General features: G+C 70.4%; 100 protein-coding genes, 2 tRNA genes and 3 pseudogenes (1 of these 105 running past the window's edge). 60 read left to right on the top strand and 45 right to left on the bottom strand.

Translation table 11 applies throughout. The features are described from left to right. Positions 1–694: the 3' portion of a sensor histidine kinase gene (locus ACFV88_RS26475; protein WP_385494389.1), read on the top strand. It extends 422 nt beyond the left edge of the window; the window shows 694 of its 1,116 coding nt (coding positions 423–1,116); the start codon falls outside the window, past its left edge; its stop codon occupies positions 692–694. 67 nt (positions 695–761) lie between these two features. Here the strand turns inward: ACFV88_RS26475 and ACFV88_RS26470 are convergent, their stop codons facing one another. The 3 genes from ACFV88_RS26470 to ACFV88_RS26460 all read right to left on the bottom strand — a co-directional run bounded on the left by ACFV88_RS26470 (position 762) and on the right by ACFV88_RS26460 (position 4,490). Beyond that, the gene (locus ACFV88_RS26470; protein WP_385494388.1) at positions 762–1,538 is read right to left on the bottom strand and encodes an enoyl-CoA hydratase-related protein; all 777 of its coding nucleotides are present in this window, start codon (positions 1,536–1,538) and stop codon (positions 762–764) included. A 91-nt stretch (positions 1,539–1,629) separates the two neighbouring features. After that, positions 1,630–2,952: a hypothetical protein gene (locus ACFV88_RS26465; RefSeq protein ID WP_385494387.1), complete on the bottom strand. Its 1,323-nt coding sequence runs from the start codon at positions 2,950–2,952 to the stop codon at positions 1,630–1,632. Further along, the gene (locus ACFV88_RS26460) at positions 2,949–4,490 is read right to left on the bottom strand and encodes an amino acid adenylation domain-containing protein (protein WP_385494407.1); all 1,542 of its coding nucleotides are present in this window, start codon (positions 4,488–4,490) and stop codon (positions 2,949–2,951) included. The genes ACFV88_RS26465 and ACFV88_RS26460 overlap by 4 nt, the downstream gene beginning before the upstream one ends. Before the next feature lie 356 nt (positions 4,491–4,846). Between ACFV88_RS26460 and ACFV88_RS26455 the strand changes: the two genes are divergently transcribed. From ACFV88_RS26455 to ACFV88_RS26435, 5 genes are all read left to right on the top strand, one after another. Further along, positions 4,847–5,623, top strand: a complete 777-nt coding sequence (locus ACFV88_RS26455; RefSeq protein WP_385494386.1) for an ABC transporter ATP-binding protein — start codon at positions 4,847–4,849, stop codon at positions 5,621–5,623. After that, positions 5,620–6,639, top strand: a complete 1,020-nt coding sequence (locus tag ACFV88_RS26450; protein ID WP_385494385.1) for an ABC transporter substrate-binding protein — start codon at positions 5,620–5,622, stop codon at positions 6,637–6,639. Before ACFV88_RS26455 ends, ACFV88_RS26450 begins: the two co-directional genes overlap by 4 nt. A gap of 10 nt (positions 6,640–6,649) precedes the next feature. After that, complete coding sequence (locus ACFV88_RS26445; RefSeq protein ID WP_385494384.1) at positions 6,650–7,420, top strand: ABC transporter permease; 771 nt, start codon at positions 6,650–6,652, stop codon at positions 7,418–7,420. Further along, a complete protein-coding gene (locus ACFV88_RS26440; protein ID WP_385494383.1) occupies positions 7,417–9,057 on the top strand; it encodes an FAD-dependent monooxygenase in 1,641 nt (546 codons plus the stop codon). The genes ACFV88_RS26445 and ACFV88_RS26440 overlap by 4 nt, the downstream gene beginning before the upstream one ends. Before the next feature lie 249 nt (positions 9,058–9,306). After that, positions 9,307–10,332 carry an iron-siderophore ABC transporter substrate-binding protein gene (locus tag ACFV88_RS26435; RefSeq protein ID WP_385494382.1) on the top strand — a complete coding sequence of 342 codons (1,026 nt, stop codon included), beginning with the start codon at positions 9,307–9,309 and terminating at the stop codon, positions 10,330–10,332. A gap of 88 nt (positions 10,333–10,420) precedes the next feature. Here ACFV88_RS26435 and ACFV88_RS26430 read toward each other — a convergent pair whose 3' ends face one another. The 4 genes from ACFV88_RS26430 to ACFV88_RS26415 all read right to left on the bottom strand — a co-directional run bounded on the left by ACFV88_RS26430 (position 10,421) and on the right by ACFV88_RS26415 (position 14,684). Next, positions 10,421–11,260, bottom strand: a complete 840-nt coding sequence (locus ACFV88_RS26430) for an ABC transporter ATP-binding protein (RefSeq protein WP_385494381.1) — start codon at positions 11,258–11,260, stop codon at positions 10,421–10,423. Between the two features lie 70 nt (positions 11,261–11,330). Then, entirely contained in the window at positions 11,331–12,398 is a 1,068-nt protein-coding gene (locus ACFV88_RS26425) for a FecCD family ABC transporter permease (RefSeq protein ID WP_385494380.1), read from the bottom strand. Beyond that, positions 12,395–13,498 (bottom strand): FecCD family ABC transporter permease, encoded by a 1,104-nt coding sequence (locus ACFV88_RS26420; protein WP_385494379.1) that lies wholly within the window; start codon positions 13,496–13,498, stop codon positions 12,395–12,397. Before ACFV88_RS26420 ends, ACFV88_RS26425 begins: the two co-directional genes overlap by 4 nt. A 226-nt stretch (positions 13,499–13,724) precedes the next feature. After that, entirely contained in the window at positions 13,725–14,684 is a 960-nt protein-coding gene (locus ACFV88_RS26415) for an AraC family transcriptional regulator (RefSeq protein ID WP_385494378.1), read from the bottom strand. A 158-nt stretch (positions 14,685–14,842) separates the two neighbouring features. Between ACFV88_RS26415 and ACFV88_RS26410 the strand changes: the two genes are divergently transcribed. Both ACFV88_RS26410 and ACFV88_RS26405 read left to right on the top strand, forming a co-directional pair. Further along, positions 14,843–16,429, top strand: coding sequence for an MFS transporter (locus tag ACFV88_RS26410; RefSeq protein ID WP_385494377.1), 1,587 nt, complete (start codon positions 14,843–14,845; stop codon positions 16,427–16,429). Between the two features lie 57 nt (positions 16,430–16,486). Then, complete coding sequence (locus ACFV88_RS26405; RefSeq protein ID WP_385494376.1) at positions 16,487–17,275, top strand: inositol monophosphatase family protein; 789 nt, start codon at positions 16,487–16,489, stop codon at positions 17,273–17,275. A 26-nt stretch (positions 17,276–17,301) separates the two neighbouring features. On the opposite strand, the gene ACFV88_RS26400 is transcribed toward ACFV88_RS26405, so the two are convergent. Continuing rightward, entirely contained in the window at positions 17,302–17,646 is a 345-nt protein-coding gene (locus ACFV88_RS26400; RefSeq protein ID WP_385494375.1) for an ArsR/SmtB family transcription factor, read from the bottom strand. Positions 17,647–17,795: 149 nt separating this feature from the next. On the opposite strand from ACFV88_RS26400, the gene ACFV88_RS26395 reads away from it, so the two are divergent. Beyond that, positions 17,796–19,250: an MFS transporter gene (locus tag ACFV88_RS26395; RefSeq protein ID WP_385494374.1), complete on the top strand. Its 1,455-nt coding sequence runs from the start codon at positions 17,796–17,798 to the stop codon at positions 19,248–19,250. Between the two features lie 93 nt (positions 19,251–19,343). On the opposite strand, the gene ACFV88_RS26390 is transcribed toward ACFV88_RS26395, so the two are convergent. Next, complete coding sequence (locus ACFV88_RS26390; protein WP_385494373.1) at positions 19,344–19,919, bottom strand: hypothetical protein; 576 nt, start codon at positions 19,917–19,919, stop codon at positions 19,344–19,346. 156 nt (positions 19,920–20,075) lie between these two features. After that, a complete protein-coding gene (locus tag ACFV88_RS26385; RefSeq protein ID WP_385494372.1) occupies positions 20,076–21,059 on the bottom strand; it encodes a beta-ketoacyl-ACP synthase III in 984 nt (327 codons plus the stop codon). A 159-nt stretch (positions 21,060–21,218) separates the two neighbouring features. Here ACFV88_RS26385 and ACFV88_RS26380 point away from each other — a divergent pair, with 159 nt between their 5' ends. Then, positions 21,219–22,010, top strand: coding sequence for a 4'-phosphopantetheinyl transferase family protein (locus ACFV88_RS26380; RefSeq protein WP_385494371.1), 792 nt, complete (start codon positions 21,219–21,221; stop codon positions 22,008–22,010). Here ACFV88_RS26380 and ACFV88_RS26375 read toward each other — a convergent pair. The 5 genes from ACFV88_RS26375 to ACFV88_RS26355 all read right to left on the bottom strand — a co-directional run bounded on the left by ACFV88_RS26375 (position 21,982) and on the right by ACFV88_RS26355 (position 26,432). Beyond that, a complete protein-coding gene (locus tag ACFV88_RS26375) occupies positions 21,982–22,902 on the bottom strand; it encodes an SDR family NAD(P)-dependent oxidoreductase (RefSeq protein WP_385494370.1) in 921 nt (306 codons plus the stop codon). The genes ACFV88_RS26380 and ACFV88_RS26375 overlap by 29 nt on opposite strands. A 61-nt stretch (positions 22,903–22,963) precedes the next feature. After that, positions 22,964–23,995 (bottom strand): SDR family oxidoreductase, encoded by a 1,032-nt coding sequence (locus tag ACFV88_RS26370; protein WP_385494369.1) that lies wholly within the window; start codon positions 23,993–23,995, stop codon positions 22,964–22,966. After that, entirely contained in the window at positions 23,992–25,320 is a 1,329-nt protein-coding gene (locus ACFV88_RS26365; protein ID WP_385494368.1) for an NAD(P)/FAD-dependent oxidoreductase, read from the bottom strand. Before ACFV88_RS26365 ends, ACFV88_RS26370 begins: the two co-directional genes overlap by 4 nt. Before the next feature lie 60 nt (positions 25,321–25,380). Next, on the bottom strand, positions 25,381–26,247 hold the full coding sequence (locus tag ACFV88_RS26360) for a class I SAM-dependent methyltransferase (protein WP_385494367.1): 867 nt from the start codon (positions 26,245–26,247) through the stop codon (positions 25,381–25,383). Then, on the bottom strand, positions 26,244–26,432 hold the full coding sequence (locus tag ACFV88_RS26355) for a hypothetical protein (RefSeq protein WP_385494366.1): 189 nt from the start codon (positions 26,430–26,432) through the stop codon (positions 26,244–26,246). Before ACFV88_RS26355 ends, ACFV88_RS26360 begins: the two co-directional genes overlap by 4 nt. A gap of 494 nt (positions 26,433–26,926) precedes the next feature. Between ACFV88_RS26355 and ACFV88_RS26350 the strand changes: the two genes are divergently transcribed. The 14 genes and pseudogenes from ACFV88_RS26350 (at position 26,927) to ACFV88_RS26285 (ending at position 42,020) form a co-directional block, all read left to right on the top strand. Then, a complete protein-coding gene (locus ACFV88_RS26350; protein WP_385494365.1) occupies positions 26,927–27,778 on the top strand; it encodes an alpha/beta fold hydrolase in 852 nt (283 codons plus the stop codon). Positions 27,779–27,901: 123 nt separating this feature from the next. Then, positions 27,902–28,978, top strand: a pseudogene (locus tag ACFV88_RS26345) (beta-ketoacyl synthase N-terminal-like domain-containing protein); the annotation flags it as partial. A 507-nt stretch (positions 28,979–29,485) separates the two neighbouring features. After that, the gene (locus ACFV88_RS26340) at positions 29,486–30,853 is read left to right on the top strand and encodes an acyl-CoA dehydrogenase (protein WP_385494406.1); all 1,368 of its coding nucleotides are present in this window, start codon (positions 29,486–29,488) and stop codon (positions 30,851–30,853) included. A gap of 281 nt (positions 30,854–31,134) precedes the next feature. After that, positions 31,135–33,429: an ATP-binding protein gene (locus ACFV88_RS26335; RefSeq protein WP_385494364.1), complete on the top strand. Its 2,295-nt coding sequence runs from the start codon at positions 31,135–31,137 to the stop codon at positions 33,427–33,429. Positions 33,430–33,524: 95 nt separating this feature from the next. Further along, complete coding sequence (locus ACFV88_RS26330) at positions 33,525–33,962, top strand: roadblock/LC7 domain-containing protein (protein WP_385494363.1); 438 nt, start codon at positions 33,525–33,527, stop codon at positions 33,960–33,962. Continuing rightward, positions 33,959–34,336 (top strand): DUF742 domain-containing protein, encoded by a 378-nt coding sequence (locus ACFV88_RS26325; protein ID WP_385494362.1) that lies wholly within the window; start codon positions 33,959–33,961, stop codon positions 34,334–34,336. The genes ACFV88_RS26330 and ACFV88_RS26325 overlap by 4 nt, the downstream gene beginning before the upstream one ends. Next, positions 34,314–34,913, top strand: a complete 600-nt coding sequence (locus tag ACFV88_RS26320; protein ID WP_385494361.1) for an ATP/GTP-binding protein — start codon at positions 34,314–34,316, stop codon at positions 34,911–34,913. Before ACFV88_RS26325 ends, ACFV88_RS26320 begins: the two co-directional genes overlap by 23 nt. Then, positions 34,910–35,485: a GAF domain-containing protein gene (locus ACFV88_RS26315; protein WP_385494360.1), complete on the top strand. Its 576-nt coding sequence runs from the start codon at positions 34,910–34,912 to the stop codon at positions 35,483–35,485. The genes ACFV88_RS26320 and ACFV88_RS26315 overlap by 4 nt, the downstream gene beginning before the upstream one ends. Positions 35,486–35,728: 243 nt before the next feature. Further along, a complete protein-coding gene (gene tdh / locus ACFV88_RS26310; protein WP_385494359.1) occupies positions 35,729–36,757 on the top strand; it encodes an L-threonine 3-dehydrogenase in 1,029 nt (342 codons plus the stop codon). Between the two features lie 83 nt (positions 36,758–36,840). After that, on the top strand, positions 36,841–38,070 hold the full coding sequence (locus ACFV88_RS26305) for a glycine C-acetyltransferase (protein WP_385494358.1): 1,230 nt from the start codon (positions 36,841–36,843) through the stop codon (positions 38,068–38,070). Between the two features lie 107 nt (positions 38,071–38,177). Next, positions 38,178–39,110 (top strand): LysR family transcriptional regulator, encoded by a 933-nt coding sequence (locus ACFV88_RS26300; protein ID WP_385494357.1) that lies wholly within the window; start codon positions 38,178–38,180, stop codon positions 39,108–39,110. Positions 39,111–39,220: 110 nt separating this feature from the next. Continuing rightward, positions 39,221–39,814: a GNAT family N-acetyltransferase gene (locus tag ACFV88_RS26295; RefSeq protein ID WP_385494356.1), complete on the top strand. Its 594-nt coding sequence runs from the start codon at positions 39,221–39,223 to the stop codon at positions 39,812–39,814. Between the two features lie 69 nt (positions 39,815–39,883). After that, a complete protein-coding gene (locus ACFV88_RS26290; protein ID WP_385494355.1) occupies positions 39,884–40,243 on the top strand; it encodes an MmcQ/YjbR family DNA-binding protein in 360 nt (119 codons plus the stop codon). Between the two features lie 451 nt (positions 40,244–40,694). Beyond that, positions 40,695–42,020, top strand: coding sequence for an MFS transporter (locus tag ACFV88_RS26285; protein WP_385494354.1), 1,326 nt, complete (start codon positions 40,695–40,697; stop codon positions 42,018–42,020). Here ACFV88_RS26285 and ACFV88_RS26280 read toward each other — a convergent pair. After that, on the bottom strand, positions 42,017–43,123 hold the full coding sequence (locus ACFV88_RS26280) for an aldo/keto reductase (RefSeq protein ID WP_385494353.1): 1,107 nt from the start codon (positions 43,121–43,123) through the stop codon (positions 42,017–42,019). The two genes, ACFV88_RS26285 and ACFV88_RS26280, sit on opposite strands and share 4 nt — an antisense overlap. 106 nt (positions 43,124–43,229) lie before the next feature. Here ACFV88_RS26280 and ACFV88_RS26275 point away from each other — a divergent pair, with 106 nt between their 5' ends. Continuing rightward, positions 43,230–43,886, top strand: coding sequence for a TetR/AcrR family transcriptional regulator C-terminal ligand-binding domain-containing protein (locus ACFV88_RS26275; RefSeq protein WP_385494352.1), 657 nt, complete (start codon positions 43,230–43,232; stop codon positions 43,884–43,886). Between the two features lie 34 nt (positions 43,887–43,920). Here ACFV88_RS26275 and ACFV88_RS26270 read toward each other — a convergent pair whose 3' ends face one another. From ACFV88_RS26270 to ACFV88_RS26255, 4 genes are all read right to left on the bottom strand, one after another. Further along, complete coding sequence (locus ACFV88_RS26270) at positions 43,921–44,703, bottom strand: fibronectin type III domain-containing protein (RefSeq protein ID WP_385494351.1); 783 nt, start codon at positions 44,701–44,703, stop codon at positions 43,921–43,923. A 16-nt stretch (positions 44,704–44,719) separates the two neighbouring features. After that, positions 44,720–45,334 carry a hypothetical protein gene (locus ACFV88_RS26265; RefSeq protein ID WP_385494350.1) on the bottom strand — a complete coding sequence of 205 codons (615 nt, stop codon included), beginning with the start codon at positions 45,332–45,334 and terminating at the stop codon, positions 44,720–44,722. Positions 45,335–45,772: 438 nt separating this feature from the next. Beyond that, positions 45,773–46,705, bottom strand: coding sequence for a transketolase family protein (locus ACFV88_RS26260; protein ID WP_385494349.1), 933 nt, complete (start codon positions 46,703–46,705; stop codon positions 45,773–45,775). A 17-nt stretch (positions 46,706–46,722) separates the two neighbouring features. Then, positions 46,723–47,379, bottom strand: a complete 657-nt coding sequence (locus ACFV88_RS26255) for a transketolase (protein ID WP_385494405.1) — start codon at positions 47,377–47,379, stop codon at positions 46,723–46,725. Between the two features lie 230 nt (positions 47,380–47,609). Between ACFV88_RS26255 and ACFV88_RS26250 the strand changes: the two genes are divergently transcribed. Beyond that, positions 47,610–47,683 (top strand) — tRNA-Pro (locus tag ACFV88_RS26250). Positions 47,684–47,782: 99 nt separating this feature from the next. On the opposite strand, the gene ACFV88_RS26245 is transcribed toward ACFV88_RS26250, so the two are convergent. Then, entirely contained in the window at positions 47,783–48,721 is a 939-nt protein-coding gene (locus tag ACFV88_RS26245; protein ID WP_385494348.1) for a tyrosine-type recombinase/integrase, read from the bottom strand. Positions 48,722–49,381: 660 nt separating this feature from the next. On the opposite strand from ACFV88_RS26245, the gene ACFV88_RS26240 reads away from it, so the two are divergent. After that, complete coding sequence (locus ACFV88_RS26240) at positions 49,382–49,615, top strand: ArsR/SmtB family transcription factor (RefSeq protein WP_385494347.1); 234 nt, start codon at positions 49,382–49,384, stop codon at positions 49,613–49,615. 330 nt (positions 49,616–49,945) lie between these two features. On the opposite strand, the gene ACFV88_RS26235 is transcribed toward ACFV88_RS26240, so the two are convergent. After that, positions 49,946–50,458 (bottom strand): FBP domain-containing protein, encoded by a 513-nt coding sequence (locus tag ACFV88_RS26235; protein WP_385494346.1) that lies wholly within the window; start codon positions 50,456–50,458, stop codon positions 49,946–49,948. Between the two features lie 698 nt (positions 50,459–51,156). Between ACFV88_RS26235 and ACFV88_RS26230 the strand changes: the two genes are divergently transcribed. The 13 genes and pseudogenes from ACFV88_RS26230 (at position 51,157) to ACFV88_RS26170 (ending at position 73,607) form a co-directional block, all read left to right on the top strand. After that, on the top strand, positions 51,157–51,468 hold the full coding sequence (locus ACFV88_RS26230; RefSeq protein ID WP_385494345.1) for a hypothetical protein: 312 nt from the start codon (positions 51,157–51,159) through the stop codon (positions 51,466–51,468). Positions 51,469–52,103: 635 nt separating this feature from the next. After that, a complete protein-coding gene (locus ACFV88_RS26225; RefSeq protein ID WP_385494344.1) occupies positions 52,104–52,280 on the top strand; it encodes a hypothetical protein in 177 nt (58 codons plus the stop codon). After that, positions 52,258–52,518 (top strand): hypothetical protein, encoded by a 261-nt coding sequence (locus ACFV88_RS26220; protein WP_385494404.1) that lies wholly within the window; start codon positions 52,258–52,260, stop codon positions 52,516–52,518. Before ACFV88_RS26225 ends, ACFV88_RS26220 begins: the two co-directional genes overlap by 23 nt. Before the next feature lie 28 nt (positions 52,519–52,546). Then, positions 52,547–54,658 (top strand): AIPR family protein, encoded by a 2,112-nt coding sequence (locus ACFV88_RS26215; protein WP_385494343.1) that lies wholly within the window; start codon positions 52,547–52,549, stop codon positions 54,656–54,658. 257 nt (positions 54,659–54,915) lie between these two features. Further along, on the top strand, positions 54,916–57,072 hold the full coding sequence (locus ACFV88_RS26210; protein ID WP_385494342.1) for a restriction endonuclease subunit M: 2,157 nt from the start codon (positions 54,916–54,918) through the stop codon (positions 57,070–57,072). Further along, positions 57,069–58,499 (top strand): restriction endonuclease subunit S, encoded by a 1,431-nt coding sequence (locus tag ACFV88_RS26205; protein ID WP_385494341.1) that lies wholly within the window; start codon positions 57,069–57,071, stop codon positions 58,497–58,499. Before ACFV88_RS26210 ends, ACFV88_RS26205 begins: the two co-directional genes overlap by 4 nt. After that, positions 58,499–62,893 (top strand): protein kinase, encoded by a 4,395-nt coding sequence (locus ACFV88_RS26200; RefSeq protein ID WP_385494340.1) that lies wholly within the window; start codon positions 58,499–58,501, stop codon positions 62,891–62,893. Before ACFV88_RS26205 ends, ACFV88_RS26200 begins: the two co-directional genes overlap by 1 nt. After that, positions 62,884–64,533, top strand: a complete 1,650-nt coding sequence (locus ACFV88_RS26195; protein ID WP_385494339.1) for a hypothetical protein — start codon at positions 62,884–62,886, stop codon at positions 64,531–64,533. Before ACFV88_RS26200 ends, ACFV88_RS26195 begins: the two co-directional genes overlap by 10 nt. Next, on the top strand, positions 64,533–70,223 hold the full coding sequence (locus ACFV88_RS26190) for a hypothetical protein (RefSeq protein ID WP_385494338.1): 5,691 nt from the start codon (positions 64,533–64,535) through the stop codon (positions 70,221–70,223). Before ACFV88_RS26195 ends, ACFV88_RS26190 begins: the two co-directional genes overlap by 1 nt. A gap of 29 nt (positions 70,224–70,252) precedes the next feature. Beyond that, positions 70,253–70,655: pseudogene (locus ACFV88_RS26185) on the top strand (transposase); the annotation flags it as partial. Between the two features lie 562 nt (positions 70,656–71,217). Beyond that, positions 71,218–71,907, top strand: a complete 690-nt coding sequence (locus ACFV88_RS26180) for a hypothetical protein (protein ID WP_385494337.1) — start codon at positions 71,218–71,220, stop codon at positions 71,905–71,907. Positions 71,908–72,030: 123 nt separating this feature from the next. Further along, the gene (locus ACFV88_RS26175) at positions 72,031–72,324 is read left to right on the top strand and encodes a helix-turn-helix transcriptional regulator (protein ID WP_385494336.1); all 294 of its coding nucleotides are present in this window, start codon (positions 72,031–72,033) and stop codon (positions 72,322–72,324) included. Between the two features lie 113 nt (positions 72,325–72,437). After that, positions 72,438–73,607, top strand: a complete 1,170-nt coding sequence (locus ACFV88_RS26170; protein ID WP_385494335.1) for a tyrosine-type recombinase/integrase — start codon at positions 72,438–72,440, stop codon at positions 73,605–73,607. A gap of 281 nt (positions 73,608–73,888) precedes the next feature. Here ACFV88_RS26170 and ACFV88_RS26165 read toward each other — a convergent pair whose 3' ends face one another. Beyond that, positions 73,889–74,323, bottom strand: a complete 435-nt coding sequence (locus ACFV88_RS26165; protein WP_385494403.1) for an aldehyde dehydrogenase family protein — start codon at positions 74,321–74,323, stop codon at positions 73,889–73,891. Between the two features lie 15 nt (positions 74,324–74,338). Between ACFV88_RS26165 and ACFV88_RS26160 the strand changes: the two genes are divergently transcribed. Continuing rightward, positions 74,339–74,818, top strand: a complete 480-nt coding sequence (locus ACFV88_RS26160; protein ID WP_385494402.1) for a cytochrome P450 — start codon at positions 74,339–74,341, stop codon at positions 74,816–74,818. 435 nt (positions 74,819–75,253) lie between these two features. On the opposite strand, the gene ACFV88_RS26155 is transcribed toward ACFV88_RS26160, so the two are convergent. Further along, positions 75,254–76,525: a PQQ-binding-like beta-propeller repeat protein gene (locus ACFV88_RS26155; protein ID WP_385494334.1), complete on the bottom strand. Its 1,272-nt coding sequence runs from the start codon at positions 76,523–76,525 to the stop codon at positions 75,254–75,256. A gap of 612 nt (positions 76,526–77,137) precedes the next feature. On the opposite strand from ACFV88_RS26155, the gene ACFV88_RS26150 reads away from it, so the two are divergent. Further along, the gene (locus tag ACFV88_RS26150) at positions 77,138–77,530 is read left to right on the top strand and encodes a hypothetical protein (RefSeq protein ID WP_385494333.1); all 393 of its coding nucleotides are present in this window, start codon (positions 77,138–77,140) and stop codon (positions 77,528–77,530) included. A gap of 508 nt (positions 77,531–78,038) precedes the next feature. Here ACFV88_RS26150 and ACFV88_RS26145 read toward each other — a convergent pair. From ACFV88_RS26145 to ACFV88_RS26115, 7 genes and pseudogenes are all read right to left on the bottom strand, one after another. Further along, the gene (locus ACFV88_RS26145; protein ID WP_385494332.1) at positions 78,039–78,260 is read right to left on the bottom strand and encodes a hypothetical protein; all 222 of its coding nucleotides are present in this window, start codon (positions 78,258–78,260) and stop codon (positions 78,039–78,041) included. Positions 78,261–78,395: 135 nt separating this feature from the next. Further along, positions 78,396–78,719: pseudogene (locus ACFV88_RS26140) on the bottom strand (transposase); the annotation flags it as partial. Positions 78,720–78,890: 171 nt separating this feature from the next. Beyond that, positions 78,891–79,652 (bottom strand): enoyl-ACP reductase FabI, encoded by a 762-nt coding sequence (fabI, locus tag ACFV88_RS26135; protein WP_385494331.1) that lies wholly within the window; start codon positions 79,650–79,652, stop codon positions 78,891–78,893. A 37-nt stretch (positions 79,653–79,689) separates the two neighbouring features. Next, a complete protein-coding gene (locus ACFV88_RS26130; protein WP_385494330.1) occupies positions 79,690–81,138 on the bottom strand; it encodes an MFS transporter in 1,449 nt (482 codons plus the stop codon). 145 nt (positions 81,139–81,283) lie between these two features. After that, complete coding sequence (locus tag ACFV88_RS26125; RefSeq protein WP_385494329.1) at positions 81,284–82,399, bottom strand: fatty acid desaturase family protein; 1,116 nt, start codon at positions 82,397–82,399, stop codon at positions 81,284–81,286. 265 nt (positions 82,400–82,664) lie between these two features. Then, the gene (locus ACFV88_RS26120) at positions 82,665–82,811 is read right to left on the bottom strand and encodes a hypothetical protein (protein WP_385494328.1); all 147 of its coding nucleotides are present in this window, start codon (positions 82,809–82,811) and stop codon (positions 82,665–82,667) included. 94 nt (positions 82,812–82,905) lie between these two features. Further along, positions 82,906–83,901 carry a DUF2156 domain-containing protein gene (locus ACFV88_RS26115; RefSeq protein WP_385494327.1) on the bottom strand — a complete coding sequence of 332 codons (996 nt, stop codon included), beginning with the start codon at positions 83,899–83,901 and terminating at the stop codon, positions 82,906–82,908. 176 nt (positions 83,902–84,077) lie between these two features. Between ACFV88_RS26115 and ACFV88_RS26110 the strand changes: the two genes are divergently transcribed. Then, positions 84,078–84,173: transfer RNA gene (locus ACFV88_RS26110), tRNA-OTHER, on the top strand. Between the two features lie 190 nt (positions 84,174–84,363). Here the strand turns inward: ACFV88_RS26110 and ACFV88_RS26105 are convergent. Then, the gene (locus ACFV88_RS26105) at positions 84,364–84,996 is read right to left on the bottom strand and encodes a TetR/AcrR family transcriptional regulator (protein ID WP_385494326.1); all 633 of its coding nucleotides are present in this window, start codon (positions 84,994–84,996) and stop codon (positions 84,364–84,366) included. 172 nt (positions 84,997–85,168) lie between these two features. On the opposite strand from ACFV88_RS26105, the gene ACFV88_RS26100 reads away from it, so the two are divergent. From ACFV88_RS26100 to ACFV88_RS26090, 3 genes are all read left to right on the top strand, one after another. Then, positions 85,169–86,767, top strand: coding sequence for a DHA2 family efflux MFS transporter permease subunit (locus ACFV88_RS26100; protein ID WP_385494325.1), 1,599 nt, complete (start codon positions 85,169–85,171; stop codon positions 86,765–86,767). 40 nt (positions 86,768–86,807) lie between these two features. After that, on the top strand, positions 86,808–87,293 hold the full coding sequence (locus ACFV88_RS26095; RefSeq protein ID WP_385494324.1) for a hypothetical protein: 486 nt from the start codon (positions 86,808–86,810) through the stop codon (positions 87,291–87,293). A 407-nt stretch (positions 87,294–87,700) separates the two neighbouring features. Beyond that, positions 87,701–88,408 carry a BTAD domain-containing putative transcriptional regulator gene (locus ACFV88_RS26090; RefSeq protein ID WP_385494323.1) on the top strand — a complete coding sequence of 236 codons (708 nt, stop codon included), beginning with the start codon at positions 87,701–87,703 and terminating at the stop codon, positions 88,406–88,408. Positions 88,409–88,551: 143 nt separating this feature from the next. Here ACFV88_RS26090 and serS read toward each other — a convergent pair whose 3' ends face one another. The 11 genes from serS to ACFV88_RS26035 form a co-directional block, all read right to left on the bottom strand. Then, complete coding sequence (gene serS / locus ACFV88_RS26085) at positions 88,552–89,835, bottom strand: serine--tRNA ligase (RefSeq protein WP_385494322.1); 1,284 nt, start codon at positions 89,833–89,835, stop codon at positions 88,552–88,554. Between the two features lie 124 nt (positions 89,836–89,959). Further along, positions 89,960–91,180 (bottom strand): beta-ketoacyl-[acyl-carrier-protein] synthase family protein, encoded by a 1,221-nt coding sequence (locus ACFV88_RS26080; protein ID WP_385494321.1) that lies wholly within the window; start codon positions 91,178–91,180, stop codon positions 89,960–89,962. Further along, positions 91,180–91,410, bottom strand: a complete 231-nt coding sequence (locus ACFV88_RS26075) for an acyl carrier protein (RefSeq protein ID WP_385494320.1) — start codon at positions 91,408–91,410, stop codon at positions 91,180–91,182. Before ACFV88_RS26075 ends, ACFV88_RS26080 begins: the two co-directional genes overlap by 1 nt. 94 nt (positions 91,411–91,504) lie before the next feature. Beyond that, positions 91,505–92,533: a beta-ketoacyl-ACP synthase III gene (locus ACFV88_RS26070; protein WP_385494319.1), complete on the bottom strand. Its 1,029-nt coding sequence runs from the start codon at positions 92,531–92,533 to the stop codon at positions 91,505–91,507. Beyond that, positions 92,530–93,519 (bottom strand): VlmB-like protein, encoded by a 990-nt coding sequence (locus tag ACFV88_RS26065; protein ID WP_385494318.1) that lies wholly within the window; start codon positions 93,517–93,519, stop codon positions 92,530–92,532. Before ACFV88_RS26065 ends, ACFV88_RS26070 begins: the two co-directional genes overlap by 4 nt. Then, positions 93,516–94,106 (bottom strand): flavin reductase family protein, encoded by a 591-nt coding sequence (locus tag ACFV88_RS26060; RefSeq protein WP_385494317.1) that lies wholly within the window; start codon positions 94,104–94,106, stop codon positions 93,516–93,518. Before ACFV88_RS26060 ends, ACFV88_RS26065 begins: the two co-directional genes overlap by 4 nt. Continuing rightward, positions 94,103–94,651: a hypothetical protein gene (locus tag ACFV88_RS26055; RefSeq protein WP_385494316.1), complete on the bottom strand. Its 549-nt coding sequence runs from the start codon at positions 94,649–94,651 to the stop codon at positions 94,103–94,105. The genes ACFV88_RS26060 and ACFV88_RS26055 overlap by 4 nt, the downstream gene beginning before the upstream one ends. A 26-nt stretch (positions 94,652–94,677) precedes the next feature. Then, on the bottom strand, positions 94,678–95,166 hold the full coding sequence (locus ACFV88_RS26050) for an SRPBCC family protein (RefSeq protein ID WP_385494315.1): 489 nt from the start codon (positions 95,164–95,166) through the stop codon (positions 94,678–94,680). A 2-nt stretch (positions 95,167–95,168) separates the two neighbouring features. After that, positions 95,169–96,467, bottom strand: a complete 1,299-nt coding sequence (locus ACFV88_RS26045; RefSeq protein WP_385494314.1) for an aspartate aminotransferase family protein — start codon at positions 96,465–96,467, stop codon at positions 95,169–95,171. 54 nt (positions 96,468–96,521) lie between these two features. Then, a complete protein-coding gene (locus ACFV88_RS26040; protein WP_385494313.1) occupies positions 96,522–97,661 on the bottom strand; it encodes an acyl-CoA dehydrogenase family protein in 1,140 nt (379 codons plus the stop codon). Positions 97,662–97,705: 44 nt separating this feature from the next. Further along, complete coding sequence (locus ACFV88_RS26035; RefSeq protein ID WP_385494312.1) at positions 97,706–99,337, bottom strand: aldehyde dehydrogenase family protein; 1,632 nt, start codon at positions 99,335–99,337, stop codon at positions 97,706–97,708. 408 nt (positions 99,338–99,745) lie between these two features. Here ACFV88_RS26035 and ACFV88_RS26030 point away from each other — a divergent pair, with 408 nt between their 5' ends. The 14 genes from ACFV88_RS26030 (at position 99,746) to ACFV88_RS25965 (ending at position 112,921) form a co-directional block, all read left to right on the top strand. Next, on the top strand, positions 99,746–100,747 hold the full coding sequence (locus ACFV88_RS26030) for a diacylglycerol/lipid kinase family protein (RefSeq protein ID WP_385494311.1): 1,002 nt from the start codon (positions 99,746–99,748) through the stop codon (positions 100,745–100,747). Continuing rightward, positions 100,744–102,465 (top strand): MmgE/PrpD family protein, encoded by a 1,722-nt coding sequence (locus ACFV88_RS26025; protein ID WP_385494310.1) that lies wholly within the window; start codon positions 100,744–100,746, stop codon positions 102,463–102,465. Before ACFV88_RS26030 ends, ACFV88_RS26025 begins: the two co-directional genes overlap by 4 nt. A gap of 28 nt (positions 102,466–102,493) precedes the next feature. Next, positions 102,494–102,619 (top strand): hypothetical protein, encoded by a 126-nt coding sequence (locus ACFV88_RS26020; RefSeq protein ID WP_385494309.1) that lies wholly within the window; start codon positions 102,494–102,496, stop codon positions 102,617–102,619. Positions 102,620–102,681: 62 nt separating this feature from the next. After that, positions 102,682–102,888, top strand: a complete 207-nt coding sequence (locus ACFV88_RS26015; protein WP_385494308.1) for a hypothetical protein — start codon at positions 102,682–102,684, stop codon at positions 102,886–102,888. A 17-nt stretch (positions 102,889–102,905) separates the two neighbouring features. Continuing rightward, positions 102,906–103,400 (top strand): VOC family protein, encoded by a 495-nt coding sequence (locus ACFV88_RS26010; protein ID WP_385494307.1) that lies wholly within the window; start codon positions 102,906–102,908, stop codon positions 103,398–103,400. Next, positions 103,397–103,906 carry a type I-E CRISPR-associated endoribonuclease Cas2e gene (gene cas2e, locus ACFV88_RS26005; protein WP_385494401.1) on the top strand — a complete coding sequence of 170 codons (510 nt, stop codon included), beginning with the start codon at positions 103,397–103,399 and terminating at the stop codon, positions 103,904–103,906. Before ACFV88_RS26010 ends, cas2e begins: the two co-directional genes overlap by 4 nt. A 952-nt stretch (positions 103,907–104,858) precedes the next feature. After that, entirely contained in the window at positions 104,859–105,704 is an 846-nt protein-coding gene (locus tag ACFV88_RS26000) for an SAM-dependent methyltransferase (protein WP_385494306.1), read from the top strand. 710 nt (positions 105,705–106,414) lie between these two features. Further along, on the top strand, positions 106,415–106,726 hold the full coding sequence (locus tag ACFV88_RS25995; RefSeq protein ID WP_385494305.1) for a hypothetical protein: 312 nt from the start codon (positions 106,415–106,417) through the stop codon (positions 106,724–106,726). Then, positions 106,723–107,196: an NUDIX hydrolase gene (locus ACFV88_RS25990; RefSeq protein ID WP_385494304.1), complete on the top strand. Its 474-nt coding sequence runs from the start codon at positions 106,723–106,725 to the stop codon at positions 107,194–107,196. Before ACFV88_RS25995 ends, ACFV88_RS25990 begins: the two co-directional genes overlap by 4 nt. Positions 107,197–107,290: 94 nt before the next feature. After that, positions 107,291–108,313 (top strand): Gfo/Idh/MocA family protein, encoded by a 1,023-nt coding sequence (locus tag ACFV88_RS25985; RefSeq protein WP_385494303.1) that lies wholly within the window; start codon positions 107,291–107,293, stop codon positions 108,311–108,313. A gap of 69 nt (positions 108,314–108,382) precedes the next feature. Continuing rightward, complete coding sequence (locus ACFV88_RS25980) at positions 108,383–109,672, top strand: DegT/DnrJ/EryC1/StrS family aminotransferase (protein ID WP_385494302.1); 1,290 nt, start codon at positions 108,383–108,385, stop codon at positions 109,670–109,672. A gap of 26 nt (positions 109,673–109,698) precedes the next feature. Beyond that, on the top strand, positions 109,699–110,388 hold the full coding sequence (locus ACFV88_RS25975) for a methyltransferase (RefSeq protein WP_385494301.1): 690 nt from the start codon (positions 109,699–109,701) through the stop codon (positions 110,386–110,388). Positions 110,389–110,468: 80 nt separating this feature from the next. Beyond that, positions 110,469–111,263 carry a histidinol-phosphatase gene (gene hisN, locus ACFV88_RS25970; RefSeq protein WP_385494300.1) on the top strand — a complete coding sequence of 265 codons (795 nt, stop codon included), beginning with the start codon at positions 110,469–110,471 and terminating at the stop codon, positions 111,261–111,263. 92 nt (positions 111,264–111,355) lie between these two features. Further along, positions 111,356–112,921, top strand: a complete 1,566-nt coding sequence (locus tag ACFV88_RS25965) for a carbamoyltransferase C-terminal domain-containing protein (RefSeq protein ID WP_385494299.1) — start codon at positions 111,356–111,358, stop codon at positions 112,919–112,921. A gap of 31 nt (positions 112,922–112,952) precedes the next feature. On the opposite strand, the gene ACFV88_RS25960 is transcribed toward ACFV88_RS25965, so the two are convergent. Beyond that, a complete protein-coding gene (locus ACFV88_RS25960; RefSeq protein ID WP_385494298.1) occupies positions 112,953–113,957 on the bottom strand; it encodes a GNAT family N-acetyltransferase in 1,005 nt (334 codons plus the stop codon). Next, the gene (locus ACFV88_RS25955; RefSeq protein ID WP_385494297.1) at positions 113,950–115,215 is read right to left on the bottom strand and encodes a YcaO-like family protein; all 1,266 of its coding nucleotides are present in this window, start codon (positions 115,213–115,215) and stop codon (positions 113,950–113,952) included. Before ACFV88_RS25955 ends, ACFV88_RS25960 begins: the two co-directional genes overlap by 8 nt. Positions 115,216–115,343: the final 128 nt, after the last annotated feature.

The following is a 115,343-nucleotide window of genomic DNA, read 5'->3' as shown; positions in this document are numbered from 1 at the left end:
CAGGGAACGCGAACGCGCGCTGGACGCCTCCCGACGGGAACTCGTCGCCTGGATCTCGCACGACCTACGGACTCCGCTCGCCGGGCTCCGCGCCATGACCGAGGCGCTGGAGGACGGGGTCGCCAGGGACCCGGAGCGCTACTTCCGACAGATCCGCGCCGAGGTGCAGCGGTTGGACGGCATGGTCTCCGACCTCTTCGAATTGTCCCGCATCCACGCCGGCACCCTGTCCCTCGACCCGGTGCGGACCTCCCTGCACGATCTGGTCGGGGACGCCCTCGCCGGCGCCGAAGCCCTCGCCGCCGAGCACGGGGTCCGCCTGCTGAACGATCCCGTCGAGCCGGTGCCGGTGGAGGTCGACGCGGGTGAGATGACGAGGGTCCTGGCGAACCTGCTGGTCAACGCCATCCACCACACACCGGCCGGTGGAGCCGTCGCGGTCTGCGCGACGGGCGGGGACCGCTGGGCCACCCTCGCGGTCACCGACAGCTGCGGAGGCATCCACGAAGACGACCTGCCCCGCGTCTTCGACGCCGGCTGGCGCGGCAACGAGGCCCGCACCCCACCGGGGGGCGCCGGGCTGGGCCTCGCCATCGTGCGCGGCATCGTCGAGGCCCACTCCGGCCGGGTACGGGTCAACAACGTGCCGGGAGGATGCCGCTTCGAGCTGACTCTGCCCGTGGCGCCGCTGTAGGAGCCCTCGGGGTGCCGGACCCCGGCCGGAGCTCGCGCTCCGCCCGGGGTCACCGGTGCGACGGCCGCTACGGGGCGCCGTGTCCGAACTGCGGGGGGCGCTTCTCCAGGAAGGCGCGCATCCCCTCCTTCTGGTCGGCGCCGGCGAACAACGAGTGGAAGACCCGCCGCTCGTACCGCAAGCCCTCGCCCAGTCCCGACTCCAGCGCCTGACCGACCGCCTCCCGGGCCGCGAGGGCCGCCGGCCGGCTGCGGGAGGCGATCACCTGCGCCAACTCGGCCGCCTCGGAGTCCAGCTGACCGGCGGGGACCAGTCGTGAGATCAGTCCGGAGCGCTCCGCCTCCGCCGCGTCCATCGTCCTCCCGGTGAGGATCAGGTCCATGGCCTTGGCCTTGCCGATCAGCCGGGTGAGCCGCTGGGTCCCGCCGATGCCGGGGATCACTCCGAGCGTGATCTCCGGCTGGCCGAAGACCGCGGTGGTGTCGGCGATGACTGTGTCACACATCATGGCGAGCTCGCAGCCGCCGCCCAGGGCGAAGCCGGCCACCGCCGCCACCTTCGGCGTGCGCAACGCCGCGAACAGTTCCCAACGGGCGAACCAGTCCGCCGCGAACATCTCCGGCGCGCTGCGCTCGGCCATCTCCCGGATGTCGGCGCCCGAGGCGAACACGCGGTGGGAACCGGTGATGAGGAAGCAGCCCACCTCGGGGTCGGTGTCCAACGGGCCCAGCGTGTCGAGCAGTTCCTCCAGCAAGGCGGTGTTGAGGGCGTTGCGCACCTCGGGCCGGTGCAGGCGGACGGTCACCACGCGGTCGTGGCGCTCCACCTTCAGATGGTCGGGCATGTCTCCTCCGGGGAATTCGTGGGGGTGGGGAGTGGGTGTGGGAAGGGGAATGGGAGTGGGGAGTGGGGACGCATGGGGGTGGGCGTGCGGGTCAGGAGTCCCAGATCGCGCCGTGCGCGGGTATGCCACGCTGTTCCAGGGCGTGCACCACCGCGCGGGTGAGCCTGCGGTTGGAGATGCAGATCACCGCCTCCGCGCCGGATTCCTGCCAGACGGCGTGGGCGAGGGCCGCCATGTCGGGCTTGCCGTGCGTGGCGGTGTCCCACACCACGGCATCGGGCTGCGCCGCGAGGATCTCGTCCACCAGGGCGTCCCCGTAGGTCGCCCGGGGACTGCGGGCCGCCCACACCAGTCGGGCGGGCACGGTCCCCGCCAACAGGTGCGGCAGACACGGTCCGATCCCGCTGCCGGTGGCGATGTACACGACCCGTCGGAACAGCGTCTCGATGTTGGCGACTCCCGCGGTGGGGATTCCCTTGACCCACACGGTGTCCGGCAGCTCGTCGATGAACTCCCCCGTCCAGTCGCCGGCGCGGGAGACCGTCAACCGGAATCCGCTGCGCCCGGGTGCGGGGACGTTCGCGAAGGAGTGCCACTCGGTGAGCGGCGAACGGCTGATCGCGGTCGCGGAGCCGGCGAACGGGGTCACCCCGTGGTCGAAGTGCGCCAACACCACATGGGAAGAAGGACGTTCCAACGCGACCGGGACCCGGCGCAGCCGCAGCCAGGGCAGGGCGATGCTGAAGGTGACGAGCGCCAGCAGCCAGGGGCCGGGCGAGGCGACGAGGGAAGTTCCGCGGTCGTGGGCGACCAGCAGGGTCTGGGCCCACAACAGGGCGAGTGCGGCCCAGCCGCCGAAGCGGTGGACGCGCTCGAAGGCGTCGTGGAAGCGGGCGCGCAGCGCCGGGAGCGCCGTGAGCGCGACGACGGTCAGCACGACCGCCGGAGCCCAGGAGACGAGGAGGGTGGCGAGGGGTGCCCCGTCGTGGGTCAGGCGCACGGTCAGCGCCAGGAACCAGAGCGTTCCGGCGACGGCACCACCGATGTGCAGCCCACCGAAGTGGTAGACCTTCGACAGGGCCCACCTGACGCGCAACGGCCAGGTCAGGGGCGCCGCCGTGGCGATCCTGAACAGTGCGTTGATCACGTACTGCTGCCGGATCAGCACCGCCAGGGTGAAGTTCACCAGCGCCGCGTGGGAGAGGGTGTCCACCGCAACCGGGCCGGGGGCGGCCACCGCGTACCCGAGCACCCCCGCATTGACCAGGAGCACGGACGCGAGCAACCGGTGGTGGGGGATCAACCGCGGATGTCCCAGCACGCGCCGGGTGAGCGAGCCGGGCGGCGGCAGCGGGGGCACCGCGAGCGGCTCTGTGACGGGTGCGCCGGTCGGCGGTCGCGAGACGGTACTCATGACGCCACGTCCGACCGCTCGGCCCGCAGGCGTTCGGCGAGCTCCACCAGCGCGGCCTTGTCGATCTTCCCCCGGCTGGTCTGCGGAAGGAGGTCCAGTGCGTGCACGTCCTCGGGGACGTAGTAGTACGGCAGGACATCGGCGACCGCGCGGCGCGCAGCGGCCGGCCCGAGGCTCCCGGGGGCGACGAAGGAGACGAGGGTGCTGCCGTCGAGCCGCACGGTGGCGGCCCTGACGCAGCCGGGCATCGATTCCAGGACGGCCGACACCGCGTCGAGTTCGACGCGGAAGCCCCGGATCTTCACCTGGTCGTCGGTGCGGCCGAGGTGTTCCAGTTCGCCTTCGGGGGTCCAACGGCACAGGTCGCGGGTGCGGAACATCAGCTGCCCCGCTCCGACGAAGGGGTCCGGTCGGTAGCGCTCGTGGGTCAGCCCGGGGTTGTCGAGGTACCCCGCGGTCACTCCCGCGCCCCCCGCCCACATCTCGCCCACCTCGCCGATGGGCAGCGGCCGGCCGTGGTCGTCGAGGACGTACACGGTGGTGTTCGGGACGGGGCGTCCGATCGTCAGTCGTTCGGCCGACGGGGAGTGCCGCTGCACGGTGTTGACGATCGTGGTCTCGGTGGGACCGCAGCCGTTGTGGAAGTCGCAGACGGCCGCCCACCGGTCGGCGAGTGCACGGGGGCACGGCTCCCCGGCCACCGCCACTGCCCGCACCCGGGTGCAGTCCGCGGGGTCCAACCCCGACAGGATGGTAGGCGTCGCGATGATCACCTCCGCCTCACGGACCGCCTCGGTGAAGTCCTTGCCGCGCAGCACGAGGGTCGCACCGTGGCTCAGCGCGCCCAGGATCTCCCAGGCCGCCATGTCGAAGGCGATGTTGAGGAGTTGACTGACCCGCATGCCCGGTTCGATCCCCAGCCGACCGGGCGCGGTGTGCAGCAGGTTGCACACGTTGCGGTGCGTGACGGCCACCCCGTTGGGCTGTCCGGTGGTGCCGGAGGTGAACAGGACGTAGCAGAGGTCCTCACCGCGCGGGTCGGGCTCGGGGCGGGGCCCGGCGCCGGGGCGGGACAGGGATTCCCCCACCGGGGGCAGGGGCTCCTCCATCAACAGGTCGACGGCGACCGTACCCGTGCCGGGGGTCACGGGCACCCGGTCCTCGTACGGGGAGAGCGTGAGCACGGTGCGCGCCCCGGAGGTCCGCAGCACGTGCCGGAGCTGGGCCCGCGGGGTGATGCCGATGTCCTGGGGGACGTAGGCGGCACCGGCCTTCAACGTGCCCAGGAGCGCGACGAGCATCGGCAGGGAACGACGGACGAAGACCGCCACCCGGTCACCGGTGCGCACGCCCCGGTCGGCGAGCACCCGGGCCAACCGCTCGGCGTGGCGGTCCAACTCGCCGTAGGTGATGCTCCGCCCGTCGTGCGTGGCGGCGATCGTCATCGGTCGGGTCCGGGCCTGGTCCTCGAAGGCCCGGTGCACCAGCTCGTACGGCACCGTTCGACTCGGACCCTGTCCGAACGTGCGGAACAGCATCCGGTCCTCGGCCGTCAGCCCGTCGAGCAGGGCACTGCTCCACCCGGACGGCCCGGGAAGTGCACGTTCCACGATTCTCTCCACCATCAGCCACCTACCTCCTCATGCGCATCAGCAACTCGGGAGGCTCAGTGAACAAGCCGTCACGAGCGCAGGGCGAGGGAAACGGCCTTACCGTCAGGCTCTCGTAAGAACCTGGCCGCCCGTCGTCCGGGCCCGTCGCCCCGCTCGTCAACTGCACGCGTGCAAGGGGTGGTTGCCCACCATGCGGTTGCCTGACCGAACCACCGCGGTCAGGCGACCCCTTGTTAGCCTCGCCCAAGTCGTCAGGGGCTCAAGAGGACTTGGGGGATTACGTGTCCACAGGGGGAGTGACGTTCCGCGCGGTCGGCCACCGTTACCGGACGCAACGTCTGTTCCACGGCCTCGACCTCGCCGTGCCCGCCGGCACCACCCTCGCCGTCCTCGGACCCTCGGGCGTCGGCAAGAGCACCCTGCTGCGCCTGGCCGCCGGTCTCCACCGTCCGACGACCGGAACCGTCACGGCGCCCGACCGCGTGGGGTACGCCTTCGCCGAACCCCGGCTGATGCCTTGGCGCACCGCCCTGGACAACGTGGTCTTCGTCCTGGGCCGCCGACCCGCCGCCGCAGACCTCGCCCGCGCCCGCCACCTCCTCGACGGACTCGGCCTCGCGGACTCCGTCGACGCCTACCCGGCGGCACTCTCCACCGGGATGCGGCAACGCGTCGCACTCGCCCGTGCCCTGATCGTCCGCGCCCCGCTCCTCGTCCTCGACGAACCCGCCTCCGCACTGGACATCCACCTCCGCGCCGAGGTGCGACAGACCCTCCTCGCCCTCGCCCGGGACGCCGGTTCGACCGTCCTGTGGTCCACCCACGACCCCCACGAGGCCGCCGTCACCGCCGACCGCGCCCTGGTCCTGGGACCCACCGGGCACCAGGTCCTGGACTTCGACGCACCCGCCGCCACCCGCACCCCCGCCGCCACCGAACGCGCCGAACGGGCCGTCGTCCGGGCCCTCACCGCGGCGCACCCCACGGCGCACCTCACCGACCCGCCGGGCGGGCCGCCCGCGCCACCCCACCCCCACCGCTCAGGAGCCCACGAGTGACCACGCACACCCGCCACCCCCACCGCCACCGACCCGTCCGCGCCGCGCAACTCCTGGCGTCTCTTACCCTCCTCACCGCCTGCGCCGGGCCCGGCGCAGGCGGTGAGGACACCGGCCTGCGCATCGCCGTCGCCCCCAACGCGGTGCTCGACGCCGCGACCGCCGGACTGCGCACCGACCGGGAACTCACCTCCGAGGCCGGCAGCGTCCGCTTCAGCGCCCTGCGCAACCCCGACGAGATCCGCACCCAACTCACCAGCAACTCCGTCGACGTCCTCACCCTCCCCAGCAACATCGCGGCCAACCTGCACAACCGGGGCGTCGACGTCCGCATCCTCGGCGTCGTCGGCGGACCCGTCGACGTGCTCGTCGGCCCGGACGACGCAGCACCCTCCTGGTCCTCGCTGCGCGGCGCCACCGTCCACATCCCGTTCAAGGGCGACGTCAACGACGTGCTGTTCCGTCACCTCGCCCGTAAGAACGGACTCACCCCCGGCGAGGACCTGACCGTCGTCAACCACCCCGGCCTCCCCGACCTGCTCACCGCGGTCAGCGCCGGCGAGGTCGACTACGCACTGCTCCCCGAGCACCAGGCCAGCCTGGCGGTCAGCCGGGCCGCGTCCGTCGGCCGCCCGAAGAAGCAGATCCTCACCCTCGGCGAACAGTGGCGCAAGGCCACCGGACAGCGCAGCCTGCCCACCTACGCCGTCGGCGTCCGCGGCCGGTTCGCCGAGGACCACCCCGAACTCGTCGGACACCTCCACCGCGCCCTCACCCGCTCCGCCCGCAGCGCCGCCGACCGGCCCGCCGCCATCGCCCCCCAGGTCGCCCGGCGCACCGGAGCCCCCGGCCCGCTCGTCACCGGGCTGCTCGACCGCCTCACCCCCACCTACCGCAGCGCCCGCGACGCCCGCCCCGAACTGACCGCGCTCTTCACCGAACTCGCCGCCGCCTCGCCGGCCCTGGTCGGAGGGAAGGTGCCCGGTGCCGGCCTCTACGTCACCGAGGGTCCGTGACACCGCACTCGTGCTGACGGGCACCGTGGCCCTGGTCGCCCTCTGGCACCTCTGGGCCGCCCGCCACCCCGCCGTGCTCGTCCCCTCACCCGCCGAAACGACCCAGGCGCTGCAACGCCTCACCGCCAGCGGCCTGTTGCCCACCGAGATCGCCCGCAGCCTCGGCCGAACCCTCCTCGGCTCCGCCCTCGCCCTGCTCATCGGCACCCTGTGGGGACTGATCGGCGGCACCAGCGCCCTCGCCGACGGACTCAGCCGGCCGCTGCGCGCGGTGCTGCTCGGCATTCCGCCGATCGTGCCCGTCGTCATGGGAATGGTCTGGTGGGGCGGCGGGGGAGAGGTGCCCGTCTTCGTCGCCACCCTGGTCTCGGTGCCGGTCGTCGCCGTCGCGGTCGCCGAAGCCGTACGCTCCCTCGACGCCGACCTGCTGGAGATGGCCACCGCCTTCCGAGTGCCCCTCCTCCACCGCCTCCGTCACCTGGTGCTGCCGGCCCTCACCGCCCCGCTCCTCGCCTCCGTCGCCCTGGTCACGACCACCTCGCTGCGCACCACGATCATGTCCGAACTGCTCGCCGCCCCCGACGGAGTCGGCGCCCAGATCGCCACCGCACGCACCAACCTCGCCACGGACGAGGTCTTCGCCTGGGCCACCGTGGCCGTGGCCGTCGCCCTGCTCACCGAACACCTGCTGGTCGGCCCGTTGCGCCGGCGCGCCCACCGCTGGCAACGCGACGGCCCCGCGAACTCACCCGACCCCATCCTCGAAAGGACCCCGTCATGACCGCGGCCCCCGCCCCGGAGACCGGCCCCGTGGACGAGTACGTTCCCGTCCTCATCGCCGGAGCCGGCCCCGCCGGACTGACCCTCGCCCTGCTCCTCGACCGGCTGGGCGTTCCCTTCCTGCTCGTCGAGCGCCGCACCGGACCCAGTGCACTGCCCCGCTCCCGAGCCGTGAACACCCGCACCATGGAGGTCCTTCGACACCTCGGCCTCGCCGACGAGGTCACCGGGGCGGCATTCGCCCAGGAACGCGTCGGACTGCGCTTCGCGTTCGCCCCGACCCTGACGTCCCTCACCGGCCCCGACGCCGTGCTCGCCCGGCACGTCGCCGCCGGTCGCCGCGCCGACCACAGTCCGGTGACGACGGTGCTGTGTCCGCAGGACGTCGTCGAGGACATCCTGCGGCGCCGCGTCCCCAGCGCCCGCGTACGGTACGGGCACGCACTCGGCGCCCTGGACCAAACGGACGAGCACCTCACCGCCACCGTCACCGGACCCGGGGGCCGTACCTACCGGGTGCGCTGCGGGCACCTCGTCGGCTGCGACGGCGCCCACAGCGCGGTACGACGCGCCACCGGGACCGAGCTGCGCGGCGGCGGGCCCGTCACCGAGAACCACCAACTCCTCTTCGAGGCCCCCCTCGGCCCCCTCTTCGGTGAGCTGCGGGCCTCCAACACCTTCCTGCACTCCGACGGGGTGCGCGGCTACCTCCAGCCCACGTCCGTGCCCGACCGCTGGACCTTCAACCGGCTCCTGGAAGGCCCCCCGGACCCGACGCCGCTCGACCCCGCCGACGTGGTGCGCACCGTCGCCGGTGATCCCGGGCTCCCGGTCAAGGTGCTGGAGGAGTCCCACTGGACCAGCCGGAGCGAGGTCGCCGAGCGGATGACCGTCGGTCGGGTCCACCTCGCGGGCGACGCGGCGCACCTGGTGACGCCGTTCAGCGGCTCCGGACTCAACCTCGGCGTCCAGGACGTGCACAACCTGGCCTGGAAGCTCGCCGCGGTCGTCCACGGCTGGGCCGGCCCGGGACTGCTCGCCACCTACGACCCCGAACGCCGTCCGGTCGCCGAACGGACCGCCGACGAGGACCGCACCAACAACGCCACCGCCGTCGCCACCGGCAACTGGGACCGCTGGCGCGAGGAACTGCCCAAGCGGCTGGTGAAGGACGGTCTGATCCTCGGCTTCCACTACCCGCAAGGTGCGCTCGTCCCCGAGGAGGACCCGGCCGACCCGGCCGACCCGGTCATGGACTCCCGTGCCGACTACCGTCCGAGCGCCCGCCCCGGGCACCGCGCCCCGCACCTCCCGCTGGGCTCCGGACCCGACGCCGCCTCCGCACTCGACCTCTTCGGCCTCGGATTCACCCTGCTCACCGGAGCCGAGGGCAGGGTCTGGACGACGGCGGCCCACCACGTCCAGCAGCGCCTCTCCGTGCCCCTGCACACCAGGGTCCTCGACCCCGGGACCGCGGAGATCGACCCGGACTGGACGCGCACGTACGGAATCACCGCATCCGGCGCCGTCCTGGTGCGCCCCGACGGGCATGTCGCCTGGCGCCGCACCACCGACGGGCCCGACCCGGCCGCCCTCCTGGAACGCGCACTGCGCACCGTGCTGAGCCGCCCGCAGTGACGGGCCGTCCCGCCCGGTCGGGGCCCGGAGTCGGCCGGTGGGGCAACTCCCCGCCGACCAGGGGAGGATCGTTGCCAAGGTAAGCCTTGCCTGACTAGTGTGCGACCGTGGCTCGCACGACCGGCGGGTTCCGGCCGTGCGGGCGTCACCCCTCGGCCGAGGTCCGCCATCCGGACGCGCACCGCGGTGCGGGCCGCTGCCGGACGGTACGCCGTCCGGTGTCTCCACCACTCACAGACGGGCCTTGCCATGACCACAACGACCGTACGCGAACGGCCCCTGAGCCGCCGGGGCGTGATCTCCATGGGCGCCGTGCTCGGCTCGTCCCTGACCCTCGTCGGATGCGGCAACGACGACGGGTCCACCCCGGCCGAGCCGGCCGGCCCCGGTGCGGGCGGCGCCTTCCCCGTCACCGTCGAGGACAAGTTCGGATCGGTGCGGATCGCCAAGAAGCCCGAGCGGGTGCTCTCCCTGGGGCGCACCGACCACGACGTGCTCCTCGCCCTCGGTGTCGTCCCGGTCGGCCTGTGGCAGTTCATCCCCACCATGAAGCGCGGCGTGGGCAGTTGGGCGGAACCCTCGCTGGGCGGCAAGACCCCGACCTTCCTCAAGCCGCCGTTCGACTTCGAGAAGGTGGCCTCCCTCGCCCCCGACCTGATCGTCAACGTCCAGTCCGGCGGGGACGAGACCGAGTACCGCACCCTCACCGACATCGCCCCCACGGTGGGGTTGCCCGGCGACGCCGCGGCGAACACCGTGCCGTGGCGGGATTCCACCAAGCTCATCGCCCGCGCGGTAGGCCGGGCCGCCGAAGGGGACAAGCTGATCGCGGACACCGAGGCGCTGCTCAAGGCCGCCGCGGACCGCAATCCCGCGTTCGCCGGCAAGACCGTGTCCATCCTGCTGGCCTTCGGCGGCAAGGTCGGCGTGTACACCACGGGCGACACCCGGATGCAGATCGTCTCCGCGCTCGGTCTGAAGCCCTCGGAGTACGTGACGGGCCTGGGCGAGGACACGTACTTCGTCGAACTGTCCGCCGAGAAGACGGGCGAGGCGGACGCCGACGTGGTGATCCTGCTGAGCCAACAGCAACTCCCGCTGGCGGCCACGTTGAAGCAGTACCCGCAGATCGCCGAGATGAAGGCGGCCCGGGAGGACCGGCTGGTCTTCCCCGCCGACCCGTCCGTCGGCCTGGCCCTCTCCAGTGCCTCCGTGCTCAGCATCCCCTACGCGGTGAAGGGCCTGGAGCCGCTGCTGCGGGAGGCCCTGGCCTGAGGACCGGTCCCGGCCGGGGTGGGCTTCGGAGCGCGGGCTCAGGGCCGGCGCCCCTCCCGCCCCGGACGGGGACGGAACCCGACCGCTCTCAGACCTTGCTGAGGGCCCCGTCGAGGCGGCGCGGGTCGTCGGGGCGGGCGGCGGGAACCACCAGCGGCGTCCCGACCTCCGGATCGGGGATGATCCGGCAGGCCAGTCCGAACACCTCCTGCACCAGGTCCGCCGTGACGACCTCCATCGGATCGCCCTGCGCCGCTATCCGGCCGTCCTTCATCACGATCAGGTGCGAGGCGTACCGGAACGCCTGGTTGAGGTCGTGGAGCACCAGGACGAGGGTGTGCCCCCGCCGGTGGTGCAGGTCCCAGCAGAGGTCCAGCACCTCGACCTGGTGCGCCAGGTCGAGGAAGGTGGTCGGTTCGTCCAGCAGCAGGATGTCGGTGCGCTGGGCGAGCACCATCGCGAGCCAGACGCGCTGTCGCTGCCCACCGGACAGCTCCTCGACGAACCGGTCGGACAGGTCGCGGACATGGGTCATCTCCATCGCCTCGACCACCGCCTGCTCGTCCTCGGCGGACCACTGCCGCAGCAGCCGCTGGTGCGGGAACCGGCCGCGGGCGACCAGGTCGCCGACCGTGATGCCGTTGGGTGCCGTCGAGGTCTGGGGGAGCAGACCGAGCAGCCGGGCGGCCTCCTTCGTGGCGTACGAGGAGATCGGTGCGGAGTCCAGGAGGACCGCACCGGCCCGTGGCTTGATCATCCGGGACAGCGCCTTGAGCAGCGTGGACTTGCCGCACCCGTTGGGGCCCACGATCACCGTGAAGGAGCCGTCGGGGATGCGGATGTCCAGTGCGTCGGTCACCACGCGCTCGTCGTAGGCGAGGGTCAGGCCCGCACCGCGCAGTCGGACCTCGTGCGCCCCGTCGCTCATGTCGTTTCCCGTCCGTTCTCCCGGCGGTGCCGGAGGTGGCGCCCGGTGCGGCGCCGGCTGGTACCGGTCGTCATCGACGCCGCCACTGTCGGCCCAGTAGCCAGGCGAGGTAGAGCCCGCCCAGCGCGGCGGTGCCGATGCCCACCGGGAGTTGGGTCGGGGCCAGGGCGCGCTGGGTGGCCAGGTCGGCGGCGGTCAGCAGCAGTGCGCCCATCAGTGCGGCGGGCAGCAGCCCGGACCCGGGCGAGCCGGTCAGCCGCCGGGCCAGTTGCGGTGCGGCGAGCGCCACGAACGGGATCGGTCCCGCGGCGGCGGTCGCCACCGCGGTCAGCGCGACGCTGGTCACCAGCAGCGCCAGCCGGGTCGGCTCGACGGGGACCCCTCGGGCGCGGGCGGTGTCGTCGCCCATCTCCAGCAGGGTCATCCGACGGCCGAGTGCCGAGGCGACGGGCACCAGGAGCAGCAGGGCGAGGGCCAGCGGCACCACATGGTCCCAGCGACGGCCGTTGAGGCTGCCGGTCAGCCACAGTTGGGCGGTCTGGGCGTCGTTCAGCGAGGCACGGGTCAGCAGATAGGCGTTGAACGCGTTGAGCATGGCGGCGATGCCGATGCCGGTGAGGATGAGCCGGAAGCCCTGCGCCCTACGGCGGAAGGCGAGCACGTACACCAGGGCCGCGGTGAGCAGCCCGCCGACGACCGCGCCGAAGGCGGTGGCCCGCAGGCCACCGCCGAGCAGCAGGATCACCACCAGGGCGCCCGTCGCGGACCCCGTGGTGAAGCCGACCACGTCGGGACTGCCCAGCGGATTGCGGGAGACGCTCTGGAACATCGCCCCGCCGATCCCCAGTGCCGCCCCCACCATCACCGCCACCAGCAGTCGGGGCAGGCGCAGTTCGCGCACGATGAAGTCGACGCCCGGGGGCCCGTCGCCGACCAGGGCGGCGAACACGTCGCCGAGGGAGGCGGAGTAGCTACCGGTGGTCAGGCTGACCAGACCGACCGCGCAGATCGCCAGGGTGAGCAGCGTCCCGACGGCCAGCGACCGCAGGTGCAGACGAACGGACACGGCACCGGAACGGGTCCGCAGCACCCTCCCGGTCACCGGCCGGTCGTCGCGCCGACCGCGGACGGCGCTCACAGGGCCGCGATCCGGCGTCGGCGGCTGAGCAGGATGAAGAGGGGCGCGCCGAGGAACGCGGTCACGATGCCCGCTTCCAACTCGCCCGGTGAGACCAGGAACCGGCCGAGGACGTCGGCGCCGAGCAGCAGGACGGGCGCGAGGAGCAGCGAGTAGGCCATCACCCAGCGCTGGTCGGGGCCGGTCACCATGCGTACGAGATGGGGGACCGCGAGTCCGACGAACGCGATCGGTCCGGCCGCCGCCGTGGCGCCGCCGCAGAGCAGGGCCACCGCCACCGCTCCGGTCAACCGGGTCCGTTCGGTGTGTGCGCCGAGCGCCCGACCGGTCTCCTCGCCGAGCGCCAGTGCGTTCAGCGGACGGGCGAGCCCCAGGGCGGCGACCACACCGATGAGGATCAGCGGACCCACCTGCACCACTACGTCCGTGGTCCGTCCGGCGAGCGAGCCGACCGCCCAGAAACGGAACTCGTCGAAGACGCTGAGGTCGTGGAGGATCACCGCGGACACGTACGCGATCAGCGTGGCGTTGATCGCCGCACCGGCGAGGACCATCCGCTCCGGTGTCGACGCCCGACCCAAGGCGCCGAGCAGGTACACCACCGCGTAGGCGACGGCCGCGCCGAGGAGGGCGAACCAGACGTATCCGATCGGTGAGTCGACGCCGAGGAAGGCGATGGCGGTGACCACGGCGGCGGACGCCCCGTTGTTCACCCCGAGCAGTCCCGGGTCGGCCAGCGGATTGCGGGTCAGTCCCTGCATCAGTGCCCCGGCGAGGCCGAGCGCGGCGCCCGCCAGCACACCGACGGCGGTGCGCGGAACCCGCAACTCGCGCACGACGAACGCCTCCTCGCCGCCACCGCCCCGGACGAGCACCTCCCACACGGTGGCGAACGGAACGTTCCGTGCGCCGACCGAGAGGCTGAGGCCGCAGACGAGGACGAGTGCCAGGGCTGCGAGCGCGAGTCCGTACCAGCGGAGCGCACCCGCGCGGCGGACGACCGTCCGTGCCGGTGCCGCGGGCTCCTTGGTGAGCGCCGGCGCGGTGGGCGGTCCCCCGGCGGGTATGTCGCCGCCGGTTGCTCCGTCCCGTGCCTTCATCGTCCGACCACCGCCGTACGTCCGGAGCGGCAACGCGCTTCCGCCACCTCGCCCCCTCCGTCCGTCCACCCCGGTCCGAGGCAGTGCAGGCAAGCCTAACCATCCTTGTGTCGGGCATTCAACTTCCCCCGGATCGGCGGGGAGCAGGGGGAACGCGCGTCGAGCGGGTGCCGGGGGCCGCCGGAAGGGGGCGTTCCCCTGCGGTGGTTCGGTACCGGCTCCGGGCTCAGCCGAGGGCCGCCCGGGCGTCCGCGGCGCCCGTCCTACGGTGGTCCGACGGCCGCGTCCCACGGATGCGTTTGAACGCCGCGCTCAAGGCGAATGCGTCGGCGTACCCCACCTGGCGGGCCACGGAGGCCACCGTGTCGTCCGTGGCCCGGAGCAGGTCACTCGCCAACGAGACGCGCCATCCGGCCAGGTACGCCATCGGCGGCTCGCCCACCAGCAGGGTGAACCGGTGGCCGAGGCCGGACCGGGAGACCCCCACTTCGTCCGCCAGCATCCGCACCGTCCACGGCCGCGCCGGATCGTCGTGCATCAGCCGCAGTGCTCCGCCCACGACCGGATCGCCGAGCGCCCGGTACCAGCCCGGTGCCCGGGCCTCGGGCCGGGCGAACCAGGCCCGCAGGGTGTACACGAGCAGCAGGTCGAGCATCCGGTCGACCACCACCTGTTGCCCCGGATCGGCACGCTCCACCTCGGCCCTGACCAACTCCAGCATCGGGTGGTGCTGTTCCGCTCCGGGCACCCGGAGCACCGCAGGCAACGCCTCCAGCAGCCGACCGCTGACCTCCCCGCCCCCCTGGTACAGGCCGGTCAGCAACATCGCGGAGCCCTCGTAGCGTTCGCCGCAGGCCCGTAGGTCCAGCCGGATGTCCTCGGTGACGTCGACCCCTTCGGCGGTGACGCACCGCTCGGAGCCGTGCACGTCGATGCCCGCCGGCGTCGTCGGCGCGTCCGAGACGGTGTGCGGTGCGGAGCCCGTCACGATCACCAGGTCGCCCGGCTCCACACGCACCGGTTCGGCGCCGTCCACCCGGACCCAGGCGGTGCCCGACAACATGGTCATCAGGGTCAGGGGCGAACCGCCCACGAACCGCAACGACCAGGGCGGGTCCAGGATCGACCGGCCGAAGACGGCTCCTCGGGCCCTCGTCTCGTACAGCAGGTTGGCGAGCGCGTCCACCCGGCGATTCTACGGTCCGGCCCCGGCCGCCCGGCCCGCTGGACGCACGCACATCACCCTCGGCGTCATGGCCATCGGTCCTGCCGCCGCCTGCCGGTTGGCTGGTCGCATGAACCTGGTGCACGTCCCCCTCACCCACGCCCTCCTGAGGAACCGCCGTGACAACTGACCCGCTCGACCCGGCCGTTCCCGGGCGGCGAGCCGGCCCACGGGAGTGGATCGGCCTCGCCGTGCTCGCCCTGCCGACCCTGGTACTGGCCCTGGACATGAGCGTCCTCTACCTCGCGTCGCCGCACCTCGGCGCGGACTTGGCGCCGACCGGCTCCGAACTCCTGTGGATCATGGACGTCTACGGGTTCATGATCGCCGGCTTCCTGATCACCATGGGAACGCTCGGTGACCGCATCGGCCGCCGGCGGCTGCTGATGATCGGTGCCTTCGCGTTCGGTGTGGCCTCGATCGTGGCGGCCTACGCCACCAGCCCGTTGATGCTGATCCTCGGCCGTGCGCTGCTGGGTGTCGCCGGTGCGACCCTGGCGCCGTCGACCCTCGCGCTGATCAGCAACATGTTCCGGGACGCCGGCCAGCGGGCGGTGGCCATCTCGATCTGGATCTCCTGCTTCATGTCCGGGATGGGCGTGGGCCCGGTGGTGGGCGGACTGCTGCTGGAGTGGTTCTGGTGGGGGTCGGTCTTCCTGCTGGCCGTTCCGGTCATGGTGCTGCTGCTGGTGACGGCGCCGACGGTGTTGCCCGAGTACCGGCCCGAGCAGGCTCCGCGACGTCTTGACCCGGCCAGTGTGGTGCTGTCCCTGGCGGGCATCCTGCCCACCGTCTACGGCCTGAAGCGGATGGCCACCGAGGGCTTCGAGCCGTTCGCGGTCATCGCGGTGGTGCTGGGCGCGGTGTTCGGCGTGCTCTTCGTTCGCCGTCAACAGCGCCTGGAGGAGCCCTTGTTGAACCTCGCCCTGTTCGCCGACCGCTCGTTCCGCGCGGCTCTGCTGATCATTCTGGTCTCCACCGCGGCGGGCGGCGGCCTGTACCTGTTCGCCACCCAGTACGTGCAGATGGTGGCCGACCAGCCGCCGCTGCGGGCCGGGCTCTGGCTGATCCCGACGGCGGTGGCGAGCGCCGTGGGCTCGCTGATCGCCCCGGCGCTGGCGCGCAGGTTCCGACCGGGCCGGGTGGTGGCGGGGGGCCTCGTGGTGGCGGTCGCCGGCTATCTGATGACGGCGGTCGCGGACGCCGACTCCGCACTGGTCGTGGTGGCGGGCGGCATCGCCCTGGTCTTCTTCGGCGCGGGCCCGATGACGGCGCTGAGCACCGATCTGGTGGTGGGTTCCGTGCCGCCGCACCAGGCGGGGGCGGCGGCCTCGATGTCGGAGACCAGTACGGAGTTGGGCATCTCGCTGGGCGTGGCGGTCCTGGGCAGTCTGGGGACCGCCGTCTACCGCAGCCGGATGGACGAAGCCCCGCCCGAGGGTGTGCCGGAGGACGCGGTGGCGGCGGCCGGGGACACCCTGGCAGTGGCGACCGCGGAGGCGGAGCGCCTGCCGGACGGCCCCGCACAGGCCCTGTTGGAGGCGGGGCGCGAGGCGTTCACCGCCGGTATGAACGTCGCCGGATTCGTGGGTGCGGCGCTGGTGACGGTGCTGGCCGTGGTCGCCGCGCGGGTCTTCGGCCGGGCCCGCCCGGCGGCGCCATCACCGGCGGCGGCCGTGGCGGACCGGGTCGGCGCCCCGGACTGAGGCCCGGGAGCCTGGCGGACCGCACCCCCCTTCGGCGCGACCGCTAGGCTCCGGCGCATGACGGAACCGGCGGATCTGAGCGATGTCGAGGTGGCCGTGGCCGCCGCCCGGGCCGGTGCCGAGGTGGTGCGCGGTTCGTACGGCACGCGCCTGGCCCGCATCGACAAGGGCGGCGGCGACTTCGCCACCACGGCCGATGTGGAGGCCGAGCGGGCCGTACTCGCCGTGATCCGCGCAGCCAGGCCCGGCGACGCGGTACTCGGCGAGGAGGGCGGTCGACAGGGCGGCTCCGACACCGGGCGGCAGTGGTGGGTGGACCCCCTGTGCGGCACCCTGAACTATGCGGTGGGCACCCTGGTGGTCGCCGTCAACGTGGCGTTGCGCGGCGGGGCGGCGGCGGTCGTCGACCCGTTCGGCGACGAGGTCTTCCTCACCGACGGCCGGACCGCCCGGGTGCGGCACCGGGGCGTCGAATCGGACCTGGTGCCCACGTCCGCCAGTCGATTGGTGGACGTCAACCTCGATCCGCCGTTCCCCGGTGCGCCCGCCTTCCGGGCGGTGGACCTGCTGGCCCGCCCCGAGTTCGTCGCGTCCTTCCGGCCGAGGGTGGTGTCCAGCACGCTGGCCCTGGCCTGGGTCGCGGCGGGCAGACGGGCCGCGTACGTCACCGACGGCGGCGACCTGTCGACGAGCGTGCACTTCGCTGCGGGCATCGCCCTGTGCCGGGCGGCCGGATGCGTGGTCACCGGGATCGACGGCGCGCCGCTCGGACCGGCCGGACGTGGACTCGTCGCGGCTGCCGACGCAGCGACGCACCGACAGTTGCTGTCGATGACGGGCAACTGAACCCGGGGCGCCGCCCTCCCGGGGCTTCAGCCGGTCCGGGTGCCGCTCCGGACGGACTCGTCGCGCGCGGCGCCGGTCAGGATGGCGTCGAGCAGCCCGGGGTAGCGGGAATCCAGTTCGGTGCGGCGCAGCGTGAGCAGGTTCTCCCGCCCGGACGGCTGCTGGAGGATGACACCGCTTTCCCGCAACACGCGCCAGTGGTGCGTCATCGTCGATTTCGAGGTGATGCCGAGCCGGCCCAGCACGCTGCCGCAGTTGTGCTCCCCGCCGGCGTCGAGCACCCGGACGACGGAGAGTCGTACCGGATTCCCCAAGGCCGTCAGGACGTCCTCGATCCGGATCTGGTCGGCGGTCGGGTGACGGTGCGTCATCGTCCCACTGTACCGGAACAGTCGAACTCCCCTTCGTAGCCGCCGAAGTGGCTCCCCCGCGACGCCCGCGCAGCCCCTTGCTTATGGTTCGACTGTACGTGAATATACGTACAGTTGGCCCGTGGCACCTCAGGAGGGGACACTTCCGCATGTCCAGTTCGACTTCCCGGCAACAGCTCCGTTGGACGCTGGCGATCCTGGCCTTAGCCCAGTTGATGTACGCGCTCGACCTCAACATCGTCTTCGTGGCCCTGCCCGAGATCGGCTCCGAACTCGGGTTCCCCGGACAGACCCAGCAACTGGTCGTCAGCGCGTACGTCGTCTTCGCCGGTGGGTTCCTCTTGTTCGGCGGCCGGGCGGCGGACCTGCTCGGGCGTCGCCGGATCTTCGTCATCGCCCTGGCGCTCTACGCCGTTTCCTCGCTCGCGGGAGGCCTCGCGGACACTCCCGAACTGATCATCGCCGCCCGGGCGGTGCAGGGGATCGGCGGGGCCCTGTTGCTGCCCGCCACCCTCGCGCTGATCAACACCGTCTTCGAGGAGGGCCCCCCGCGCAACCGTGCGCTCGCGGTCTGGGGCGGTGCCGGCGCGAGCGGACTGACCATCGGCGCCCTGCTCGGCGGAGTGCTCACCGAGAACTTCGGCTGGCCCTCGGTCTTCTACGTCAACGTGCCGCTGGCGGGGCTGCTCGTGGTGGCCGCGCTGGTGGTCATCCCGAAGGACCCGGCACGCGGCGAACGGCGCTCGTTCGACCTGCCCGGCGCGCTCAGCGTCACCGCCGGATCGACCCTGCTGGTCTTCGCCCTGGTCCAGGGACCCGAGACGGGTTGGGGCAGCACTGAGGTGCTCGCCGCCCTGGGCGCGGCAGTGGTGGCGCTGGCGTTGTTCGTCGTCATCGAGAAGCGCAGCGCGGACCCGCTGCTGCCGTTCCGGTTGTTCCGCAACCGCAGCCTCAGCATCAGCGTGTCCATCACCTTCCTCTACATGGCGACCTTCGGCGTCCTCCCTTACTTCCTCACCGTCCTCATGCAGAGCGTGCACGGCTACGGCGCCCTCCAGACGGGCCTCGCCTTCCTCATCCCCTCGCTGGCCATCGCCGTCGGCACCCAGCTCGGCGAGCGCTTCGTCGGTCGCCTCGGCACCCGCACCACCCTGGTGGCCGGGTTCGCCGTCGGGGCCGTGGGCACCGCCGTTCTCGCCCTCGGCTTCGACGAGAGCGCCGGATACGCCCTGTTGGTGCCCGGCCTGATCGTCTCCGGCGTCGGCCAGGGCATCGTCTGGACCGCCATGTGGATCGCCGCCGCCACCGGCACCGCACCCGAGGAACAGGGCGTCGCCAACGGCGCCGCCTCCACCGGCCTCAACATCGGCAACGCCATCGGCCTGGCCGTGTTCACCGCCCTGGCCGACCACGGCACCGAGGGCAGGACCGGCGAGGCGCTGCGCGCCGCCACGGCCCACGGAGAGTTCGTGGTGGTCCTGCTCACCGCGGCCGGAATGGCCGGCGGGCTGTTCATCGCCCTGGCGCTGCGCCGCCCCCTCGACCCGTCGGCCGCTCCGTCCGCACCGGCCCCCGAGAAGGAGCAGGCCGTCGCGACCCCCTGATCCGCGCGCACGGTTGCGTGCGGCACGCGGCCGGAGCCGGGCCGCCCGACCACTGCCGAGTGGGGTCGGACGGCCCGGCTCCGGGGTGCTCGCCTACCAGGTGTGGGCGACGTCCACGATCACCTGGTCACCGGACTGTAGGACCCGGAACGGGAGCTTGGCCCGCAGCCCCAGGCCGACCTGGGTCTGCCCCTCGAAGCTGGCACCGAACTTGGTGTCCTTGAAGGTCCGGTACCCGGCGATGTTCACCCCGGGGAGCGTCTGCCCGGGAACTCCGGGATAGACGACCGCGCCCGTCGCCGGGTTGTAGCTCGGGGCGTTCACGAAGATCTGGAGGATGGCGCCGCCCGTGACCGGGATCGGGGTGCCGGTGCCGTCCTGGTGGAAGGAGTCGACGTATCCGACGTGGTAGCCAGCCGTGCTGGGCGCACCGGTGATGTCGAAGACGATGCGGTCGTAGCACGTGTGCTGACCGGTTCTGATGTTCTTCAGCGGTTCGATGACCGAGTCGGTCTGGGATTTGGTGCCGCTGCCCCAGGCGGTGGAACACGCCGCCGCCGAGCCGGCCTTGTCCGCCTGACCGCCGGCGGCGCCCGCCGCCCCGGCCGTTCCCACGAGGGTGGCCCCCGCCAGCACGAGTGCTGCGGCCACCTTGCCTAATGTGCGCATGACTTGCCTCCGGATGAGTTGGATGCGGGAGGTGTGCGGTGGGGCGGTACGCCCCCTCGCACACCCCCACCCTTGCGCGACCCGCACACGGTGTCATCCGTGCGGATACTCAGATGTGCGGGTGGGTACCCGCACGGATCGCGGCCGGCCACCGGGTCACGGGCAACGGACCACCTGGGCCGCGTAGGACAGCCCGGCGCCGAAGCCGAGGAGCAGCACGGGAGCGCCGCTGGGGACCTCGCCGCGCTCCAGGAGCTTGGAGAGCGCCATCGGGACGCTGGCGGCCGAAGTGTTGCCGGACTCGACGAGGTCCCGGGCGACGACGGCGTTCGTAGCGCCGATCTGCCGGGCCAGGGACTCGATGATGCGCACATTGGCCTGGTGCGTCACGACGGCCGCCAGGTCCTCCACGGCCACCCCGGCCCGTGCGCAGGCGCTGCGGGCGAGTGGTGCCAGCTCGGTGATCGCCCACCGGTAGACGGTGCCGCCCTCCTGCCGGAACAGCGCGGGCGGACCGGTCGGGCTCGAAGACCCGAGCGTGATCGCACCGCCCCGTTCGGGTCGGGAGCCCCACACCACGGGTCCCACGGCGTCCGCCGCGGTCCCGCCGCCAGCGGTGCCCGCGGTCAGCACCGCGGCGCCGGCACCGTCGCCGAAGATCACGCAGGTCGAGCGGTCCTGCCAGTCCAGGAAGTCGCTCATCTTGTCGGCCCCGATGACCAGGGCCGTGCGGATGGCACCGCCGCGGATCGCGAGGTCCGCGGTCGACAGCGCGTAACAGAAGCCCGCACAGGCGGCGTTGACATCGAAAACGGCGGGGGAGGGAAGGCCCAGCCGGCGGGCGACCACCGCGGCGACACTCGGCATCCGGTCCACCGCCGTGCAGGTGGCCACCACGACCAGGTCGACCTCTGCGGCGTCGACCCCGGCCCGGGCCACCGCCTTGGCCGCCGCACCGGTGGACATGTCGGCGACGCTCTCGTCCGGCCCGGCGATCCGGCGGCTGACGACCCCCACCCGCGACCTGACCCAGTCGTCCGAGGTGTCGACCATCGTGGCGAGTTCGTGGTTCGTGAGGACGCGCGCCGGCTGGTGGTGGGCGAGGGCCAGCAGACGGGTTCCGCGGACGGGCAGGGCCATCAGTGCTCCAGGAGTGCGATCGGGACGACACGGACGGTGCCGACACCCGCGCCCGCCCGCCAACGGTGCCCGTGGACCGGGCGAGTTGCGCGACCGACGGGGCGAGTGGGCAGGATGCCGGGGACGGGACGTGACGGATGCGGCGGACGAGGGGGAGCGGTGGACGACGAGGGGACGGACGAGGGGGCGTCGGCGACTCCGGTACGCACCGAGGTGCGACTGCTGTGGGTACCGGACGCCGCGGCGGCGGCACTCGCCCGGGCGCACCGACTGCTCGACCCGCACGAAACGGCCCGGGCCGACCGCTACCAGGACGAGCGGGCCCGCCGGCTGTACGTCACCGCGCACGTCGGACTGCGCCTGCTGCTCGCCGCCCACACGGGCACCCCGCCCGAGGACCTCCGCTTCACCCGCGAACCGTGCCCCGGATGCGGTGGTCCCCACGGTCGGCCGACGCTCGACGGCGTGCCCGGCCCGCACTTCTCGCTGTCGCACGCCGAAGACGCCGTGCTGTACGCACTCGCGTCCGCGCCGGTCGGCGTGGACATCGAGTCGGCGCGGATCGCCGCGGGCGGCGACGCGGTGCTGCGGCGCCGCACGAGCCGGCTGCACCCCGAGGAGCAGCAGGCCCTCGCGGGGCTGCCGCAATCGCGCAGATCCGCGGCCCTGTTGGGCTGTTGGGTGCGCAAGGAGGCGTACGGCAAGGGGCTGGGAACCGGGCTCGCGGGCGACACCACCTCCCACCCGGTCGGGCTCGCGACGGTCGACCGGCATCGTCTTGTCGCGCCACCGCCCGGATGGACGCTCGTGGACGTGCCGGCCCCGGCCGACTACCGCGCCGCGGTGGCGGTGCGCACCCCGGCGACCACCGGGGTACGGCTGGACCTCGGCCGGCTGCATCTGGGCCCGACCGGGCCCGCCGTCACGACGGACCGGGCGTCGCCGCGCTGACCACACGGTTCAACCGGTGCATCCGCGTGGCCAGGGACATCCGGCCCTCCAGCCGGAAGGCCGGCGGCGTGCGCCCGTCCACGTCCGTGAACCCGTACTCCTCGGCCAGGTCCCCGGTGCTCAGGACCGCACCGGACCGCTCCTTGACGGCGGGGTCGGCCAACAGCGAGGCCACCGCCCGGCCCACGTACTCCGGAGAGTGCACCACCGAGGCCGGACCGTCGCCCATCGCCGCCCAGGCGGCCTCGACGCGTTCCGTGCGGACGAAGCCCGGATGCAGCGACACCGCCGCCACCTTGCGCTTGCGCAGGTCGTGGGCGAAACCGCGGGCCATCCGGTCGGACGCCGACTTGAACACGTCGTAGCCGACCTGACCGAGGTAGACCTCGCCGTCCGAGAAGCCGATGCCGACCACCAGGGAGCTGGGGCGCGCGAACATCAGCGGTACCAGACGGCGCGTCACGTCGTACTGGGCGCGCAACGACGTCTGGAACAACTCGTACCGCCACAGCGGCTGTTCCCAGAACGGGGCGTCGAACGCCACCTCCGACGAGCGTTCGTAACCGCCCCACGCGTTGTTGACCAACAGGTCCAGGCCGCCCTCGTCCGCCGAAAGACGGTCCGCCAGCGCCTCGTTGAACTCGGGCGCCCCGTGGTCACCGCGCACCGCGACACCCTTCCCGCCGCGCCGGGTGACCTCCTCCGCGGTGTCCTCCACCGTGCCGGGCAGGCCCTCGGTGGGACGCCCCGCGCGACTGCTGCGCCCCGTGACGTACACCGTGGCGCCTGCCGAGCCCAGGGCCAGCGCGATGCCCCGGCCCACCCCCCTGCTCCCTCCGGTGACCACCGCCACCTTGCCGCCGAGGTCCGGCGGGCTCCAACTGTCGTTCATGTGTTCCCCTTCCCCGTGAGGCCCCGAAGGGCCGGCCGGCCGCGAGTCGGGCCGGCTGCCGTCAGGTCGACTGCCCGGCGGCGTAGTCCAGTGCGGTCAAATAGGCCGCCGTGTCGTCGACGTGCGGCACCCCGTACCGGGTGCGCAGCTCGGGCATGGACGTCGGGAGGACCCCGCCGCTGCACCGGGTGACCTCGCTGACGTCCCGCAGGACCGACATGAAGGACCTGGCCATCGGCGGCAGCGCCTCGATGACCCCCGGTTCCAGCTCGTCCGGATTCACCACCGGGGGCGGCGCGAGCGTGCGCCCCCGACCCGCCAGGTGCTTGGCCAGGGTCCGTAGGCACGCCGGAACGTCCATGGCCTCGGCCCCGTAGGTCACCCAGTACTCGCCCTCGGCATCGCCTTCGCGCAGCGCGCCCAACACCGCCAACGACAAGAGGTCCTGAGCCACGAAGTCCATCCGGACCCCCGGGTGCGCGGGGACGAACGGCGCCCGCCCGCGCGCCAACCAGTCCGACATCAACTGGACGATCTGGGCCTGCGAGGTCCAGCCCGTGCCGGATTCGCCGACGAGGTTGGTGGGCCGGAAGACGGTGTGCGGGAGCCCGCTGTCCCGGAGCAACTGTTCGGCGGACCGCTTCGACGCGATGTAGTTGCGGCACACGTTGCCCTCGCCGAGCGGCACCGGCGCATCGTCGGACAGCGCCGCGACGAAGGCCGTACTGATGAAGTGGACGGGAGCGCCGGCCCGTTCGGCGAACTCGATGACCTGCCGGGTGCCGGTCACGTTGACCGGCTCGTAGCGTTCGGCGGGCAGTCCCCATTCGGTGAGTCCGGCCGAGTGGACGACGAGGTCGACCTCCCGGACCAGCGCCGCGTAGCTGTCCTCGTCCAGCCCGAAGCGTTCGGCGGACACGTCACAGTCCACGGTGCCGGTGGCTTCGGGAACCGGTCCCCGGTGGACACCGGCGAGCAGCCGCAACCCGCGGGCGGCGGCGGAACCGGTGCCGGGCGCTGCGGCGGTCCGCAGCAGGGACCGGCCCACCACCCCGGACGCCCCGGTGAGCAGGACCGTGCGGGGTGTGCTCATGCCCGTGCGTCCTTCCAGTCCATCAGTCGGGTCGCGGCTCGCGAGCCGACGTACAGCAGGGGGTCGGGCGGGAAGGAGGGGGTGCTGCGCAGGCTGCGGTCGCCCCGGTCCACGAACAGCAGCCGGCTCCATTCGGAGTCCTTGCCGAGCACCAGGTCGCGCAGGACCTTTCCGCCGGTGTGCGACGCGGCGATGCCGTTGCCGCAGTACCCGTAGCCGTAGCTGATGTTGCCGCCCAGGGTGCCGAAGTGCGGGGCGTAGTCGCGGACCACGTCCGCGGTGCCGCCGTAGGCGTAGCGGAAGACGACGTCCTGCCACATCGGGAAGAAGCGCAGGAACTCGCGGTGGATCTCCCGGTAGGGGGCCGCCCGGTTCATGTTGCGCTGCCGCCGGTCGCCGCCGAAGTAGTAGCGCACCGGGCCGCCGGCGAACATGATCCGGTTGTCCCGGGTGAAGCGGGCGCAGGTCAGCAGCGACTTGGCCTCGACCAGTCCCTCCCGGCCCTCCCAGGGCACCCGGCCCAGCTGTTCCTCGGTGAGCGGCTCGCTGACCATGGCGTACGTCCAGACCGGGATCACCTTGCGGCGGAACGGGGGGAACGCGTCCATGTGCACGTTGGTGGCGAGGACGACCTTGTCCGCGGTGATCTGGCCGCCCGCGGTGACCACCCGGGGCCGGACTCCGGGTTCCACCCGCAGGCACGGCGATTCGTCGTACACGGTCACCCCCGCCTCACGCACCACCCGGGCGATCCCGCGGGCCAGCCGGAACGGATTGACCAGGGCCCCGCCGACCCGCGTGCCGCCGAGCAGCGCGGGCGAGCCGACGATCTCCCGGGTCTCCTCGGCGGAGAGCACCGGCGGCTGGCTGGCGCCCATGAGCCCGGCGAGTTCCCGGTCCTCGTGGAGCCGCCGCACCTGCGCCCGGTCGGTGGCGACCATGAGGTAGCCGTTGGTCTCGTACTCGGCGTCCACCCGGTGCTTGCGGGTGAACCGGCCGATCTCCAGGATCGACTTGCCGACGGCCTTCGACGCCTCCAACGCGCGCTCCGCGCCGAAGGTGTCGACGAGGGCCTGGATGTCCTTGCCGACGGTCGGGGTGGCGAACCCGTCGGCGCGGCCGGAGGCACCGTATCCGGAGTGCCGGGCCTCCACCACCCGGATGTCGAGCGCGGGCTCCGCCTGCTTCAGGAAGTGGGCGGCCCACAGTCCCGTGTACCCCCCGCCGACGATGCACACGTCGCAGTCGACGTTGCCGCGCAGCGGCGGGGAGAGGGTCACTTCCTCCGTGTCATGCCAGTAGACGACGTGTCGATAGTCTTCCACGGGTACTCCTTGACCTGGCCGTTCTGCGGCCGGATGGTGCGACGGTCCCGAGCGGACGGGTCACACCGCTTCCAAAACGATGCGGGCGAGCCCCAGGTGCCGGTCGCGGAAGTGCGTCACCGTCGCACCGAGGTAGCGCTCGTAGTGGGCCACGGTGGTCTCCCCCGCGCAGCTCACGGCCGCCGCCCGGTTCCGGCGAAGCCGGTCGTACCACTCCTGACAGGTGCGTTCGTAGTGATCGGGGTCGTTGCGCAGGGCGACGACGTCAAAGAGCCGTTCGCTGCTCTCGACGATCTCGGAGAGCGCCGGGATCTCCGACTCGGGGAAGATGGTTTCGCAGATGAACAGCAGGTCCCGCACGGCCTGCCGGCTCATCCGCACGTTGTTGCCCTTGACGTTGGACTGGAGGGCGATCCGCCCCCCGCGGGGCAGCCAGTCCCGGCAGCGCGCGAAGAACTCCCGGTAGGCGGCGATGCGTTGGGCCTTGGGCAGTCCGGTGCTGGCGAAGTGTTCGAAGGCCCCGATCGAGACGATCGCGTCGTAGGGCGCCTCGGGTGCGTGATCGATCCAGTTCTCCACCCGGACCTCGGTGCGCGGAAGGTTCCGCCGCTCCAGGTGCGCCGCCTGGGTGTCGCTGAGCGTCAACCCCACGGCGTGCTCGACTCCGTGCGTGGTGACCAGGCGGTCCAGCATGCTGCCCCAGCCGCAACCGACGTCGAGCACCCGTCGGGCGCCGCCCGCCCGGGCCCCCGCGATCAGGTGGTCCAGCTTGCGTGCCTGCGCGCTCTCCAGGGTGTCCCCGTCCTCCCAGAGCGCGCAGGTGTACGTCATCCCCGGGTCGAGCCACAGTGCGTAGAACTCGTCCGACACGTCGTAGTGGTGCCGGATGGACTCCGCCGTCGCCCCCCGGTAGTCGGTGGCGGTCACGCGTCGACGCTGTCCTGGTCGGACTTCGCCGCGGTCTCCTGGGCGAGTCGCACCAGGTCCCCCACGGTCTTCACGCTCGCGGCGCGGCTCTCGTCGAAGGTGATCTCGGCGGTCAGGGTGTACCGACTCGCCTTGCTGCCCAGCTTCTTGGCAATCGTCCCGCAGACTTCTTCAACGCTGATCATGCGAAATCCTCTCCATGACTGCATAAGGTTCACAGAACGTGTGGGAGGGGGCATAGTCCAGCCCGCACTGCGGGCGCCGCATTCTCGGCGCACACCACAGCACTTCCCGTCGAGAGAATTCGACCAGCACACCCCCGTGTGCTTTCAAACATGCCTGTGGATGGGGGGAATGCAATGATTGAAAACCCAATCAGTTCGCGGGGTGTGGAGAGTCGCAGGTCAGCCGACTTCTAGCTGCGACAAGCGGGTTGGGAACTACCCCCACAAGGCGGGGTGAGGGTGGCTCGTCGTTCGGGGGATGCCGGAGATTTTGCTTGGCGGATGCGCCCCCGAAGTGTTTTGCGGGAGGCCGCAGCCGACCATTCTCGGCCCGAAGTGGCGGAAAGTTCGGTTCCGTTTTCCCGGAGACCGTGATTCCGGTTTACCGAATACTCTCTGAGCGGTTAACGTCCGTGGGTTCCGAAGCTTCCGACAGAGTTCTGGGAGAATGACGCATGGCACAGGTCCAGCTTTCGGCAGGCACGGTGGACTACCAGGACAGCGGCGGGGAGGGGCCCGTGGTCGTCCTGCTGCACGGGGTGGCGATGGACGGCACCCTGTGGCGCAATGTCGTCCCCCTGCTGACGCCGGACTACCGTGTCGTGGTCCCGACCCTGCCGCTCGGCGGACACCGGACCCCGATGCGGGAGGACGCCGACCTGTCGGTGGCCGGGGTCGCCGGACTCGTGGCGGAGTTCCTGGAGGCGCTCGACCTCCGGGACGTCGCGCTCGGCGTCAACGACTGGGGCGGCGCGCTCGCGCTCGTCGCCCTCGGGCGCCACGACCGGATCGGCCGGCTCGTGATCACGTCCTGCGAAGCGTTCGAAAACTACCCGCCGGGCCTCCCCGGCTCCAATCTGGTCACGTCCGCCAAGATGCCCGGCGGACTGGGCGTCGCCTTCGGACTGCTGAAGCTCAAGCCGATGCGACGGCTGCCCATGACCTGGGGCTGGATGTGTAAGCGGCCGGTGGCGCACGAGGTGATGGACGAGTGGTTCCGCCCCGTGTGGACCAACCCGGAGGTCCGCCGAGACCTGCGCAAGTACGTCCTCGGCGTACCTCCCAAGGACGAACTGCTGCGCTGGACCGACGCGTTGGCGAAGTTCACCGGCCCCGCACTGGTCGCCTGGGCCGCCGAGGACAAGGTGATGCCGCCTGAGCACGGGCGGCGCCTCGCCGAGATCCTGCCCGACTCCCGCCACGTGGAGATCCCGGACAGCTACACCCTCATTCCCGAGGACCAGCCGCAGGTCCTCGCCGAACACATCAGGTCCTTCCTGCTGGAGACCGCCTCCGGCGGCAGCTAGCGGGCGGCAGGTCGGCGACTCGCGAGGGGAGTCGCCGACGACTGTCCACCCACCCCCGCGCCCACTCCCGTCCCGGGGGTGCGGACGGGGGCGGGCGCAGAACGAACACAACGGGGGATAGACATGGAAGACCAGACCGAACCCACGCAGGCCCTGATGACCCGGACGCTGGCCGCAATGCCCTCGGCCCGTGACCGGAACCAGGCCCTGCGGGACCTGGTGTGCGAACAGACCGCCGGACTGCTGGAGGTCGATCCCGCCACCATCGATCCCGGGCGCGCCTACCGTGACTACGGCTACAACTCGCTGGCCGCGGTGGAACTGACCGGCCGGCTCGGCAAGGCCACCGGCCTGACGCTGCCGCTCACGCTCCTCTTCGACCACCCCACGCCGGACGCCGTCGCGGCCAGGCTCCTCGCCCTGCTGGGCTTCGAGGCCGAGGACACCGCTGCCCAGGACGCCCCGGCCGCCGGCGCGGCGGACACGGCGGGCGCGGAAGGGGCCGAGCTGGACGACGACCCGGTGGTGATCGTGGGTATGGGGTGTCGTTTTTCGGGTGGGGTGGTGTCGGCTGAGGGTTTGTGGGATGTGGTGGTGTCGGGTCGAGATGTGGTGGTGGTGGGTGGGGGGGGCGGGGGATCGTGGTTGAGATGGTGGGGTGTTGGGGGGTGGGGGTGTGGGGGTGTGGGGGTGTGGGGGTGTGGGGTCGAGTGTGACGGGGTGTGGGGGGTTTGTTGAGGGTGTGGCTGATTTTGATGCGGATTTTTTGGTGTGTCGCGTCGGGAGGCGTTGGCGATGGATCCGCAGCAGCGGTTGTTGTTGCAGGTGGTGTGGGAGGTGTTCGAGGACGCGGGGATCGATCCGGTGGGGGTGCGGGGGTCGTCGACCGGCGTCTACATCGGTACGACGGGACAGGACTACGCCCATCTCTCCCGGTCCGGACCGGAGGACCTGGCGGGGTATTGGGGGATCGGTTCGGCGGGGAGCGTGTTCGGGTTGTCGGGTCCGGCATTGACGGTGGACACGGCGTGTTCGTCGTCGTTGGTGTCGATGCACCTGGCCTCCGCGGCGCTACGGCGCGGCGAGTGCGACATGGCGTTGGCCGGCGGGGTGACCGTCATGTCGACCCCCTCCACGTTCACCGAGTTCAGTCGTCAGGGGGCGATGTCGGTGGATGGTCGGTGTCGGTCGTTTGCGGAGGGTGCGGGTGGGACGGGGTGGTCGGAGGGTGTGGGGGTGGTGTTGTTGGAGCGTTTGGGTCGGGCACGTCGGTTGGGGCATCGGGTGTTGGGGGTGGTGCGGGGTTCGGCGGTGAACCAGGACGGGGTGACCACGGCCCGGGGCATCCTCACCGAGGTCGCACGCCTCGCCTCCACCGTCCTCGCCGACGCCCACACCGCCGCCGACCGCACGCCGCCCGTCCACGACCCGGACGCCCACACCGTCACGGTGCCGGCCGAATTCGCCGCCGCCTACCACACCTGGCTGGACGCCGGCTGGCACCTGCTCGACGTGCCCCCCGCCCTCGGCGGCGCCGTCGTTCCCCCCTCCCTGCGGTGGGCCGTCGCCGAACTGGTGCTCGGCGCCAACCCGGCGCTGTACCTCTACCAGAGCTTCGGAGGGTTCGCCCGCATCCTCCACGAGGTCGGCACCCCCGAACAGCAGGACCTGGCACGTGCCCTGGTGGAACGCCGCTGGGGCGCCACCATGGTGCTCACCGAGGCCGAAGCGGGCAGTGACGTCGGGGCGGCGCGCACCCGGGCCGTGCGCCAGGACGACGGCACCTGGCACATCGAGGGCGTGAAACGGTTCATCACCTCGGGCGAGCACGACCTGGCGGAGAACATCGTCCACTTCGTCCTCGCCCGGCCCGAGGGGAACGGCCCCGGCACCAAGGGCCTGTCGCTGTTCCTGGTGCCCAAGTACCGGGTGGTCGACTGGCGCACCGGCGAACTCGGCGAGCGCAACGGCGTCCTCGCCACCGCCCTGGAGGACAAGATGGGCCTCAAGGCGTCCGCCACCTGCGAACTCGTCTTCGGCACCGACCGGCCGGCCGTGGGCCACCTGGTCGGTGAAGTGCACGACGGCATCCGCCAGATGTTCCGGGTCATCGAGACCGCCCGGATGATCGTCGCGGTGAAGTCCGCCGCGACGCTGTCCACCGGTTACCTCAACGCCGTGGCCTACGCCCGCGAACGCGTCCAGGGCGCCGACCTGGCCGCCCTGGGCGACAAGAGCGCACCGCGCGTGCCGGTGCTGCGCCACCCCGACGTCCGCCGCGCCCTGCTGCTCCAGAAGGCGTACGCCGAGGGGCTGCGCGCCCTGGTGCTCTACACCGCCACCGTCCAGGACCGCATCGCCGAGGCCGAGGCCGCGGGCACCCCCGGCACCGACGCCCGGGCCCGCAACGACCTCCTGCTGCCGATCGTGAAGGGCTACTGCTCGGAACGCGCCTACGCCCGGCTCGGCGACGCCCTGGAGGTCCTCGGCGGCTCGGGCTACCTCCGGGACTTCCCCCTCGAACAGTACGTCCGCGACACCCGCATCGACGCGTTGTACGAGGGCACCACCGGCATCCAGGGCCTCGACCTGTTCTTCCGGAAGATCGCCCGCGACCAGGGCGCCGCCCTGACCGCACTGCTCGACGACGTCGAGAAGACCGCACGGGGCGCCACCCGCTCCGCCGGCGGACCCGACGCCGATCACGCACTGCTCCTCGACGCCGTTGCCGACGTCCGGGCCATGGCCACCGCGATGGGCGGTGACCTGCTGCGGTCCTTCGAGGACCCCGCAGCCGTCTACCAGGTCGGCCGCAACACCACCCGCCTGCTGTACGCCTGCGGCGACGTCCTGGTCGGCTGGCTGCTGCTGCGCAAGGCCGCCGCGGCGGCGGAGGCCCTCGACCGGGCACCCGCCGACCGCCCCACGACCCAGCCCGACGACGACTACCTGCGCGGAGTGATCGCGTCGGCCTCGTACTTCGTCCAGGAGACGCTGCCGCACCTCGCCGTGGAGCGTGCCAGGACCGAACGCCCCGACCCCGTACTGATGTCCGTGCCCGACGCCGCCTGGTGACCTCCCGGGCCCGCCCGGCAGGGTGCGGCGCCGACCGGCGCCGCGCCACGGCTCGAACAGACGCTCGGGGGCGGGCGCGGAGAATATCGGACTCCCGTGCGGCACCTCATACCAGAGCGGGACGGAACCTGCTGGAGTTCCCCAACTGCGGGACGCGGAACCGCACATCACGACTACGGTGTGTGGTCGCTGGGTGACGAACCGGAGCACCGGCCCGTCCGGACCGAGGATCGCGCACCGTTGCACGCCCGGCGTCCCAGCTGGACCCCAGAAGGACACCGATGTCACACCTTCGCGCACCGGCCGTCCGCGCCGACCGCCGTGACGGCGCACGGCACGGCGGGCCGGACCGCACCCCGCCGCCCCTGCCCGTGCCGCACCTGCGCGCACAGTTGCTGCGGATCACGGTGCTCCCCGCCGTGGCCGTCACCCTCAGCGCCACCGCCGCCGTGCTGTTCACCGTGCGGGCGTCCGCCGTGCCCCTCGGTCCGGTCCTGCGGATCGTGCTCGCCGGCGCGCTCGCGGTCGCCCTGGCCGGGATCGCCGTCGCCGCCGTCGCCGCCCGCCGCGCCGCACGGGACCTCGGCGACCGGCTGTCGGCGCTGCGCCGCAGCAGCGTCCGGGGCCGTGAGGAACTCCGGGACCTGGTGGCGGCGTTCCACCGGGGCGATGCCCCGCCGGAACGCCGGGCCACCGCCGTCGACGAGTCGGCGCCCCCCGCCCCGGACGACGAGTTCGCCCGTCTCGCACAGGAGATGACGTACTCCCGGGAGACCTCCGTACGCGCCGTGCACCGGGCCGCCCAGCTGTCCGGACGGGCCGGCAGCGAGCAGAAGGTCGAAGTCTTCGTCAATCTCGCGCGCCGTCTTCAGTCCCTCGTGCACCGGGAGATCTCGATCCTGGACGAGTTGGAGAACGAGGTCGAGGACCCCGAACTGTTGAAGGGCCTCTTCCACGTCGACCACCTGGCCACCAGGATCCGACGGCACGCGGAGAACCTGGCCGTCCTCGGCGGTGCCGTCTCCCGGCGGCAGTGGAGCAGCCCGGTACCCCTGCACGAGGTGCTGCGCTCCGCGATCGCGGAAGTGGAGCAGTACTCGCGGGTCCGGCTGGTACCGCCGATCGACGGTGCCGTGCGCGGTCACTCGGTGGCCGACGTCGTCCACCTCATGGCCGAACTCGTCGAGAACGCCACCGTCTTCTCGGCCCCGCACACCCAAGTGCTGCTGCGGGTCGCGCCGGTGACCTCCGGCATCGCCGTGGAGGTCGAGGACCGCGGCCTCGGCATGCCGGTCGAGGAACAGGCCCGGATGAACGCCCTCCTCGCGGCCCCCGACCAGATCAAGGTCGCCGGCCTCCTCCAGGACGGACGGATCGGCCTGCTCGTGGTCTCCCAACTCGCCCACCGGCACGGCATCGCCGTCCGTCTCCAGAGCAACATCTACGGCGGCACACAGGCCGTGCTGGTCCTCCCGTTGGACCTCCTGGGACCCGGCGACGGCGGGGCCTCGACCGGTGCCCGCCCCGGCAACAGGCCCCGAGCCGGCCTGCCGGTCGGCTCCGCGGAACCGACCGCCGACCCCACGGCCGCCGCGGCGACGACCGAGGTCGAGGCCGTGGCCACCCGGGCCCACCCCCACCCCGGACCGGCTGCCGCACCGCGCACCGGGACCGTGCCGCCCGGGCCCCGAAGGGTCGGCCCGTCCCCCTCCCGCCCGTCCCCTTCCCGCCCGTCCGGCAACCGGCCCCCCTCGCCCCCGCAGGACGACGGCGCCGCCCCGCTGCCGGTGCGGGACTCCCGTGCGACCCGTCGCCGCCCCTCGGGCCCCCAGCCGGCGCCCGGGGCAACGCCCTCCCGACGCGGCGCGCCGACCGACCGTCAGGCCCCCGTCCCCGGCCCCCGCACGACCACGGGCGGGCAGGGGGCGGCCCTGCCTGGCTGGGCAGTCCCGGTCACCCCGACGGGCACGGTCGAGGGCGGGGGCTTCGTGGAGGAGCGCCCGACCACCCAGCTCACGCCCCGGCGCGCCCTGCGCGGCGCCGAGAACCGTCCCCAACTCCCCAAACGCCACGCGCAACACCACCTGGTGCCGCAACTGCGCGAGCCACCCGGCCCCCGAGACACCGACGGGCCCTCCACCGGCGCCGATCCGGGACTGATGGCCGCCTTCCAACGGGGAGTGAGCCTGGCCGAGGACCAGCACGCCCAACAGGTGCTCGACGAGACCGCGCCCCCACCTGGCGCTCCACCCACCGCCTTCGGCCCGGCTCCCCAGCCTGCCGCTTTCGGCCCGGCCCCCGCTTCGGCACCCGGCGGGCCCGCTGCGGCCCTCCTGCCCGCCGACCCGACGCACCGCGCCGCCCGCGCCGACGGCCCGACCGTCCTCACCGCCCTGGACGTTCCGGCGCACGAACTGCCCACCCTCACCCGCACCCCGATCCACGACCTGGCGCTCAGCGCCTTCACCGCGAACCACGCCACGACACCCCCCACCCCCACCGGGCAGCCCGCACGCCCCGACCGACCGACCCAGGGCCCCGCTGCCGGCCCGACGTCCAGACCCTCCAGGGGCTGACGTCCGGCCGGTGGGCGGCGCCGTGCCCGGGCAGGCGCCGCCCCAGAACCCTTCCGCGTCCGACCCCCTCCGCACCTCCAAGGAGTCGATCCACCATGGCGAGCGATGTACAGACCGGCCAGGCATCCGACCTCGACTGGCTGATGACCGGTCTGGTCCAGCGCGTGCCGCACACCCGTAGCGCGGTCCTGCTGTCCTGCGACGGCCTGGTCAAGTCGGTGCACGGACTCGACCCGGACGGGGCCGACCACATGGCCGCCCTCGCGTCGGGCCTGTACTCCCTCGGCCGCGGCGCCGGCATCCGCTTCGGCGACGGGGGCCACGTCCGGCAGGTCGTCGTCGAACTCGACGACACCCTCCTGTTCGTGTCCACCGCCGGATCGGGCACCTGCCTGGCGGTGCTCGCGGGCCGGGACGCCGACGCCGCCGTCCTCGGCTACGAGATGGCGATGCTCGTCAAGAGCGTCCGGCCGTACCTCGTGACCCCGCCCCGGCAGGCCCTCGCACCCGAACCCACCGGGATGCGGCATTGAACGCGGTCGTGCCCAAGGACGGACCGTGGCTCGACGCGGCGGCGGGCCGTCTGGTGCGCCCCTACACGGTGAGCAACGGCCGCACCCGGCCCACCACACCGTTCGACCTGATGTCGCAGGTGATGAGCACCGGCGCCAAGCCCTTCGGCTACCTCGGACCCGAACACGCCCAGGTCCTGGCCCTGTGCGACGCCCCGGTCTCCGTCGCGGAGTTGGCCGCCCAGCTCCGGCTGCCGGCGGCCGTGACCAAGGTGCTGCTGTCGGACCTCGTCGACTGCGGGGCCCTGACGACGAAACCGCCCGCCTTCTTCCACAACCCCACGGACCGGTCCCTTCTGGAGGCAGTGCTCGATGGACTACGACGGCACCTCTGACCCCTTCCCCACGGCGCTCAAGATCCTCGTCGCTGGGGGTTTCGGAGTCGGCAAGACCACCTTCGTCGGCGCCGTGAGCGAGATCTCGCCGCTGAGCACCGAGGAACTGCTCACCACGGTCAGCACGACCACCGACAGCCTGGAGGGGGTCGAGAACAAGACCGAGACGACCGTCGCCATGGACTTCGGCCGGATCACCCTCGACCCCCAGCACGTGCTGTACCTGTTCGGCACCCCGGGCCAGGAGCGGTTCTGGTTCATGTGGGACGAACTGTCCGAGGGCGCCCTCGGGGCCGTCATCCTCGCCGACACCAGACGCCTGGAGGAGTGCTTCCCCGCCGTCGACTTCTTCGAACAGCGCGGCCTCGACTTCATCCTGGCCGTCAACGAGTTCGACGGCTCGCACCGCTACGACCCCGACGAGGTGCGCGCCGCCATCGACCTGGACCCCGGCGTGCCGGTCGTCCGCTGCGACGCCCGCATCTCCAGCTCCGGCATCCAGACGCTGTTGACCCTGGTGCGCCACCTCATCGCCTACGCACCCGCGTACCCGACGGGCCACGAGGCCCGCGCATGAGGCACCTGCCGGCCGCCCGGCCCGTACCGTTCCTGCTCACCCCGGTGGACCGGGAGGCGCCCGAGCGGGCCCGGCGCCTGCGGGCGCTGGGGCTCGGGGGCATGCCCGACCCGGTGTTCGACGCGTTCGCCGACCTGCTCGCCGACACCACCGGCGCCCCGTTCGCGATGGTCAACTTCGTGGACGAACACCGGCAGTTCCTCGCCGGACTCCGTACCCCCGGCGGTCGCTCGGCCGCCGCGCTGGGGGCCGGACCCGACGGCGGCGCGACCGGTCGCCGGATGGGACGGGAACGCGGCTACTGCCCCTACGTGGTCGTCCGCCGTCGGGCCCTGGTGCTGGAGGACGTCCGCGACTACCCGAGGTTCGCCGGCAACCCCCTCGTGGACGAGACGGGCGTACGGACCTACCTGGGCGCACCCCTGCTCGACCGCACCGGGATCGCCCTCGGCACGGTGTGCGTCGTCGACACCGAGCCGCGGCCCTGGGGGCGGGCCGGGCTGGCGACCATCAAGGCCAGGGCCGCGGAACTGGCGGCCGAGATCCGGCACCGGGAGGACGACTTACTGTGACCCGGCACCGCCTACGGGACGGACACCCGGCCCGCTACCCGTAGGAATCCCGGCGCCTGTAGGAAACCTGCGGAGCCGCTTAAGAAATCCTCGATGGACCAGGCCCCCGCCGTACGGCAGATTCGTTTCACCGGCAACGGCGGCCCGCATCCGCCCCGCCCTGCCGCACATCCACCCCTCCACGGACGGCGGAGCCCTGCCCCGTCGCGCCGCGGTGTGCGACGACGACAGGGAGCCGCGGCGATGAAGGCACTGGTCAAGGAACGAGCGGAACCGGGACTGCGACTCATCGACGTCCCCGACCCAAAGGTCGGGCCCGGCGACGTCCTGATCAAGGTCCAGCGCACCGGCATCTGCGGCACCGACCTGCACATCCGTGCCTGGGACGGCTGGGCACGGCGAACGATCAGCACCCCGCTCGTCATCGGTCACGAGTTCGTCGGCGAGGTCGTCGACACCGGCCGTGACGTCCGTGACGTCACCGTCGGGGACCGGGTCAGTGGCGAGGGCCACCTCGTCTGCGGCACCTGCCGCAACTGCCTCGCCGGCCGCCGCCACCTGTGCCGCGCCACCGTCGGCCTCGGCGTCGGCCGGGACGGGGCCTTCGCCGAGTACGTGGCGCTGCCCGCCTCGAACGTCTGGGTGCACCGCACCCCGGTGGACCTCGACGTCGCCGCCATCTTCGACCCGTTCGGGAACGCCGTGCACACCGCACTGTCGTTCCCGCTGGTCGGCGAGGACGTCCTGATCACCGGGGCCGGACCGATCGGCCTCATGGCCGCGGCCGTCGCCCGGCACGCGGGCGCCCGCAACGTCGTCATCACCGACGTCAGCCCCGAACGCCTCGACCTCGCACGCAAGATCGGCGTCAGCCTCGCCCTGGACGTCTCCCGCTCCTCCATCGCCGACGGCCAGCGCCACCTCGGGCTGCGCGAGGGCTTCGACATCGGCCTGGAGATGTCCGGCCGCCCCGAGGCCCTGCGCGACATGATCGGCAACATGACCCACGGCGGGCGCATCGCCGTGCTGGGCCTGCCGACCGAGGAGTTCCCCGTCGACTGGGCCCGGATCGTCACCTCCATGATCACGATCAAGGGCATCTACGGCCGCGAGATGTTCGAGACCTGGTACGCCATGTCCGTCCTCCTGGAGGGCGGACTCGACCTCGCCCCGGTGATCACCGGCCGTTACGACCACCGCGACCACGAGGAAGCCTTCGCCGACGCGGCCAGCGGACGCGGCGGCAAGGTCATCCTGGACTGGACCACCTGACCCGGTCCGCCCGCTCTCCGCCCGCTCGCTCTCCGCCCGCCCGCGCGACACCTCTGCAACCCGACGAAGGACTGGACCTGACGATGTTCGACTCCGTGCGTGACGACCTGCGTGCCACCCTCGACGAGATCCGCGCCGCCGGACTGCACAAGCCCGAACGCGTCATCGGCACCCCGCAGTCCGCGACGGTGGGCGTCACCGCCGGCCCCGGCGCGGACGGCACGGCCCCCCACCTGTCCGAGGTGCTGAACTTCTGCGCCAACAACTACCTGGGCCTGGCGGACCACCCCGAGGTCATCGCCGCCGCCCACGGCGCCCTCGACCGCTGGGGCTACGGCATGGCCTCGGTGCGCTTCATCTGCGGCACGCAGGAGGTCCACAAGGAACTGGAGTCCCGGCTCTCGACGTTCCTCGGGCAGGAGGACACGATCCTGTACTCCTCCTGCTTCGACGCCAACGGCGGCGTCTTCGAGACGCTGCTCGGCGAGGAGGACGCCGTGATCTCCGACGCCCTCAACCACGCCTCCATCATCGACGGCATCCGGCTGTCCAAGGCCCGCCGCCTGCGCTACGCCAACCGCGACCTCGCCGACCTGGAGCGGGCGCTCAAGGAGGCGTCCGGCGCGCGCCGTCGACTCGTCGTCACCGACGGCGTGTTCTCCATGGACGGGTACGTCGCCCCGCTGGCCGAGATCTGCGACCTCGCCGACCGCTACGACGCGATGGTGATGGTCGACGACTCGCACGCCGTCGGCTTCACCGGCCCCGGCGGCCGTGGCACCCCCGCACTGCACGGCGTCGAGGACCGCGTCGACATCATCACCGGCACCCTCGGCAAGGCCCTCGGCGGCGCCTCCGGCGGTTACGTCGCGGCCCGCGCCGAGATCGTCGCCCTGCTGCGCCAGCGCTCGCGCCCCTACCTGTTCTCGAACACCCTCGCCCCGGTCATCGCCGCCGCCTCGCTCACCGTGCTCGACCTCCTGGAGTCGGCCGGCGACCTGCGACGACAGCTCGCCGACAACACCGCACGGTTCCGCTCCCGGATGACCGCCGAGGGCTTCGACATCCTGCCGGGCGACCACCCGATCGTGCCGGTCATGATCGGGGACGCCGCCGAGGCCGCCCGCACCGCGGAACTGCTGCTCGACCGGGGCGTCTACGTGATCGGCTTCTCCTTCCCGGTCGTCCCCCGGGGCCAGGCCCGCATCAGGGTCCAACTCTCGGCGGCCCACTCCACCGAGGACGTGGACCGCGCCGTCGACGCGTTCGTGGCCGCCCGGGCGGACCTGGCGGCCGAGCGCGCCGCGCACTGACCGAGCGGGCCGGGGAGCGGGCGGGGCGTCGGGCCGGACCGAGCCGTTCCCGGGACCTGCGAGAATCGGCCACATGACCGAGACGAGAGCATGACCGGGGCGCGCGGGTGATCGAGGCACGACGGCTGCACATCCTCCGTGCGGTGGCCGACCACCGCACGGTCACCGCTGCCGCCGCCGCCCTGTACCTCACCCCGTCCGCCGTGTCCCAGCAGCTCACGGCCCTGGAACAGGAGACGGGGCACCGACTCGTCGACCGGGGCGCCCGGGGCGTGCGGCTCACCCCGGCGGGCGAGATCCTGCTCCGGCACACGCACGCCGTGCTGGCCCAGCTCGAACGGGCCGACGCGGAACTCGCCGCCTACCGCTCCGGCTCCGCCGGCACGGTCACCCTCGCCGCCTTCGCCACCGGCATCGCCCTCGTGGTGGCGCCCGCCCTCACCCTCCTCGCCGCCGAAGCGCCCGGCATCCGGGTCCGCGTCCAGGACGCCGAGGGGGACGCGAGCCTGCCGATGGTCCTGGACCGGCACGTCGACGTCGCCGTGGCCGTCGAGTACCGGGGCGCACCCGGCGCCGACGACCCGCGACTGACCCGGGTGCCGCTGTACGCCGAACCGTTCGACGCCGTCCTCCCGCTCGGCCATCCGCTCGCCGACCCGGACCTGCCACCGCTCGCCGAACTGTCCGCACTGGCGGACGACCCCTGGATCGGCCCCTACCCCGGCAACCCCTGTCACGACGTGGTGGTCCTCGCCTGCGAACACGCCGGCTTCCCACCGCGGCTGGAGCACCAGTCGGACGACTTCCGGGCCGTGGTCGCCCTGGCTTCGGCGGGCGCCGGGGTGGCCCTGGTGCCCCGCTCGGCGCTGCGCGGCACCGATCTGAGCGGGGTCGTCGTCCGGCCGGTCGGCGGAGCGGCACCCACCCGGCGGGTCTTCGCCGCGGTGCGCTGCGGGGCGGAGGAACACCCGCTCATCAGCCCCGTGCTGGCCGCGCTCGGGGGCGCCGCCGCGGCCCCCGGGACGACCGCCGCCCGATAACCCCACGGACGTCGGGCCGTAACGGAGCGGAAACAAGCCCGCCGAACACTGGTGCCGAACGTGAGCACGACCGTACGAGGGGCGCCGGACGCCCGGAAGCTGGTGTCGACATGACCGACGAGGTGATCCGGCTGCGCACCGGGGACGAACTCCTCGCCACCGCCGATCAGCTGGCCGCACTCCTGGTGGACACCGTGTACGCCGGTGCCTCCCTGGGCTTCCTCGTGCCGCTGGACCACGCGAGTGCCGCGGCGTGGTGGTGCGGCCTCGCCCCCGCCGTCGACGCCGGTCTCCACGCGCTCTGGGTGACCCGGGACGTCGAGGGGATCACCGGCACCATCGGCGTCCGCTTCACCGACCTGCCCAACGGGACGCACCGCGGCGAGGTCGTCAAACTGATGGTGCACCGCCGCGCGCGGGGCCGGGGACTGGGCCGGGTGCTCCTCGCCGCCGCCGAGCGCGGTGCCACCGGTGCGGGCATCCGGCTGCTGCACCTCGACACCGAGACCGGCAGCCCCGCCGAGGGCTTCTACCGGGCGGCCGGCTGGGAACCCGCGGGCGTGATCCCCGACTACGCGACCGATCCGTACGGCACCGCGCGGCCGACGACCTTGTTCTACAAGCAGATCGCCGACGGACGTCCGGGCGTGGACGTCCGCGGAGTCGCGCTGCGGGAGCCGGAGGGTGCGCCCGTCCGTCGGTAGGGGCCCGGCTCCCCCCGGACGGGGAGGGACGGAGAGCGGTTGTCAGTGCCGTTGGCTACGGTTCGTGTCATGTCGGACGCTGACGATGCACGCCGTGTGGCCCTGTCCTTCCCGGACACCACGGAGAAGACCGCCTGGGACATGCCCACCTTCCGGGTCGCGGGCAAGATGTTCGCCACCCTGCCGGAAGAGGGGACCTCCCTGGCGGTGCGCTGCCCCAAGGAGGAGCGCGCCGAACTGGTCCTGGCCGAGCCGGGGAAGTTCTGGATCGCGGACCACGAGGCGTCCTTCGCCTGGGTCCGGGTGCGGCTGGCCGCCCTGGAGAGCGACGGCGAGCTGACGGACATCCTCGCGGACTCCTGGCGCCAGGCCGCGCCCCACCGGCTCCTGGAGGCCCACCCCCGTCTCGGGGTTCCGTCGACGGACTGAAACCCCTTTCCGTGGGCCGGGCACGGCTGGCATGATCCGGCGAGGGGTCGGGGGACCCCGCGGGGAATCAAAGACCGACGGACCCGGGGGATGTTGGGGAGGGCGGACAGCGATGTCCGGTATATCTGTCAGTGGCTTCCGGGGAGGTGTGCCGGGGCCGCGTGGACGGGGGCTCGGCCGTTCCCGGACGCCGGTCCGTGGTTCCGCCCGACCGCTCCGGCGGTCCTTCTGGGGGCGGCTGAACCGTTCCGGCGCGGGCGGGGACGAAGGCGGGGGAGCGCCCGGAGACGTCCCGGATGCGAACGACGGTCCGCTCCGCGAACCGAGCGGGGTGCCCGGGGCGGGCGCCGTTGCGGTGCCGGCCGCCGACGGGGACTCCATCGGCGCAGCGACCGGCGGGCCGGGTCGGGGTCGTCGACGGTCACCCGGGGCCGCTGGTTCGGGCACCCGTATGTGGTCCCGGGACTTCAACCTCTTCTTCACCGCCAGGGCCGTGGCGAAGCTCGGCGACACCATGCTGCCCGTCGCGCTCGCGGCGGGGCTCATCCAACACGGCTACGGGGCCGGCGCGGTCGGCCTCGCGATGGCCGCGTCGGTCGCCTGTTTCGCGGGCCTCGTCATCTTCGGCGGGGTCTTCGCGGACCGCTTCAGCACCAGACTGCTGATGATCGGCTCCGATCTCGTCCGACTGGTCACCCAGGCCCTCACCGCCGGACTGTTCTTCGCCGGGCACGTCGTCCTGTGGCAGATCTGTGTGATCGGCGCGGTCAACGGCGCCGCCTCCGCGATCTTCCAGCCCGGTGTGGCGAGTACGGTGCCCCGACTCGCCTCCGACGTCCAGGCGGCCAACGGCGCGATCCGCGTGGCCGAGTCCACCGCGCACCTCGCGGGTCCCGCCCTCGCCGGCGTGCTCGTCGCCTTCTCGTCGGCCGGCGGGGTCTTCGTGGCCCACGCCGCCACCTACGCGGTGAGCGCGCTGTGCCTGCTCCTCATGCGACTGCCGGAACCCACCCGGGCGGAACGCGTCCACACCAGCGGGTTCCGCGCCGACCTCGTCGAGGGCTGGCGGGAGTTCCGCGGCCGCACCTGGTTGTGGGGCGTCATCGCCGTCTGGTGTGTCTACATGATCACCGTTGCCGGTCCGGCCATTCCGCTGGTCGCCACGGAGGTCATCCAGGACCACGGCCCCCGCGCGTACGGTCTGGTCAATTCGGGACTCGGCGCGGGCACCGTCATCGGCGGACTCGTCGCACTGCGGCTGCGTCCGCGGTACATGCTCCGCGCCGGGTCGATCGCCCTGTTCGCGTTCGCCGCGCACCCCGCGACCGTCGGGGCCAACCTCCCCCTCTGGGCCATGACCCTGGGCGCAGTGGTGGCCGGAGCCGGGCTGTCGTTCTGGGGCGTCATGTGGGCGACCAGCGTGCAGACCCAGGTACAGCCCGATGTGCTCAACCGCATCCACGCCTACGACGTGGCCGGGTCCCTGGCCATGGTGCCGGTCGGCCAGGCCCTCGCCGGTCCCGCCTCGACCGCCACGACCGGTGACTCCGTCCTGCTGTTCGGGGGAGTCATGGCGCTGGTCGTCCCGGTCACCCTGCTGCTCGTCCCGGCGATCCGCGGGTTGGTCCGCGCCGACCTCTCGCGCAACGCCCCCGTGACCTCGGGCGGTCCGGTGAACCTGGTGAAGGAGGAACGGCCCGCCCCGCACGCGGCGTGCCGCGGCGGGAGCGGAAGACCGTCGGGCGGACCCGGGCCACGGGGTGGGGGAGCCCCCTAGGCTCCCGCGCGGGGGTCGGGCCGGTCCGCGGGCGGGGTCCCGGTGCCGTGCGCCCCGAGGGGCACGGCACCACCCACCGGCGGGTTCAGACGGGCGAAGCCCTCCTGACGGTGGTACGGGAAGTAGGGGTAGGGCGGCGTCGTGCTGCTCGCCGCATCGAGCTTCCCGATCTGCTCGGACGTCAGGGTCCAGCCGACGGCGCCGAGGTTCTGGCGCAGCTGCTCCTCGTTGCGGGCGCCGATGATGACGGAGGAGACGGTCGGGCGCTGGAGGAGCCAGTTGATGGCGATCTGCGGAACGCTCCGACCGGTCTCCCGGGCGATCTCGTCCAGTGCGTCGACCACACGGTAGAGGTGCTCGTCCTCGACCGGAGGGCCGAACTCGGCGGTCTGGTGGAGGCGGCTGCCGGCCGGCAGCGGCTGCCCGCGACGGACCTTGCCGGTGAGCCGGCCCCAGCCCAGCGGGCTCCAGGCGAGCGCGCCGAGGCCCTGGTCGAGCCCGAGGGGCATCAACTCCCACTCGTAGTCCCGGCCGAGGAGGGAGTAGTAGACCTGATGGGCGACGTAGCGCTGGTGACCGTGCTTCTCGGCGACCGCTAGGGACTTCATCGCCTGCCAACCGGAGAAGTTGGAGGCGCCGGTGTATCGGACCTTCCCCGCGCGAACGAGGTCGTCGAGCGTGGACAGGGTCTCCTCGACCGGTGTGCCGGCGTCGAAGGCGTGCAGTTGGAACAGGTCGATGTAGTCGGTGCCGAGGCGTCGGAGCGCGTCCTCGCACGCCTTGATCAGACGTGAGCGGGAGGCGCCCGAGTCGCGGGGACCGTCGCCCGTCGGCAGGCCGGTCTTGGTGGACACGATCACCTGGTCCCGGCGGCCCTTGATCGCTGCACCGAGGATCTCCTCGGACGCACCGTCCGAGTAGACGTCGGCCGTGTCGAACATCGTGATCCCGGCGTCGAGGCAGATGTCCACGAGGCGCCGCGCCTCCTGTGCATCGGTGCTGCCCCAGGCGCCGAACAGCGGCCCTCGTCCTCCGAAGGTGCCCGCGCCGAAGCTCAGTACGGGGACCTTGAGTCCGGATGCGCCCAGTTGCCTGTGCTCCATGGTGAGTCCTCTCCCTGGAGTCGAAGATGGCTAACGGTACTGCCGTTCCGTTAATGTGGGACCCAACGTAACAGCTGAGGCCGTTTAATGGAACGGGAGTCCCGTTATGGGTTCTGAGGATGCCGACCCGGGAACCGTCCGCCCCGGCGGACGCACCGCACGGGTACGGGCCGCGGTGTTGCAGGCGGCCGGAGACGCCCTGGCGGAGCAGGGTTTCGCCCACCTCGACCTCGCCGACGTCGCCCGCCGCGCAGAGGTGGGCAGGACGACCGTCTACCGCCGCTGGGGAACGGCCACCGCCCTGGTGGCCGACCTGCTGACGGACATGGCCGAACAATCCCTGCCGCGTACCGAGACAGGCTCGCTGCTCGGCGACCTCCGGGCCAACGCACGGCTCGTGCAACGCACCCTGGCCGACCCGCGGCAGGGGGCCCTCTTCAAGGCGGTGATAGCAGCCGCCGTCTGCGAGGCCAGAACGGCCGAGGCCCTGCACCGTTTCTACGACGTCCGGGTCGACGAGTGGGCGCCCTGCGTGCAGCAGGCCGTCGACCGGGGCGAGGTGCCGGCGGGCACCGACGTTCACGAGGTGATCCGAGCCGTCTCCGCCCCGCTCTACTACCGCCTGCTGACCAGCGACCGGAGCCTCGACGAGGCCGCCGCGGACCAGGCCGCGGAGGCCACCGCGACAGCGGCGCGCGCGGGAGCGTACCTACGCGGACCGTCGACCGGGACCCCGTACGAGGGGACCCGGCCGACGGACTGATGCGCGTGCGAGGAAGGAACACCCGGCGGAACGCTCAGCCGGTGGCGGACTTCCCCGTGGTGCGGAGGACCACGTTCGACCGCTCGCCGTAGAAGAACGCCCGGACCCGGACGGTCGCCCGCTTCTCCCGGGGCAGGGTGATCAGCCCCGTGGACTCGATGTCCGGGTCGAGCACCGCGGCGACATGGAAGTCCGGGGCGCCCGCCGGTCGGATCTCGACCAGATATCCGGCTTCGTCGCGGGCCCGATCGCGCCAGGTGAGCAGGACCCCGTTGGCGTGCTTGACGGTCGCCTTGAAGTCGTCCGCTGTCGCCCGCACGGCTTCCTCGCCCCGGACGGGGTGACGTTCCGCCGCCGACCCCGGCTTCGACAGCTTCCGGGGCGCGGCCCACTCATGCCCACTGCGCTGGTCCTCCTTGCTGAACGCCCCCTTCGGCAGGTCCAGTTCCACCGCCGCCGACACCGGCCCGCCGTAGGCGCGCAGCCGGTAGTAGAACGGGGTCTCGGGCATCAGATCGGGATGCTCGTGGAGACGCTGGCCCTCGGGGGCGAACCGCAAGGTCGTGTACGCCCCCTCGGGTTCGGTGGCGAACTCGACGACCTGTCCCGCGGCGTCACGGGCGTCGCCGCTCCACCGCAGGGTGACGTCGGTCGGCGTGTCGAGCTTCGCCGACAGCGTCACCCCCGCGCCCCGCGGCGCGGCGGACCTTCCGTCCGATGGCGACGCCCCGTCGGAGCAGCCGGAGAGCAGGGCGGTGGCCAGGGCTGTTCCCAGGAGGGCCCGGCCCGGTCGGCGCAGGGGAGGCACAGTCGTCATTCCTTCCTGCGCGTCCCTACTTCTGCCACATCTTGACGCCGCCCCAGGTGACCTTCACCGGGCCGTTCCCGCTGCTCGTGCGATAGGCCCCGAGCTTGTCGTAGTAGCTTCCGGAAGTGCTGGGGACGTCGGCGGCCAGCACCCTTGAGCCGTTGATGTACGTCCGGTGCGAGACACCCACTTCGTGCACGGTGTTGACCCGGACCGTCGCGCCCACGGTGCCTTCGTAGCCGAGGGTGGTCCCTCCGTGCACCGAGTAGAGACGGCCGCCGTTCTCGACGGCGAGCATGTAATACGCGCCGGCACCCGTGCCGTCCCGGAACGTCTGCTTGAGGCTGATCCGGGTGCCCCCCATGGACTCCACGCGGAAGCGCCCCTCGAACTGGCGCGTCACATCGGTATAGGTCGGGTACCGGTACTCGGCGCGCTGATCGCCGCTGGCCGTGGAACAGGTCAGCTCGAACACATTGCCGGTGATCACGCCACAGCCGCGTTCCTGGAGGCTCGGAGTGGGCACGGGGACGATCGGGTTCCAGCCCCCCGGCTCGACCTCGGCGGCGGCGGGCGGTGCCAACAGCACCAGCCCGCAGATCGCTGCGGACGCGGTCATCAAGGGTCGGGCAAGCCTCATGGCCAACTCCTTCCCGGGATTCCCGCATGCACGGAGCCCCGGGCTAGTTCATGGATGAATCCTGCGCCGAGAAGTTATGTGACGCTCCGAGATCTCGTCAACCATGCATGGTGAAACCTCTTTTTCATGGCCGATTAGCGAGCTGTGAATCCTCTGGTTTAGGCGAAGCGCCCGAAAGGAGGTGCGGAAGCGCTGTTAGCGACGTCAGCGGGCTGTCGACGGTTCCGAATGCCTTCCTTTCACTCAATGTTTGGCGAGATCCACTACCTTCGCCGTGCTCGCACTGGCGTCCCCCGAGTGACCTTTCGTAGCCCGATTAATGTGTGGTGTCCGATTTCTTGGGTGGGGTTTAATCCGTGTTTCCCGGAACCGTTTTTTTACGGAGGGGAGCCGAGCCCACCCCGCAGGGCGGGCCTGCCGCGGTCGCCGGCGCGGACCTCAGGCAGTGGCCACCGGACCGCCACCGAGGAAGCCGGAGATGCGCTCCCGCAGCGAGCGCGGGTCCAACCCGTGCGCGGCCACGTGCTCCTCCACCGTCCCGTACCGGCGCAACTCGCGGCGGCCGACGCCCAGTCCGAGCACCCGGTGCGGGACGTCGACCAGCGCGTCGTTCGCCACGGCGGTCGACGTCCCGGCGAGATAGGGCTCGACCAGCACGACGTCCGGTGCCCCGCCCGGACCGGCGACGGCCCCTGCCGCCCGGCGCAGCCCGTCCGCGTCGAAGGGGCGCACCGTCGTCGCGTAGAGGACCGAGACGTCCAGGCCCTCGGTGGCGGCCAGCACGTTGCCGAGCGTCGTGCCCACGGCCACCACCACGCCCCGACCACCCTCCCGCACGGTACGGAACCCCTCCCCGTCGACGGGGAACGCCACCGGGTTGGACTGCGCCGACAGACGCACGTACACCTTGTCGTCCCCCGCGGCGACGGCGCGCCGCAGGAGCGTCTCGGCCTCGTCGGGGTGCCCCGGTACGTGCACGGTCCAGCCGTCCAGGGTGTCGAGCAGGGCCACGTCGCCCGGTGACATGTGGGTGAACCCGCCGGACGGCCAGTCGAACGACGCCGCCGCGCTCACCAGCACCCCGCCCACCCCCTGGTGGCCGAAGTCCAACTTGATCTGTTCGAACGGGCGCTCCACCAGGAAGCTCGCGAAGGTGTGCACCACCGGCCTGAGGCCGGTCAGCGCCAGCCCGGCGCCCGTCCCCACGAGCAGTTGCTCGCGGATGCCCACGTCGATCACCCGGTCCGGGTGCCGACGGGCGGCCTCCGAGAAGCCGTCGGAGCCGATCACGGCGAGCACCACGGCGACCCGGGGGTCCTCGTCCAGCAGCTCGGACAGGACGGGGGCGAAACGGTCACGCATCGTTTCCATCGGTCATCTCTCCGGTCTCAGACGGTGGGGTTCCGGGCGTCGACCCGGGCGACGACGGCGTGCGGGCGCCCAGGATGCGGGGCGGTGAAGGCCTCGTGCAGGGCCGCGTGGTCACGTCCGTCGACGGTCACCGTGGACCAGCCGCCCGCTGCGAAGCGGGCGGCGATCCCGCCGGGCAGCGACTGGCTCGCGGAGGCGTTGTCGATCACCACGGTGTGCAGCCGGTCCAGCCCGGCCGGGCCGGCGAAGGCGATCGCCTCGTGGTTGCTGCCCTCGTCCAGTTCCCCGTCGCCGATCAGTACCCACACGGCCGGTCCGGTCAGTCCCTGGGCCCGCAGTCCGAGCGCCGTCCCCACGGCGAGCGGCAGACCGTGCCCCAGCGAACCGCTGCCGATCTCCACTCCCGGCACGAGCAGTCGGTCCGGATGGTGCCCGAGCGGCGAGTCGTAGGCCCCGAAGCGGGTCAGCCACTCCACCGGTACGAAGCCCTTGGCCGCGAGCACCGCGTAGTAGGCCATCGGCCCGTGACCCTTGGAGAGCAGGAACCGGTCCCGGTCGGGAGCTTCGGCGGTGGCCGGGGAGACCCGGAGCACCCGGTCGTAGAGCACCCACAGCGCGTCGAGGGTCGACGTCGCCGCCGGCCCGTGTTTCTCGTCCCCGGTGAGCAGGCCCATCAGCCGCTCCAGGTCGCCGTACCCGTACTCGTCCCCGTTCCGGGGGACCCGCCCGGCCTGCTTCCCGGGCCTCTCGCGCCGTGCGGCGCCGGTCACCTTGGTCATGGATCAACGGTGCAACCTCAAGCGCCCTTGAGGTCAACCCGCAAAGGGTGCGCGACCACGGCTTCCGGTGCGGTATTGTTTCGGTGCGCGTTCAGCCAGGGTAAACCCCAGGTCACAGCGGGCAACGGGACGTGGCGCAGCTTGGTAGCGCACTTGACTGGGGGTCAAGGGGTCGCAGGTTCAAATCCTGTCGTCCCGACTTGCATCCGTGCAGGTCGTAGGCGGTATCGGAGGAATCCGGTACCGCCTTTTCGTTGTCCCTGGGGACCAGTTGGGGACCAGTTGGGGACCACGCGGTCTAGCGGCGCCTTCCGGGGACGGGCTGGGCGGCCAGGCTGAGGGGTGCGCGGACGGGGTTGAGGTGGGCGGTGAGGGCAGCGCCGGCGCCGGTGATCTGGGACATGTCGGGGTGGAGGTAACGCTGGGTTGTGAGGAGGGATCCGTGTCCGGCGATCTTGCGCAGCACGTGGGCGGGGACGCCGGCGTCGGCGAACCAGGTGAGTCCGGTGTGGCGCAGATCGTGGCGTCGCAGATGTTCGAGACCGAGTGAGGTGACGACTTCGTCCCAGTGGGTGGCATCGCGCTGGACGGCGGTGGATGTGCGTCCGCCGCGTGGCCTGGTGAAGAGGCGGGCGTCGGGGTTGGGGCCTGCGGCGAGGATGCGTTCGGCGACGAGGGGCCGGATCTCTTCCACGATGGGGACGTGGCGGGCGCGTTTGCCCTTGGTGCGCTTGTCGACGAGTCCGCCGGGTGCGGGGGTGGTCTGTCGGCGGACGGTCCAGATCCAGTTCACCGTGTCGATGTCGATGTCGATGTCGGCGACGCGGTCGCCGGAGACCTCGCCGATGCGGGCGGCGGTCGTGGCCCCGTTGGTGATCATGCGGACGGGGAAGTGCCCGAGCGCGGGGACCACCCGGCGGCGCCAGCCCGTGAGATACGGATCGAGGGTCTTCAGTTCCAGACCGCGCAGGGCCAAGTCCATGTTCGTGGTGCCGTATTCGGCCAGGGACATGGTGGCCACATTCGGCGCGATCCCCGCATCCGCGGCCTTCAGGATCCCGGACATCCAGTCCTCGGCCTCGTCCAGAGTGTCTTTGCCCTCGGAGAGGGACCTGCGGCGTTTGGAGGCGGGGTCGAACCAGCGGACGCGGGCACGGTAGGGCGAGGCCCGGTTGGGCCGGTGCTCGATGTCGCCGGCCACCCGCACCCCGAGCGGGACTGCCTCGGTGTGGGGCATCAGGCCACCGCACCGGGCGTGACGCGGCGTTCGGCGAGCCAGGTCTCCACATCGCGGGCGCTGTAGAGGACGACCCGCCCGCTGATGGGAACGTACGGGGGGCCTTGCCGGGGATGAGCGGTCCGCCCGCGCCGGAGAGTCGAGGGATCAACCCGGAGAAGTTGGCCGAGCTCTCCGGTCGAGTACCAGGCACCGGAGAGTTGTCCGTCTGTCTCGGTGTGGGGGATACGCCGGATGAAGTCGAACGAGAGGTCGTGAAGTCCTGAGAAGAGGGCTGGACGGGCGGCAGTGAGCGGGGGGACGAAGGTTGCGTGTGCGGGTAGTTCACCCTTCGAATCTCCGCAAGATCCCCGGTTAGGGAAACCGGTGATCACCTGCTATAAGGCCACCCGCGGGCGTCAGGAAGGCCAATATCCAACGGACGCTGGACAGCTCATCATGGATGGCCAAGACCCCAGCGTCTGTTCCTGCCTCTTTCGACCGGGTGTTGGCCGGTGAATGGTCCGCATCTCGGGCTTGATCGGGTGGATCCATCATTGGTGACGGCCCATCTATGGGGGCAGTCATCCGAGGGGTCTTGGGCAAGGCCCCATCCTGACCTACCCGGCCGGTCCCGGGTCCCCGCCCACCGCGGGGCGCCCGGTCGTTGCCGCCGAGGCCATGGCCGCCGTCCTGGGCCGCACCCGGCTCGACGCCCTGCGCCTCCTCGCCGAGCCGCACACCACGACATCGCTGGTGCGCGCCCTGCGCGTCAGCAATGCGACGGCTTCGTCCCATGCGGCGGCGCTCAGATCGGCTGGCCTGGCGACGACGACCCGCACCGGCCGCTCGGTCACACACCTGCGCACGGCCCTCGGCACGCTGGTCGCGGGCGGTGCAGCCCGTACGCCCTAACCCGGCTGCGTCCGGTCGCCGTCGGCCCAGTAGCCGGGATCGCCCCGGCGGCGGCGCCCGTTGATCCGGAGGTACAGCAGAGCCACTGATTCCCCGGCTCCGTGATCGAGGCGCTTCACGACTTTCCCGAGCGGATTCCGGAGCCGCCCGCCGGGCATCCGTACCCCCAGCGACCGTCCGAACAACTCGCCCTGGCACTCGTCGGGTTCGCCCCGGACCGTGCTCGAACCTTCACGCGGTGGGGAGTGTCGCGGTCCGGTCCGCGCGGGGCGGCCCGTGCCACGTAGCCGAGCTCCGAGTGTGCTCGGCCACGATGCATGGGCGACCCCGTCACCTTTTCCGCCGAGTGGTCCGTTCCCTTTCGGACACCGAATGGATGAAGGTGATTGTGCGGGAACGCATGCCCACACGGCGTTGCTCGACGATTTCCTCGACCGGGGGATCGAAAGGCCCGCGGATCGGATTGCTGTGCAGCTTCACCGCGCAGTCGAGGTCGGTGCAGAGGAGGAGGCCCACCGTATTGAGACGCTTGCGCTTGTCCCGGGATGGGAGTCGGGCGGTGAAGAGTGACACCTCGTTGAACCGGCGGGCGAACCGGCACAGGTCGCACATCATCGCGCGCGAGCCGTGTGCCGCGTCGTTCGGCGCCTGCCGCAGCAGCACTCCCAACGCCTGGTCGTCGGCCTCGGTGACGAGGTAGGCCCGTTGCGGGGAGCGCAGGTCCCGCCACCCGAGGTAATCGATTCGGTCCCACCGGACGTCGTCGAACCAGGTGGGCAGCCGAACTCTGTTGTCGGTTGCGTCCAGGTTCACGATCGCGCCGCGTATTTCTTCCCTGGTCATCGGACGCATGGCAGCTCCCGGCGGGTTGCCCGTACGCGGATGAACGCGCTGGCCGGGAAGGTGCGCGGAAGGGGTGGGAGAGTCCTTGGGGTACTGGACACTCGGGGTGCTCCTTGCTGAGAAGTCCGTCATGACAGCAAGAGCAGGCCGAGCGGCTCGGCGAAGAGGCCCACCCGCTCGCCGCGATACGTGCGGACTTGGAGGCGTGGGCTGGTTCAGCGCACCGGAGACTCACGTCCGGTCCGCCGTCCGGCAAGGACGGCGTCAGGGAAACGGACGGCTAGGCGGTGCAGCGAGGCGCGCTCGGCGCGGGCCGAAACATAAAAATCCCTCTTCCAGGGCACAGCCCAGAACAGATCAACGGAGCTCCGCCAGGTTAACAACAGCCCCCGGAGCGGTGGCAACCGATTTACTGGCCACCTCCTCGGCTCCGTGGGAAGGCAGCGGCCGGGACCGACCGGTTCCCGAGTGTGTGGAGGCCAGTCGGTATGGGGATCACTCCGCTCGGCGCGGTGGCTTCCAGAGGTCGTCGAGGCGGCGCGGGCCGCGGTGGGGCCACGAGGGCTGACGGCAGTACGGTGTACGACCGGCGAACGCTCTCTCGGCCGCAGCACCGCGAAAACCATAGTGACGCGCGTACGCCGCGCAAGGAGAATGCCCACAGACATACGGACAGTCGAAGACCGAAAGGCAACACAGTGGCATTGGCCAAGAAGGGTTCCCGCCGCATCGTGGTCGACGGCGTCGAGTACCGCTGGCATGTGAGCAGGAAACACTTGTGCTGCGACTTCGAGGGCAGCACCTTGGGCTACGTGGCGGAGGACGCGACCCGCCCCGGAACGACGCTCGTCGTGGAAACCGGCCGGCCGGCCGTCCTCTACCCGGAAAGAGTGCCGGATGAGGTCGTCCTGCCGCGGGAAGTCGCCGCGGGCATTCGGGCCGCGCGGTCGAAAGGCTGGACACCCAACGCCAACGGTTCGCCGTTCAAGCTGCACCTGTCTGCCGCTTGACCGGGTCGTTGCGGTTGCTCCCGCTTCGGTCGTGTCGTGCGTGGCGTCCTTCTTCACCGGCTCCAGGATGGACACGCACTCCACGTGGTGCGTCATCCGGAAGAGGTCGGTCTGAGTACGATTGAAGATAAGCGCAGGTCAGAGGATGTTTGGGGTGTGTGATCGCGGCGAATTCTGGGTCGCGAGCGTCATATGAGCGTCAAGCGCAAGAGGGCTCAGGCGAGCGCCGGGGTTCGGTGTTGGTCGTCGGTCAAGCTGGGGCGTTCACTGCGCGTGAAGATACACGCTGTCGTCGTCCCCGCAGCGCCGTGGGCGATAGCGACCTTCCTCCGATGCCGGTGCGGCTGTCAACGGCAAAAGAGATGCACCCAGCCGGATCGTCCCGATCAGATGTCGCGGGAGAGACCAGCCAGGTCTGTGACCCGCTGCGATTGCTGACTTCAAACTGCTGACCTGCGCAAATGGTCTTTCAGCTGTTTCACGTTCGTGCCGGCTGATGGCGCTGGAAGTCCCAGAAAAGTCCCAGAGGGCTCCCACCGCTGACGGGTGCCCTTTCAGGCTCTGTACGCCATTGCGAGCTCGACGAACGTCGTGTTGTCGACGAACGGCGCCTCGGCGGCGCTGACTGGCGCCTGTTGCTGACCGGGAGTTGGGATCCTGCCTCACCGAAGACCCATCCGGCCAAGGTGGCCCATTGTGACAAGCGCGCTATCCCCGCCCAGGTGAGCCATGTCGAGAAGTGGCAGCTGGCCCTCGACATGATCGACGAGACGCGGTCGGTCCTGGGGCATCAAGCCTGGGGTCATCGCTGACGGCGACGACGGGGACACCGCCGCCTTCCGGCTCAGCCTGGAAGAACGTGGTCTTTGCTATGTGATGGGTATCTCGACCACGACCACCGCGCTGCTGTCCACCCCGCCTGGCTGCGGCCGGGGCAGACCGCCGGTGCCTCCGTACCTCCGCCGGCACAGAGGGCGAAGAGCCTGGTCATCGGACCCGATGGCAGTTGAGAGGCGTCTTCTCAAGGGCAGGACACCGATAGGGTGTTGACGATCTGGGGCATTGACAGGGGTGGATCGTGAGCAAACTGCACGTGGGGTACGTCCGCAAGGCGATCGAGGGCCGTTTCACCGGCCTCATCGACATGTCAGACCAGGCGCGCCTGTCGGAAGCCAGCCGCCATCAGGCGTTCCTGAGCCGTGGTCTGGCCGCGCTCGCCGCGCAGATCGAGCACCCGTGCAGTGACCGGGTCGCCGCCACACGAGTCTTCGACGGGCAAGACGATCAGGGCCTCGACTCGATTGCCGTGGACTTCGGAACCAAGCGCTCCCGCATCTGTCTGGTGCAGGCGAAGTGGAGCGACCAGAACAAAGGAGGCTTCGGCGAGGCCGAGGTGCACAAGATGTTCCACGGTCTGGAGCTGATGCTCGACCGGAACTTCGGCCGGTTTAACCGCCGCTTCCAGCCGTTCGTCCCCGACATCGAGCGGGCCTACGATTCCGGCACCCCGAAGATCACCCTCGTGCTCGCCCTTATGCGCGAGGCGCCGCTCAGCGACGGCGTGCGCGAACTGATCAGGATGAAGCAGGAAGAGCAGAACCAGGTCGTCCGCGACATGGTCGAAGTGAAGGTTCTCGACCTGCGGGACTTCCACCGAGCGATTCTCGGCGATGCCGCCGCACCGAAGATCGACACGAAGGTGCAGTTGGAGTGCTTCGGCCAGGAGTCGACGCCGTACAAGGCAATGTACGGCACCATGACTGTCCCTGACCTCGCCGATCTCTATGAGGAGCACCGGCGCGGCCTTTTCGCCCGGAATATCCGTGACTCTCTTGACGAGAGCGACGTCAACTCCAAGATCAGGGAGACCCTGCGGGAGGAGCCCGAGCACTTCTGGTACTTCAGCAACGGCATCACCATGCTGTGCGAGTCGATCCAGCCGATCGGCCGGGCGTTGCCCGGCAAGGTGGGCAACTTCCAGCTGTCCGGTGTCAGTGTGGTCAACGGCGCGCAGACGGTGAGTGCCATCTACCGGGCCTTCACCGAGGACACGGGCGCGGCGCAGGACGGCCGGGTCCTGGTACGCCTGATCTCCCTGGAGGACTGCCCGCCCGGCTTCGGCGACCAGGTGACCACCACTACGAACACGCAGAACCCGATCGAGGAGCGCGATTTCAAGTCCCTCGACCCCGGCCAGGTCAGGCTCCGCGACGACTTCGCCATGCTCCTCAAACGCAGCTATGTGATCAAGCGCGGTGAGACGCTGCCCGACTCGGCGCACGGCTGCTCCATCATCGAGGCCGCCGAGGCACTCGCAGCCGTCAGCCCGAACGCCCGGCTCGCAGCCGTGGCCAAGCGTGACGACAATCTCGCCGGGCTGTGGGAGGACCGCAACTACCAGGACACCTTCGGCCCCGAGCCGAACGCCTTCAAGGTTTGGCGCAGTGTCGAGCTTCTCCGTGAGGTCCGGGCGCAGCTGCAGCTCCTGCGTGAGGGGCTGGTCTGGCGCGCCGACGCGGCAGCCTTCTACGGCGACCTCCTGGTCACCCATATCGTTTACCGCCGCCTGGACACCCGGGCCATCGAGGATCCGGAGTGCGACTGGGCGACGGAGCTCACAAAGGTGCCCGGCCTGGTCCGTGACTCCCTGTCCTGGGTGCTCGACGCGATCGACAACGAGTACGGCACGTCCAGCCACATCATCGCCGCCGTCCGGAACACGGAACGGATCGAGCGAGTGGTACGTGCGGCCCTGCGCAAGCTCGACTCCGAGGAGAAGGCGCCGACGCTGAACGAGGACTATCAGGTAGCTACGGGCGAGGCTCGGGGGCGGAAGGTGAATGCAGTGACGACCCTTGTTGCCGTCGGCGAGATCGAGGAGGGCGCGGTTCTGGAGTTCCGGCCGTATAGCAAGCCGGAGCGTCGCGAGATGACTGAGTGGCTGGCGGCGGATCCGCGGCGGGCCCAGGCGACGTGGAGCAACGAGGCGGGGCGTAACCCGTTGCAGTGGCACGGTGACGACGCGTGGTACTCGCCCAGTGGCCTCGCGCGGAAGATGCGCTTTGAGGCATCCGGGGTGGACAGCTCGGCGCAGGGCACGATCCGGTGGTTCGTGCCTGGTCAGGGGTCGCTGGACGAGCTGGCGCTGGCGGTACGGCTGCGGGAGGGCAACGAGCCGACGGAGAAGTGAGCGCGGCCAGAGGGGTGCCGGGCTGGGGGCGCCGCTGTCCCAGCCCCGTCGTCTGCTTCCTCCCAGGCGTTGTCAGTGCTCCCCGGTAGGGTCCGGAAACACCGACCGGGCACCCTCCAGCCTGGCGGAACGCGCTCTCGGAGGTGCCCCTGGGGCCGTAGGATCACAGATGGCAACTGTGTTAAGACACGCACGGACCGCCCCGGGGCGCAGGCCCCTAGCCGCACCCCCGAGCACAGGAAAGTAGCAGCACGTCGATGGAGGAACTGACCTTGGACCTGGATATCCCGCAGCGGCCCGAGGAGGACGCGGAGCCCGTTGCGGAGGGCTCCGAGCCTAAGGTCACGGGCCTTAAAGAGGGCCAGGTCGTCGACTACATCTCCGGCGACGCGATCCCGGAGACGGCGAAGGAGAAGGTCCGGCAGCGGATCGCCCGAGCCCTGGTACACGAGCACGGTATCGATCCCGGCGACATGCAGCGCGACTTCTCCGTCACGGTCAGTGAGGAGGGTGCCAAGCGGAAGCGGAGCAAGAAGGCCGACATCGCGATCTTCGAGTCCGGCGCCCCGCACACCACGGCGAACCTGCGGCGGGTGGTGATCTGCAAGCAGGAGCCCAAGCGAGGGAAGAACGTCGTCAAGCTCCGCGAGCCCGACCAGGCCCGGAAGGACTTGGAGGAGCTCCAAGAGCTGATGGGCAACGAGGACCGCCCGCAGTGCGCGGACGGCATGTGGACCGACGGTGTCGACTTCTTCTTCCTCAAGAAGGTGGTCGGCGACTTCGGCGCCGACTTTGAGGACCGCAGCGACTGGGAGGTCACCGACGGCACCCTCGGCAGCCGTACCGTTGCCTCGCACCAGCGGCTGCGCCAGGCCGACCCTGAGATGCTCAAGATCGCCTTCCGGCGCTGCCACAACTACATCCACGGCAACGAGGGCATGCCGAAGGACGCCGCATTCTGGCAGTTCCTCTACCTGCTCTTCGCCAAGATGTACGACGAGCGGGTCAGCCACGGCTCCGTGCACGGCCGGTTCCGCACCGGTCTGAAGGAGATGTTCGACGAGAACGGGCGCGCGGCCATCAGTAAGCGCGTCAAAGAGCTCTTCGAGGACGTCAAGAGCGAGTACAAGGACGTTTTCAAGCCCACCGACGAGATCACCCTCTCAGACCGGGCGCTCGCCTTCATCGTCAGCGAGCTTGCCCCGTACGACCTGATCGGCACGGACGTCGACGCCAAGGGCATTGCCTACCAGGAGCTCGTCGGCACCAACCTGCGCGGCGACCGAGGCCAATACTTCACCCCGCGCGGCGCGGTCAACCTGATGGTCGAGATGCTCGACCCGAAGGAGGACGAGACCGTCCTCGACCCGACCTGTGGCACTGGCGGCTTCCTCCAGGCCACGCTCAAGCACCTGCACCACACCTGGAAGAAAGAGGCTGGCACGCTAGGCTTCCCGGACACGGAGGAGGAGCGGGAGCGGTACGGCGACAAGCTCAAGAAGTTCGCGGACGAGTACCTGTTCGGCTCCGACTTCGACCCGTTCCTGGTGCGTGCGACAACCATGGCGATCATGACGCTCGCCCAGACCACGGGGAACGTCTTCCACATGGACTCGCTCGCCTTCCCGCGGGGACACCTCTCGGGTGTGGAGGCGGCGAAGAAGAAGATCCCGCTCGACAAGCCCACCGTGGACGTACTCCTGACCAACCCGCCCTTCGGCGCGGATATCCCGGTCAGCGATGAGTCGGTGCTCGGCTCGTTCCGCAACGGGATCGCTCGGTCGTGGGGCCGCAACAAGGAGACCGGCGAGGTCGAGGCGAGCACGATCAGCATGCCGTCGAGCATGGCGCCGGAGCAGTTGTTCATTCAGCGCGCCATCGAGTGGGTCAAGCCAGGCGGACGGATCGGAATCGTCCTGCCGAACGGCATCCTGTCGAACCCAGGGCCGACGGACGAGGCGATCCGCCGGTACATCCTGCGGAACTGCTGGGTTCTCGCGAGCGTCGAGCTGCCGGTGGAGACGTTCGTCGTCGACGCCAACGTCAACATCCTCACCACGCTCCTCTTCCTGAAGCGGAAGACCCGGCAGGAGATCCAGAACCACGACCTCCGGACGGAGAAGGCGTACCCCGTCTTCATGGCCGTCGCGGAGAAGGTCGGCTTCGACCGACGCGGCAACGACCTCTACAAGCGTGAGCCCAACGGGGAGATCGTGGTGGAGACGGAGGTCGTCATGGAGCGGCTTCGTATTCGGGGCAAGGAAGTGACCCGGCCGCTGACCCGCAGCAAGAAGGTCATCGACAACGATCTGCCAGTGATCGCGGAGAAGTACCGGGAGTTCCGGGCGAAGTACCCGGTGCCGGGTGTAGATCCGCGTATGGCCGGGGCGGCGGGGACGGGGGCCGGGGCGTGAAGGTCGCTGAGCTGTCCAATCCGGTGAAGTCCGACTGGTTCGCGGCCCAGGGGCTCCGGCTTGACGCCTCGCCGTATGTGGCGGGGTCGATGAAGACGAAGAAGCTGCTGGAGCAGTTGCCGAAGACGGAGCCGCTGGCGAGCCTGACGGCGGGGCACAACGGAGGAATCTTCAACGGGCCCATGTTCCGGCGGGTCTACCTCACTGATCCGGAACATAGTGTGCCGTTCCTCGGGACGAAAGACATGATGGCGGCCGACTTGACCGGGCTACCCCGGCTACGTAAGTCGGATGCGGAATCATCGACCTTGTCGTATCTCCAACTCAAGCCCGGGATGACACTGATCTCGTGTTCGGGATTTAACGCTGGTCGGCGGGCCTACGTCAGGCCCGATATGGGTGACTACTGGTCTTCGCAGGACACCCTCAAGGTCGAACCCAACCCGGAGAAAATTGAGTCCGGGTATCTGTACGCCTTCCTGCTCAGCAAGTTCGGCGAGTCGCTCGTACGAGGGTCGGTGTACGGCTCGGCCGTGAAGCACATCGAACCGCGTCACATCGCGGGGCTGCCGGTTCCGCGGTTGGGATCGGAGCTTGAGGGACGAATCCACGGCCTGGTGGAAGAGTGCGCGCGGCTGCGCGCCGAGTTCCAGTCGGATTTGGTCGGAACGACAGAGGACTTCTTCAAGAGCGTGGGACTCCCCGAACTTGCTGATTTCGACTGGCATCAGCAGCCTCGGGACCTGGGGTTCACAGTCGATCAACTCTCCGCTGTGTCCTTGCGCGCAATGAATTACGGAGAGAGAGCCCAGTGGCTGAAGCGCAAGCTGGCCTCGGTCCCACACAGGCGGCTCGGCGACATCTGCGCTCAGGGCCAGTTGAAGTACGGACCCATCTTCAAGCGTGTTGACAGTTCGTATGATCATGGTGGCCGACTGCTGGTCGGACAGCGGCAAGGCTGGTGGATCCGACCGGAAGATGGCCGTGTCATCAGCCCGAAGCACACACCCGCGGGCGTGTTCGTTCCGGATGAGACGGTAATGCTCGGCGGGCATGGCATGCCCAGCGAGAGCGGGTTGTTCGGCAGAGCAACCCTGGTAACGGGGCGCTGGTTGCAGCACGCTTACAGCCAGGACTTCCTACGGGTAGCGTCCGGTGCAGCTGACGTTCCGGGTGCCTACCTGTTGGGCTTCTTCCGAGCGCCAGTCGCGATGAGACTCATTCGCAGCATGCTGACTGGCGGCGGTCAGCAGAGCATTCACAGCGAGCTTGTCGCCGCAATGCCGATCCCGCTCGCGCCGCGCGCTGACCGTGATCGCATCGCGGCAACCGTCCGAGCCGCCTACAAGAAACGCGACCGTGCCGACGTCCTCGAAGACCAGGCCCTCGCGCTGCTCACCACCGCCATCGAGGAGGCCGCCAGCTGATGAGTGCCAGGATCGTTGCTGTTGGGGAGGCCGTCAACGATGCCGAGCGGAGGGTCATCGCGCACCTGCGTGATCACGCCCCCGACGACTGGACGGTCCTGCACTCCGTCGAGATTCCGTACAACCGGAACGAGCTGTTCGAGGTCGACCTCGTCGTGGTCACCGGGCACGCCGTGTACGTCATTGACGTCAAGGGCACCCGGGGCCGCATCGAGGTCGACAGCGGCCGTTGGCAGCCCTCTCACCGAGCGCCGTTTCGCTCCCCGCTGCCGAAGCTGCGCGGGCACGCCAAGCAGCTGAAGACGATCCTGGAGACGGCCCACCGTCCGCTGTCCCGGCTCTACACGGACGCCCTCGTCGTCCTGCCCGCACCCGACGCCCTGCTCGTCGACCGGACGCCCCGCCAGCACGACGCCCGTGACACCGTCGCCCTCCCGGACCTGCTCGGCCGGCTTGCGGACGTGAGCCGCGTACCCACCTCGACCAACCGCTTCGACACGGACGTCTCCGCACACCACGAGCTGATTGTGCGTGCGGTGCAGGGTTCGTCCCGGCCACCGTCGGGCCCCCTGCGGTTCGGCAGCTGGGAAGTGATCGAGCGCCTGAGCGAGACGGGCCCGGAGGAGGGCGATGACGTCCACCGCGAGTACCGGGCGAAGAACGCCCTCGCGGTGCAGGGGTCGGGCACGGTCCGGCTCTCCGTCCGCAGGGCCGATCCGTACGCGCCGGAGGCCGAGCGGCTCCAGCAGCAGAAGCGGATCGGCATCGCGTACGAGGCGCTCGGCAAGCTGCCCTCGCACCCGAACATCGTCGGGGTGCGGGATTTCTTCGCCGACGAGGACAAGGACGCCTTCGTCACCGTCTACGACGACGTTCCGGGGCATGCCCTTGCCCTGCACCTGAACGGTGCTGCAGACCCGCTGACCGCCGACGCGAAGCTGCGGACGATCCGGCACATGCTGATGGGCCTGGCCCACGCGCACAGCCGCCTGATCGCGCACCGCGAGCTGAACCCGTCCACTGTGCTGATCGCGCAGGACGGCCGGGCGGTGCTGACCGGTTTCGAGTACGCGAAGACCGCGCAGCGCCGCGCGCACACGGTCATGCGGGAGGCGTACCAGATCGCCGACCGTGCGTATCTAGCGCCCGAGTGCCATGCCGACCCGACGGCGATGGGCATGAAGGCGGACATCTACGCGGTCGGTGTCCTCGGATTTCAGCTCCTCACCGGCGAGCTGCCGTTCACCTCCGCCACCGAGCAGGCCGACGTGGCAGGGCGGCTCCCTGCGCAGATCCTCGAAGCCGCCGAGGTCCGCATCGAGCTGACCCACTGGCTGCAGAAGTTGTGCGCGACGGCTCCGGACGACCGGCCGACCGCCGTGGAGGCGCTGCGCCGCCTGGATCTGGTGATGGGAGCGAGGCGGGCTCCGGCCCGGCGTATCGGCTCCTCGGCTGCAGTTCTCCCGGCTCCTCCTGCGCCCTCCGCCGGGCAGCCCGTGCAGGACGGTCCGCGGGGCCCGGAGTTCTACCGCGACCTGCCGGCAGACCATCAGCTCGGTACGAAGTACCTGGTGCGCCACCGCCTCGGCCGTCCCGGCTCGTTCGGTGTGGCCTACCGGGTGTACGACACGATAAGGAGTGTCGACCGGGCGGTGAAACTGGTCCTGCGGGACAGAGACTCCGTCCTGGAGCGGCTGCGGCGCGAGGCGGGCGTCCTTGACCGGCTGCAGAACGCCCCACATCCCAACGTGGTGTCGATGGTGGACGCGGACCGGCTGATGCCGCCGGACGAGTACCCGTACCTGGTCTTCGAATTCGTCGACGGCAAGGACGTCGCCGAGGTGATCCGTGGCGGCCGGATGGGCGCGGCGGACGTGCTGCGGCTCGCGATCGACACCGCGCGCGGGCTGCGTCACATCCACGAGCGCGGGGTGTGGCACTGCGACATCAAGCCGAGCAACCTGCTGTGGACCGACGACGGCGTCAAGTTGATCGACTTCGGCATCTCCAAGACCTCCGACTCCTCCGAGGGCCACAGCTACACCAGCCCCCGCTACACCCCGCCGGACCTGGACCAGGTGCCCGCCGACGCCTCTGGCTACACCGACCGGGACCTGTTCGGCCTCGGCGTCACCCTGTACGAGGCGCTGACCGGCGGGCAATACCCATGGGAAGGTGTCGGGCGGCCCTCGCCCGGTGTGACACCGGTGGATCCGCGCACCGCCTACAGCGGTTTCGGTGATCTGGCACCCGGTTTCGCCGAGATCATGCTGCGCGCGATCTCGCCGTACCGGGCGGAGCGGTTCTCCACGGCCGAGGAACTGCTGTGCGCGTTGGAGGCGCTGGAATCCGCACGCGTCGCCCCCGCACCGCCACCTCTGGCCGTGGCCCCGTCGTCCTTGTCCGAGTGGGCCGAGCAGCCCCCGGTGCCATCGTCGGAACCCGGCAGTGGTCAGGAGCCGCGGGAGCCCGAGCCGAATACCAACCCGTTCGTGGCCCACCTGCAGACGCTGTACAGCCAGAGCCGCCGCAGCAACCGCGGCACCCGCGGCCTTGACCCGCACACAATGTCCGTGTATGTCGAGACGGCCCTGGACCGGGAGCTCGTGCCCGCACTGCGGGAGGGCCGGCATGCGCTGGTCGTGGTGACCGGTAACGCGGGCGACGGCAAGACGGCCTTCCTGGAGCGATTCGAACGCCAGGCGCGCGAGCTCGGCGCCGAGTTCGGGCTCGGCCGGGCCAACGGCAGCGACTTCACCCTGGCCGGGCACCGGTTCCGCACCAACCACGACGGCAGCCAAGACGAGGGTGAGGTCAGCGGCGACGACGTACTGGACGAGTTCTTCGCACCCTTCGCCGGGGTCGACGCATCGGCGTGGCAGGTCGCGGGGGAAAGCCGGTTGATCGCCATCAACGAGGGGCGTCTGGTCGACTTCCTCAGCCACCACCACGACCGTTTCCCGCACCTCGCCAAGGTGGCCAACCTCGGCCTGGCGGGCCGGGACACCGGGCAGACCGTCGCCGTCGTCAACCTCAACGCACGTGATGTCGCGGCTCGTTCCCTCGACGCCGACGGCGAACCGCAGGACGGCGAATCGCTCCTGGAACGCATGCTCGACCGGATGACACACAACCGGTTCTGGGAGGACTGTGAGCGCTGCGACCTGGCCGCCACCTGTTATGCCCGGCACAACGCCCAGACTTTCCAGCACCCCACCGCCGGCCCGCAGGCCGCGCGTCGTCTGCGCCGCCTTTACGAGGTGACTCAGCTGCGCGGAAGGCTCCACATCACCCTGCGCGACCTGCGCTCCGCGCTCGCCTACACCCTCACCTCGGGCCGCGACTGCGCCGAGATCCATCAGCTGTACGCGGCCGGTTCTGGCCAGGAGATCCTGGACAGCTTCTATTTCTCCGCCCACCTCGGCGCCCCGGCCGCCGCCGATGGCAGTCCACGCGAGCGGGACCGACTGCTGACCCTGTTGCGCGAGGCCGATGTGGCTGCAGTCCCGCAGCCGCAGCTCGACCGTCGCCTGGACTATGCCGGGCTCCTGGAGGACCGGGCGCTGGTCGCGGTCGACGGGCGCGGCGACCGCGATCGCGTACTGCTGCGCGGCGTGTTCGAGCAGCTCGGCCGGTCGGTCACCGAACGCGTCTCCCAGGCCGCTGCCCACCGCCGCTACATGGACGCCGCCCGCCGCCTGCTCTACTTCGAACTCCATGACGAGGACCGTGCGGAGCGGATGCTGCCGTATCCGTCGATGCTGCACTTCATGGCGCTGTTGTCCCGCGTAGCGCAAACGGGCACCAAGGAGCGGGACCGTATCCTGCGGGCGCTCAACCGTGGTGAGGGACTCGTTGCCCCCGAGCGGATCGGCGATGCCCTCGCGCTGAAGGTGCGCGACGTACCCGGCGGCACTATCCGTACCTTCCGCCGCTTCCCCGCAGAAGGGTTCCGGCTCGAACCAGGTAACGCGGCGGCCTCGCCGTACATCGAGTCGGGGCGCACCTCGTTGCAACTGAGCTACCAGGATCCTGCGGGCAGCCAAGGCGGCACAGCCGAACTCGACATTCGGCTCGACCTATTCGAGCTGCTCCAGCGGTTCGAGCGCGGCTACCGGCCGTCCGTGACCGACCTCCAGGGGCAGCAGCTGGCCCTCGCCGTGTTCAAGAACCGGCTGGCGGCCGTGCCGTACCAGGAAATCCTCCTCACGACACACGGGCATGACCTGCGACGGATTCACCGCACCGAGGACTCCGTCCTGCACATGGAAGAACTGACGGCACGGTCCAGGGACGACCACAGCGGTGCGGACGGCGACGGCCTAGCCAGCGCGGGCACCGCGGCCGGTGTCGCAGCTGACGTCGCCAGGGCGGAGGAGACGACATGGCGCTGAGCGGTTCCCTGGGGACGTTCCACCACCCCGGTATCAGCCGGCTCGACTACAAGACACTGGACATGGACCGTGTACTGACCGGGCTGCTTGCCCGTTTGTGGCATCAGGGCATGCCCAGCAAGATCAACCGCTCCAACGAGCTTAAGGTCGACGTCTTCGTCAAACTATTCCTGGACCACCCGGAAGTCTTCGACAGCTTCGACCGGGAGACCACCACCCGGTGGGCTTCCACCCATCTCCTCGACATGGTCAACCGGGGCAGAGTCACCGAGGCGGTGGCGGGCCCCCGACCGCTACACGGTCTCACCTACCGGTTCCGCAACAAGCGCAAGTCCCGCCCGTACGGGGCCGACGAGCAGCTGTACGAGATGCTCGCCACCGACGAGGGGGCCCTGGACCAGCTCCGCGAGTTCTTCTTCTCCGACGTCGACCGCGCCACCGCGAAGATCACCCCGGGGACGGACACCGACGTGGAGACCCAGGCACTGCTCCACCTGGTGGAACAGGCGGGCGGACAGATGCGCGACCGGCCCGACACCACCCGCCCCCGCACCCCCTACCCCGCCCTGTGCGCCGAACCGGCCCGCCAGCTGTGCCGGGACGTCCTGCGGCTGCTTTACCACCAGGACCACATGCCCCGGACCGTCCTCGTGGACTACCTGAAGATCCTCTTCGCCTTTCACCTGGCCCTCTACCACCTGCGGATGATGAAGCTGCTGCCCGCCATGATCGAGGCCGGATCGGCGCCCGCCACCTGCCGGACGGGGCATCAGGACCCGCCGACGGCGGCGGACCGCTGCCCGCACCGCGTCCGGCTCTTCGTCGACGTCGAGGGTGTGCCCGGTACCCCGGCTGCTGCGCTCGCCGAGCGCAGCGCCGGCATTTGGTACGGGCGGATCACGCGGTTCATCCAGGCGACCTATCAGATCAAGAAGCTCGAAGAGTTCTCCGAGGACCTCGTCAAGAGCCAGAAGCTGGCCCCGCCCGTCGGCAGGAGCTACTTCACCCCGGTCGAGGTCCTGCGGCGGCTCTCCGCCCATCCCAAGGAACGCGAGGCGTTCTTCCTTCAGCGCGCCACCCGCGTACGGGACGAGGAGAAGGACCTTCCCCCGGAGCTGAAGCAGATCACCCAGCTCGGGCTCAATGCCTTCGACGAGTACATCGAGATGCTGATGCACTACAAGGGCAGCTATTACCGCAGCTACTTCATCGACTGCCTCGACTCGATGCTGCTCAAGCACCGGCCCGGTGCCCTGCTCGCCCAGCCACGCGGCAGACGAGACAGCGCCATCCGGCGATTCGTCCTGGACGCGCGCCTGCTCGAAGTGCTGCTGCAAGTGTCACTCCTGAGGGAGGGCGACGACGACAGCGGCAATCTGCGTACCGCCCCCATGCGCGTGGACGAGTTTTTCACTCTGCTGCGCGAACGGTACGGACTCCACATCGACCAGCTGCCGGACGGCGACGGCTTCTCCGGCGCCCACCTGGACGACCAGGCCGCATTGCGGGCCAACGCGGCGGCTTTCCTCAATCGGATGCGCGAGATCGGCTACTACCAGGACATGTCGGATGCCTATCTGACGCAGACCATCACTCCCCGGTACATCATCGGGGCCGCGACGACGGAGGCGACGGCCTGATGAGCAGCGCCAGCACCAGCGCCGGCCTTGTGGAGCCCACCGCGAAGGACCTCCGCGAAGCTCTCGAAGGCGTCCTTGTACCGCGCCTGGCCAAGCTGGTCGGCGAGCGGGGCGCCGGGCACTGCATGCGGGTCACCGAGGTGGAGCCCGAACTGGCGGCCGCGCTGGTCCGTCGGCTCCGAGGAGCGCTCGGGCCCGCCGCCACCGTCTGCGTCCTGGGCACCGCCGACGACCTCGCTCCCGAACAGCCGCACCACGACACCGTCGTCACCAGCACCAAACTGGTCGAGCTCCGCAACCGCACCGAAGGTGACGGCGGGAACGGGAACAGCCTGCCCGGACCACTCCTCGTCTTCGTCCCCCCGGGCACCCGGGTCAGTGCCGAGGACTCCTTCGGTATCTCGACCTTCGAGGAAGTCCTCCTCGGCGACGCTTACGCGCAGCTGGCCGACCACCTTCTCGACCAAGTACCGGACCGGCTGAGGCCCGGCGTCGACGAGCTGCTCGCCGTACTTCGCGACCGGCTCGGGCACCGGACGGGCGACCGTGCCGTCGCCCTGTACCTGCTAACGATCCGGACCAACGACTACCGCGCCCAGGTCGCGGGGGCCGCTGTCTACCACTTCGGCCTGGTACCCGACTTCGAACTGTACGCCGACCCGTCACTCGTCAAGGATCGGGCCGAGCGGAACCGGAAGCTGGTCGGAAAGCTCACCACCTCCAGCCGTTCGGAGCGTCAGCGCGTCCTCGATCTGGGGCTGACCGAAGCGGACTTCGCCGGCAGGCTCGCGGGATTCGCCACCCGCTGTGGCCTGGAGGACCCGACTACATGGACCCGCCGTATCGTCGTCGACCGGGAGAACTGGGCTCTCTCCTTCGGGAACTGGCGCGTCGACGAACGGCGCCGGGCCACCGTCTCCATTGAGGTACGCGAACTCGGTCTGCCCGCCGCAGGCGACAACGCCGAGGAGCTGCAGGCCCACCCGGAGCTCGAAGCCATCGTGGGACAGCCTTACCTGCTCGCAGGGGACAAGGGCGTCCGCGAACTGACACCCCGGTTCACCATTGAACCGTCCCCGCTCAAGGTGGAGGGTCTTGAACGCTTCCGTGTGGAGATCGTCTCGGAGAGCGGTGGGCCGATCGGGCGGATCGCCCACGTCACCAAGGGGACCCGGGCCAAGCCCGATTACAAGGCACCGCTGCGCCGCCTGAACAAGATCGACTGGGAGGAAGGGTGGCACTACCTCAAAATCACCCCACTCGATGCCTCCGGTGACGCTCTCGACATCGCCCCTGGTGTACATGGCCTGCCCGGCGGCGAGAGCGAACGCTTCTACGTCGTGCCCGAGGGGGAGGCCGAGGAGCCGCCGGAGCGCAGTGCCGGGCGCTATGACGGCATCACTCAAGCGCTGCGCTCACTGCAGTTCGAGGCGCTGGCCGCCGGGGACGATCCGGCCCGTGTCACGCTGACGGACGTCCGTTGGAGGTCCACTTCGGCGCGCGGCCCCCTGCGTGTCCTCAACGCCCGCATTCACACGGCCGGAAGCGCGGAGATCCGGCTCTCCTCGTTGCTCGTGCAACTCCAGCAGGATCTACTCGCCCGCCCTGAGGACACTTTCCTGCGCCGGCTCGTACTGCGCCCCGACGGGATGAGCGAGACCCCGGAGGAGAACGAGGAGGACTTGTCCCTCGCCCTGACCGGGCGGGCTGCCGAGGCCTACGACCGCTATCTCGCGACGCGCCACGTCTATTTCGCCGCCCTGCGCGGCCAGGCGGGAGACCCGGCCGATACCGATCAGCTCCTGGTCAGCGAGGCTGTCGACTTCGAGGTGGTCCGGGACGAATTGGTCGCCTACACCGAGGCGTACGCGGAACTGGTGGAAGCCCAATCGCTGCAGGCCGAGCGGGCCGGTGACGGCGCCCGGGGCGCCGCGCTGGTGGCGCTGGCTCGCATCCAGCAGGCCGACTGCGCGGCCGTCACCCTCACCGACGGTCTCGGCGGGCGCGACACCGTCCTGCTCGCCTCCCCGACGCACCCCCTCCGCGCACTCTGGCTGGCGAGCTGGTCGGCCCTGGGCCGGGACTGGGCCGCGCGCCTCGCCGGCGAGGACAAGCGCCGGGTCATCGCCGCGCGCGACTCCCTCCTCCAAGTCCTCTCGCCCTTGGGCTTCCCGTTCGCCGTCCCGCGCCAGGACGGCAGGCTCATGACGGCGGCTGACAACCTCACCCCGTACTGGGCTGCCTACCTGCCCAGCGAGACCGCCGACCCTCGTGGCCTGCTCGGCCGGCTCACCACAGCGCTGCGCCTCCCGGCCGTCGGGCCCCGTGCTGCAGGCGGAGCCGGTGCGTTGTCCGGTACGGCGCTCGCCGATCGGATCGAGCGGTACATACGTCTCCACCCGTACGTCCGCACGCTGGTCATGAACGTCGTCAATGCAGGCCGCGCAGAGATCGTCGCCGACGCCCTCCTTGAACTGCAGCGCCGCACCCACACCCAGGACCTCACCTACGACATTCGGCTGTGCGTGTCCGACCCGGAAGCCCTCGAGTCCGGTGCGGCGCTGGGTGAACTGATCAGCCCGCAGAGTCAGTTCACCTCCACCGAGGCGGAGGCGTTTCTGCACGCCGCAGAAGGCACCCGGAGTGCGAAGCTCGTCTACTCAGTCCGCTCGGTGGAGGAGTTCAGCGAGCCCGGAGCCGAGTTCGACGCCCATCTGACCATCCTCATCGACGCCTTCGGCGGAGAGCAGCACGGTTCCGTCACACGCCACGACATCGCTCACGCCCCGGTCCACGGCCTGGTACAGCCGACGTCCTCCACGTACGAGGACAACGAACAGCAGATCGTGTGGCGGACCATGCCACGCCACGGCGTAGCCCTGCCCGCCGACGACGCGGAGGACCTTGCCACTCTCCTGGGCCGGTTGCCCGGACTCCTCGCCGGTGCCGCGGCCAACGTCGCCACCGCAGGACAGGCGCCGCGCCATGTGCCGTGCACCGTTCTTTCCCTTGACAACACCGACCGGGCCCTGCTCTACCAGGCCCACCAGGTCGGCGACTGGGTCGTCACCATCGACAGGACCCTCGGCCTAGAGTACTTCGATCACGCCGGACAACGTGACCGACCCGAGTACGTCATCGACTACGCGCCCTCGCTGGACAGTGGCCTCGGCCACCAGATCATGGTCAGCTCGAACTCGGTCGACGAACTGCGTACCCTGCTCGGGCCGACCGCTCAGCAGCACGGGCTCGACGTCGAACAGCGCCACCTCAACACCTTCTTCGAGCAGCTGCGCCTGCTCTCCGGCAACCTCGCCTTCAAACTGGCCTCCACCGCCCCCACCCAGCGCACCGAAGTACTCGGCCTCGCCTTGGCCCGCCTCTACCTGGACTATCAGGATGCCCTGCACAACCAGATCGTCGTCCCCCTGGACGCCCACCCCGAGCTGTACGCCGAAGTCCGCCGTCAGGCCAGGGAACTCGGCGCTGCCCAATCCTTCCAGCGCAGCGACCTCGCCCTGTTCCACCTCGACGCGCGGACCCGGACCATCACCTGCCGCCTCGTCGAGGTCAAGTGTTACACCGCGCTCGACGACATCGGTGGCTACCAGCACCTCAAGGCCAGGGTCACCCAGCAGATCGGACGGAGCCAGACCGTCCTCACCGAGTCCTTCGATCCGGCCCACATCAACCCGGACCGGGTGGACCGACCGGTCAAGAACCTGGCTCTCGGCACCCTGCTCCGCTTCTACCTGGAGCGGGCGGCACGCCACGGGACCATGGGGCACGCCCCCAGGGCGGCGGCCCACGAGCTGCTCGACAGCCTCGATGACGGCTACGCCCTCCACTTCACTCGCAGCGGCCTGATCTTCGACCTCGCCCGCGAGGGAACTGACCGCGAATTCGACGACGAGGTGGAGTTCCACCGCATCGGCAGCGATCTGATCACCGAGCTGATCAATGCGATTCCCACTGTGCGGCCTGGCGTACCCGCGCCCACGGATCTAGCCGTTGAGGAGCAGGAAGAGGACGGAGCGGCCACCGCTCCCACCCTGGCAATGTCGCAGTTGGCTGTGCCACGGCTCTCCGACGCCGAGTTCCGGGCACCTGACGTACAGGACGAGGGTGCCAAACACGCCCAGGAGGAAGACCGCGGGCAGGCTGCTGAGGGGAAGGTAGTGACCATCCTCGACACGGACGAGGCCGCGAACGGCAACGAGACCACGCCACTCACCGCACCTGATCGTGCGGGCCGTGAGAGAGGTCCGACCCAGTCGGTGGCAACTTTGACCGTGCCTCGTGCCGACGTGGCGGAGGCGGTCCCGGTCTCTCCTTCTTCAGAAGGAGCCTCATCGGCTGCTCCCCCTCCGGGCGGTACCAGAAATCCGCTGCGGACGGGAACTGTCCCTGTAAGTCAGGGCTTCCACGAGTCGCCGACCATCGATGCCCAGCCCACCTCTGTTACACCGGGATCGGCTTCACCCGGGGGCCTCCCCGAGATCTTCCTCGGCGTCACCCGCCCCTCCCCGCAACACGGTGTACTCGGCGAAATAGCCGGCCGGAAAGTCGCGGTCGATCTCGACGAAACCCACACCATCAGCCTCTTTGGCGTACAAGGAGGAGGCAAGAGCTACACCCTGGGCAGCATCATCGAGATGGCCTCGCTGCCCGCCCCACCGGTCAACGAACTTCCCCGTCCTCTTGCGACCGTGGTATTCCACTACAGCCGCACCATGGACTACGCACCAGAGTTCACTTCCATGGCGCGCCCAAATGATGACCAAGCGCAGCTCCAGGCCCTGAAGGAGCACTACGGAGCCAAACCCCAAGCACTGTCTGACGTGCTGCTGCTCGCCCCCGCCGGCCAGGTGGCCGACCGCCGACGGGAATTCCCTGGTATCGACATCCAGCCGCTCGCCTTCTCCTCCGCTGAACTCCAGGCATCCCACTGGCGCTTCCTCATGGGAGCGGTCGGCAACCAGTCAACGTACATCCGGCAGCTAACCCGCATCATGAAGTCGAACCGAAATAACCTGAACCTCGGCGTTATCCGGCAGGGCGTGGCCGATTCCGGTATGCCCGACCACGTCAAGCAACTGGCTCAGGAGCGGCTCGACCTCGCCGAGGACTACATCGACGACAATGCCCGGCTTACCAGCCTCATCCGCCCTGGCCGACTGATCATCGTTGATCTCCGCGACGAGTACATCGAGAAGGACGAAGCACTAGGTCTCTTCGTCGTCCTGATGCAGCTCTTCGCCGAGGCGCGCAGCGGGGACGAACACTTCAACAAGCTGGTCGTCTTCGACGAAGCGCACAAGTACATCGACAGCCCGGACCTCGTCGCCGGCCTAGTCGAGACCGTCCGCGAGATGCGCCACAAGGGAATGAGCATCCTGGTCGCCAGCCAGGACCCGCCCTCCGTACCGATTTCCCTGATCGAACTTTCCGACCACGTCATCCTGCACAAGTTCACTTCGCCTGCTTGGTTGAAGCACCTCCAGAAGGCAAACACCGCCTTCGCCAGTCTGCGCTCTGAGCAGATGGCGCAGCTTCAGCCGGGCGAGGCATATGTGTGGGCGAGTAAGTCCACTGACCCGGCGTTCACTCACGGAGCCGTCCGAATGCGATGCCGCCCTCGGGTGACCCGGCATGGCGGAGGGACGAAGACGGCAACGGGCGGACAGTAGGAAATCGTCTCATTTGGTTCGGTGGGCTGGTGGCTGTGACAGGGATCGTCGAGCGCCTGGTGTCGGACGAGTTGTGGGAGCTGTTCCAGTGGGAGTTGCCGTCGCGGCCGCAGGGCGGTGGTCGGCGTCGGCACGGTGACCGTAAGGTGCTGGCCGCGATCGCGTCCATGGCGACATCGGGCTGCCTGTGACAGCAGGTGCCCGCAGCTTCGTTCGGGCCGTCCGGAGCGACGGCTCACCGTCGGTTCGGCGAGTGGTCGAAGGCGAGGGGGCGGGCCAAGCTTCACCGCCTGGTCCTTGACGAGCTCGGCTCCCGCGGTGAGCTGGACTGGTCGGGGTGTGCGATCGGCTCGGTGAGCATGTGTGTTCTGAAAGAAGGGGGGCCTGACAGGTCTGAATCCTGTCGACCGGGGCAAGTGCGGGTCGAAGATCTGACCGCACACGGCTCCGGAGGCCGTTTGGGTTTTCCCGTGCGATGGGACGGGTCGTGCCGGAATCCGCCAGTGGCTTTGGGGTCGCGAAGGGGTCTGGCGTCGTATTCGACCAGGGTAGCTGCAGTCCTGGCCGAACTCTGCTCCTCGAGTATCGCCTTCATGTTGGCGAAGCGCCGAGCGTGCGATTCCCTTTGAGGGCAGTTCGCCGACGGCAGACTAGTCCGGGCCTGATTTGACTGGATATTCTCGCCGGAGACATGTCAATCTTGATCATGTCGGCGTGATGGTCCTGCTGAAGGGGCATGGGGAGGCAGGTCGCCTCCTCCGTTCGGCTGCCTGCCAAGGCTTTTGGCGTACCCGAACTCTTCTCTCGCATGAAGCGCCAGCTTCGCGACTCGTCCATGAACGGCAAGTTGGGCTTCGTTGCCCACTCCTACCATGCAGTCCCCGGTTCGCGAAACCGGGGATTTTCCGGAGCCTTGTAGATGTCCTTCGGCGGTGAAGCCGGAAGGGCACCTTGTTCCGCTGCAAGCGCACCCCTAGTTCGAGGAGTCTCCCCTGTGACTGCCGTTGTTGATGAAACGTTCCTGCTGTCAGATCGCCAGCGAGACGACCTGCTGGATCAGGTCGGCCAATGTCCGCAGAATGGCCGTGCACTGCGTGCTTTCCTGTCGTCCATCGCCCTGGTGGCACTGAGGCCGCAGGAGGCATTGGCCCTGCGGGTGCGTGACGTGGATCTGCCTGATCAGGGCCCGGGCGAGCTGGTGATTCATCCTCGCTGTCTCAAGGATGGGGACGAGTCGGTGGAGGGGGCGGGTGTTGTGCGGGTCGTTCAGGCGAGCCCGGAACTCGTGGAGATTCTGAAGGCGGAGGTCGTCCGGCGCGGCCTTGGTCCCGAGGACCTGATGTTCACCCGCGATGACGGTCGGCCGTTGACCGGAGCCGTCTACCGCAGGGCGTGGCGCCAGGCTCGGGAATCCGTCCTGGAGCCAAGCGAGTTCAGCTCGCCACTGGGCAGGAGCGTCTCCGACCTCCGGGACACCTGCATCGCAACCTGGCTGAGCGGTCACCGCACCGCTTGGGAGATCATCACGGTGGCTGATCTGACCGGCGTCAGCGCGTCTTCACTCGCCCGGCGCTTCCCGCACTGCTTCCAGCCGCCCGCCTCGGCCGAAGCCTCCAACGCCCTTATCGAAGCCGCCTTCGCCATAGCCGACCCGTATTGCGAACCGGCACGCGCCGCACGGTAGTCGCAACGCGTTCCGATCGGCGGCCGGGTCGCAGATCCCAGCACGTTGTCAACAAATGCCGCGGGCGGGGGCCCTCGCCGTTCACCGCCCGCGGTCACTCGCTTCACTCACACAGGACTTTCCATGCCCGCATATCCACTTGCCGCGCCCTTCGACGCTGCCGGTGCGGCGTTCCTGAATGTCAAAGACGCGGCCGAGTACCTCGGTCTCTCGCCACACACCCTCTACGTCTGGCGGCACCGGAGGCAGGGGCCGCCGAGTTTCCGTATGGGCCCACGGGGTCGCGTCATGTACCGCCGGGAAGTCCTGAACGCCTGGATCCGTGAACAAGAACAAGCCGACTCCCGCTGCAACACGGCGTTGAGCCCTCTCAACACTCCGCGCCACTACCGATCCGGCAGCACGGCGGTCGCCTGACCGATCGGTCGCCCCCCGTTTCCGTTCAAAGGACAGAATTGCCCGGCTACATAGAAGACCGATGGTTGAAGAAGCGCCCCAGTCGGGAGACCGGTAAGCGTGAACGTACCGCCATGTACGGAAAGTGCACCCGCTACCGGGTGAAGGCGATCCCGGGCGTCAGGGACCGTTCCTTCGACGTACTGAACGATGCCAAGACCTGGCTCGCGACTGCCCAGACCGATGTGCGGCGCCAGGAATTCATCGACCCCCGTGACGGCGATCTCTCCGTCAAGGACTACATCAGTGTGCACTGGTGGCCTTCCCAGAGCGGAGACCCGTCCACGATCGAGCGCATCGAACAACGGGTACGGCGCCACATCCTCCCGCACCTCGGAGCACTCCCCCTGAACGCCGTGGGGACCGACGTTCTCCGGAGCTGGAAGAAGCGGCTGGAACAGGATCTCGGGCCCACCTCCATCCGCCTCGTCTGGGCCACGCTGTCCAGCGTGCTCCAGGCCGCCGTCGAGGACCGCCGACTCGCCCGCAACCCCTGCCGCGCTAAGACCGTCCGGCCGCCGGCCGCTGCTCCGGGCAGGCTGGAGGCATGGCCGCAGGAACACGTACTGGCAGTCCGCGCCGCCCTCCCGGACCGCTACCGGGTCCTCGTGGAGATCGGCGCCGGTCTCGGCCTGCGCCAAGGCGAGGCGTTCGGGCTCAGCCTGGATGACTTCGACTTCGATGAGGGCGTCGTCCACATCCGCCGCCAGATCAAGATGGTGCGGGCGAGCCTGTGCTTCGCGCTCCCCAAAGGCCGCAAGGCCCGCGACGTGGCACTGCCCTCCAGCGTTGTCGAAGCAGCACGACGGTACGCGACCGCGTTCCCGTCCGTGCCGGTCACCATGGCGTGGGACGACCCCCGTCAACCGGAGACACCGGTGGAGGCCAAGCACCGCCGGCCCAGGACGTACAACTTGCTCGTGACCGGCCGCGAGCGCAAGGCGATCAACCGGAACTACTTCAACTCCTATATCTGGAAGCCCGCGCTGACCAAAGCTGGCGTGATCGGCGGCCTGGAGCAGCGCGCCGACGGGCAGCGCGTCTGGGAGCCCTCCCGCGAACACGGTTTCCACGCGCTGCGCCACTTCTATGCCTCGGAGCAGCTGGAGGCCGGTGAGTCGGTCGTCTCACTCGCTCAGTGGCTGGGACACTCCGACCCTGGGTTCACCCTGAGGAAGTACGCGCACTTCCTGCCGCGCGCGGGCGCCCGCGGCACCGCCGCCATCGACGCCCTGTTCGGCTAGCCAGGAGGGCCCCGAAACGCCCCAGGGGCCCCAAAGTCCCAGAGAAGTCCCACAGACGCCGCCGCACCCCCACCTGACCTGCGTTTCAGCAGGTCAGACAAGGTGCGGCGGCTTCTATATGTCAAATGTCGCGGAAGAGACCAGCCAGGTCTGTGACCTGCTGCGTTTGCTGGTGCCAGGCTGCTGATCCGCGCAAATGGTCTTTCGGCTGTTTCATGGTCATGCCCGTTGATGCAGCCGGAAGTCCCAGAAAAGTTCCAGGGAACTCCCACCGCCCGCAGTCACTCATTGGGCTCTATGCAGAGAGTGGGGGTGCGGTGTGGGCTGGTCCGCGTGTATCGGTGGTCTGCCCTGAACGATCGGCAACGTGTCCTGCTTGAAAGCCTCGCGGCCGGAGAAGAACCCCATGCCTGTGCGCCCAGCAGCGATATCGTTTGTGCACCGGCGGCCACGGTCGCGATCACCCCTGGCCCGCGGCGCCGGTGGCCTCGGGCCAGGATCCCGGCCGAGAGCGGTGCCGCCTCGGAGGCCTTGAGGACCACGGTGGTTCCGGCCAGCAGCGCCGGAACCACCGTGGTGACGACCTGCTGGAGCGGGAAGTTCCACGGGGTGATCGCGCCGACCACGCCGATCGGCTCCCGCACCACCGGCGAGTTGGCGATCTCCTCGCTCCACAGGAAGTCCGCAGCGGCGTCGGCGCCGGCTTCGGTCGACATCAGTGGCAGACCGGCCTGGCCCATCCTGGCGAAACCCCGGACACCACCGAGGGCCTCGACCTGACCGGACGGGTCATCCGCGAAGCCATCCGCCTCTACTCACCGGGCTGGCTCCTCACCCGCGTCACGACCACCGACACCGAACTCGGCGGCCACCGCCTGCCCCGCGGCACCACCGTCGTCTACAGCCCCTACCTCCTCCAGCGCCAGGACCGCTACTACCCCGACCCCCTGCGCTTCGACCCCGACCGCTGGCTCGCACACGACCCCCGACACAGCCCGTTCCTCGCCTTCGGGGCCGGGCCCCGCCGCTGCGTCGGAGAAGAGTTCGGCCTCACCGAATCCACCCTGCTCCTCGCCACCCTGATCCGGAGGTGGAACCTCACCCCGGTGCCCGGGCGGCCCGTCCGCGAGGTCCCGCTCGCCACCCTGCGTCCCGGCCCGGTCTGGATGCACACCTCCGAGCGGATCCCGGACCGGCCGCCCAACTGCTGACGCGCTGGCACGCACCGGCGGGCGGGAACATGTGCCTGACGCCGGGAGAATCCGCGAGCCGGGCACGGGCGGCGGTGCCGCTGCGGGATGACAGGATGCCGGCCAGGACGCAGATGCCGGTTATGAGACCGGCATCCTGGACCGGGCGCACGGCGTGGCACGACCGGCGTAGCCCGTCCTCGGGCCGGCGCCCTGCCACTGACCCGCTGAAGCCGGGCTGTGGGGCCCGCGGTGCGGATCCGCAGACACCGGCGCGCCAGCAGCATCAGGGGAAGCAGCACGGCGTTGAGCGTGGCCACGACGACGGTGGCGGCGCCGGGCTGCGCGGCGGCGGAGATGAATGCCTGGGCGCCGTGGACGAGTTCGAGCGTCGCCGGTCAAGTGGATCCCGCTGCCGGGGAGGCAGGGAAGGGGCACCGCCCTTCCCTGCCATCGTCACCAGGTCCGGTAGGCCGAGAAGGGCCGCCGGGCGTCGTCGCCCCAGCGGGCGGCGATGAACAGGTCCTTGTACCGGAACAGGCCCGCGAGTTCGGCATTGCCGTCGTCCGTGCCGCGGGAGAAGGTGCGCTCGTCCACCGTGTCGCCCGTCGCGGAGTCGTAAACGTACAGCTCGTCACGGGCCTTGCGGGGGCGTGTCAGGACGGTCACACGGCCGTCTCCCGCGTGCAGACCCGTTATCTCCTGCCGTGGTGCGAGGGAGTCCGACTTCCACAGCTTCTTCCCGGTCGCCAGGTCGAAGGCGACGACGCGGCCCGACGTGGTGAAGAGCTTCCCGTCGGCGACGGCGACAGGGAGCTTTTCACCGTAGATGGTGACGTCGCTACCGGCGATGTCGATCTGCCCCTGACGGCGGCCGTCCTGCCCGTAGGCGAGATAGGCGTGCACGCCGTGTTCCTCCTTCTCCTCGACCTTCAGCACCGCCGGTTCGGCGGACAGGAAGGACACGGACGCGTCCGCGGCGACCGGTCGCCGGCCGCCCAGCGGAACGGCCCACCGCTCCTTGCCGTCGGCCGGGTCGAAGGCGGCGAGCTTCGCCTCGGTGCCACAGGCGAGGAACGCCAGAACCTGATCCGACGCGACGGCGGCCCCGCGCGGGAAGCAGCCCTTCGGCACGGCGGCCTCCCAGCGCGGGGCACCGGTCCGGAGGTCGAAGGCCCGCAGCCCGCCCGCAGCGCGTGCCGCGTCCCCTTCGTCACGGAGCACCGCGAGACCGGCCCCGGTAGCGACTTCGGCGACGTCCGCCTGATCACCGGAGCCCGAGCCGCCGCCGGTACGCCACAGCTCGCGGCCGTCCTTCAGGTCGATCGCGGCGGCGGCAGCGCACTCCTTGCCGCTCTCGTCGAGGACAATCAGCGCGACGGATTCGGCAGCGGTGGCACTGGTGGAGCAGATCTCGGCCCGGCCGGGCACGGCGTACTCCCAGCGGCGCTTCCCCGTCCCGGCGTCCCAAGCGGTGACGGCGTTGAAGCGGCTGCGGACGACGGTGTCGCCGACGGCCCAGGCGGCGTTGCCGTAGTCGGCAGCGGTCCTGTCGTACGGGGTCTCCCAGACACGCTCGATCGAGTCACCCGGCATGTACCCCAGGTCGGAGGCGGTGCAGGAGGCGATGCCTCCGACGAGGGCGAGTGGAACGCCTATCAGAATCAGCCCGGCGATCAGCCTTCGGCCAACCCCCGGCTCCGTCCCGTCGGTCGTGCGCGTTGCCATACGGGTCCCCCACCACTGGCTTGAAAAGACTGAAGCCCCATCAGGGTAGAGGACGTGTGATCACCCGTGCCGCTCGGTATGCAGGGCCCGGGCGAGGGTCACATCCGGCATGCCCATGCCCCAGGCGACAAGAGTCACACCTCAAAGGCGATCCACACCCGGCTGCCGCGCGCTGCGGAAAAACTCAGCCCTTTCCCGAGCGGGCCGACCAAGTGGGAATGGGTCCTCGCTGCGGTCCTCGCCGGGGCGGATGCCGGTGACGACGTGGGCTGGAGCGTCTCCGCCGACTCCACCGTCTGCCGGGCTCACCAGCATTCGGCCGGAGCCGGCAGACGGGGGCGCCCGGCCGATCCGATGCCGAGAACCACGGGCTCGGACGCTGCCGCAGCGGCTTGAGCCTAAGGTTCACCTGACCAGTGACAACCCGACACTGCCTCTGTCCATCCAGATCACCGCGGGCCAGGTCGGTCACGTGCCGACGTTCGAAGCGCTCATGGCCGGAATCCGAGTGCCGCGGGACGGACTTGGCAGGGGTACCAGGAGGGCTGCCTTCAGGAAGCGGTCACCGGCGCCCCGGAGGCGCTGCGGATCCTCCTCGGGCAGGGGCACCGCGTGCACATCTCCACCCAGCGGGTGTCCCAGCTCGCCGAGATCGCCCAGTGGCTGCGCGACCGGGGTGTCCCGGCCGAGGCCGCCACCGGGCTGGATGACTGGGAGCGTACCGGGACCGTCCTGGTCACCTCCGGTCTCCTGCCCGCCGATCTGGCAGGCGAGAGCCGGGCGATCTGTCTGGACGGGGACGACTGGGCGACGGTCCTCGCCGAGATCCCCCGCCGCCTGGCCAGCCACCAGACGTACATGGCCACGCAGACCGCGAACCGACCCACCCGGGGTGCTGGAAGCCAGCTGCCCTGGCCCGAAGCAACGGGCCGCGCCGTCACCTTGGACAACGGCGAACCCCACGATCATCACGTTCCGTACACCGGTCTGTGCGATGAGTCGTAGCCCCCGAGGGGCGGCGTCGGCTGTCAGGGCTGTGCTGGAGGAGGGGTCGTTGTGGACGGAGAGCACGGCGCGCGAGCCGGAGCGGACGGCCGGGAGGAGATGCGCTTCATTCATCCGACGGCCGACCGGGCGGACGCGGTCGGGGTGATATCGCCGCGGCGGATGCGGCGCAGGCTGCCGGCTCTGGTGGTGCGGGTGTTCGTCCTGGCGTGGGGGGTGGACCGGCGCGGGACCGTGGTGCTGTTGGTGTGTCAGGTGGTGTCCGGGCTGCTGGCGGCGCTGGGGTTGCTGGCGACCGCGTCCGCTCTCACCTCGGTGGTGGCGGCGTCGTCGGACCCGTCCCGGTGTCGAGGGCGGTGCCGGCGGTTCTGGTGCTCGCCGGCGCGGCCGGGGCGCGGGCGCTGCTGTCCTTGGCGGCCCAGGGGCTTGTGCAGCGTCTTGAGCCGAGGGTCTATCAGGAGGCCGGTCTGCAGTTGATGCGCGCCGGTTCGCGGACGGAGATGGCGGTCTACGACGATCCGGGCTTCGCGGACCGGTACGAGCAGGCCGAGCGCGGGGTGGAGGAGGCGCAGGCCGCGCTCGGGCAGGCGCAGCATGTGGTGTCGGCGGTGGCGGGGCTGGCGGCGGCCACGGCCGTGGTGGGGACGCTGTATCCGCTGCTACTGCTGGTGCTGCTGGCGGCGAGTGCGTTGCCGAGGGTGTGGACGTCGCTGCGGGCGGAGCGGATCACCTACGTGTCGATGGCGGACATGTCGAGGGACCGGCGGGTGCTGTACGTGCTGCGGTGGTGGCTGGTGGGCCGGGACCAGGCGGACCAGGTCCGCACGGACACGGTGGCGCCGGTGCTGCTGGAGCAGTACCGGCGGGCCGGGCTTCGGGCGCGGACCGTCGTGGAGTCCACGCTGACCAGCGACATGTCCACCCGGCCCCGCCCGGCCGCCTCGGCGATCACACCCTCCAGTAGCTCCTCGAAGACTCCAGCGTCCCGCCACTGCCTGAACCTGTTGTGCACAGTCGACCAGGCGCCGAACCGGTCCGGCATCTCCCGCCACTGCGCTCCCGAGCGGAACTTCCAGATCACGCCCTCGAACTGCTGCCGCAACCGTTCGGGGTACGGGCCGTATTCACCGATCGGCAGATACGGCTCTACGAATCCCCACTCGTCGTCCGTCAGTTGCCCACGCGTCATGAGTACCGGACTACCGGATCTGCCCTCACAGCGAGGGCAGATCCGACAAACCGATCACGACTCAATACAGAGACTAGAGCGGCAGGTAGGCGAGCGGCAGCCGGCCTCAGGGCGGGCACGGCCCCGTTCCGTCCCGCCCCGGCGGCTCTCGGCCGTCCGCCCGCGGCGGTGTCAGGCGCCGACCGCGTGCACGCCCCCGTCGACGTGGACGATCTCGCCGGTGGTCTTCGGGAAGAAGTCGGACAGCAGACCGACGACGCCGCGCCCGGCCGGCTCCGGGTCCTTCAGGTCCCAGGACAGGGCGGAGCGCTTCTCCCACGCCTCGGCGAGATCGCCGAAGCCCGGGATGGACCTGGCCGCCATGGACAGGATCGGGCCGGCGGCGACGAGGTTGCAGCGGACGTCCCGGTCGCCCAGGTCGCGGGCGAGGTAGCGGTTGGTGGACTCCAGCGCCGCCTTGGCCACGCCCATCCAGTCGTAGTGGGGCCAGGTCTGGCCGGCGTCGAAGGTCAGGCCGACCACCGAGCCGCCCCGGGGCATCAGCGGCAGGCAGGCCATGACGAGGGCCTTGTAGGAGAACGCCGACACCTGGACGGCGGTCGCCACGTCCTCCCAGTCTGCGGCGAGGAAGTCGAAGACGTTCTTGGGGCCGAAGGCGATCGAGTGCACGATGCCGTCGAGGGTGTCGACGTATTCGCCGATCCTGGCGGCGAGGCCGTCCAGTTGCTCCGGCGACGTCACGTCCAGTTCGACGACCGGGGCGGGCTTGGGGAGCCTCTGGGCGGTGCGTTCCACCAGGGAGACCCGTCCGAAGCCGGTGAGGACGACGTCCGCGCCCTCCTCCTGGGCGACCTTGGCAGCGTGGAAGGCGATGGACTGCTCCGTCAGCACGCCGGTGACGAGGATGCGCTTGCCGTCGAGTATGCCGCTCATGATTCCTGCCAATCCGCCGCCCGGCCGGGCGGCTTCGTCACGGAAGACGGCTGGTGTCCGCGCGGACCGTGCCGGCCTCGGCGCCGCCGTCCACGGAGGTGCCGGTGGTCCGCTCCCCGAGCAGCAGCACCGTCGCCGCGAGCAGCGTCATGGCCGCGCCGATGACCAGGAAGAGCATGCCGGGGCCGTGGGCGTCGAGGACCGGGAGCAGGATGAAGGGGAGCGCGGCGGCGCTGAGCTTCGACAGGGAGTACGCCGCGCCCGAGGCCGTCGCGCGGAAGGCCGTGGGGTACTGCTCGGCCAGGTACACGTGGGACACGTTGGAGAAGACATTGCTGCAGAGGGTGTAGCAGAACCCGGACGCGACGACGAGCGCTGCGGAGTCCGCGTAGGCGAACGCGGTGCCCGTCGCCACCATGGCCGCGGCGACGACGCCCACCAGCGTCCTGCGCTCGTACCGGTCGATGAGCGGGAGCGAGAGCGCGGAGCCGATGGGATAGCCCAGGAAGGACAGCGCGATGAAGCCGAGCCCGGTCACCACGTCGTAGCCCTTGGCCGCCAGGATCTGTGGTGCCAGCGCGCCGAAGCCGTAGTAGCCGAAGACGGAGAGGATGCTGAAGGTCCACAGCATCGCCGTGCGCCGCCGGTAGTGCCTGCCGAAGACGTCCCGCAGGCGCGGCCGGGGCTGTTCCGGGCGGACGGGGGCCGGGGCGGAACCGTGGGCGGACGGTGCCGGGGCGGAGAGGGGGCGCCCGCCGCCGGTGGCCCCGGACTCCATGCCCGCGACCAGCAGGTCCGCCTCCTCCACGCGCCCGTTCGCGGCGAGCCACCGCGGCGACTCGATCAGCCGGCGGCGCAGGAACCACACCACGAGGGAGCCGAACGAGCCGATGACGAACAACCAGCGCCAGCCGTCGATGCCCAGGGGGCTCAGCGGTACGAGCCACATCGCGGCGAAGCCGACGGCGGGGACCCCGCAGAAGGCGATCGTGTACGCCCACGCCGTGTACCGTCCCCGTTTCGACGCCGGGAGCACGTCCGCGAGGTAGCAGTCGGAGAGGGTCTGCTCGGCTCCGATGCCGATCCCCGCCAGGAACCGCGTCACGATGAGCCATCCCGCGTTGGGGGAGAAGGCGGCGAGCAGGGAGAAGCCGGAGTAGATCGCCAGGTTGACGAGGAAGGCGCGGCGCCGACCGTACCGGTCCGCGACCCTGCCCAGGGTCAGCGAGCCGATGAACTGGCCGACGAAGGCGGAGGCCAGGACGAGCTTCAGCGTCGTGCCGTCGAAGGCGAAGTCGTTCTGGAGGACCTTGGAGATGGTGCCGGCGAGGTTGTTCTCGAAGGTGTCGAAGAGCAAACCGACGCCCACCACCGCGGTGAGCTGCCGGTGGGTGGAGGTGATCGGCATCCGGTCCAGTCGGTCGCCGATCGACGCCGCGGCGGCTCTGTCCGCGCCGCTCTCCTGGGGTACGACAGTCCTGGGCATCGGGGGACGGCTCCTCGTCTCGTCTGTCGCTTCTTGTCGTCGTGCCACGGCGGCGGCAGGCCGACGACCCGCCCGGTCCGGGCCGTGGTCGCCGACCGGTCGGCCGTCGTGGGCCCGTCGGGGCCCGGGTGTGCGGCGATGCGCCTCAGGCGACGCGCCGCGCGAGTGCCTGGTCGACCTCGTTGCGGCGCACGGGTTCGCTCACCTCGTGGAGGAAGCCGGCGACCTCGCGGTACGAGGCCCAGAAACCGACCTCGTGGTACGGGACGCCGCGCTGCGCGCAGTACTCGCGGGTGAGTTCCCGGGCACGGGGCAGGTTCTTCTGCGCCATGGAGGGGAACAGATGGTGCTCGACCTGGTAGTTGAGACCGCCGTAGAGGAAGTCGATGAGGAGCGAGGGACGGATGTTGCGCGAGGTGAGCACCTGGCGCTCCAGCCAGTCCAGGCTCTCCTCGTCACCGTCGCGGACCTCCATGCCCTTGTGGTTCGGGGCGAAGATCATGCCGAAGTAGAGGCCCTGGGAGAACTGCTGCACGACGATGAAGGCCACGGCGAGCAGCGGGGAGAGCACGGTGAAGGTCAGCGTCAGATAGATCGCCGCGCGCAGCAAGATCAGCGCGCCTTCGAGGACCGGGCGCTTGGTCTCGCCCCGGGCGATGACCCTGATCGCGGTCTTGCTCATCTTGAGGGCCTCGAGGACCAGCAGGACGAAGAACAGGACGCTCTGGTACCGGACGATGAACCGCTTGATCCCGCTACGGCTGGGGTACTGCTTGATGTCGAAGATCGCGGTGCGGCGACCGATGTCGGGGTCCATGTCCAGGTGGTTCGGGTTGCTGTGGTGCCGGTTGTGGTGACTGACCCACCAGCCGTAGCTGGACCCGTTGATCAGGTTGGCGTGGATGTAGCCCACGGCCGTGGCGACCCGCTTGTCGCGGAACATCGCCTTGTGGCCGGCGTCGTGGAACATGTAGGCGCTCTGCGTCCCGCACAGGCCCATCCACACGGCCACGACGAGCTGCCACCAGGAGTCGCCGAGTAGGAAGAACACCGTGAAGCCGATGGCCAGGAGCAGCACGTTGAGCGTCAGGCGGCCTATGTAGTAGCGCGGGTCGAAGTCCAGCAGACCCTCGGCCTTCACCCGCTTCAGAAGCTCGGAGAACGTTGCGGAGGCTCCCTGGGTCCCGGGAGCCGGGGAGGCGCGGTGGACGTCGAGGGACTCGACCACGCCCTCCTCGGAGGGGATGTGCGGCGATGACATACGGTGCACTCCTTGGGCTGATGTGCCCGGTGGCGAGGCGGTGGCAAGGCAGCCGTGCGGGGATCAGGAGGGTGTGCGGGGAAGGGGCGGGAACCACGGGGTAGCGTCGTGGCCCTGCCCGCACATGAACCTCGGCACTGCGGTGCGTTGCGCCTGGTTCCGAGCCGACGTGCCGCCCAGCCTCGCCTACCGGGCTGATGCGGTTCTGACACTGGACTGACCGGGGTGGTCCGGCACGGGAGCGGCCGGTGCGGCGCGGTGCGGGTCAGGCCGTCAGGCGCTGGTCCAGGGTGAGCAGGACGGAGTCGGCGTCGCGCGCCAGCGTCTCGTCGTCGGGGCATCCCATGATCCGCATGAGGTGCTCGACCATCGACTGCCGGAGCTCGTCGGTACTGAGAGATGCGTAGGACACGATCTTCCCTTCATGGCTGGAACGGGGGGATTACGGTTTCTCGCCGCGGGACCGCGGGACCGCGGGGCTTCGGGGTCGTGGGGCCGTCGGGGCCTCAGAAGGCGTTGCTCGCCCGGAAGATGTGCGTGAATCCGGAGAGCGAGGCTTGGTCCTCGAACGCGACGTACTCGGGGATGACGGTGTCGGCGGCCCACTTCTGCTTGTAGGCGAGCTGCGTCTGTGCGGGGTAGAGGGCGGCGCCCTGGTCCCACAGGAAGTGCATCAGCCACTGGAACGCGGGGCTGTGGCCCGGGACTTCGTGGCTCGCGTCCAGGCCCGTGAAGGGCGTGAAGCCGAAGTGCAGCCACTCCACCCCCTCGGCTCGGAACACCTCCAGGGCGTGGGCGTTGATGGCCTCCATGAGGCCGGGCGAGCCGTCCGGGACGCGTCGGCTCAGGTCGTGCATCCAGCCGGCGCGGGAGCCGTACACCGGTGAGTAGGAGATGTACGCGACCGGGGCGTCGTCGATGGTGCCGACGAAGAGTCGGCGGTGCTTCTGCACCGGGCCGCCGATCTGGCCCACCAGGAATTCCAGGGGGCGGGCGCCCTCGCCCTTCGAGCCGAGCCACGCGCGGTCGATCGCGGCCAGGCCGTCCTGCCACTCCGCCGCCCGGACCTCCTGGATCTTCAGGCCGTTGCGGTTCGCCCGGGACACCTTGTTGCGGAGCTGCATGAACCGGGTGCCCCGCAGCGTGAGGTCCGGGACGCGCACCGCCCAGGAGGCGCCGATCTGGTTGACCGTGAGATCCCGGCGGGCGTACGCCTCGGCGTCCTCGCGCTGGAGCTGTACGGCGACCAGGGAGAGACCTTGGTCGTGGACGTGGTCGACGAAGCGCTCCAGGAGCGCTTCGTACGAGGCCCCGTCGGCGAAGGGGCCGCCGAACTGGACGGCGTACCGCCCCGTCCTTCGGAACGAGATGACTCCATCCAGTCCGGGTACGCCGAATGTTTCGTTTCCCTCGTTCAACGCGAGGAAGGAACTTGGGTTGTCGGCGGGATTGTACTTCTGCACGGCCAGGAAGGCCGGACTCTCGGATTCCATGGCGGACATGCTCGCGCTCCCTCTCGCTGGGACTGGTCCGAGGGAATTAGAGCATCGAACGACTCGATGCCGAAAGGGTGTTCCTGAGGGGTGTCGGAAGCACGTCAGCAACATGTCAGACCCGCATCAGCAACACCTGGCATTGTTCTTCTCAGGAACGACCCGGAAGGTACCGGGAAACTCCTGGAGAGGTGCCCGGAGTGGTTTATCGGGGACCTGAGCTTCGGCTCAAGGTCGGGTCCAACCGGCCCACGCAGGTTCGAATCCTGCCCTCTCCGCCAGTACCACGCGCGAACTTCCGGGAAGACCCCCCGCTTTCCGGAAGTGTGGCCCGCGTCGATGCACCTGCCCGGCAGGTGCATCGAAGCGGGCCACCTGCGCGTCTGGTCCGCGTCGGGGCCGGTCCGCACACCCCGCCCGGGTCGGGTCCGGCCCTGCCGGCGCCCGGTCCCGGGCGGGCCGGGCGCGACGTCACCGACCGGCCGGCACCAGGTCCGGGTCCCCGAGCGTCCGATGGGCCATCTCCAGCACGCTGCGGGTGACCGCCTCGGCGTCGATCGGCTCCCCGTCGGAGATCAGGTCGTCCAGCAGGCCGTCGGCGGCGTGGTAGAGCATGCGGAACGCCCACTCGGGGTGGGTGCTTCGGAAGGCCCCGGCGACCGCGCCGCGCCGGACGAAGTCGCAGATCAGGTCCACCACGCGGGCGTTGGACTCCTTACACAGCTCCAGCGCCCTGGCGTTCGCCGACCGGTAGACCAGCCGGTGCAGCTCCGCGTTCTCGATGGCGTGCTCCAGGAGCCTGTGCAGCAGCTCGTCCATGGTGGGCCACCAGGCCCGCCCCCGCCCCAGGATCTCCTGGGTGGTCTCGTAGAAGGCGTTGACGTACTGCTCCCAGAGGGCGGCCAGGACGTGGTCCTTGGTCTCGAAGTACATGTAGAAGCTGCCCTTGCCCATCCCCGCGGCCGTCGCGATGTCCGCGATGGTGGCGTCGGCGAAGCCCGCCGTGCCGAACACCTCGCGACTGGCCCGCAGGATGTCGGCCCTTCGCGCCTCGGGGGTCTTGACGACGCGCTTGCGCTTCCTCGGGGTCGCGGTCTGGGTCATCACTACAGCCCTCCTTGCCAGGGATATGTCCGTCGAGGCTACATGACCGACCGTCGGCCGCTTGCCGGACTGACCGTCGGTCAGTTAGCGTTTCCCGTGCTTAGGCTCCCCAGGGCCCCCTCGCCGTACGCGGGTCGGGGGCCCTCCGCTCCTGTGTGCACGTGAGGACGGCATGACAACTACGGCTTCGGACACCACCCGCGGAAAAGGTCTGCTGCTGACCTTCATCTGTGTCGGCATCTTCATGGTGTACCTCGACTCCACCATCGTGAACGTGGCCCTGCCGGAGATCCAGCAGGACCTGTCGGCGGACATGACCCAACTCCAGTGGGTCATCAACGCCTATGCGCTCGTCGTCGCCTGCCTCCTGCTCACGGCGGGGACCCTGGGCGACATCTTCGGGCGCAAGCGCGTCTTCCTGGGCGGCCTGGTGGGCTTCCTCGTCGCGTCCGTCCTCTGCGCGCTCGCACCGAACTACGAGTTCCTGCTGGTCGCACGCGTCCTACAGGGCGCGGCGGGATCCATCATGATCCCGGTCTCGCTGGCCCTCGTCTCCACCACCTACCCGCAACCCGCCGCGCGGGCCCGTGCCATCGGCATCTGGGCCGGCGTCGGCGGCCTCGCCCTCGCCGCGGGGCCGGTGCTCGGCGGCATCCTCGTGGATGCGTTCGGCTGGCAGTCGATCTTCTGGGTCAACCTGCCCTTCGGCGTGATCGCGCTGGTCGTCCTCGCCGGCAGGCTCGCCGAGAGCAAGGCGCCGAACCGCCGCCGCGCCGACGTCGTCGGCCAGGTCCTCTTCGTCGTGGCCATGGCCACTCTCGTCTACGGACTGATCGAGGCCAGCGCCCGGGGCTGGAGCGACCCGATCATCCTAGGTTCCTTCGCCGTCGCCGCCGTCGCCCTGGCCGCCTTCATCGTCTGGGAGCTGCGCAGCCAGAACCCGATGCTGCCGATGAACCTCTTCCGCAGCCCGGTCCTCGTCGTCGCCGGCGCCGTCAACTTCCTCGGTCTGTTCGGTCTGTACGGCAGCATCTTCCTCTTGACCTTCTACCTGCAGCAGGTCAACGGCCTGTCGACCACCGAGGCCGGCGTTCGTTTCCTCGCCCTGAACGTGTCGATCATGGTGTTCTCCTACGTCGCCAGCGTGGCCGCCGCCAAGTTCGGCCCGAAGGTCCCGATCCTGATCGGCTCACTGGCGAGCGCGGTCGGCCTCTTCGAGCTGGCCCAACTGGAGCCGGGCAACGGATTCGGCTCCTACTGGTGGGCGATGGCACTGCTCGGCGCGGGCGTCTCCCTCATCGGTGCGCCGGCCACCGTGGCGCTGCTCTCCTCGGTCCGCCCGGAGCAGGCCGGCACCGCGTCGGGCGTGTCCAACACGTTCCGCCAGGTCGGCAGCGTGTTCGGGGTGGCCCTGACGGGCACCCTGCTGATCCAGCACCTGCGCGGCGAGGTCCCCGACGCGATGAAGAACGTGCCGCTGGACCCGGCGGCGCGCGGCGAGGCGACCGAGCTGCTGTCCTCGGGCGACCTCAGCGTCATCGCCGGGCTGCCGGAGCAGGCGCGGGGCTCGGTGCGGGACGCGGTGGCCCCGATCTTCACGGACGGGCTCCAGATCGGCTTCACCGCGGCCGCCCTCGGCACCATCGTCGGCGGCCTGCTGGCACTGGTGATCCTGCCCAGCCGCAAGAAGATGGCCGAGGCCAAGGCTGCGGCGGCCGTCGCCGCGCCCCCCGGTCCCGCCGCCGACTCCTCCCGCGCCGCCTCCGTGTGACCACGGCCGCCACCGCACCCACATCTCTTACGGAGCCACCGTGGAAACCAAGGTCCTCCTCCGCGCCTATCAGGAACTGCTGGACGCGGCCGAGCGCATCACCGTCGCCGCCCCCCTCGCCGAGCCCGATCGCGCCCAGATCGACTGGCTCCTGGCGCACATCGCTCTGAGCGACCGGGCCCTGGCCGACGCGGGACGCGCCGTCCTGGCCGGCCGGGAGGCCCTCCTGGACAACGCCCAGGCCATGTCGAAGTCCGAGATCGGCCGGATCCTCGGCTCGACCACCCACTCGGAGCGGGCGGAGCTGGTCCGCAGGAACGCGATGGAACTCATCGACCTGCTGGACCTCACCCCCGACGAGGCGGCGGACACGACCGTCCGGGCCCGCCTCGTCGACCGGGAGGGGTCCGTGGTCTTCGACCAGGGCCTCCAGTGGGGCGATCTGATCCGGGTGCGCGCCGAGGAACACATTCCGGGACACGCGCACACGCTGCGCTCCCGGGGGAATGCACAGATCGGTTCTTAGTCGCCGAAAGGCCACCGGACCGATGTCCAGCCGTCACGGCGGCTGGGCATGGTGGTAAACCTTCGTAAAAGAAGCGTTCGATGTGAATATCTATGTGGCAAGATTGAATCGAACTAAAGCGCAAGGCTGTTCGTGGAGAGAGAGCGACACGGAATAGCCGTCGAGGGTAGTCCACTCGGCCAAAACAGGGGGAGCGCATCAATCGCTCGTTTTCCCGGATGAAATCAGCCAATCCGGCACCCTCCCCCCGAGCCGATCTGCTCGACGGCGGTACCGCGTTCACCTTGACACATGCCACACAGACGGCAACGGAGGACGATGTGCTGAGTTTTTCGATTCTCGGAGCGCTAGAAATTCACACCAGAGCGGGGCAGGTCGAGTTACCGGGTGACCTGCAACGCACGCTCTTGCAAGCACTGCTGGTCAGTGAGGGGCAGCCGGTATCCGGCGAAACCCTCGTCGACGAGATGTGGGGAGAGTCCGCGCCGGACAACCAGGTGAACGCCCTTCAGGCGCACATCAGCCGCCTGCGGAGACGGCTGACATCCATGGAGCCCGAACGGGCCACGTCTCGTTTGACGGCCCACCCGTCCGGCTACCGGCTGACCGTGCACGAGGACGAGCTCGACGCCTCCCGATTCCTCCGGAAGGTCCGCCGGGCCGAGGACCTCGTGCCCAGCCACTCGGCCGAGGCCGCCGGCCTCCTACGTTCGGCCCTGTCCATGTGGAGGGGACCGGTCTTCGGTCCCCTGCCCGGCGGGTCGCTGTGCCGGCTGACCAGCGCCCTGTACGAGGAACACCGCCTGCGCGCGAGTGAGTTGATGTTCGACGCCGAGCTGAGCACCGGCCGCCATGCGAGCATCCTCGCCGAACTCCGCGACGCCCACATCAACAACCCGCTGCGGGAACGATTCTGCGAGCAGCTCATGATCGCCCTGTACCGCTCCGGGCGGCAGGCCGACGCGCTGGACACGTACCGCCGCATGTGGCAGCGGCTGTCCGAGGAGATCGGCGTGCTGCCCTCTCCCTCGCTGCGCAGCGTGGAACACGCGATCCTGTCCCACGACCCTTCCCTCGCCTTGACCACCGCCCCCACGCTCTGCCCGTCAGGCTGACCGGACCCTTGCCGTGACCGGGTCCTTCATGACCGGATCCTTTCCGTGATACCGCCCGGACGGTAACCGTCCGCAGCGTCCGTGGCCGGACGCACGAGCGGGTCCGTCCGGCCGTCGCCGGCGGACGGACCCGCTCGTGCGTCTCACGCGGTACGGCCCCCGGGCAGAATCGTCCGGAACCCGGTGTAGGGGACGAGGGCCTCCGGCAGGACCACGCTGCCGTCGGACCGCCAGCCCTGTTCGAGGAGGGCCGCCACCGTGCGGCCGATCGGCAGCGCCGACCCGTTGAGCGTCGCGGCGGGACCCTTGCGGCCGTCGGCGCCGCGGTGGCGGATTCCCGCTCGCCGGCCCTGGAAGGTGCCGCAATCCGAGACCGAGGAGATCTCCCGGAAGGCACCGCTGCCCGGCAGCCACACCTCGACGTCGTGCGTCATCCGCGCGGAGAAACCCATGTCCCCTGCGGGAAGCAGGACAACGCGGTACGACAGCCCCAACTGTCTCAGACACTCCTCCACGTGACCCGTCATCAGCTGGAACTGCGCGGGGGCGTCCGCCGGCGCGCAGACCCGCACCAGCTCCACCTTCTCGAACTGGTGCAGCCGCAGCAGTCCGCGGGTGTCGCGCCCGTAGGAACCGGCCTCGGAGCGGAAGCAGGGGGTCCGGGCCGTGAAGGCGAGCGGCAGGTCGGCATCGGTGAGGGTCTCCCCGGCGACCAGGTTCGTCAGAGGCACCTCGGCGGTGGGGATCAGGAAGAGCTCGCGGTCGCCGACCCGGGTGGCGAAGAGGTCCTCCTCGAACTTCGGCAGCTGACCGGTTCCCGTCATGGTCTCCCGGTTGACGAGGAAGGGGACGGCGTACTCGGTGTAGCCGTGGTGCTCGGTGTGCAGGTCGAGCAGGAAGTCGCCGAGCGCCCGTTCCAGCCGTGCCCCCGCCCCGCAGCCGACGTGGAACCGGGCCCCCGACAGCCGGGTGGCGCGGGCCCCGTTGAAGATGCCCAGCCGCTCACCGATGTCGGCGTGGTGCGGCACCCCGCTCCTGCCGGTCCCCACGGGGACACCGCTCCGACGCACCTCCACGGCCTCCTTCTCGGACCGGCCCTCCGGCACGTGGTCCAGCGGAAGGTTGGGGACCGTCCGCAGCCGTCCCGTCAGCTCGGCGCTCGCGGTCCGCGCCTCCGCCTCGGCCTCCTGCACCCGGTCGCGCAGGGTCCGCGCCGCGGCCCGCTCCTCCTCGTCGGGGGCGCCGGCCCGGGTGCTCACGCGCGCCGCGGTCTTCAGCTCCGCCCTCAGCCGGCTCACCCGCTCCTTCGCGGCGGTCCGCCTGCGGGAGGACGCCTCCAGGGCGTCGAGGTCGAGGGAGTGGTCGCGGCGCGCCAGTCGCCGTACGGCCTCGGGGCCGAGCTCGATGAGTTCGCGTACGTCGTGCACGGCAGTCTCCTTGTTTTCCGGTGCGGTCCCGGGCTCCGGCGCTCGGACGGGCCGATGGCGGCGGTGATACGGGCAGGGGCAGCCGACCCGGTGCCGGGTCGGCTGCCCCTGACGGTGATGGCGGTCAGGCGGAGGCGACGGCGAGAACCGCGTTCTGGCCGCCGAAGCCGCAGGAGTTGCTCAGTGCCAGGTCGACGGGGAGCGACGTCTCCGTCGTGGCGATCTTGATGTTGATGCGGGAGTCCGGGTGGACGAGGTTGGCGGTGGGCGGCACGATCCCCTGCTCCACCGACAGCACCGCGAAGACCGCCTCCACGGCACCCGCCGCCCCCAGCAGGTGCCCCGTCACGCCTTTGGTGGAGGTGACCAGCGGGTCGCCCGTCAGGGTCCGCTTCAGCATGGTGGCCTCGGCCAAGTCGTTCAGGGGCGTCGACGTGCCATGCGCGTTGACGTGCTGCACGTCGCCCGGCCCGGCGTCCGCGTCACGAAGGGCCTCGCGCACGGCCGCCTCGATCCCGGCGCCCGCCGGGTGCGGGGACGTCATGTGGTGGGCGTCGGCGGACGACCCGTACCCCGCGATGCGGGCCCGTACCCGGGCGCCGCGGGCGCGGGCGTCCTCCAACCGTTCGAGGACCAGGACGCCGGCGCCTTCTCCGGCGACGAACCCGTCCCGGTCCGCGTCGAAGGGACGCGAGACGGTGGCGGGGTCGTCCTCGCACCGGGACAGGGCGCCCATCTGCGCGAAGCCTGCCATCGCCAGCGGCGTGATCAGGGCCTCGCTGCCGCCGGTCAGGACCACGTCGCAGCGGTCGAGGATCAGTAGGTCGCGAGCGATGCCCACGGCGGTCGTGCCCGAGGCACACGCCGTGGCCACCACGAGGTTGGGGCCGGTCGCCCCGAACTCGATGGCCGCCTGGCCCGCCAGCATGTTGGGAAGCTGCATGGGCAGCAGCAGCGGGGACACCTTGGCGGCGCCCGCAGACAGGAGCACCCGGTGCTGGTCCTCCAGCGTGGTGGGTCCTCCGTCGCCGTTGCCCAGGACCACGCCGACGCGGGCGCCGTCCCAGGTCTTCGGGTTCAGCCCGGCGTCGGCCAGCGCCTCCCGGGCTGCGACCAGGGCGAACTGCACGAACGGGTCCAGGCGCAGGGCGCGCCTGGCCCCCAGCAGGGCATCGGCGTCGAACCCGGGGACGCGGCACGAGATCTTCACCGGGTTCGACTCCAGCACCGGGTCGAAGGCGGCCGTGGAGCGCCCTGAGCGGACCGTCGTCCAACTCGACTCCACCCCGACGCCGGCGGGGGTGACGAGGCCGAGACCGGTGACGGCAACATCGATGCCCGCCATCAGATCTTCGCGCCCCGCTGCTCCATGAGCGCCACCATGTCGCCGACGGTGGGCGCGTCCAGCAGTTCGTCGTCGCTGATGGTGAGGTCCAGCTCGGACTCGAGCATGAGGGACAGCTCCACGACGGCCAGGGAGTCGAGCTCGATCTCCTCCCGGGTGGCCTCGGGGGTGATGACCTCGGGCGAGACCTTCAGCTTGTCGACGAGGATGCTCTTGAGTTGCTCGAACATGGTGTTCCTCCGGTCGCGCGCACAGTGTGCGTGGTGATCACTGGTGGGTGATCACTGGTGGGTGGGTGAGGAGCGGGGGGCGGTGAGGGACTTCTCAGAGCGGATCGATGTCGGGCCAGCGCAGGGCGGTGGCGCCCCAGGCGAGACCGCCGCCGAACGCGGTGAGCAGGACCTTCTGGCCCGCGGTCAGCCGGCCGCCCTGCGCCGCCTGGGAGAGCAGCAACGGGAGGGACGCGCCGCCGGTGTTGCCGACGTGCTCGATGTTGGACAGTCGCCGCTCGTCCGGGATCCGCAGCCGGTCCGCGACAGCAGCGAGGATGCGGGCGTTGGCCTGGTGGGCGGCGAACCGGTCGATGCCGTCCAGCGTCCAGCCGCGGCGTTCCACCGCCTCCGTGGAGGCCGCGGTCATGCGCTCGACCGCGTGCCGGTACGCGTCGCGGCCCTGCATCCGGAAGTAGTGGTCGCCGGGGAGGGCGGCCCGGCCCGAGGACCGCTGCCGCGACCCGCCGGCCGGCACCTCGATGAGGTCGCTGCGGGTGCCGTCGCTGCCCAGGACGAAGGGACCCGTCGCGCCGGGCTCCCCGGGGTCGCCGGCGCGCAGCACGACCGCGCCCGCCCCGTCGGCGAAGATCACGGCGGTCGTGCGGTCGTCGGGGTCGATGATGGTGGTGAACGCGTCTGCCGCCACCAGCAGCACCCGGTCCGCGATACCCGCCGCGATCAGTCCGGACGCGGAGGCCAGGCCGTAGAGGAAGCCGGTGCACACCGCCGCCACGTCGAAGGCCAGTACGCCGGTCAGGCCGAGGCGGGCGGCCACGGCGGGCGCGGTGGCGGGGCACGTGTGGTCCGGCGTCGTGGTGGCGAGCACCACGGCGTCGATGCCGTCCCGGCCCGAGGACTTCAGCGCCCGCTGCCCGGCCTCGACCGCCAGGTCGGAGGTGGCAGTGCCGGGGGACACCACGTGGCGGGTCGCGATGCCGGTGCGGCTGCGTATCCACTCGTCCGAGGTGTCGAGTCGGCGGGTCAGGTCCTCGTTGGTCACCACGTCCGGCGGCACGTACGACCCGATGCCCGCGACGACCGCCACACGCCCCGCTGCCGTGGCCCGGGATGAGACCGTCATTCCGCGCCGCCCCCCTGGCCGCTCGCCAGAACCTCGACGGGCAGGCCCATGTAAGCCATGCGAGCCTCGGCCATCTCGTCGGTCCACTGCTCGGCCATGTCGTACCGCTGCTCGGGGGTGGTGTCCAGCATCCGCACGCCGGGCCACAGCTCGTAGTCGCGGATCAGGTCGACGTGCTCCTGCATGCCCTTCTGGAACAGTTCCTCGCGCGGCAGGACGTACTCGCGGTCCGGGAGTTCGTCCCAGAGCCGGACGCCGGCCCGCAGGATCTCCAGCAGCCTCGGCCGGTACTCCGGGTGCTTGACGACGTGGTCGCGGAGGATGGTGCTGGCCACCGTCAGGTGCCGGATCTCGTCGATGGCGGTGCCCCGGGAGATCTCCCCGGTGGCGGGCGACAGCGGCGTCCACTTGCGCTCGCTCAGCTCGGCCGCCGGGGCGAGCACGCCCTCGATGACGATGGCGAAGACGGCGACCCCGCCGATGAAGTCGGACTGCCCGGTCACGATCTCGTCGGTGAACTCCTTCACCGGCTCCAGCACGCGGCGGCGGTAGTCGGCGGCCATCTCGTCCACGTCCCGCAGCAGGCTGTCGGCGGGGTGGCCGAGCTCGACGAGGTGGTTGCGGAACACCCTCGCGTGTCGGGCCTCGTCGAGGAGCTGGGTCGCGTAGAACTCCATCTCCGGTATGCCCGGGGCGATGGTGACGTAGCGGCCGAGGATGCGGGTGGCCATCTCCTCGGACAGGGCGCGGAAGCCGAACTCCAGGGTGAGGGCGTCCCTGAGCGGTCCCGGCTCCTTGAGGAACTCGGGGACGACGGCGTCGGCGTGGTGCCCCGTGTCGCCGCGGTCCCGGAGGGTTCCCTGGGCCACGGACGTGATCCAGTAGGAAAGGTCGCACTCCTCGGGGCCGAGGGTGAGCTCCTTCGCCCCGTCGAGCAGGCCGGGTGCCTTGTCCCAGTCGGCCTCGACGGCCACGGGCTCGGTCATGCGCTGGTCTCCTTCTTGGTCTGACTGCCCGGTCCGGGATCCCGGACCGGGGTGAGCGGTCCGCTGAAGAGTCCGCCCGTGTAGCTGAGCAGGGGGTCGCCCGCTCCGACGGCGGCGTGGGTCACGTGGCCGATGAGCACCTCCTGGCCCCCCAGCGGGGTGGAGCCGAAGAGTCGGCAGGTGTAGTGGGCCAACGCGCCGTCGAGGAGCGGCGCGTGCGCGTACGGGCCGGGCTCCCAGTCCAGGCCGGCGAACTGCGTCGCCCCGCCAGGGCGCGAACTGTCGGCGAAGTACCGCGCCAGGTGCGCCTGTTCCGCAGTGAGGACGTTGACCGCGTAGCGGCCGGCCGCCACCGCCAGGTCGGCGAACTGCGACCCCCGCCTGAGGCAGGTGGCGAGCAGCAGCGGTTCCCGCGAGACGGTGGTCACCGTGCTGACGGTGGTCCCGTGGAGCACCTCCCCGTGGCGCACCGTCAGCACGGCCACCGGGGCCGCGAGCTGGTACAGGGCCCGGCGCCGGCGCAGCCGGCCCTCGGGAGTGCGGTTCCCAGCCGCCGGCCCGCTGCGCGGGCGGAGGGCGGTGCTCATCGCGTCGCCTCCTGACGGGCGGGCCGGCCGGGCGCGGCGACCTGCGCGGTGGGGAGGTGCCCGACGGGCGCCGGGTCGGAGACGTGGCCCACGGGTTTGGGGTGCTTGATGCCGAGGTCGTCCAGGAGTCGCAGGTAGCCGGGCTGGCGTACCGGCTCGAAGGGCAGCGCGAAGGACTTGATGAAGTTGCCGAAGAGGCCCCGGTCGCCGAAGAGGTGGAAGGGGATCACCAGGAGCGCCCACTCCGGTCCGATCAGCCAGCACCACAGGGCCACGACCGCGGCCTGCGTGATGAGGCTGTGCATCACGTTGTAGAGCACGTAGTACGTCTTGGCGATCGGGCGGCCGCCGCTTCTTCGGAAGGCGATGGCGCCGGGAACGTACCCGATGAGGTCGATGTAGAAGAACAGCGCGATCGCCGGGATCCACCTGATCTCGCCCAGGTGGGCGATGATCAGTCCGGTGGTCACCGCCAGGCCGACGAGGTACTCGGCACGGTGGAGCGAGTAGGTGCGCGGTGTTTCGAAGGGGTTCGCCTGATCCACGGTTCAGCTCCTGTCGGGGCGGCGGTTCACACCGCGGCCGTCTCCGGACGGATGTCGCTGAGGTTGGCGTCCCCGAGCAGCTTGGTGCCGGGGAACATGCCGGTGACGGCCCAGGCCGCGCTCTCCTTGATCACGCGTTCGGCGATGGGATCGAGGATGCCCTCGAGGCTGGGGATGCCGAAGTCGAAGTCGGCCTCGAAGTCGACGGCCACGTCCTCGCCCTCCTGGCGCAGCGCCCACACGCCCACGAAGCTGTCGAAGTCGCCGTCGGTCTGCTCAAAGCGGGCCGTCAGGTCCTCGACGGAGAACTCGTCCCGCTCCGTCCAGCGCAACAGACCGCTGCGGAAGTGCAGCTCCCAGCTCGAACTGCGCTCGCCCGAGGGCAGGGTGGCGTGCACGGTGGTGGCGTGCACGTGGGGGGCGAGGTCCGGGTACTTGTCCCAGCGGATGATCGACGCGAAGACGGTCCGGGCCTCCTGGGAGGGCACCAGCATCTTGATCTCTACGTGTCGCACGGTCAGTTACCGCCTTCCGGCATCGTGGCCGCGCCCCGGACCAGGTCGCGGGTGGCCTTGTCGAAGGAGTCGAGGAGGATCTGCACCTCGGCCCCGGTCAGGGTGGCCGGCGGTGTGAAGCGCACCACCGAGCTGCCGTTCATCGAGTGGTTGGCGACGACCCCGTGGTTGAACAACTCGATCAGCAGCTCGCCGGCGAGCCCGGCCTCGACCAGCTCGACGCCGATCAGCAGACCGCGCCCCCGGACCTCCACGAGCTGGTCGGGGAGGTTGCGGCGGGCGATGTCGGTGATCCCCCGCAGTAGTACGGCACCGAGCTCGACGGCCTTGGTGACGAGCCGCTCCTCCTTGATCGTCTCGATGGATGCCTGGACGGCGGCCATGAGCAGCGGCTGCCCCGAGAACGTCGCGGTGTGGAGGAAGGGGTCCTTGTCGAAGGGCTTGAACGCCTTGTGGGTGGCGACCGCCGCGGAGACCGGCAGCACGCCGCCGCCCAGCGCCTTGCCCGTCAGCATGACGTCGGGCACGATGCCGTCGATGTCCGCGCCCCACCACTCACCGAGCCGGCCGAGGCCGGACTGGATCTCGTCGAGGATGAGGAAACCGTCGTACTGGCGGACCAGTTCCTCGACGCGCTTGAGGTAGCCCTTCGGCGGGATGATCACGCCGCCCTCGCCCTGGACGGGTTCGAGGATGACGCACACCTCGCCGGGGTGGGCCGCGAGCTCGGCCTCCAGCGCGTCCGCGTCGCCGAACGGCAGGTGGAGGAAGTCGGGCACGAGCGGCCGGAACGGCTGCTGGTAGACGTCCTTGGCAGTGGCGGACAGCGCGCCGAGCGTCTTGCCGTGATAGCCGCCGATCATGGAGACCGTGCGCTTGAACCCGTTGGCCCGGGCGAGCTTGAGCCCGGTCTCCACGGCCTCGGCGCCCGAGAGAGCGAAGTGCACGCGGTCCAGGCCCTCGGGTATGACCGACACGAGCGCCTCGGCGGCCCGGGCCGCGGTCGGCTCCAGGAGAATGCGGGTCGCGGCGGGGTGGGTGTGGAGCTGGCGCTGGACGGCCTCGACCACCCGGGGGTGGCGGGCGCCCATGATGAAGACCCCGTACCCGCCGGCGTTGAGGAAGCGCTCGCCGTCACTGGTGGTCAGCCACGCTCCGGAGGAGTCCACCTCCATATGGCTGCCGAACAGCTCGGCCAGAGTGGCCCGGCCCTTGCTGAGGTGGGCCCGGTAGAGGCGGAGTATCTCCGCCTCCGTGCTCGGCGCCGCGGCGCCGGTCGGGTTGTCCTGGACCACGGTCACGAGTCGTCACTCCTAAGGGAAGCGGGGTGGAAGGAAGGGGGCGGTGCGGGGGCCTCAGGCCAGCTCGAGCGGGCCGCCGGTGAAGTAGCGCAGGAGCGGCTCGGCCGCGGCGGGTCTGGCCGGCGGATGGAAGGCGAGGGGGCGCACCGAGGCGGCGATCGTCGCGTTCGGGGTCCCCGTGATGAAGTCGATGCCGCCGAGAAGCTCCAGCGCTCGGTTGGCGTTGGCGACCAGGGCGTCCTGGACGGTGTAACGGGCGACCAGGGCGCCTGCCACCGCCTCCTCCCCGTCGACGCCGGTCTCCAAGGCGCGCGCGGCGCCCTCGAGCAGGGCGACGGCCGCCTCGTGGCCGAGCGCGAGGGCCGCACGTTCGGTCGAGTTGCCCCGCTCGCGCGTGACCACCTCTTCGACGAGGGAGGCCGTGGCGCCCGTGTAACCGGCGGAGATGAGTAGGACGAACCAGATGAAACCGGCTGTCTGAAGGTCGTCCAGCCGGCTCGGGTCGTCGGCGGAGGTCCTTACCACCAGTTCCTCCGGTACGAACACCTCCGCCAGGCGCACCTCGTCGCTCTCGGCGCCGGCCAGCAGGCCGGAGCCCCAGAAGGGGTGCACGGTCAGGCCGGGGGAGTCCGCCGGCACGAGGGCGAGGGCGAGTTCGGGGGCGCCGTCGGCGCCGGGCACGGAGACGCTGGCCGTCAGCAGGTCCATGGAGGACGAGAGGCTGCACGGCTTCTTGGCGCCCCGCAGGAGGTACCCGCCCTCGGTGACCTCCGCGGTCACGGTCGGGGCGAGGACGTTCTGCTGGGTGCGGCCCTCGGCCCAGCCGGAGGCCATGAGCTTCTGCTCGGGCACGATTCGGTGCAGCAGGTCCACCTGGGCGGGGGTCAGCCGGTCCTGCCGGTCGGTCAGCGCGTAGAGCATGGCCGCGGTGAAGTGGTGCATGGCCGTGGCGGCGGCCAGCGACGGCGCCACCGCGCCCAGGGCCTCCTGCACGCGGACCGCCTCCAGCGGGGAGGCCCCCGCGCCGCCGAACTCGGCAGGGATGAGCAGTCCGACGCCGCCGTGGGCGCGGAAGACGTCGATGGCAACGCTGCCGGGCTTCTCTCGCTGGTCGAAGGGGATCTCCTCCAGCGCCTTGAGGAGCCCGGGCTGGTACTGCTCGCAGACGGCGCGGGCACGGTCAAGAGAGCGCATGGGTGCCTCCGGTGGGAGAGGGAAGGGGAGACGGAGCGGGCCGCTCAGGCGCCGAAGACCGCCTCGTAGGGGCTGACACCGCTGGCGATGCTCACGCCCTGCAGGTGGGAGGTCTTGAGCATCGGGTAGTTGGCTTCGCCGAAGGCGCCGCCAGTCAGACCGGTGCCGCCGTGGGTGGGCAGGTAGGGCACGCAGCCCATGTGAGAGTCGTTGATCTTCAGCAGGCCGCCGTTGACGACCTGACTCACGAAGGTGTCGATGATCTCGTCCGACCGGGCCCACAGCGAGTTGCGTAGGCCGTAGGGGTTGGCGTTGGTGAAGTCGACGAACCGGGCGAGCAGTTCCTGTTCGGTGGCCGGTTCGGCGACGACCACGGGGATCAGCGGGAAGAACGTCTCCTCGCGGACGATGTCGAACTCGCGGGCCCGGGCGAGCCCGTCGACTCGTACGACGGTGGGCTGCAGGAACACGCCCGTGTCGGACGGAGTGCCGTCGATCTCCATGCGGCGTCCGCCGGTGACGAGTGTCCCGCCCTGGTCCAGGGCCTGGTCGAGGAGGCGGAAGAACCGCTCGCTGCGCCGGACAGGGGAGAGCAGAACGTCCTCCTCTTCCGGATAGCCGGGCCTGATCCGCTCAACCTGCTCCTGAAGTTCGGCCAGCAGCTCGTCGGCGACGGCCGGGTGCACCAGCACGCCGTTGGGGACCATGCAGATCTGGCCCGAACCGTAGAAGGCCTCGGTGATGGCCTCGACGGCCTTGGGGATGTCGGCGTCGGACCAGACGACGACGCTGTCGTTGCCGGCCAGCTCGAGGATCGCCTTCTTGCTGTTCTCGACGCAGCTCCGCTCCAGGCGCAGGCCCTCCTGGCTGCCGCCGATGTAGAAGATGTCGTCGATCAGCGGGTCGGTGATCCAGCGGTCCATCGTCTGCTTGGGATTGGCGCACAGGGCGTTGAGCGTGCCGGGCGGGGCGTGGAGCTCCTCCAGGATCGGGGCGATCACGTCCCGCATCAGCCACATGGTGCTGAGGGCGATGCTGCGCGGGGCGCGCATGACGACCGTGTTGCCCGCCATCAGGCACAGCACGCCGAGGGCCGCGCTGGGCAGCGGAGCGTTCTGCGGCGGGTTGAAGGCGACGACCCCGTCGGGCTGACGGCGCACGATCAGGCGGCGCTGCCCGTGCCGGAACTCGGTGTGCATCTGCTCCTGGTACCAGCCGAGGCTCTCCTCGCTGAAGATCTGGAGGAGGGAGCTGTACTCCCAGCGCGCGAGCTTGGCGGGGTGGGCCTCCGCGATCAGCAAGTCGACGAACTCGTCCCGGCGTCGTTCGAGCTCCTCGCGGAAGCGGTGCCCCAGCCGCATGCGGCGCTCCAGCGGGAAGGCGGCCCAGCCGGGCGCGGCGGCCGCAGCGGCCTCGCTCGCCAGGCCCAGGGCCTCGTCGCTCGCGATGGCGCAGCGTCCCACCACGTAAGGGTGCTGAGCCGCGTCCGACTCGGGGTCCTTCTCCAGGGACCGCTTGAGCGTCACGCTGGTGAACACGTCCTCCAGGAGCGATCTGCCGCTCACGGTGTAGACCCAGCCGTCGCCTTCGACGTCCTTGCCGGCGACGTAGAGCTTGTAACTGCGGAGGGGTGCCTGGCGTTCTTCTGACGCACGGTCAGAAGAGGCGGAATGCACGGAGAATTCCTCCTCTGTTGTTCCGTCCGAGAGCATGTTTGGCCTTTCCGGATGGGTCCCGGTGCTGACCGGCACATGGGAACGGGGCGAACCGGAACTTGATCGTGGCAGTCGGCTCTGACCCGGTTCTGACGTAGGGCTGATGCTGCCCGCCGGGAGGGCCCGGCAGGACCCGGGAGCCCGTGCGGCGGCGCGCCCCGCTTCCCGGGCGGCGTCCGGAGAAGACGCCGGGGAGGGCGCCAGGGAGGGACGCGGGGCGGCTCCGAAGAGGTCCCGGAGAGGCTCCGGGAAGCCTCTCTCGCACGATTGACCGACCGTCGGTCATATTGTTACGGTCGAAAGAAAGGAAGATCACCTGCCGTCTTCCGGCAGACCTCCCGTTCGTTCCCGCCCACGTGTGAGGACGCCATGACCAACGATCCCCGGGTGTCGGCCCCGACCACCGCACCCCAGGCCCTCCGCCCGCGCAGGGCACTCATCGTCGTCAACCCGACGGCCGGCACCATGGCCCCCGAAACCCCGACGGAAGCCACCGACCTGTGTCGGGAGCACCTCGAACGGGTCGACGTCCACATCACCCGCCACCGGCAGGACGCCCGCGACACCGTGCGCACGGCGCTGCGCCGCCCCCGGGGCGAGGCCCCCGACCTGATCGTCGCCATCGGCGGCGACGGCACCGTGGGAGAGGTGATCGCGGGGATGGCCGACAACCACCGGCCCGCCACCGCCGCGCTCGCCATCGTCCCCGCCGGCACCGGCAACTCCGGCTACCGGATGGTCTGGGGGGACCTCCCCTGGCAGGACGCCGTCCGCGCCGCCGTCGCCGGCCCCGCGCAGGACACCGCAACGCGCCACATCGACCTGGCGCTCCTCGTCGAGACCGGCGCCCTCGTCTTCCTCGGCGCGTGCAGCGGCCTCATCGCGCAGGCCCTGGAGACCGCCCGGGGCATCTCCCTGACCGGGCCCGCCCGCTACGAACGGGCCCTGGCCGAGACCGCCCGCACGTTCACCGCCTACCCCGGCCGCGTCACCGTCGACGGTTCGGTCGTCCAGGAGGGCGGCACCGTCTTCGCCAACGTCGGCAGCGGACGCATACGCGGCGGCCAGTACGTCGTCCTGCCCTGGTCGGTCCCCGACGACGGGATGCTCGACGTCTGCGTCCTCGGCTCCGAGGTGCACCCCTCCGAAGTGGCCGGACTGACCCTGACCGGCGCCCACCTGAACCGCCAGGGCGTCGTCTACGCGCGGGGCCGGACCATCCGCGTCGAACGCCTCGACGGCCACCCGCTCTGCTTCGAGCACGACGGGGAGCTCCAGCCGGCCGACGGAACCGCGATGACCCTGAAGGTCCTTCCCGCGATGATCCCCGTGTGGGGCGCACCGGTCACCGAACTGACCCCCGCTGCATGAGCCTCCACGAGGACACGCACCGCGCGGCACCCTCGCCGGACCCTGGAACGGCACCCGTGCCGGAGGCCGGAACCGCGCCCGCATCGGACCCCGGAGCAATCCGTGCACTGGACCCCGCGACCACGCCCGCGCCGGCCTGCGAGGCCATCCCCACCCAACGGGGAGCCGCACCGACCCCCTCTGCGGCTCCGACCCACTCCTCCACCCCGGACAACACCCCGGACAACACCCCCGCACTGGCCACGCTCGCCCGATGGGCCGCCGCGCTCCGTCCCGAGGACGTGCCCGATCGGGTGCTCTCCCTCGCCGCCAGCCAGCTCCTCTCCCAGCTGGCCGCCATCCGCACGGGCGCCGCACAGCCCCCGGGCGCGCGCATGGTCCGGACGTTCGGGCCCCCGTTCCAGGACGACCCGCGCACCTCCGCCTGCGTCCTGGCGGGCCTCGGTTCCTGGCTCAACCTCGACGACACCGCGTACGCCGGGCACCTGTCCCCCTCCACCGTCGCCGTCCCACTGGCCTACGCCCACCGCCTCGGCCTGGAGGGGGCCGCGCTCCTCACCGCGATCGTCGCGGCCAACGAGTGCGCCGCCCGCGTCACCGCCGCCGCGACCCTGGGCCCGTTGCGCGGCCAGAGCGCCCTGCACACCCACCTCGTCGGCGCCGTCGTCGGCCGCCTCCACTGCGAGGGCGCCGGAGCCGACACCTGGACAGACGCCCTCGGGCTGGCCCTCGCCCAGCCCCCGTGGCCCCTCCTACGGGCCTTCCTGGCCAGTGATGCCCGCCTGTTCAGCACCTTCGCCCCGGTACGTACCGCCATGGACGCCTGCGACGCGGCGACCGCCGGTTTCCACGGGCCGCCCGACCTGCTGGAACACCCCGACGGGTTTCTCGCGCGCTTCGCCACCGTGCCCCTCGCCGAAGCCGTCACCGACGGCCTGGGCGAGCGCTGGCACACCGAGACCCTCTCCTTCAAGACGCACCCGGGCGGACCCGGCGTAGACGCGGCCGTCGACTGCGCGCTCGACCTGCACCGCGAACTCGCGCTCGACCGCCTCGGCGACCGGGACGCGATCGAGGCGGCCGTCGAGGAGGTCGTCGTCGAGACCTCGCTCTACACGCTCGCCGCCCAGCGCACGGCGGAACGATACGTCCACGGTCCCGGCGCCCCCCTCGGCGCGCTCGTCCTGCACACCCCGTACACCGTCGCCACCGCCCTCCTCACCGGCGGCCTCACCGTCGCCGACCTCACCGCGCCCGATCGTGACGAGGAGTCCCGCTGGCGGACCGTGCGACGCGTCCGGCTCGTCCACGACCCCGTCATGACCCGGGCCCTCCTCGCCTCGGAGGCCCCCTTCGGGGAGGCGATCCGCCGGGCCGGGTCGGACGCCGCCCCCTGGCTCGAAGGCTTTGGAGGCCCAGAACTGGCCGCCATGGCCGCCACCGCGCGGCCCGACCGGGCCCCGACCGACTTCACCGGGGCGCGCAAGGCCACCGGCGCCCGCGTGATCGTCCGCCTCGCTGACGGCCGCACCGCGAGCAGGGAACGTCTAGTCCCGCACGGCGCCGCAGGCCCCCACACCCGCCTCCACCACGCCCGCCTGATGCGCCGGAAGTTCACCGACCTGGGCGGACCGGACCACGTGGCAAGAGCCGTCGGAGAGGTGAGGGAGATGCCCCCCGCCGCCCTCCGCGCCTGGACGGAGGAGGCTCTGAACTGACCGCCCGCCACGACCGGAGCCGATCCGGATGAACGATCGCAGCAGCCCGCGCCGCACCCGGGCCGGCACCAGCAGGAAGAGCGCGCCGGACCGGCGCGCCGAGATCCTGGAGGGCGGCCTGGCCGTCTTCGGCGCCCTCGGGTTCGACGAGTAGGTCACGAGGGGACGGGGATCGCCAAGGGCACCTCCTACCTCTGCTTCGACTCCAAGGACCATGTGCTCGGCGCGCTCTGGGAGCGGTCGGTCGACTCCCTCCTCGCCCGCGCCGGGGCCGTCCTCGACGACGGCGGACCATGGTGGGACACCCTCGACCGCCTGCTGACCGGGATCATCGAACACGCCCTGGAACACGCCGACCTGCGCCGCATCGTCTACCGGTCGGTGAACGCCCGCGCCTCGCCGACGCGCTCCTGTACGACCTGATCTCCAGCCCCGCGCCCGTGGACGCGCGACGACTCACCCACACCGTCCTGGAAGCGGCCCACCGCGCCCTGGGCGCCCCTGACCCGCAGCCCCTGCGAAAGGCCCCTCCCATGTCCGGATACGCCCTGTCCCACGTCGACCTCAGCGTCAGCGACCTCGACCACGCGGAGAAGTGGTACGCCAGGCTCCTGGACGCCACGTGCGTCCTCGACGGCACCAACGAGGAGTACGGATTCGCCTACCGCTACCTGAAGACGCCCGCCGGGACGCTGCTCGGCCTCATCCGGCACGACGACCGGGACCCCGCCCCGTTCTCCCCGCGCCGCACTGGCCTCGACCACCTGTCGTTCGCCGTCGACTCGCCCGAAGAACTCCGCGCTCAGCTCAGCAAGCTGACCGACCTGGGCATCCCGAACAGCGGCATCATCGAACAGCCCACCGGCGACGCGATCGCCTTCCGCGACCCGGACGGCATCCAGCTCGAGTTCTACCGCCTGACGGTCCAGCCCTGACCCCACGGCCCCGGACCAGGAAAGGCCCGGGGCCGTACGGAACCCACCACGCCGAGGACGCCACGGTCGTCGAACAAGCCGTCCCCGACCACGTCCGCGGAGCACTCACCCGCTGGATGATCGAACCCACCCCCGGACTTTACGTTGGCACCATCTCGGCCCGCGTGCGCGACGAACTCTGGTCTGTCATCCGCGCCTCCATCGGCCCCGGAGTGGCCACCCTGATCCACCTCGCGGCCAACGGGCAGGGCTTCGAACTCCACGCCGCAGGAGACCGGCGACGGATCCCCGTAGACTTCGACGGGCTCACCCTCATGGATTTCAGAGCGCCGGAACTCGACGACACCTCAGGAAACCAAGAGCCCCACGCGCGGGAACCCCGGTTGCGGTGGACGCCCTGCGCAGTGCGCCCCCACCGAGGTCCTGATCGCCCCGACACCGTGCGAGCCGGAACAGCTCCTGCCCTCGAGGGTCGGCCCACGCGCGTAGAAAGACGCCCCGCGTGAGCCCCTCCCTGTCCTCAAAGTACGAGTCACCTCGCCCATGTTGAAGGTCAGGACCCCGAAGAAGTCGAAGATCAGGCCGTCGTACTCGGGCTTTGAGGAGGTCGACATTCGCAAAGCCTACGGTCCTCAGTCGCTGTGCAGCAGGGCCCTCGGCGGTCTCCCTCTTAGCCTCGATCGTGGGAACCCGCCCGATGTCCCGCAGCTGAGTCCCTGCCCGCGGAGGGCCGGCACGCCCGCAGTCATCGTCGCCTGCGCCGTTCACTCGTCGAGTACCAGACCGACGGCCCGCCGTCAGCGGCTGCCAACGCCCCTCTCGGCCCCGCACGAGAAGCGCATCCTCCACGGGGCACCCTGGACGAACTGCATGTCCGTGAGGACAATGGTCGGTCGATGGCCATCATCATCAGATGCCAACTGAAGTGGGCCTACGGCACATACATCGCGGATGTCTCCGCCTCCCTGCCCCTCGTCCTGTGGCGTGTGCTTCACCGGCACCGATCCGGATCGATGTTTCCTCACCAGCACCTCTCCCTTCGTCATCATCGCCGGAGGGAGAAGGTCCCCACCTGACCGACGGCGACTTGTCCAACTCCAGCTTGGACGCGCTCCTCGGTGGTGCCCTCCCCGGAACGGCGGGGATGAGCGCCTGCTGCCGCTCCATCGGTGATGCCTCCAGACGCGGAGTCCCCGTACCCGTCCCCCGTCATTACCGACCAGAGCTCCAGCGTTCCCCGGGACACCCTCCACGGTGTCAACACGCGGGCGACCGCGGCCTCGGCCCGCCGGACGTGAACGCACGCGTGTGTGTATCTGCTGGAGCTCAGTGCCCTTCCGTTCCCGGCGGGTCCACACGGACCCGCCCGTACTGCAGGTCTTTGACCGCCCGCTCAGGGACACGCGGCAGGCGGGCCTCCTGCTCACCAGATGACACCCCCTTCACGCTAGGGAGAGCATGATGACCAACGACCCGTCCATGCACCACACCGGTCCATCGTCGCCGGACGTCGGCCGGCTCGACAACGAGCACACCGCGGTCGTGGACGGCGCAGCGGTCGACGGGAACATCCACGTCGGCTACTGGGACAGCGCTGCTGACGACCGCTCGCTGAACGAAGCCACCGACCGGCTCACTGACCTCGTGGCGGGGCGCCTGGCCGCCGCACCCGGTCAGCGCCTGCTGGACGTCGGCTGCGGAACTGGACGGCCCGCCCTGCGTATCGCCCGGGCCACGGGCGCGGGTGTCTCAGGAATCTCCGTCAGCAGCCGGGACATCGACCTCGCTCGAACCCGGGCGGACGCCACCGCGCTTGCTGACCGGGTCGACTTCCGATACGCCGACGCCTGCGCACTGCCCTTCGAAGCCGCGTCCTTCGACGGTGCCTGGGCGATCGAGTCCATGATGCACATCCGCGACCGGACCACCGCCCTCACCGAGATCGCCCGCACCCTGCGACCCGGTAGTCCGCTGGTCATCACTGATGTGCTCCTCAGGTCGCCGGTGACCGGGGACGCCGCGGAGATCGTCCGCCAGACGTGCCGGGCCTTTCGGTCCCCCTCGCTGCCCGAGGCGTCGGAACTTCGCGCTGCCCTCGACCGCGCCGGTCTTGAGGTGGTGGAGTTCAACGACATCGGAGAGCACGTCCGGCGTACCTACCGGGCGTTCGCGGACGCCTTCGAGGGAGTTGCGCCGTCCGTTGACGACCCCCATCGCGAGTTCTTCGACTTCACCCGCTCCCTTCCCCGGTTCGGTGCGCTCGAACAGGTCGGCTATGTCTTCCTGGTCGCCCGTCGGCCGTGAACGGAAGGATCTGCCCCAGGAGAACGGCAGTGGTACTACAGACGCTGTCGGCAACCCTCCCCTGCCCCACCGTGGGTCAGCCGAAGTCTGACCACGGCCTCCGTGGTTCGCGTTGCACTCCACCACCCGTGGCATCGGAGAGCGCGCACCTTCCCCGGTGCACCCGTCTGGCTGTCTTGAGCCGCCAGGTCGAGGGGTACGGCCTGCTGCACCCAGTGGGGGTGCTCTCCCTGACGGGACGGAAGGCAGGTTGTTGAGCCACGGCGAGTGGCTTATCCAGCCAACATGTTCAACGATAAAACAGGCAACGGTGGCAAGAAATGATCGTTTAGGCGACGTGAGGTGAGGAACGGCCCCTCGGCCGGGAAAGGGGGCGGTTGAGGTGGTGGCCCTTGGATTGGTGCGGGATGCCGGAGCCCTTGCGTCCGGCCGGATTCGCGTCACTCATCGGGTTGCGCTCAAGCGGCATGTGGGTTGGTGCTGTTTTCGGAAGAAGTCGGCACGTCCGAAGGTCAATGCGAACCCATGTTCTCCCGAGATTTCGGGTGGTAATGACGTCGGGAGCGCAGATACCCTTTCAATCGCGATCCGCTGATGTTTCGGACTGCTTTCTTGTTGTCGTGCGGATCGTTCGAATCTGTTCATGCTTTTTCTGATGCGTGGCGCATGTGGATTTCGTGTGCAGGTGAGATGAGGGAAGAATGGTCCACATGCTTGTCGGCCGCGTCACCCTGGAGACAGGCCGGATGCCGACCATCGAGATCCGGGCCCGCCAGCCCGCGAGGCTCGTGTCGTGCTCGTTCACTGAGCGACGTACCACCGAGAACTTCATGACCGTCGGCTTCGGCGGGGCCGCTGCGCGCGCTGTCGTCGAACGAGCCCACCTGAACTCGGTGCCCGTGACGCCGGGCATCAACGACGCTGTTGCCGCCGCGGTGTTCCTGGACGGTGCCCTGGCCGTCGCTCGCAACCCGGGGACCCGTCCGGTCGGGGTTGAACGAGCGCGGGGAAGACATACGTGACCGAGACGAACGAACCGCGACTGATGGTGGGCGCGCTGATCCGCGACCCATACGACAGGATCTTCGTCCAGCGCCGATCGGCCAGCCGACGCCTCTTCCCCGGGTGCTGGGACGTCGTCGGCGGCGCGGTGGAGGAAGGCGAGTCCCTCCTGGACGCGCTCCACCGGGAGGTCACGGAGGAGACCGGGTGGCAATTGCGTCAAGTCCTTGCCCGGGTGATGCACGAGGAGTGGACGGCGAACGGACGACGGCACGTCGAGTCGGACTACGTCGTCGAGGTGGACGGGGACCTCTCGTCGCCCCAACTCGAACGGGACAAGCACACCGAGTTCGCCTGGGTAACGGCCGAGGAAGTCTCCATGCTCGACGAGAACGCTCGGCGCGGCGGCAGCAACTTCATCAAGGATGCTGTGGTCGCAGCGCACGCATGGCTCGCCGACGAGGCCGGGAAGCGTCGCACGGCTGTCTGAAGACCCCGCGGCCACGAGGCCGAGATGGGTCTCCACGAGCCTCCCCGCTGCCCGCGTCATCCTCAAGTGACCTTCTGTGAGGGGGATATTCTGCATGCCCAGCGATAGGTTGAAGGATGTGCATCCGCGGCGGCGGGTACTGGTGGTCGGATTTGCTGGACATCAGGGAAAGGAGTATCTGCCGATCCTGCGGGAGAGCGCGGATATCGTCGGGGGCGTCGACCCCGCCCCGGCGGCCTCATCACTTGCTGACGAGTGGGGATTCCCGCATTATGACCTCCTCGGTGAGGCGCTCGAGACAGTCGACTTCGACGTCGCCGTGGTCACCTTGCCGCACAGTGAGCACTTCCCGGTCTGCATGAAACTCCTGGCGCACGGTAGGCACGTCATCAAGGAAAAGCCGTTCGCCGTCACCGAACGGGAAGCACGGCAGCTGATGCACCTGGCGCAACGGGCTGATCGCAGCGTCCTCACACTGCTGCAACGGAACTTCAACCCCGTGTTCCAGTTCGCCCGAGAGAACCTCGCACGGATCGGGGAACCGTACTGGTTCTCCTACGACTACCACCTGAACCTGGCTCATCCGACCACGGGGTGGCGCGCCTCAAGGGAGCAGGCGATGGGCGGTGTGCTCCTCGACATGGGCTACCACCTCATCGACGTGCTCAGCGGAATGTTCCCCGAACCCGAACCTCCCCGAGTGCACTCCGCCTTCGTGCACCAGTACCAGGAGATGCGGGATCGCCGACTGGAGGATCTCGTCAGCCTCCTGTGCAGCTATCCCTCGTCGGGGCTGGCGGGCTCGCTGCGCATCTCACGACACAACCACGAGAAGGTCGAACACCTCTGCGTGCTCGGTAAGGAGGGCGCGTTGAACGTCGCCCCTCGGGTCGCCACCGTGCACTCCATCGGAGGGCTGCCGTTGGAGCGCTACACCTGGGAAGGTCCCGAGACCGCCGCCGTGCGTTCCATGATCACCCACCATCTGGGACACCTGGACGACCGCCGCTACCGCCAGGACCACATCCAGCGTCAACTCGCCGCGGTGCGCACGATCGACAGGATCTACCGGGACCGATCACGTGAGCAGAACGAACTCGCGCACCGGTGCGCCTGACCCCGATCAGGCCCGACGAGCCGAGCCTGATCCCGATCCCGAGCCCAATCGCGGACACAGGAAGGACACATGACCACCGCCGAACGACTCGCCCTCTTCGGAGGCGCACCGGCCATCGAACAGCCGCTGCCGCACGAGGTGTGGCCGCCCCCCGCCGACGAGACCGAGCTGTCCGAACTGGCCGAGCAGCGGAACACCGACATCTCCATCAAGGGAAACAGCGGCCCCATCGGCCGGCTTGAGGCCGACTTCCTCACCTTCCTGAACGACCAAGCCCGCTTCGCCGTCGCCTTCAACTCCGGTACCAGCGCCCTCCTCGCCGCCTACTTCGCGCTCGGAGTACGGGACGGCGTGGACGTCGTCGGACCGGCACTCACCTACCACGCGGCGCTGAGCCCCGTCTTCGCACTCCGCGGTGACGTGGTCCTGGTCGACATCGACCCCGACACCCGTGGTCTTGACCCCGAGGCACTGCAAGCCGCCCTCACCGAGCACACCGAGGTCATCACGGTCGTCCACCAATGGGGCCACCCCTGCGACATGGACGCGATCCTGCGGATCGCCGAGCGACACGGGCTGCGCGTCCTGGAGGACTGCTCCCACGCCCACGGCAGCCACTACAAGGGCAAGCCCGTCGGCACCTTCGGCGACGCCGCGGTCTTCTCCCTCCAGGCCAACAAGGCCGTCTACGCGGGAGAGGGCGGCATCCTCGTCACCAACGACCCTCTGGTGCACGACCGCGCCATTCTCCTCGGGCACTACCGGGACCGCTCCCGGGACGCCGTCCTCGACGAGGACCTGCGTGCGCACTGGGTCACCGGCTTCGGGCTCAAGCTGCGCATGTCGCCGTTCAACGCCATCGTCGCCCGACACGCGCTCGCAGCGTTCCCGGCCCGCAAGGAGGCCCGACACCGCTGTCTGCGCTACTTCGGTGAGCAGCTCGGTGACGTGACCTTCCTGGAGCCGGTGCACGTGGCTCACCACGTCGACATGGGCGCCTGGTACGGCTACAAGCCGCTCTACCGGCCCGATGCCCTGGGCGGCGTCCCGCGCTCCGTGCTCATCGAGGCGCTGCGCGCCGAGGGCATGGAGGTGGGCGCCCCGTCCGGTCCGCGGCTGTCGACCCTGCCGCTCTACGCCCGCCCGGAGAACCCCCTCTTTCCCGGAACGCCGAAGAAGGGCGTCGCACCGGCGACCGGATCACATGCCGAGCACGTCGAGCGACACGCACTGTCCCTGCCCACCTTCACCAACTGGCCCGAGGACACGAAGCTCATCGACCAGTACGCCGAAGCCTTCCGCAAGATCGGTCGCCACGGTGAAGCACTCGCGCGGTACGCGGCCGGGCCGTCCCGTTGACCACCACCAGCGAAGAGGGAGAGCCCATGACGTTCGAGGAGTCCCCCGAGACCGTGGCCCAGGCCCTGCAACACGCCCTCGTGGGCGACGACCTGCCGGACTCGTTCACCCTGCTGGGGCGGGAGTGGAGCCTGCACCGAGGTGTCTTCCCTGGCACCCTGAGCGCCGCCACCGAGGTGATGGCCTCGATCGTGCCCTATCCCCAGGGCGGTTCGTTCCTGGAGGTCGGCTGCGGCACCGGCGTCGTCTCCGTGATGGCCGCGCTCCACGGCTGTGCCTCCGTCACCGCGCTGGACATCAACGAGAAGGCAGTGGCCAACACGGTTGCCAATGCCGAGCGGCACGGTGTGAGCGACCGGGTACGCGTCCTCCATAGCGACATGTACACGGCGCTTGAGCCCACGGACCGCTTCGACGCCGTCTTCTGGAACGTGCCCTGGACCTACGTGGAGGACGGTTTCCCGCTCTCCACCGATCTGCACTCCGCCGTCTTCGACCCGGGTTACCAGGGTCAGGCCCGGTACCTGGCGGGCGCCCACGAGCATCTGGCCCCCGGCGGCAGGTTGCTGCTGGGCACGGCCGACCTCGGGGACCGTGAACGGCTCGACGCCTGCGCCGAGGAATCCGGCATGCGGGTCGAACTGGTCCACCGAGTGCGTCGGATCGAGGAAGTACGGGTCATGGAGTACCACCTGCTCGAACTGCACCCGAAGTGATCCGGGAGCCCTTGGCCCGCCGTCCGGACTGCCGAGGGCCGAGCCCATGAAACCCACGATGCGTGCAGGTGAGGCACTCCATGCCACGACACGGCGATCTCGAACTGGCCCTGCAACTAGGCGACATCGCGGACCGCATCACCGTCCGTCGCTTCCAAGCCCATGACCTGCGGATCCGGGAGAAGCCGGACCGTACTCCCGTGACCGACGCGGACACGGCCGTCGAAACAGCCGTCTGCGAGGCGCTGAGGTTCGCCCGCCCGGACGACGCCTTCGCCGGGGAGGAGACCGGCGGCTCCGTCACGACCGGGCGCACCTGGATGGTCGACCCCGTCGACGGCACCAAGAACTTCCTGCGCGGGGTACCCGTCTGGGCCACGCTGATCGCGTTGCTGGAGGACGGCCGCCCCACCGTCGGCGTGATCAGCGCCCCTGCCCTGGCCAGCCGCTGGTGGGCGGCGGCTGAACGGGGCGCCTGGTTACGGCGCGGATCGGTCGACAGCGCCCCCGTTCCCCTAAGGGTCTCCAGCAACACCCGCCTCGCCGACTCCTACCTGTCCACCACCAGCACACGCACCTGGGACGTCTTCCACTCACGTGCGGCCTACCTGCGCCTGGCCGAGGCGTGTTGGGAGGACCGCGCCTTCGGGGACTTCCTCCAACACTGCATGGTTGCCGAAGGAACCCTCGACATCGCGGCCGAACCGGTCGTGAACCCCTGGGACATCACCGCGGTGCAGATCCTCGTATCGGAAGCCGGCGGCGTCTGCACCGATCTCCTCGGCGCCTCGCCCCACAGCGGCACCGGCGCCCTCTCCGCCAACCCGCGGCTGCATCGGCTCGCCCTGGAGGTCCTCGCGGCCCCGCCCGGATGACGTCCCCGATCACGACACCGAAGACCTCGACGGCCCCGCTCGACCTCGACGCTCACCCGGCAGGTCGCAGACGCCCGGAGAAAGGAACCACCATGCTGATCCTCTCCCTCAAGGAAGGCCATGACGGGGCGATCGCCGCGGTCGAAGACGGCAGGCTGCTCTTCTCCCTGGAGGCAGAGAAGGACACGTTCATCCGTTACAGCGGCCTGACCGCCGAGGTGTACGCCGTGGCGGCGGAGCGGCTGGACAAACAGCCGGACGTCATCGCCATGAGCGGTTGGATCAAGGGGACCCAGGCCACCGACCAACCCTCGCGTGCCGGATACTTCGGTGTGGGTGAATCCGCGATCTCCGACGCCGCCGGCCGGTTCTTCGGGAAGAACGTGCGCGTCTTCTCCTCCACGCACGAGCGCTCCCACATCATGACGTCCTACGGCATGTCGGCGTTCCGTCAGGACCAGCCCTTCTACAGCCTGGTGTGGGAAGGGAACATCGGCTCGTTCTACCGCATCGACGAGCGCGGGGAGGTGACCCATCTCAAGGAGGTCCTCAACCACCCGGGCAACAAGTACTCCTACGGCTTCGCACTCGCAGATCCCCACTTCAGTCCGCACCAGGAGTTCGTCCGCTTCCAGGACGCGGGCAAACAGATGGCCTTGGCCGGATTCGCCGAGGACCGTTCGGCGAACCAGGCGGAGCAGGAGGCCATCGACTTCATCCTCGGCCAGCGGAAGGTCATCACCGGAAGCCTGAAGAACCGCATGGCCGACTCCCCGTTCCACAACATCGGCGTGGAGTCGAACGCGTACAAGAGCCTCGCAGCCCGGCTGTCCGACGCCATCTTCGACCGGTTCCACGCCTACGCCCGGCAGCACTTGACGGAGGGCCTCCCGCTGCTCATCTCAGGGGGCTGCGGGCTCAACTGCGAGTGGAACCGCCGCTGGCGCGAGTGCGGACTCTTCCCCGCGGTGTACGTCCCGCCGTGCCCCAATGACAGCGGTTCCGCGATCGGGACCGCGATCGACGCCCAGCACTTCTACACCGGGTCGGCCCACCTGGACTGGGACGTCTACGCGGGTGGCGAGTTCGTCGAGGACCTGGAGTTCGATCCGCAACGCTACGAAGTCCGCCCGGTGCGCTACGGCGAGGTCGCCCGCTTCCTCCGTGACGGGGGCATCATCGGCTGGGCTCGGGGCCGCTGGGAGATCGGCCCCCGCGCACTCGGGAACCGCTCGATCCTGGCCGCTCCCTTCACCGAGGAGACGACGGTCCGGCTCAACAGGATCAAGCAACGCGAGAGCTACCGCCCCATCGCCCCGATCTGTCTGGCGCAGGACGCGGGCCGCTGGTTCGGTGGAGGGCTCCCCGATCCCTACATGCTCTACTTCAGCCGGGTCGAGTCCAGTGCACTGCGGGCGGTGACGCACGTCGACGGAACGGCCCGCACCCAGACCGTCGACCCGACGGCGAACCCGGACATGGCCGATTTGCTGACGGCCTTCGGCGAACTGACCGGATTCAGCGTGCTCTGCAACACCTCGCTCAACTACTCGGGGCGCGGGTTCATCAACCGGACCAGCGACCTGATCGCGTACGGCGAACTCCACGGGCTGGACGGATACGTCGTGGGGGACGCCTTCATCACCCCGCGGCGCTGATGTACCGGCCGCCGCATCGGTGTCGTGGACCCTACGGGCTGGTGGAGGGCGCTGTGGGTGGTGTCGTCGTGGACGGTGAGTGCACATGGGTCGTCCAGGTGCGGAACCTCCGCAGGCCCATGCGCTCGTAGAAGCCTCCGGCCGCCATGGGGTTCGTCGAGTCGACGTCCAGGACGGCCCACCGGTAGCCCTGGTCCCGCGCCCGGGCGAGGGTGTGGGTGAAGACGGCGCGGTACAGACCCCTGCCGTGCAGCGCGGGCTGCGTACCGGCGTTGGCGAGGTAGAGCTCGCGGTCGGTGCCGGTGTCCGTGAGCTCGGTGCAGAGCAAGTAGCAGAGGATCTCCCGCTCGTGCTCCGAGAGGAGGAGGAAAGAGGACCCGGGCCTGAAGTACGGGCTCCCGGTCAGCGTGTGGCGCCACGTCCGCGCCGTCATCGGAGCGCTGCCCCAGTGGTCGGCGAAGATCAGGTTGCGGGCGGCCAGGAGCTGCGCGTCGAACGCGTCGTCGAACGGCACGACCTCGGTGCCGATCGGCACCGCCGGTGCGGCAAGGGGCCGTTGGGCACTGAGGTCCATCCGCATGCCCCAGTGACTGCGCGCGCGCCGGTACCCCGCGGTGTCCAACGCCCCGGCGAGCCACGCTTGACCGTGATGGGTACGGACGTGGAGCTCCAACAAGGCCACGTCGTACATGGCGTGGTGGCGCCGGACACCGGTGTCACGGCACCAGTCGAGGAGCTGACGGACCATCGAAATGGTGCGGTGCGCGGGGTGCACCGCGATGTCCAGGGTCAGTTGGTGGACGGGACCGGCGTGTTCCTGGACGCGCGTGGTCGCGTAGGCGACCGGCTCACCGCCGCACCAGAGGGACGTGGTGCCACCGTCCAGGTCGAGGCCCGAGGCGATCAGGTCCTCGTGAACGCCTTCCGCGCCCCGAACGGACACCCCGATCCCGTCGGCCGCTTCGCACCGGGCGAGCAGCGCCGCCACCGGGGGCGCGTCGGTGAGGACGAGCGGGCGCCATCGTGCTTCAGCCACGTCCGCGGGCCGCCATCCCACGGGCACCGGGAACGACGACCTGCCCGTCGGTGACGAGCATGAACCGTTCCAATCCCGGCACGAACACGTTGACGACGGCGAGGTCCGCGGTGACGTAGTGGTCACGTTGGTAGACGGCGAAGCCATGGCCCCGTAGCACCGCGAGGAGCCGGTCGAGGTGGCCCCGGGGCGTGTCCGGAGCGACCGTGTCCCGGTACGCCCTGAGTTCGGCCGAAGCCAGGGCGGTCGTGAAGTCCGACAGGTAGCAGGCGTGCAGCTTCGGGTACGGCCCGGTGTCGTCGCGCTGCTCGGGCAGCAGGTGGGCGTACTGCTCGCGCAGGTGCATCGTGCTGTGGAGCTGGACGAGTTCGCTCACGGCCCGGGTGACGGCGTACCGGCGCGACAGCGAGGCACCCCACCCGCAGATCCTGGCCGGCTGCCCGTGCGGGGCGGGCAGGTAGGCCGTGTACGCCGGGACACCGAGGTCGCTGGTCATGTCGATCAGATGGACCCGTCGACCCGTGCGCGCCTCGGCGAAGGCGAGGAGCGCGGCCACCTCGTCCGGCAGCGTCGCCGGGTCCACGACGGCCAGCCGCTCGGGACGCTCGCGGAGGAACTGGCCGATCAGCAGCAGGGAGAGCGCGTCCCGCTCCAGCAACTCGTTGATCGCGTGCACGGCGGCTTCGACCGGGTCCGCGCCGGCGGCCCAGCCGTTGTTGACCGAGTAGCGACCGACCGCACGGTAGTCGTAGCCGTCCCCGGCCACCCGGCGGGCCCGCGCTCCGGCTGCCCCCAGGTACTCGGGCATGGAGAGGAAGAGGGGGACGAGAGCGTCCGGTTCACCGACGAGCGACCGGTACGGCAGACACCCCAGCGACTCGTCCGGAGCCCGCCCCAGCAGCTCGACGGCGATGTCGCGGGACAACGGGCCCTCGGCGAGGACGTGGCCGCGCGCCGGCCGGATCTCCGCCGGGTCCAGTCCGTCCACACCGCAGAGGTAGTGCTCCAGCGCCTCGAACAGGGCTCCCGTCCGGGCCTCGTCCCGGCTCCCCTTGCCCAACCCGAGCCCGGTGCGGATGTCCTCGCCGTCGCGGCGCAGGATGCACCGCCAGGTGCCGGGGCTGCCGTCGAGGACGGGTTCCAGATCGGCCTCCACCGAGAGGGCGGCGACGGCGGACCGCGCGCGGTCGAACGCCTCGCCCAGGGGCAGGCTCCGCTCTCCCGACTGGGGAGCCACGGTGTACGCAGGGGTGGTCACGGTTCATCCCGTCTGCTGAGTGGCTGCGGGCCGCGGCGGGTACGGCCCCCCCCCGCCCCCCGCCCGCGAAAAAGGTTGCTATGGGGCCGCAACTCAATCAACCCGCCACAACGCACACTGGGCCAGGC

It is taken from the genome of Streptomyces sp. NPDC059816 (assembly GCF_042732055.1).
Taxonomy (GTDB): domain Bacteria; phylum Actinomycetota; class Actinomycetes; order Streptomycetales; family Streptomycetaceae; genus Streptomyces.
The sequence above is the reverse complement of the archived record's forward strand: the minus strand, read 5'-3'. Positions and strand labels throughout refer to the sequence as shown.

Coding starts and splice junctions, on each gene's coding strand:
- ACFV88_RS26470 (WP_385494388.1), bottom strand. CDS start 1,538: ATGCCCGACCATCTGAAGGTGGAGCGCCACGACCGCGTGGTGACCGTC.
- ACFV88_RS26465 (WP_385494387.1), bottom strand. CDS start 2,952: ATGAGTACCGTCTCGCGACCGCCGACCGGCGCACCCGTCACAGAGCCG.
- ACFV88_RS26460 (WP_385494407.1), bottom strand. CDS start 4,490: ATGCTGTTCCGCACGTTCGGACAGGGTCCGAGTCGAACGGTGCCGTAC.
- ACFV88_RS26440 (WP_385494383.1), top strand. CDS start 7,417: ATGACCGCGGCCCCCGCCCCGGAGACCGGCCCCGTGGACGAGTACGTT.
- ACFV88_RS26435 (WP_385494382.1), top strand. CDS start 9,307: ATGACCACAACGACCGTACGCGAACGGCCCCTGAGCCGCCGGGGCGTG.
- ACFV88_RS26430 (WP_385494381.1), bottom strand. CDS start 11,260: ATGAGCGACGGGGCGCACGAGGTCCGACTGCGCGGTGCGGGCCTGACC.
- ACFV88_RS26420 (WP_385494379.1), bottom strand. CDS start 13,498: ATGAAGGCACGGGACGGAGCAACCGGCGGCGACATACCCGCCGGGGGA.
- ACFV88_RS26405 (WP_385494376.1), top strand. CDS start 16,487: ATGACGGAACCGGCGGATCTGAGCGATGTCGAGGTGGCCGTGGCCGCC.
- ACFV88_RS26400 (WP_385494375.1), bottom strand. CDS start 17,646: ATGACGCACCGTCACCCGACCGCCGACCAGATCCGGATCGAGGACGTC.
- ACFV88_RS26395 (WP_385494374.1), top strand. CDS start 17,796: ATGTCCAGTTCGACTTCCCGGCAACAGCTCCGTTGGACGCTGGCGATC.
- ACFV88_RS26390 (WP_385494373.1), bottom strand. CDS start 19,919: ATGCGCACATTAGGCAAGGTGGCCGCAGCACTCGTGCTGGCGGGGGCC.
- ACFV88_RS26385 (WP_385494372.1), bottom strand. CDS start 21,059: ATGGCCCTGCCCGTCCGCGGAACCCGTCTGCTGGCCCTCGCCCACCAC.
- ACFV88_RS26375 (WP_385494370.1), bottom strand. CDS start 22,902: ATGAACGACAGTTGGAGCCCGCCGGACCTCGGCGGCAAGGTGGCGGTG.
- ACFV88_RS26370 (WP_385494369.1), bottom strand. CDS start 23,995: ATGAGCACACCCCGCACGGTCCTGCTCACCGGGGCGTCCGGGGTGGTG.
- ACFV88_RS26355 (WP_385494366.1), bottom strand. CDS start 26,432: ATGATCAGCGTTGAAGAAGTCTGCGGGACGATTGCCAAGAAGCTGGGC.
- ACFV88_RS26350 (WP_385494365.1), top strand. CDS start 26,927: ATGGCACAGGTCCAGCTTTCGGCAGGCACGGTGGACTACCAGGACAGC.
- ACFV88_RS26340 (WP_385494406.1), top strand. CDS start 29,486: ATGGTGCTCACCGAGGCCGAAGCGGGCAGTGACGTCGGGGCGGCGCGC.
- ACFV88_RS26335 (WP_385494364.1), top strand. CDS start 31,135: ATGTCACACCTTCGCGCACCGGCCGTCCGCGCCGACCGCCGTGACGGC.
- ACFV88_RS26330 (WP_385494363.1), top strand. CDS start 33,525: ATGGCGAGCGATGTACAGACCGGCCAGGCATCCGACCTCGACTGGCTG.
- ACFV88_RS26320 (WP_385494361.1), top strand. CDS start 34,314: ATGGACTACGACGGCACCTCTGACCCCTTCCCCACGGCGCTCAAGATC.
- ACFV88_RS26315 (WP_385494360.1), top strand. CDS start 34,910: ATGAGGCACCTGCCGGCCGCCCGGCCCGTACCGTTCCTGCTCACCCCG.
- tdh (WP_385494359.1), top strand. CDS start 35,729: ATGAAGGCACTGGTCAAGGAACGAGCGGAACCGGGACTGCGACTCATC.
- ACFV88_RS26305 (WP_385494358.1), top strand. CDS start 36,841: ATGTTCGACTCCGTGCGTGACGACCTGCGTGCCACCCTCGACGAGATC.
- ACFV88_RS26295 (WP_385494356.1), top strand. CDS start 39,221: ATGACCGACGAGGTGATCCGGCTGCGCACCGGGGACGAACTCCTCGCC.
- ACFV88_RS26290 (WP_385494355.1), top strand. CDS start 39,884: ATGTCGGACGCTGACGATGCACGCCGTGTGGCCCTGTCCTTCCCGGAC.
- ACFV88_RS26285 (WP_385494354.1), top strand. CDS start 40,695: ATGTGGTCCCGGGACTTCAACCTCTTCTTCACCGCCAGGGCCGTGGCG.
- ACFV88_RS26280 (WP_385494353.1), bottom strand. CDS start 43,123: ATGGAGCACAGGCAACTGGGCGCATCCGGACTCAAGGTCCCCGTACTG.
- ACFV88_RS26275 (WP_385494352.1), top strand. CDS start 43,230: ATGGGTTCTGAGGATGCCGACCCGGGAACCGTCCGCCCCGGCGGACGC.
- ACFV88_RS26270 (WP_385494351.1), bottom strand. CDS start 44,703: ATGACGACTGTGCCTCCCCTGCGCCGACCGGGCCGGGCCCTCCTGGGA.
- ACFV88_RS26265 (WP_385494350.1), bottom strand. CDS start 45,334: ATGAGGCTTGCCCGACCCTTGATGACCGCGTCCGCAGCGATCTGCGGG.
- ACFV88_RS26260 (WP_385494349.1), bottom strand. CDS start 46,705: ATGGAAACGATGCGTGACCGTTTCGCCCCCGTCCTGTCCGAGCTGCTG.
- ACFV88_RS26255 (WP_385494405.1), bottom strand. CDS start 47,379: ATGGGCCTGCTCACCGGGGACGAGAAACACGGGCCGGCGGCGACGTCG.
- ACFV88_RS26245 (WP_385494348.1), bottom strand. CDS start 48,721: ATGCCCCACACCGAGGCAGTCCCGCTCGGGGTGCGGGTGGCCGGCGAC.
- ACFV88_RS26240 (WP_385494347.1), top strand. CDS start 49,382: ATGGCCGCCGTCCTGGGCCGCACCCGGCTCGACGCCCTGCGCCTCCTC.
- ACFV88_RS26235 (WP_385494346.1), bottom strand. CDS start 50,458: ATGACCAGGGAAGAAATACGCGGCGCGATCGTGAACCTGGACGCAACC.
- ACFV88_RS26210 (WP_385494342.1), top strand. CDS start 54,916: ATGGAGGAACTGACCTTGGACCTGGATATCCCGCAGCGGCCCGAGGAG.
- ACFV88_RS26200 (WP_385494340.1), top strand. CDS start 58,499: ATGAGTGCCAGGATCGTTGCTGTTGGGGAGGCCGTCAACGATGCCGAG.
- ACFV88_RS26195 (WP_385494339.1), top strand. CDS start 62,884: ATGGCGCTGAGCGGTTCCCTGGGGACGTTCCACCACCCCGGTATCAGC.
- ACFV88_RS26190 (WP_385494338.1), top strand. CDS start 64,533: ATGAGCAGCGCCAGCACCAGCGCCGGCCTTGTGGAGCCCACCGCGAAG.
- ACFV88_RS26175 (WP_385494336.1), top strand. CDS start 72,031: ATGCCCGCATATCCACTTGCCGCGCCCTTCGACGCTGCCGGTGCGGCG.
- ACFV88_RS26170 (WP_385494335.1), top strand. CDS start 72,438: ATGTACGGAAAGTGCACCCGCTACCGGGTGAAGGCGATCCCGGGCGTC.
- ACFV88_RS26165 (WP_385494403.1), bottom strand. CDS start 74,323: ATGTCGACCGAAGCCGGCGCCGACGCCGCTGCGGACTTCCTGTGGAGC.
- ACFV88_RS26155 (WP_385494334.1), bottom strand. CDS start 76,525: ATGGCAACGCGCACGACCGACGGGACGGAGCCGGGGGTTGGCCGAAGG.
- fabI (WP_385494331.1), bottom strand. CDS start 79,652: ATGAGCGGCATACTCGACGGCAAGCGCATCCTCGTCACCGGCGTGCTG.
- ACFV88_RS26130 (WP_385494330.1), bottom strand. CDS start 81,138: ATGCCCAGGACTGTCGTACCCCAGGAGAGCGGCGCGGACAGAGCCGCC.
- ACFV88_RS26125 (WP_385494329.1), bottom strand. CDS start 82,399: ATGTCATCGCCGCACATCCCCTCCGAGGAGGGCGTGGTCGAGTCCCTC.
- ACFV88_RS26115 (WP_385494327.1), bottom strand. CDS start 83,901: ATGTCCGCCATGGAATCCGAGAGTCCGGCCTTCCTGGCCGTGCAGAAG.
- ACFV88_RS26105 (WP_385494326.1), bottom strand. CDS start 84,996: ATGACCCAGACCGCGACCCCGAGGAAGCGCAAGCGCGTCGTCAAGACC.
- ACFV88_RS26100 (WP_385494325.1), top strand. CDS start 85,169: ATGACAACTACGGCTTCGGACACCACCCGCGGAAAAGGTCTGCTGCTG.
- ACFV88_RS26080 (WP_385494321.1), bottom strand. CDS start 91,180: ATGGCGGGCATCGATGTTGCCGTCACCGGTCTCGGCCTCGTCACCCCC.
- ACFV88_RS26075 (WP_385494320.1), bottom strand. CDS start 91,410: ATGTTCGAGCAACTCAAGAGCATCCTCGTCGACAAGCTGAAGGTCTCG.
- ACFV88_RS26070 (WP_385494319.1), bottom strand. CDS start 92,533: ATGACGGTCTCATCCCGGGCCACGGCAGCGGGGCGTGTGGCGGTCGTC.
- ACFV88_RS26065 (WP_385494318.1), bottom strand. CDS start 93,519: ATGACCGAGCCCGTGGCCGTCGAGGCCGACTGGGACAAGGCACCCGGC.
- ACFV88_RS26060 (WP_385494317.1), bottom strand. CDS start 94,106: ATGAGCACCGCCCTCCGCCCGCGCAGCGGGCCGGCGGCTGGGAACCGC.
- ACFV88_RS26040 (WP_385494313.1), bottom strand. CDS start 97,661: ATGCGCTCTCTTGACCGTGCCCGCGCCGTCTGCGAGCAGTACCAGCCC.
- ACFV88_RS26030 (WP_385494311.1), top strand. CDS start 99,746: ATGACCAACGATCCCCGGGTGTCGGCCCCGACCACCGCACCCCAGGCC.
- ACFV88_RS26025 (WP_385494310.1), top strand. CDS start 100,744: ATGAGCCTCCACGAGGACACGCACCGCGCGGCACCCTCGCCGGACCCT.
- ACFV88_RS26020 (WP_385494309.1), top strand. CDS start 102,494: ATGAACGATCGCAGCAGCCCGCGCCGCACCCGGGCCGGCACCAGCAGG.
- ACFV88_RS26000 (WP_385494306.1), top strand. CDS start 104,859: ATGATGACCAACGACCCGTCCATGCACCACACCGGTCCATCGTCGCCG.
- ACFV88_RS25995 (WP_385494305.1), top strand. CDS start 106,415: ATGCTTGTCGGCCGCGTCACCCTGGAGACAGGCCGGATGCCGACCATC.
- ACFV88_RS25985 (WP_385494303.1), top strand. CDS start 107,291: ATGCCCAGCGATAGGTTGAAGGATGTGCATCCGCGGCGGCGGGTACTG.
- ACFV88_RS25980 (WP_385494302.1), top strand. CDS start 108,383: ATGACCACCGCCGAACGACTCGCCCTCTTCGGAGGCGCACCGGCCATC.
- ACFV88_RS25975 (WP_385494301.1), top strand. CDS start 109,699: ATGACGTTCGAGGAGTCCCCCGAGACCGTGGCCCAGGCCCTGCAACAC.
- hisN (WP_385494300.1), top strand. CDS start 110,469: ATGCCACGACACGGCGATCTCGAACTGGCCCTGCAACTAGGCGACATC.
- ACFV88_RS25965 (WP_385494299.1), top strand. CDS start 111,356: ATGCTGATCCTCTCCCTCAAGGAAGGCCATGACGGGGCGATCGCCGCG.